General features: G+C 71.3%; 111 protein-coding genes and 3 tRNA genes (1 of these 114 cut by a window edge). 84 read left to right on the top strand and 30 right to left on the bottom strand.

Going from position 1 to position 112161, the window contains the following annotated elements:
* Window positions 1-516: the 5' end (the start) of a 5-methyltetrahydropteroyltriglutamate--homocysteine S-methyltransferase gene (locus C4T78_RS25910; protein WP_093354185.1), read on the bottom strand. Its footprint begins 606 nt before the window's first position; 516 of the gene's 1122 nt are visible here — the first part of the coding sequence; the start codon lies at window positions 514-516; its stop codon lies beyond the left edge, outside the window.
* 199 nt (window positions 517-715) lie between these two features.
* Between C4T78_RS25910 and C4T78_RS25905 the strand changes: the two genes are divergently transcribed.
* Window positions 716-1867 carry an FAD-dependent monooxygenase gene (locus tag C4T78_RS25905; protein WP_235863619.1) on the top strand — a complete coding sequence of 384 codons (1152 nt, stop codon included), beginning with the start codon at window positions 716-718 and terminating at the stop codon, window positions 1865-1867.
* Window positions 1868-2084: 217 nt separating this feature from the next.
* On the opposite strand, the gene C4T78_RS25900 is transcribed toward C4T78_RS25905, so the two are convergent.
* Together C4T78_RS25900 and C4T78_RS25895 are read right to left on the bottom strand one after the other, a co-directional pair.
* Window positions 2085-2921 carry an aldo/keto reductase gene (locus C4T78_RS25900; protein ID WP_093354572.1) on the bottom strand — a complete coding sequence of 279 codons (837 nt, stop codon included), beginning with the start codon at window positions 2919-2921 and terminating at the stop codon, window positions 2085-2087.
* Between the two features lie 183 nt (window positions 2922-3104).
* Complete coding sequence (locus tag C4T78_RS25895; protein ID WP_093354180.1) at window positions 3105-4301, bottom strand: MFS transporter; 1197 nt, start codon at window positions 4299-4301, stop codon at window positions 3105-3107.
* A 366-nt stretch (window positions 4302-4667) separates the two neighbouring features.
* Between C4T78_RS25895 and C4T78_RS25890 the strand changes: the two genes are divergently transcribed.
* The gene (locus C4T78_RS25890) at window positions 4668-6074 is read left to right on the top strand and encodes an arylsulfotransferase family protein (protein WP_093354178.1); all 1407 of its coding nucleotides are present in this window, start codon (window positions 4668-4670) and stop codon (window positions 6072-6074) included.
* 11 nt (window positions 6075-6085) lie between these two features.
* Here the strand turns inward: C4T78_RS25890 and C4T78_RS25885 are convergent, their stop codons facing one another.
* The 3 genes from C4T78_RS25885 to C4T78_RS25875 all read right to left on the bottom strand — a co-directional run bounded on the left by C4T78_RS25885 (window position 6086) and on the right by C4T78_RS25875 (window position 9125).
* Window positions 6086-6547, bottom strand: coding sequence for a MarR family winged helix-turn-helix transcriptional regulator (locus C4T78_RS25885; protein WP_093354176.1), 462 nt, complete (start codon window positions 6545-6547; stop codon window positions 6086-6088).
* A 150-nt stretch (window positions 6548-6697) separates the two neighbouring features.
* Entirely contained in the window at window positions 6698-8395 is a 1698-nt protein-coding gene (gene ctaD / locus C4T78_RS25880) for an aa3-type cytochrome oxidase subunit I (RefSeq protein ID WP_093354173.1), read from the bottom strand.
* A 157-nt stretch (window positions 8396-8552) separates the two neighbouring features.
* Window positions 8553-9125, bottom strand: coding sequence for an SACE_7040 family transcriptional regulator (locus C4T78_RS25875; RefSeq protein WP_093354171.1), 573 nt, complete (start codon window positions 9123-9125; stop codon window positions 8553-8555).
* Window positions 9126-9213: 88 nt separating this feature from the next.
* Here C4T78_RS25875 and C4T78_RS25870 point away from each other — a divergent pair, with 88 nt between their 5' ends.
* The 3 genes from C4T78_RS25870 to C4T78_RS25860 all read left to right on the top strand — a co-directional run bounded on the left by C4T78_RS25870 (window position 9214) and on the right by C4T78_RS25860 (window position 14178).
* Window positions 9214-10827 carry a carboxyl transferase domain-containing protein gene (locus tag C4T78_RS25870; RefSeq protein WP_093354168.1) on the top strand — a complete coding sequence of 538 codons (1614 nt, stop codon included), beginning with the start codon at window positions 9214-9216 and terminating at the stop codon, window positions 10825-10827.
* A gap of 94 nt (window positions 10828-10921) precedes the next feature.
* Window positions 10922-13021, top strand: coding sequence for an acetyl/propionyl/methylcrotonyl-CoA carboxylase subunit alpha (locus C4T78_RS25865; RefSeq protein ID WP_093354166.1), 2100 nt, complete (start codon window positions 10922-10924; stop codon window positions 13019-13021).
* Window positions 13021-14178 carry an acyl-CoA dehydrogenase family protein gene (locus tag C4T78_RS25860; protein ID WP_093354569.1) on the top strand — a complete coding sequence of 386 codons (1158 nt, stop codon included), beginning with the start codon at window positions 13021-13023 and terminating at the stop codon, window positions 14176-14178. Before C4T78_RS25865 ends, C4T78_RS25860 begins: the two co-directional genes overlap by 1 nt.
* A 209-nt stretch (window positions 14179-14387) precedes the next feature.
* On the opposite strand, the gene C4T78_RS37130 is transcribed toward C4T78_RS25860, so the two are convergent.
* Both C4T78_RS37130 and C4T78_RS25850 read right to left on the bottom strand, forming a co-directional pair.
* Window positions 14388-14819, bottom strand: coding sequence for a hypothetical protein (locus C4T78_RS37130; protein ID WP_235863618.1), 432 nt, complete (start codon window positions 14817-14819; stop codon window positions 14388-14390).
* A gap of 286 nt (window positions 14820-15105) precedes the next feature.
* Complete coding sequence (locus tag C4T78_RS25850; protein WP_093354163.1) at window positions 15106-15327, bottom strand: heavy-metal-associated domain-containing protein; 222 nt, start codon at window positions 15325-15327, stop codon at window positions 15106-15108.
* A 218-nt stretch (window positions 15328-15545) separates the two neighbouring features.
* Between C4T78_RS25850 and C4T78_RS37125 the strand changes: the two genes are divergently transcribed.
* From C4T78_RS37125 to C4T78_RS25825, 5 genes are all read left to right on the top strand, one after another.
* The gene (locus C4T78_RS37125) at window positions 15546-15785 is read left to right on the top strand and encodes a hypothetical protein (protein ID WP_093354161.1); all 240 of its coding nucleotides are present in this window, start codon (window positions 15546-15548) and stop codon (window positions 15783-15785) included.
* 142 nt (window positions 15786-15927) lie between these two features.
* Complete coding sequence (locus C4T78_RS25840; RefSeq protein ID WP_093354158.1) at window positions 15928-16521, top strand: TetR family transcriptional regulator; 594 nt, start codon at window positions 15928-15930, stop codon at window positions 16519-16521.
* A 318-nt stretch (window positions 16522-16839) separates the two neighbouring features.
* Window positions 16840-16912: transfer RNA gene (locus tag C4T78_RS25835), tRNA-Glu, on the top strand.
* A gap of 24 nt (window positions 16913-16936) precedes the next feature.
* Window positions 16937-17013, top strand: a tRNA-Asp gene (locus C4T78_RS25830).
* A gap of 29 nt (window positions 17014-17042) precedes the next feature.
* Window positions 17043-17119 (top strand) — tRNA-Phe (locus tag C4T78_RS25825).
* 186 nt (window positions 17120-17305) lie between these two features.
* On the opposite strand, the gene C4T78_RS25820 is transcribed toward C4T78_RS25825, so the two are convergent.
* Window positions 17306-17884 carry a TetR/AcrR family transcriptional regulator gene (locus C4T78_RS25820; RefSeq protein WP_093354156.1) on the bottom strand — a complete coding sequence of 193 codons (579 nt, stop codon included), beginning with the start codon at window positions 17882-17884 and terminating at the stop codon, window positions 17306-17308.
* A gap of 52 nt (window positions 17885-17936) precedes the next feature.
* Between C4T78_RS25820 and C4T78_RS25815 the strand changes: the two genes are divergently transcribed.
* The 3 genes from C4T78_RS25815 (at window position 17937) to C4T78_RS25805 (ending at window position 21184) form a co-directional block, all read left to right on the top strand.
* Complete coding sequence (locus C4T78_RS25815) at window positions 17937-18908, top strand: alpha/beta fold hydrolase (protein ID WP_093354153.1); 972 nt, start codon at window positions 17937-17939, stop codon at window positions 18906-18908.
* 40 nt (window positions 18909-18948) lie between these two features.
* Entirely contained in the window at window positions 18949-19368 is a 420-nt protein-coding gene (locus tag C4T78_RS25810; RefSeq protein ID WP_218161620.1) for a nuclear transport factor 2 family protein, read from the top strand.
* A 172-nt stretch (window positions 19369-19540) separates the two neighbouring features.
* Window positions 19541-21184, top strand: a complete 1644-nt coding sequence (locus C4T78_RS25805) for an ABC-F family ATP-binding cassette domain-containing protein (protein ID WP_093354151.1) — start codon at window positions 19541-19543, stop codon at window positions 21182-21184.
* A 153-nt stretch (window positions 21185-21337) separates the two neighbouring features.
* Here the strand turns inward: C4T78_RS25805 and yczE are convergent, their stop codons facing one another.
* On the bottom strand, window positions 21338-21985 hold the full coding sequence (gene yczE, locus C4T78_RS36525; RefSeq protein WP_177247641.1) for a membrane protein YczE: 648 nt from the start codon (window positions 21983-21985) through the stop codon (window positions 21338-21340).
* 61 nt (window positions 21986-22046) lie between these two features.
* On the opposite strand from yczE, the gene yczR reads away from it, so the two are divergent.
* Window positions 22047-23489 carry a MocR-like transcription factor YczR gene (yczR, locus tag C4T78_RS25795; RefSeq protein WP_093354148.1) on the top strand — a complete coding sequence of 481 codons (1443 nt, stop codon included), beginning with the start codon at window positions 22047-22049 and terminating at the stop codon, window positions 23487-23489.
* A gap of 389 nt (window positions 23490-23878) precedes the next feature.
* Here the strand turns inward: yczR and C4T78_RS25790 are convergent, their stop codons facing one another.
* Complete coding sequence (locus C4T78_RS25790; protein WP_143185889.1) at window positions 23879-24580, bottom strand: hypothetical protein; 702 nt, start codon at window positions 24578-24580, stop codon at window positions 23879-23881.
* Between the two features lie 265 nt (window positions 24581-24845).
* Here C4T78_RS25790 and C4T78_RS25785 point away from each other — a divergent pair, with 265 nt between their 5' ends.
* The 4 genes from C4T78_RS25785 to C4T78_RS25770 all read left to right on the top strand — a co-directional run bounded on the left by C4T78_RS25785 (window position 24846) and on the right by C4T78_RS25770 (window position 29779).
* Window positions 24846-25964, top strand: coding sequence for a S8 family peptidase (locus C4T78_RS25785; protein ID WP_235863617.1), 1119 nt, complete (start codon window positions 24846-24848; stop codon window positions 25962-25964).
* Window positions 25965-26115: 151 nt separating this feature from the next.
* Complete coding sequence (locus tag C4T78_RS25780; RefSeq protein WP_093354143.1) at window positions 26116-26700, top strand: RNA polymerase sigma factor; 585 nt, start codon at window positions 26116-26118, stop codon at window positions 26698-26700.
* Entirely contained in the window at window positions 26697-27173 is a 477-nt protein-coding gene (locus C4T78_RS25775) for a hypothetical protein (RefSeq protein WP_093354141.1), read from the top strand. Before C4T78_RS25780 ends, C4T78_RS25775 begins: the two co-directional genes overlap by 4 nt.
* On the top strand, window positions 27170-29779 hold the full coding sequence (locus C4T78_RS25770) for a CHAT domain-containing protein (RefSeq protein ID WP_235863616.1): 2610 nt from the start codon (window positions 27170-27172) through the stop codon (window positions 29777-29779). The genes C4T78_RS25775 and C4T78_RS25770 overlap by 4 nt, the downstream gene beginning before the upstream one ends.
* 25 nt (window positions 29780-29804) lie before the next feature.
* On the opposite strand, the gene C4T78_RS25765 is transcribed toward C4T78_RS25770, so the two are convergent.
* Window positions 29805-30974, bottom strand: a complete 1170-nt coding sequence (locus tag C4T78_RS25765) for a pyridoxal phosphate-dependent aminotransferase (protein ID WP_093354138.1) — start codon at window positions 30972-30974, stop codon at window positions 29805-29807.
* A 272-nt stretch (window positions 30975-31246) separates the two neighbouring features.
* On the opposite strand from C4T78_RS25765, the gene C4T78_RS25760 reads away from it, so the two are divergent.
* The gene (locus tag C4T78_RS25760; RefSeq protein WP_093354561.1) at window positions 31247-32452 is read left to right on the top strand and encodes a DUF445 domain-containing protein; all 1206 of its coding nucleotides are present in this window, start codon (window positions 31247-31249) and stop codon (window positions 32450-32452) included.
* A gap of 7 nt (window positions 32453-32459) precedes the next feature.
* On the opposite strand, the gene C4T78_RS25755 is transcribed toward C4T78_RS25760, so the two are convergent.
* Window positions 32460-33002: a CGNR zinc finger domain-containing protein gene (locus tag C4T78_RS25755; RefSeq protein ID WP_093354136.1), complete on the bottom strand. Its 543-nt coding sequence runs from the start codon at window positions 33000-33002 to the stop codon at window positions 32460-32462.
* 98 nt (window positions 33003-33100) lie between these two features.
* Between C4T78_RS25755 and C4T78_RS25750 the strand changes: the two genes are divergently transcribed.
* The 7 genes from C4T78_RS25750 (at window position 33101) to C4T78_RS25720 (ending at window position 37297) form a co-directional block, all read left to right on the top strand.
* Window positions 33101-33310 carry a hypothetical protein gene (locus C4T78_RS25750; RefSeq protein ID WP_235863615.1) on the top strand — a complete coding sequence of 70 codons (210 nt, stop codon included), beginning with the start codon at window positions 33101-33103 and terminating at the stop codon, window positions 33308-33310.
* Between the two features lie 16 nt (window positions 33311-33326).
* Window positions 33327-33710, top strand: a complete 384-nt coding sequence (locus C4T78_RS25745) for a VOC family protein (protein ID WP_093354133.1) — start codon at window positions 33327-33329, stop codon at window positions 33708-33710.
* Between the two features lie 527 nt (window positions 33711-34237).
* Entirely contained in the window at window positions 34238-34642 is a 405-nt protein-coding gene (locus C4T78_RS25740) for a helix-turn-helix domain-containing protein (protein ID WP_093145663.1), read from the top strand.
* A 6-nt stretch (window positions 34643-34648) separates the two neighbouring features.
* Window positions 34649-35290 (top strand): hypothetical protein, encoded by a 642-nt coding sequence (locus tag C4T78_RS25735; protein WP_093354131.1) that lies wholly within the window; start codon window positions 34649-34651, stop codon window positions 35288-35290.
* A gap of 385 nt (window positions 35291-35675) precedes the next feature.
* Window positions 35676-35975 carry a DUF2516 family protein gene (locus C4T78_RS25730; protein WP_374703901.1) on the top strand — a complete coding sequence of 100 codons (300 nt, stop codon included), beginning with the start codon at window positions 35676-35678 and terminating at the stop codon, window positions 35973-35975.
* A gap of 38 nt (window positions 35976-36013) precedes the next feature.
* The gene (locus C4T78_RS25725) at window positions 36014-36706 is read left to right on the top strand and encodes an alpha/beta fold hydrolase (RefSeq protein WP_235863614.1); all 693 of its coding nucleotides are present in this window, start codon (window positions 36014-36016) and stop codon (window positions 36704-36706) included.
* A 42-nt stretch (window positions 36707-36748) separates the two neighbouring features.
* Window positions 36749-37297: a YbaK/EbsC family protein gene (locus C4T78_RS25720; protein ID WP_093354128.1), complete on the top strand. Its 549-nt coding sequence runs from the start codon at window positions 36749-36751 to the stop codon at window positions 37295-37297.
* Between the two features lie 225 nt (window positions 37298-37522).
* On the opposite strand, the gene C4T78_RS25715 is transcribed toward C4T78_RS25720, so the two are convergent.
* On the bottom strand, window positions 37523-37879 hold the full coding sequence (locus C4T78_RS25715; protein WP_093354556.1) for a MerR family transcriptional regulator: 357 nt from the start codon (window positions 37877-37879) through the stop codon (window positions 37523-37525).
* Between the two features lie 60 nt (window positions 37880-37939).
* Between C4T78_RS25715 and C4T78_RS25710 the strand changes: the two genes are divergently transcribed.
* Window positions 37940-38995: an alkene reductase gene (locus C4T78_RS25710; RefSeq protein WP_093354126.1), complete on the top strand. Its 1056-nt coding sequence runs from the start codon at window positions 37940-37942 to the stop codon at window positions 38993-38995.
* Here the strand turns inward: C4T78_RS25710 and purU are convergent, their stop codons facing one another.
* Both purU and C4T78_RS25700 read right to left on the bottom strand, forming a co-directional pair.
* The gene (gene purU / locus C4T78_RS25705; RefSeq protein WP_093354124.1) at window positions 38996-39868 is read right to left on the bottom strand and encodes a formyltetrahydrofolate deformylase; all 873 of its coding nucleotides are present in this window, start codon (window positions 39866-39868) and stop codon (window positions 38996-38998) included.
* Between the two features lie 235 nt (window positions 39869-40103).
* Window positions 40104-40997, bottom strand: a complete 894-nt coding sequence (locus tag C4T78_RS25700) for an AraC family transcriptional regulator (protein ID WP_093354122.1) — start codon at window positions 40995-40997, stop codon at window positions 40104-40106.
* Window positions 40998-41161: 164 nt separating this feature from the next.
* Between C4T78_RS25700 and C4T78_RS25695 the strand changes: the two genes are divergently transcribed.
* Entirely contained in the window at window positions 41162-42676 is a 1515-nt protein-coding gene (locus tag C4T78_RS25695; RefSeq protein WP_258958365.1) for an MFS transporter, read from the top strand.
* Window position 42677: 1 nt separating this feature from the next.
* Here C4T78_RS25695 and C4T78_RS25690 read toward each other — a convergent pair whose 3' ends face one another.
* The 3 genes from C4T78_RS25690 to C4T78_RS25680 form a co-directional block, all read right to left on the bottom strand.
* Window positions 42678-43418, bottom strand: a complete 741-nt coding sequence (locus tag C4T78_RS25690) for a maleylpyruvate isomerase N-terminal domain-containing protein (protein ID WP_093354117.1) — start codon at window positions 43416-43418, stop codon at window positions 42678-42680.
* Window positions 43419-43617: 199 nt separating this feature from the next.
* Window positions 43618-44493: a class I SAM-dependent methyltransferase gene (locus C4T78_RS25685; RefSeq protein ID WP_093354114.1), complete on the bottom strand. Its 876-nt coding sequence runs from the start codon at window positions 44491-44493 to the stop codon at window positions 43618-43620.
* Window positions 44472-44981, bottom strand: a complete 510-nt coding sequence (locus tag C4T78_RS25680; RefSeq protein ID WP_093354112.1) for a DUF2505 domain-containing protein — start codon at window positions 44979-44981, stop codon at window positions 44472-44474. The genes C4T78_RS25685 and C4T78_RS25680 overlap by 22 nt, the downstream gene beginning before the upstream one ends.
* A 37-nt stretch (window positions 44982-45018) precedes the next feature.
* On the opposite strand from C4T78_RS25680, the gene C4T78_RS25675 reads away from it, so the two are divergent.
* Both C4T78_RS25675 and C4T78_RS25670 read left to right on the top strand, forming a co-directional pair.
* Window positions 45019-46125 carry a UDP-N-acetylmuramate dehydrogenase gene (locus tag C4T78_RS25675; RefSeq protein WP_093354109.1) on the top strand — a complete coding sequence of 369 codons (1107 nt, stop codon included), beginning with the start codon at window positions 45019-45021 and terminating at the stop codon, window positions 46123-46125.
* 122 nt (window positions 46126-46247) lie between these two features.
* Window positions 46248-47222, top strand: coding sequence for a chymotrypsin family serine protease (locus tag C4T78_RS25670; RefSeq protein WP_235863612.1), 975 nt, complete (start codon window positions 46248-46250; stop codon window positions 47220-47222).
* A 269-nt stretch (window positions 47223-47491) separates the two neighbouring features.
* Here the strand turns inward: C4T78_RS25670 and C4T78_RS25665 are convergent, their stop codons facing one another.
* A complete protein-coding gene (locus C4T78_RS25665) occupies window positions 47492-48277 on the bottom strand; it encodes an SDR family NAD(P)-dependent oxidoreductase (RefSeq protein WP_093354104.1) in 786 nt (261 codons plus the stop codon).
* Window positions 48278-48458: 181 nt separating this feature from the next.
* Between C4T78_RS25665 and C4T78_RS25660 the strand changes: the two genes are divergently transcribed.
* The 11 genes from C4T78_RS25660 (at window position 48459) to C4T78_RS25610 (ending at window position 60356) form a co-directional block, all read left to right on the top strand.
* Window positions 48459-49598, top strand: a complete 1140-nt coding sequence (locus tag C4T78_RS25660) for a L,D-transpeptidase (RefSeq protein ID WP_093354102.1) — start codon at window positions 48459-48461, stop codon at window positions 49596-49598.
* A 410-nt stretch (window positions 49599-50008) separates the two neighbouring features.
* Window positions 50009-51304: a D-inositol-3-phosphate glycosyltransferase gene (gene mshA, locus C4T78_RS25655; RefSeq protein WP_093354099.1), complete on the top strand. Its 1296-nt coding sequence runs from the start codon at window positions 50009-50011 to the stop codon at window positions 51302-51304.
* Window positions 51301-51813: a type III secretion system chaperone family protein gene (locus tag C4T78_RS25650; protein WP_093354097.1), complete on the top strand. Its 513-nt coding sequence runs from the start codon at window positions 51301-51303 to the stop codon at window positions 51811-51813. Before mshA ends, C4T78_RS25650 begins: the two co-directional genes overlap by 4 nt.
* Window positions 51814-51876: 63 nt before the next feature.
* Complete coding sequence (locus C4T78_RS25645) at window positions 51877-52701, top strand: DUF4349 domain-containing protein (protein ID WP_235863611.1); 825 nt, start codon at window positions 51877-51879, stop codon at window positions 52699-52701.
* 517 nt (window positions 52702-53218) lie between these two features.
* Complete coding sequence (locus tag C4T78_RS25640; RefSeq protein ID WP_093354094.1) at window positions 53219-53962, top strand: phosphoglyceromutase; 744 nt, start codon at window positions 53219-53221, stop codon at window positions 53960-53962.
* A gap of 296 nt (window positions 53963-54258) precedes the next feature.
* Complete coding sequence (locus tag C4T78_RS25635) at window positions 54259-55503, top strand: sensor histidine kinase (protein ID WP_177247640.1); 1245 nt, start codon at window positions 54259-54261, stop codon at window positions 55501-55503.
* Window positions 55500-56180 (top strand): response regulator, encoded by a 681-nt coding sequence (locus tag C4T78_RS25630; protein WP_093145679.1) that lies wholly within the window; start codon window positions 55500-55502, stop codon window positions 56178-56180. Before C4T78_RS25635 ends, C4T78_RS25630 begins: the two co-directional genes overlap by 4 nt.
* A 131-nt stretch (window positions 56181-56311) precedes the next feature.
* Window positions 56312-57343, top strand: coding sequence for a Ppx/GppA family phosphatase (locus C4T78_RS25625; protein ID WP_093354089.1), 1032 nt, complete (start codon window positions 56312-56314; stop codon window positions 57341-57343).
* The gene (locus tag C4T78_RS25620; RefSeq protein WP_093354087.1) at window positions 57340-58398 is read left to right on the top strand and encodes an Rv0497 family membrane protein; all 1059 of its coding nucleotides are present in this window, start codon (window positions 57340-57342) and stop codon (window positions 58396-58398) included. The genes C4T78_RS25625 and C4T78_RS25620 overlap by 4 nt, the downstream gene beginning before the upstream one ends.
* 117 nt (window positions 58399-58515) lie before the next feature.
* Entirely contained in the window at window positions 58516-59373 is an 858-nt protein-coding gene (locus C4T78_RS25615) for a sugar phosphate isomerase/epimerase family protein (RefSeq protein ID WP_093354084.1), read from the top strand.
* Window positions 59374-59567: 194 nt separating this feature from the next.
* The gene (locus C4T78_RS25610) at window positions 59568-60356 is read left to right on the top strand and encodes a thioesterase family protein (protein ID WP_093354082.1); all 789 of its coding nucleotides are present in this window, start codon (window positions 59568-59570) and stop codon (window positions 60354-60356) included.
* 163 nt (window positions 60357-60519) lie between these two features.
* Here the strand turns inward: C4T78_RS25610 and C4T78_RS25605 are convergent, their stop codons facing one another.
* Window positions 60520-62148, bottom strand: coding sequence for a long-chain fatty acid--CoA ligase (locus tag C4T78_RS25605; protein WP_093354079.1), 1629 nt, complete (start codon window positions 62146-62148; stop codon window positions 60520-60522).
* A gap of 155 nt (window positions 62149-62303) precedes the next feature.
* Between C4T78_RS25605 and proC the strand changes: the two genes are divergently transcribed.
* The 8 genes from proC (at window position 62304) to C4T78_RS25565 (ending at window position 70407) form a co-directional block, all read left to right on the top strand.
* On the top strand, window positions 62304-63119 hold the full coding sequence (proC, locus tag C4T78_RS25600) for a pyrroline-5-carboxylate reductase (RefSeq protein WP_093354077.1): 816 nt from the start codon (window positions 62304-62306) through the stop codon (window positions 63117-63119).
* Between the two features lie 311 nt (window positions 63120-63430).
* Window positions 63431-63655 carry a helix-turn-helix domain-containing protein gene (locus C4T78_RS25595; protein WP_093145685.1) on the top strand — a complete coding sequence of 75 codons (225 nt, stop codon included), beginning with the start codon at window positions 63431-63433 and terminating at the stop codon, window positions 63653-63655.
* Window positions 63656-64026: 371 nt separating this feature from the next.
* A complete protein-coding gene (locus C4T78_RS25590; protein WP_010241351.1) occupies window positions 64027-64128 on the top strand; it encodes a 30S ribosomal protein bS22 in 102 nt (33 codons plus the stop codon).
* Window positions 64129-64395: 267 nt separating this feature from the next.
* The gene (locus tag C4T78_RS25585; protein WP_093354074.1) at window positions 64396-65460 is read left to right on the top strand and encodes an NAD-dependent epimerase/dehydratase family protein; all 1065 of its coding nucleotides are present in this window, start codon (window positions 64396-64398) and stop codon (window positions 65458-65460) included.
* Window positions 65460-66371: a lysophospholipid acyltransferase family protein gene (locus C4T78_RS25580; RefSeq protein ID WP_093354071.1), complete on the top strand. Its 912-nt coding sequence runs from the start codon at window positions 65460-65462 to the stop codon at window positions 66369-66371. The genes C4T78_RS25585 and C4T78_RS25580 overlap by 1 nt, the downstream gene beginning before the upstream one ends.
* Window positions 66372-66664: 293 nt before the next feature.
* Window positions 66665-69181, top strand: coding sequence for an ATP-dependent Clp protease ATP-binding subunit (locus tag C4T78_RS25575; RefSeq protein WP_093354069.1), 2517 nt, complete (start codon window positions 66665-66667; stop codon window positions 69179-69181).
* Between the two features lie 70 nt (window positions 69182-69251).
* Window positions 69252-69833 (top strand): HdeD family acid-resistance protein, encoded by a 582-nt coding sequence (locus C4T78_RS25570; protein WP_093354066.1) that lies wholly within the window; start codon window positions 69252-69254, stop codon window positions 69831-69833.
* Window positions 69834-69999: 166 nt separating this feature from the next.
* A complete protein-coding gene (locus C4T78_RS25565) occupies window positions 70000-70407 on the top strand; it encodes a VOC family protein (protein WP_093354064.1) in 408 nt (135 codons plus the stop codon).
* Between the two features lie 286 nt (window positions 70408-70693).
* On the opposite strand, the gene C4T78_RS25560 is transcribed toward C4T78_RS25565, so the two are convergent.
* Entirely contained in the window at window positions 70694-71569 is an 876-nt protein-coding gene (locus C4T78_RS25560) for an HAD family hydrolase (protein WP_374703906.1), read from the bottom strand.
* Between the two features lie 188 nt (window positions 71570-71757).
* On the bottom strand, window positions 71758-72384 hold the full coding sequence (locus C4T78_RS25555; protein ID WP_093354059.1) for a sigma-70 family RNA polymerase sigma factor: 627 nt from the start codon (window positions 72382-72384) through the stop codon (window positions 71758-71760).
* A 385-nt stretch (window positions 72385-72769) separates the two neighbouring features.
* Between C4T78_RS25555 and C4T78_RS25550 the strand changes: the two genes are divergently transcribed.
* The 21 genes from C4T78_RS25550 (at window position 72770) to C4T78_RS25450 (ending at window position 92736) form a co-directional block, all read left to right on the top strand.
* Window positions 72770-73006 carry a glutaredoxin family protein gene (locus C4T78_RS25550; protein WP_093354056.1) on the top strand — a complete coding sequence of 79 codons (237 nt, stop codon included), beginning with the start codon at window positions 72770-72772 and terminating at the stop codon, window positions 73004-73006.
* A gap of 355 nt (window positions 73007-73361) precedes the next feature.
* Window positions 73362-74189 carry a redox-sensing transcriptional repressor Rex gene (locus C4T78_RS25545; protein WP_093354054.1) on the top strand — a complete coding sequence of 276 codons (828 nt, stop codon included), beginning with the start codon at window positions 73362-73364 and terminating at the stop codon, window positions 74187-74189.
* Window positions 74186-75571: a glutamyl-tRNA reductase gene (locus tag C4T78_RS25540; protein ID WP_093354051.1), complete on the top strand. Its 1386-nt coding sequence runs from the start codon at window positions 74186-74188 to the stop codon at window positions 75569-75571. Before C4T78_RS25545 ends, C4T78_RS25540 begins: the two co-directional genes overlap by 4 nt.
* A complete protein-coding gene (gene hemC, locus C4T78_RS25535; protein ID WP_093145695.1) occupies window positions 75568-76506 on the top strand; it encodes a hydroxymethylbilane synthase in 939 nt (312 codons plus the stop codon). Before C4T78_RS25540 ends, hemC begins: the two co-directional genes overlap by 4 nt.
* Before the next feature lie 14 nt (window positions 76507-76520).
* Window positions 76521-78053: a bifunctional uroporphyrinogen-III C-methyltransferase/uroporphyrinogen-III synthase gene (locus C4T78_RS25530; RefSeq protein ID WP_093354047.1), complete on the top strand. Its 1533-nt coding sequence runs from the start codon at window positions 76521-76523 to the stop codon at window positions 78051-78053.
* A gap of 794 nt (window positions 78054-78847) precedes the next feature.
* Entirely contained in the window at window positions 78848-79156 is a 309-nt protein-coding gene (locus C4T78_RS36810; protein WP_218161619.1) for a DedA family protein, read from the top strand.
* A gap of 205 nt (window positions 79157-79361) precedes the next feature.
* Complete coding sequence (hemB, locus tag C4T78_RS25520) at window positions 79362-80345, top strand: porphobilinogen synthase (RefSeq protein WP_093354043.1); 984 nt, start codon at window positions 79362-79364, stop codon at window positions 80343-80345.
* The gene (locus C4T78_RS25515; protein ID WP_143185887.1) at window positions 80342-80914 is read left to right on the top strand and encodes a hypothetical protein; all 573 of its coding nucleotides are present in this window, start codon (window positions 80342-80344) and stop codon (window positions 80912-80914) included. The genes hemB and C4T78_RS25515 overlap by 4 nt, the downstream gene beginning before the upstream one ends.
* 39 nt (window positions 80915-80953) lie before the next feature.
* Entirely contained in the window at window positions 80954-81433 is a 480-nt protein-coding gene (locus tag C4T78_RS25510; protein ID WP_093354038.1) for a hypothetical protein, read from the top strand.
* A 68-nt stretch (window positions 81434-81501) separates the two neighbouring features.
* Window positions 81502-82116: a hypothetical protein gene (locus tag C4T78_RS25505; RefSeq protein ID WP_093354035.1), complete on the top strand. Its 615-nt coding sequence runs from the start codon at window positions 81502-81504 to the stop codon at window positions 82114-82116.
* A gap of 51 nt (window positions 82117-82167) precedes the next feature.
* Window positions 82168-82845, top strand: coding sequence for a proline-rich domain-containing protein (locus tag C4T78_RS25500; protein WP_235863610.1), 678 nt, complete (start codon window positions 82168-82170; stop codon window positions 82843-82845).
* Window positions 82845-83261 carry a hypothetical protein gene (locus C4T78_RS25495; RefSeq protein ID WP_093354033.1) on the top strand — a complete coding sequence of 139 codons (417 nt, stop codon included), beginning with the start codon at window positions 82845-82847 and terminating at the stop codon, window positions 83259-83261. Before C4T78_RS25500 ends, C4T78_RS25495 begins: the two co-directional genes overlap by 1 nt.
* A complete protein-coding gene (mce1N, locus tag C4T78_RS25490) occupies window positions 83258-83692 on the top strand; it encodes a transport-regulating membrane protein Mce1N (protein ID WP_093145703.1) in 435 nt (144 codons plus the stop codon). The genes C4T78_RS25495 and mce1N overlap by 4 nt, the downstream gene beginning before the upstream one ends.
* 223 nt (window positions 83693-83915) lie before the next feature.
* Complete coding sequence (locus C4T78_RS25485) at window positions 83916-84254, top strand: hypothetical protein (RefSeq protein WP_093354031.1); 339 nt, start codon at window positions 83916-83918, stop codon at window positions 84252-84254.
* A 109-nt stretch (window positions 84255-84363) separates the two neighbouring features.
* Window positions 84364-85635, top strand: coding sequence for a glutamate-1-semialdehyde 2,1-aminomutase (hemL, locus tag C4T78_RS25480; protein ID WP_374703905.1), 1272 nt, complete (start codon window positions 84364-84366; stop codon window positions 85633-85635).
* Window positions 85636-85784: 149 nt separating this feature from the next.
* The gene (locus C4T78_RS25475) at window positions 85785-86390 is read left to right on the top strand and encodes a histidine phosphatase family protein (RefSeq protein WP_093354548.1); all 606 of its coding nucleotides are present in this window, start codon (window positions 85785-85787) and stop codon (window positions 86388-86390) included.
* Window positions 86387-86977, top strand: coding sequence for a TlpA family protein disulfide reductase (locus tag C4T78_RS25470; protein WP_177247639.1), 591 nt, complete (start codon window positions 86387-86389; stop codon window positions 86975-86977). Before C4T78_RS25475 ends, C4T78_RS25470 begins: the two co-directional genes overlap by 4 nt.
* Before the next feature lie 572 nt (window positions 86978-87549).
* Entirely contained in the window at window positions 87550-88332 is a 783-nt protein-coding gene (locus C4T78_RS25465; protein ID WP_093145706.1) for a cytochrome c biogenesis CcdA family protein, read from the top strand.
* Window positions 88332-89954, top strand: coding sequence for a cytochrome c biogenesis protein ResB (resB, locus tag C4T78_RS25460; protein ID WP_093354027.1), 1623 nt, complete (start codon window positions 88332-88334; stop codon window positions 89952-89954). Before C4T78_RS25465 ends, resB begins: the two co-directional genes overlap by 1 nt.
* Window positions 89954-90955: a c-type cytochrome biogenesis protein CcsB gene (gene ccsB, locus C4T78_RS25455; protein ID WP_093354024.1), complete on the top strand. Its 1002-nt coding sequence runs from the start codon at window positions 89954-89956 to the stop codon at window positions 90953-90955. Before resB ends, ccsB begins: the two co-directional genes overlap by 1 nt.
* Before the next feature lie 236 nt (window positions 90956-91191).
* On the top strand, window positions 91192-92736 hold the full coding sequence (locus C4T78_RS25450; protein WP_093354022.1) for a MinD/ParA family ATP-binding protein: 1545 nt from the start codon (window positions 91192-91194) through the stop codon (window positions 92734-92736).
* A 108-nt stretch (window positions 92737-92844) separates the two neighbouring features.
* On the opposite strand, the gene C4T78_RS25445 is transcribed toward C4T78_RS25450, so the two are convergent.
* On the bottom strand, window positions 92845-93036 hold the full coding sequence (locus tag C4T78_RS25445) for a hypothetical protein (protein ID WP_093354019.1): 192 nt from the start codon (window positions 93034-93036) through the stop codon (window positions 92845-92847).
* 551 nt (window positions 93037-93587) lie between these two features.
* Window positions 93588-93812, bottom strand: coding sequence for a BldC family transcriptional regulator (locus C4T78_RS25440; RefSeq protein ID WP_093155370.1), 225 nt, complete (start codon window positions 93810-93812; stop codon window positions 93588-93590).
* 193 nt (window positions 93813-94005) lie between these two features.
* Here C4T78_RS25440 and C4T78_RS25435 point away from each other — a divergent pair, with 193 nt between their 5' ends.
* From C4T78_RS25435 to C4T78_RS25405, 7 genes are all read left to right on the top strand, one after another.
* Window positions 94006-94320, top strand: a complete 315-nt coding sequence (locus C4T78_RS25435; RefSeq protein WP_258958358.1) for a DUF4229 domain-containing protein — start codon at window positions 94006-94008, stop codon at window positions 94318-94320.
* Between the two features lie 8 nt (window positions 94321-94328).
* Window positions 94329-95426, top strand: coding sequence for an L-cysteine desulfhydrase Cds1 (gene cds1, locus C4T78_RS25430; protein WP_218161618.1), 1098 nt, complete (start codon window positions 94329-94331; stop codon window positions 95424-95426).
* Window positions 95427-95452: 26 nt separating this feature from the next.
* On the top strand, window positions 95453-96019 hold the full coding sequence (locus C4T78_RS25425) for a DUF3558 family protein (protein ID WP_235863609.1): 567 nt from the start codon (window positions 95453-95455) through the stop codon (window positions 96017-96019).
* Window positions 96020-96255: 236 nt separating this feature from the next.
* The gene (locus C4T78_RS25420) at window positions 96256-96585 is read left to right on the top strand and encodes a hypothetical protein (protein WP_093354014.1); all 330 of its coding nucleotides are present in this window, start codon (window positions 96256-96258) and stop codon (window positions 96583-96585) included.
* 12 nt (window positions 96586-96597) lie between these two features.
* Window positions 96598-97440 carry a WXG100 family type VII secretion target gene (locus C4T78_RS25415; RefSeq protein WP_093354012.1) on the top strand — a complete coding sequence of 281 codons (843 nt, stop codon included), beginning with the start codon at window positions 96598-96600 and terminating at the stop codon, window positions 97438-97440.
* 18 nt (window positions 97441-97458) lie between these two features.
* On the top strand, window positions 97459-97887 hold the full coding sequence (locus tag C4T78_RS25410) for a hypothetical protein (protein ID WP_235863608.1): 429 nt from the start codon (window positions 97459-97461) through the stop codon (window positions 97885-97887).
* Between the two features lie 4 nt (window positions 97888-97891).
* The gene (locus C4T78_RS25405; protein ID WP_235863607.1) at window positions 97892-98383 is read left to right on the top strand and encodes a hypothetical protein; all 492 of its coding nucleotides are present in this window, start codon (window positions 97892-97894) and stop codon (window positions 98381-98383) included.
* A 239-nt stretch (window positions 98384-98622) separates the two neighbouring features.
* On the opposite strand, the gene C4T78_RS25400 is transcribed toward C4T78_RS25405, so the two are convergent.
* The 3 genes from C4T78_RS25400 to C4T78_RS25390 all read right to left on the bottom strand — a co-directional run bounded on the left by C4T78_RS25400 (window position 98623) and on the right by C4T78_RS25390 (window position 101639).
* Window positions 98623-99495: a 1,4-dihydroxy-2-naphthoate polyprenyltransferase gene (locus tag C4T78_RS25400; RefSeq protein ID WP_093354007.1), complete on the bottom strand. Its 873-nt coding sequence runs from the start codon at window positions 99493-99495 to the stop codon at window positions 98623-98625.
* A 107-nt stretch (window positions 99496-99602) separates the two neighbouring features.
* The gene (gene menE, locus C4T78_RS25395; RefSeq protein WP_093354535.1) at window positions 99603-100787 is read right to left on the bottom strand and encodes an o-succinylbenzoate--CoA ligase; all 1185 of its coding nucleotides are present in this window, start codon (window positions 100785-100787) and stop codon (window positions 99603-99605) included.
* 159 nt (window positions 100788-100946) lie between these two features.
* On the bottom strand, window positions 100947-101639 hold the full coding sequence (locus C4T78_RS25390) for an NUDIX hydrolase (protein WP_093354004.1): 693 nt from the start codon (window positions 101637-101639) through the stop codon (window positions 100947-100949).
* Window positions 101640-101725: 86 nt separating this feature from the next.
* On the opposite strand from C4T78_RS25390, the gene C4T78_RS25385 reads away from it, so the two are divergent.
* Window positions 101726-102727, top strand: coding sequence for an SPFH domain-containing protein (locus C4T78_RS25385; RefSeq protein ID WP_093354002.1), 1002 nt, complete (start codon window positions 101726-101728; stop codon window positions 102725-102727).
* The gene (locus tag C4T78_RS25380) at window positions 102724-103602 is read left to right on the top strand and encodes an NAD(+)/NADH kinase (protein ID WP_093354000.1); all 879 of its coding nucleotides are present in this window, start codon (window positions 102724-102726) and stop codon (window positions 103600-103602) included. Before C4T78_RS25385 ends, C4T78_RS25380 begins: the two co-directional genes overlap by 4 nt.
* Here the strand turns inward: C4T78_RS25380 and C4T78_RS25375 are convergent, their stop codons facing one another.
* Window positions 103603-104526, bottom strand: a complete 924-nt coding sequence (locus C4T78_RS25375; protein WP_093353998.1) for a 1,4-dihydroxy-2-naphthoyl-CoA synthase — start codon at window positions 104524-104526, stop codon at window positions 103603-103605.
* A gap of 133 nt (window positions 104527-104659) precedes the next feature.
* Between C4T78_RS25375 and menD the strand changes: the two genes are divergently transcribed.
* Window positions 104660-106330: a 2-succinyl-5-enolpyruvyl-6-hydroxy-3-cyclohexene-1-carboxylic-acid synthase gene (menD, locus tag C4T78_RS25370; protein WP_093353996.1), complete on the top strand. Its 1671-nt coding sequence runs from the start codon at window positions 104660-104662 to the stop codon at window positions 106328-106330.
* 200 nt (window positions 106331-106530) lie between these two features.
* Window positions 106531-108030: a M1 family metallopeptidase gene (locus tag C4T78_RS25365; RefSeq protein ID WP_093353994.1), complete on the top strand. Its 1500-nt coding sequence runs from the start codon at window positions 106531-106533 to the stop codon at window positions 108028-108030.
* A 195-nt stretch (window positions 108031-108225) separates the two neighbouring features.
* On the opposite strand, the gene C4T78_RS25360 is transcribed toward C4T78_RS25365, so the two are convergent.
* Window positions 108226-109518, bottom strand: coding sequence for an isochorismate synthase (locus C4T78_RS25360; RefSeq protein WP_235863606.1), 1293 nt, complete (start codon window positions 109516-109518; stop codon window positions 108226-108228).
* 88 nt (window positions 109519-109606) lie between these two features.
* On the opposite strand from C4T78_RS25360, the gene C4T78_RS25355 reads away from it, so the two are divergent.
* From C4T78_RS25355 to C4T78_RS25345, 3 genes are all read left to right on the top strand, one after another.
* A complete protein-coding gene (locus C4T78_RS25355; protein WP_235863605.1) occupies window positions 109607-110104 on the top strand; it encodes a DUF3592 domain-containing protein in 498 nt (165 codons plus the stop codon).
* A 120-nt stretch (window positions 110105-110224) separates the two neighbouring features.
* Window positions 110225-111091, top strand: coding sequence for a 1,2-phenylacetyl-CoA epoxidase subunit PaaC (paaC, locus tag C4T78_RS25350; RefSeq protein ID WP_093354528.1), 867 nt, complete (start codon window positions 110225-110227; stop codon window positions 111089-111091).
* Between the two features lie 319 nt (window positions 111092-111410).
* Window positions 111411-111983, top strand: coding sequence for a hypothetical protein (locus C4T78_RS25345; RefSeq protein ID WP_093353992.1), 573 nt, complete (start codon window positions 111411-111413; stop codon window positions 111981-111983).
* The last annotated feature ends 178 nt before the right edge of the window (window positions 111984-112161 follow it).

Raw genomic sequence — 112161 nt, 5'->3', positions numbered from 1 at the left:
GTCGCTGCGGAACTCGGCCAGGTCCGGGTAGGTGGCCTCGTCGATGGCCGCCCGGCCGCCGCGGTAGTAGAGCATGCCCGGCGACGGGATGGTCAGCTTCGGCGTCGCGGTGGTGACCCGCTCGGCCAGCGCGGTGAACGCCTCCGCGAAGATCGTCCGGCTCAGCCCGATCCGGCCGGTGACCCGCAGATCGGGCGTGGCGAACTCGACGTCGCCCCGCTCGTTGCGGAACTGCACCTTGAGGCTGGCGTCGTCGACCCGCTCCACGCCGTCGAGCTGGTAGAGGAAGTCCATGTGCCAGGAGCTGCGGCGGAACTCGCCGTCGGTGGCGCTGTGCAGGCCGACCTCCTCCTGCATGGCCACCACCTGCGTGATCGCCTCGTCCTCGACCCGCCGCAGCTCGGCGTCGTCGATGCGGCCTGCGGCGTGGTCGTCGCGGGCGTCGAGCAGGGATTGCGGGCGCAGCAGGCTGCCGACGTGGTCGGCTCGGAACGGTGGGGAGACGCGAGGGCTCATGGCCGCACGATAGTTTGCTAATGCGATCGTGCCCAGACCGCTCCCGCGGTGACCGTTTCGCCAGGCCCGGCGGCCGCCGGGGTGACCCGTGACCGGGTTGCTCGTTGGTGATGGCTGTGAGCAAGGACAAATCGGTACTACCGGTCCGCTGGATAAAATCGACCGGGACAACTGACGTCGGGGCTGACGGATGGAGACGATGCGAGTTCTCGTGATCGGAGCCGGAGTCGGAGGACTCGCCATCGCCAACGGGCTGCTCGGCCAGGGCCACGAGGTCCAGGTCTTCGAGCACGCCGACACCCTGCGCACCAGCGGCGCGGGCATCACGGTGTGGAGCAACGGCACCGCCGCGCTGCGCGAACTGGGCATCGACATCGAACCGTCCGGCCGCAAGCTGCACAGCCTGCGCTCGCTCACCGACTCCGGCCGGCTGCTGTGGGAAGCCGACCTCGGCGAGGTCACCGAGCGCCTCGGCTCGCCGACGGTGCAGATCGCGCGCCGCGAGCTGATCGCCGAGATGGCCGCCGCGCTGCCGCCGGAGGTGCTGCACTTCGGCCGCCGCTGCGTCGGCGTCGTGGAGCGGCCGGACAGCGTCGCGGTGGAGTTCGACGACGGCAGCGAAGCCGTCGGCGACCTGCTGATCGGCGCCGACGGGCAGCGCTCGGTGGTGCGCCGCGAGCTGCTCGGCGGTGACCCGGCCAAGCCCACCGGCTGGGCGAGCTGGCAGGGCCTGACCCGCAGCGACCTGCCCGTCGCGCACGGCCACCAGACGCTGAACATCGCGGGCCGCAACGCGCACTGCGGGCTGATCCCGACCGGCGACGGACTGCTGCACTGGTGGTTCGACATGCCGTGGAAGGAAGGCGACCCGGTGCTCTCGGTCGCCGACCTGCGCGCGGTCTTCGCGGGCTGGCCGGATCCGGTCGAGCAGCTGCTGGCGTCGGTCACCGACGACGACCTGGGCTTCTTCCCGCACATCCGGCACAAGGTCCCGCACGTCTGGGGCGGCCCGCGCAGCACGCTGCTCGGCGACGCCGTCCACGCGATGCCGCCGGCGGTGGCGCAGGCGGCGAACCAGACGCTGGAAGACGCCTGGCTGCTCACGCAGTACCTGTCGGGTGCGGGCGACGATCTGGCGCCCCGGCTGCGCGCCTACGAGCAGGAACGCCGCCCCCGCGCCCTCAAGGTGTCCCGCACGGCGGCGCTGACCTCGGCCCAGCGCAGCACGCCGCTGCAACGCCTGGCGAAGTTCCCGGGCTGGCTGGCCACCCGCAGCCAGGTGGCCTCCCTGCGCTCCGGCAGCAACGTCCTGCGCGGCTTCGCCCCGCGCCCCGCGATCCAAGCCGCCTGACGGCTCCGTCGCAATTTCAATGGAAATCAGACGTCTGATTTCCATTGAAATTGCGGAGATTCCGACACCTGTCGGCGTGTCGGGCCGCGACACGCCGGAGGACGTGCAACTTCAATTGAAATTGGATGTGTGATTTCAATTGAAATTGCGGATCGTCGCTGGAAGCGCGACGGCCCGCCGCGCCGGTGGTGGCGGGCGGGCCGTCGGGTCCGGCCGGTCAGGCGCCGGCCGCGAAGGTGTCCGGGTCGGGGCCGACGCGGACGTCGGTGCGCAGCGCGGTGATCGCCGCGACGTCGTCGTCGGCCAGCTCGAAGTCGAAGACCTCGATGTTCTCCTTGATCCGCGACGGGGTGACCGACTTCGGGATCACCACGTTGCCCAGCTGCAGGTGCCAGCGCAGCACGATCTGCGCCGGGCTCTTGCCGTACTTCTCGCCCAGCGAGGCCAGCGTCGTGTCGTCCAGCAGGCCCTTGCCCTGGCCCAGCGGGCTCCACGCCTCGGTGGCGATGCCGTGCTCGGCGTGGAAGGCGCGCAGCTCCGCCTGCGGCAGGTTCGGGTGCAGCTCGATCTGGTTCACCGCGGGCACCACGTCGGTCTCGTCGAGCAGCCGCCGCAGGTGCGGGATCTGGAAGTTCGACACGCCGATCGCCTTGGCGCGGCCCTCGTCGTACAGCTTCTGGAACGCCTTCCAGGTGTCGACGTACTTGTCCTTGGCGGCGACCGGCCAGTGGATCAGGTACAGGTCGACGTACTCTAGGCCGAGCCGCTCCAGGCTCTCGTCGAAGGCCTTCAGCGCGCTGTCGTGGCCCTGCTTGTCGTTCCAGAGCTTGGTGGTGACGAACAGGTCCTCGCGCGCGATGCCCGATTCGGCGATCGCCCGGCCCACGCCCTCCTCGTTGCCGTACACCGCGGCGGTGTCGATGCTGCGGTAACCGGCCTCCAGCGCCGACTTCACCGGTGCGACGACCTCGTCGGCCGGCACCTGGAAGACGCCGTAGCCGAGCTGCGGCATCGCTGCGCCGGTGTTCAGCGTGATGTTCGGAACCTGAGTCATGTGGGTGATGTCCTCCGCCGTATCGCGTTCGTCGCCGACTCCGAGGAGCCGGCACCAGGTGGAACCGATCCAGTCGATCGTGGATTCCCGCCACGCGGTGTGGCCCGTACCGCAGGCCACCGTATTTCACCCACCGCGCGATCGCCCAGGAAGTGTTCCGCGAGTGACCCGTGTGGCACCCGGTCAGCCGATCTCGACGGTCTCGGCGGGCTGCGCGGCGACCGTCCCGGCGGGCCGCGGTCGGCGGTCCAGCCAGCCCGACAGCAGCGCGAAGCCGAGGCCGACGATGGCCAGCAGGGCGCCGACCCAGCTCGGCGCGGTCAGGCCCAGCCCGGCCGCGATGACCAGGCCGCCGAGGTAGGCGCCCAGCGAGTTGGCGATGTTGAAGGTGGACTGGATGCTCGCCGAGCCCAGCGCGGGCGCTTCCTTCGCCTGGTCCAGGATCCGCGCCTGGATGCTCGGGATGGCCGCGAAGCCGGTCGCGCCGATCAGGAACACGGTGATCGGCGCCAGCACGGCGCTGTGCGCGGTGAACACGAACAGGCCGAGAGAGGCGGCGAGCGCGGTGAGGAAGACGTACAGCGTCCGCATCGGGTTGCGGTCCGCGAGCCGCCCGCCGAGCGCGGTGCCGACGGTCATGCCGACGCCGAACAGCGCCAGCAGCGGGGTGACCGCGGTCGCCGAGTAGCCGGTCACGTCGGTGAGCACCGGCTTGATGTAGCTGTAGAAGGAGAAGGTCGCGGCGAAGCCGAAGACCACCACGGCGAACGCCAGCCACACCTGCGGGCGGCGGAACGCGCGCAGCTCGCCGCGCAGGCTGACGTCGGTGGGCTTGGGCTGGGCGGGCACCAGCGCGGCGACGGCGGCCAGCGCGACCACGCCGATCACCGCGACCAGGCCGAACGCCCACCGCCAGCCGAGCGCCTGGCCGAGCAGCGTGCCGATCGGCACGCCGACGATGTTGGCCACCGTCAGGCCGATGAACATCATCGAGATGGCCTGCCCGCGCTTGTCGGCGGCGACCAGCCCGGCCGCGACGACGGCGCCGATGCCGAAGAACGTGCCGTGCGGCAGCCCGGCGACGAATCGGGCGGTCAGCAGCAGCTCGTGCGTGGGGGCGAACGCGGAGAACAGGTTCCCGGCGGTGAACAGCACCAGCATGCTCAGCAGCATCGCCTTGCGCCGAGCGCGCATGCCGAGAATGGTCAGCAGCGGCGCACCGATCACCACGCCGAGCGCGTACAGCGAGATGTAACCGCCCGCGTCCGGGATGGACACCTGCAGGTCGGTGGCGACCTCGGGCAGCAGGCCCATCATCACGAACTCGGTCGTCCCGATCCCGAATGCGGCGATGGCCAGGGCCAGCAGGGCAATGGGCAAGGAAATCCCCCTGAGACGGAACGTGCCGGACGGTGTGCGATCACCCCACCGCGCGCACGCCGGAGCGGCTCGTCGGGGCGGGGAGGTGGAACGGCTCACGCAGGCGTTCCCAGTTGTGCTCAACAGTATCCCGGCGCCCCGGTGTTCCTGAACCGGTTATGAACCGCGCCACGTTCAGCTCTGGCACCGAATTCATTAGTCCACTGTGGATTCCAAACGGTGCGTTCCGCACATTTCCCGGCCGCTCGCGCTGTGCGGTCTGGCAAACGGGGAAAACGTGGAAACTTTTCGCAACTGACTACCTACCGCGAGTCGACCGGTGATAGCCCTCGACGCGACCCATCCCCGCTCTCCACGGAGGGGCCGATGCGCTCGAAGGTCGTCGCGGTCGTGTTCGCGGCGCTGGCACTGCTGGTGGCGAGCACCGCCTCCGGCGCGGCCGCGCCACCGGAGCCGCACCGCTTCATCACCCGGCCGGATCTGAGCCCGCCGGTGGTGCGGATCGACACCCCGGCCAACGGCACCGAACCCGGCAGCATCTTCCTCGCGCCGCACGGCACCGCCGCCCAGAGCGGGCCGATGATCATCGACGACGCGGGCCAGCCCGTCTGGTTCCAGCCGGTCGGCGACGGCGCCAAGCTGTTCACGATGGACTTCAAGGCCCAGACCTACCGCGGCGAACCGGTGCTGACCTGGTGGCAGGGCGCGCCGCGGCCGGGCTACGGCGAGGGCGAGTACGTCCTGCTGGACCGCTCCTACCAGCAGGTGGGCACTGTCCGGGCGGGTGGCGGCCTGCGCGCCGACCTGCACGAGATGATCATCACGCCGCGGGACACGGCGCTGCTGATCGCCTACCGCACCGTGCAGCTCGACCGGCCCGTAGTGGAAGGCGTCGTCCAGGAGATCGACATCGCCACCGGTGAGGTGCTGTTCGACTGGCGCAGCCTGGACCACGTGGCGCTCGACGAGTCGACGGTGCCGGTCCCGGAGGATCCCGCGGCGCCCTACGACTACATCCACCTCAACTCGGTCACCGAGGACGCCAACGGCAACCTGCTGATCTCCGCGCGCCACACCGATGCGATCTACCAGCTGGACCGCGCCACCGGCGGGGTGCAGTGGCGGCTCGGCGGCAAGCGCAGCGACTTCGCGCTCGATCCGGACGCGGTGTTCGGGCGGCAGCACGACGCGCGCTGGCACCCGGACGGCACCATGAGCCTGTTCGACAACGCGGCCAGCGAGCCCGGACCGGCCTCCCGGGCCCTGGTCCTCGAAGTCGACCAGGCCGCGCGCACGGCCCGCGTGGTGCGCGACTTCACCCACCCCGGTGGCGCCACGAGCGTCAGCCAGGGCGGCCACCAGGTGCTGGCCGGCGGCAACAGCTTCGTCGGCTGGGGATCGCAGCCGGAGTTCACCGAGTTCGACGAGACCGGCGCGGTGGCGCTGCACGGCTCGTTCGGCGACAACATGCCGTCCTACCGGGCCTTCCGCCTGCCCTGGACCGGCACGCCCACCGAGCCCCCGGTGGCCGCGATGAACGCCGACGACGGGACTCCGACGGTGTACGCGAGCTGGAACGGCGCCACCGAGGCCCGCGCCTGGCGCGTCCTCGCCGGCCCGGCGCCGGACCAGCTCCGGCCGGTAGCGGACGTCCCGAAGACGGGCTTCGAAACCGCTGCCGACCTGCCGGCCGCGGAGGACTACGCGGCGGTCGAAGCCCTCGACGCCAACGGCCAGGTGCTGGCCCGCTCGGAGGTCGTCAAGGACTCGTGAGCACCGCCGGGTCAGCGGATCCAGCGGTAGCCGGGGTGCACGCCCGGAGCCAGCTCGTGGCTCCGGGCCAAGTGCTCCAGAAGCGCTTTGAGCTGCGCTCGCTCGTCCGGGGCCAGGGCCTGGCAGAAGGCGTCCTCGTGCCGGGCACCCACCTCGATCACCTCGTCCAGCAGCTCGGTTCCCCCGGCGGTCAGGGTCAGGTGCTGGACGCGCCGGTCGCGGGTGCCGCGGGTGCGGGTGACCAGACCGCGGTGCTCCAGGTCGTCGACGAAGGCCACCACCTTGCTCGGCAGCAGGCCCAGCTCGCCGGCCAGCTGCTGCTGGCTGAGGCCGGGCTGGGCCGAGATCATCCGCAGCACGCCGACCAGCGGAGGTGTCAGCCCGAGCTCCTCGACGCGCGCGCCGAACTGCGTCGCGGCCTGCGCGCCGAGCTGGCTGAGCAGGAACGCGATCCCCGGGGATTCAGCGGCCACGCGAGCATCTAACCACCGGCCCGCCCGGCCGCCGCCGATCGCCCGATCCGGCTCCGTTTCCGCTGTTCAGGAGCCGTGAGTCCTTTTAGGCGCTATAGCACCCCAAAGCACTCACGGCCCATTACCAGCGGAAACGGGGCCTTCATCGCCTCACCGGCGCCCGTGCCTCAGCGTGACGTGCGCTTCCGCCTCCAGGCGCTCGGCCATGTGCGGGTAGTGCAGTTCGAAGGCCGGGCGGATCGAGCGCACTCGCGGCAGCGAGGTGAAGTTGTGCCGCGGCGGCGGGCAGGAGGTCGCCCACTCCAGCGAGTTCCCGTGCCCCCACGGGTCGTCCACCCCGGCCACCGTCCCGAACCGGTAGCTCTTGAACACGTTGTAGAGGAACGGCAGCATCGAGCCGCCCAGCACGAAAGCGCCGATGGTGGAGACCACGTTCAGCGCGGTGAAGCCGTCGGTCGTCAGGTAGTCGGCGTAGCGGCGCGGCATGCCCTCGGCGCCCAGCCAGTGCTGCACCAGGAACGTCAGGTGGAAGCCGACGAAGGTCAGCCAGAAGTGCAGCTTGCCCAGCCGCTCGTCCATCATCCGGCCGGTCATCTTCGGGAACCAGAAGTACACGCCCGCGAACACCGCGAACACGATGGTGCCGAACAGCACGTAGTGGAAGTGCGCCACCACGAAGTAGGTGTCGGTGACGTGGAAGTCCAGCGGCGGCGCGGCCAGGATGACCCCGGTCAGCCCGCCGAGCAGGAACGTCACCAGGAACCCGACGGAGAACAGCATCGGCGACTCGAAGGTCACCCTGCCGTGCCACATGGTGCCGATCCAGTTGAAGAACTTGATGCCGGTCGGCACCGCGATCAGGAACGTGGCGAAGGAGAAGAACGGCAGCAGCACCGCGCCGGTGGCGAACATGTGGTGCGCCCACACGATCGCGGACAGGCCCATGATCGTCATCGTGGCCAGCACCAGCCCGGTGTAGCCGAACAGCGGTTTGCGGCTGAACACCGGCAGGATCTCGGTGACGATGCCGAAGAACGGCAACGCCACGATGTAGACCTCCGGGTGACCGAAGAACCAGAACAGGTGCTGGTACAGGATCGCGCCGCCGTGGGCCGGGTCGAACGCGTGCCCGCCGAGGTGCCGGTCGATCAGCAGCCCGAACAGCGCCGCGGTCAGCACCGGGAACGCCATCAGCACCAGCAGGCTGGTGGCCAGCACGTTCCAGCAGAAGATCGGCAGCCGCCACATCGTCATGCCGGGGCAGCGCAGGCACACCAGCGTGGTGATCATGTTGACCGAGCCGAGGATCGTGCCGAGCCCGCTGACGATCAGCCCGGCCGCCCACACGTCCCCGCCGGGCCCCGGGCTGAACGAGCGCGACAGCGGCGCGTACGCCGTCCAGCCGAAGTCGGCCGCGCCGTTGGGCAGCACGAACCCGCTGATCACGATCAGCCCGCCGAACAGGAACAGCCAGTACGACAGCGCGTTCAGCCGCGGGAACGCCACGTCCGGCGCCCCGATCTGCAGCGGCAGCACCACGTTGGCGAAGCCGAAGATGACCGGGGTGGCGAACAGCAGCAACATCACCGTGCCGTGCATGGTGAACAGCTGGTTGTACTGCTCCTGGGACAGGAACTGCAGCCCCGGCGAGGCCAGCTCGCCGCGGATCAGCAGCGCCATCACCCCGCCCGCGATGAAGAAGGCGAACGACGTGAGCAGGTAGAGGACCCCGATCTGCTTGGGATCGGTGGTGCGCAGCCACGGCACGAGGTGCTCGCCCTTGCGCTGCCGCCGCGTGGTGCGCGCCCGTGTGGGAATCGGTTTGGGTTCGACCCAGGTGCTGGCCATCCACGCCTCCAGCGGCTCGGGTCCGGGCTGGCCGTGTCCCTGTTCCTACCCACTCCCGCGCCCCGGCAATCACCGGTCGTGGAAGTCCTTGCGGAGGCAGCGCGGAGAGGTGCCTCGCACGGTGCTGCTCCGGGAGGCGACTGCGTCGGGTGGGGTCTCAGATGGCGCGTTCGACGGCGCCGAGAGCCATCGCGTGCAGCAGGCGGGACATCGCCTCGGTGTCCAGGTGCGCGCTGTAGGGCGTCGAGTTGATCAGGCCGAACACCGCGTGCGCCGCCGCGCGGGCCGTCGGGCGCGGTAGTTCCGGGCGGATCCGGCACAGCACGTCCACCCACACCTCCACGTAGCTGCGCTGCAGCTCGCGGACCTTGTGCCGGTCGTCGTCGGCGAGGCTGTCCAGATCGCGCATGTGCACGGTGATCAGCGCCGGGTTGCCCAGGGCGAACTCGACGTGCCAGCGCACCAGGCGGTCCAGCGCGTCGTGCGGGTCGGCCGCCTCGCCGACGCGGTCCTGGCCGCCGCGCAGCAGCCGGTCGCTGATGCCGGTCAGCAGCTCCGCCAGCATCGCGTCCTTGCTGCGGAAGTGCCGGTACAGCGCGGGTCCGGAGATGCCCACGGCGCTGCCGATGTCGTCGATGCCGACCCCGTGGAACCCGGCGCGGGCGAACTTCTCCGCCGCCGCGGCGAGGATCTGCTCGCGGCGGGACGGCTTGGCTGAATCGGTGGGCATCGGGGTCGATGCTAGACGAACCGGGTTAGTCATCGTTAACATCGGTCGCGTTAACGATGACTAACCTCCGGTGGAAGGTGTGCCCCGCATGGATGCGCCCGCCCTGCGCACGACCGCGGATCCGGACTCGGCGGAGTTCGCCCGCTACACCGAGCAGCACGCGAAGCTCGTCGAGGACCTCAACGCCCAGCTCGCCCGCACTCGCCTCGGCGGGCCGGAGAAGGCCCGGATCCGGCACGTCGAGCGCGGCAAGCTGCTGCCCCGCGACCGGGTCGACGCGCTGCTCGACCGCGGCTCGCCGTTCCTGGAGCTCTCGCCGCTGGCCGCGCACGGCCTCTACGACGACGAGGCGCCCTCGGCGGGCATCATCACCGGCGTCGGCCGGGTCTCCGGCCGCGAATGCGTGGTGGTGGCCAACGACGCCACGGTCAAGGGCGGCACCTACTACCCGCTCACGGTGAAGAAGCACCTGCGGGCGCAGGAAGTCGCGCTGCACAACAACCTGCCCTGCCTGTACCTGGTGGACTCGGGCGGCGCGTTCCTGCCCAGGCAGGACGAGGTCTTCCCGGACCGCGAGCACTTCGGCCGGATCTTCTACAACCAGGCGACGATGTCGGCCCGCGGCATCCCGCAGATCGCCGCCGTGCTCGGCTCGTGCACAGCGGGCGGCGCCTACGTCCCGGCGATGAGCGACGAGGCGGTGATCGTCCGCGACCAGGGCACCATCTTCCTCGGCGGCCCGCCGCTGGTGAAGGCCGCGACCGGCGCCGAGGTGACCGCTGAGGAGCTGGGCGGCGGTGAGCTGCACAGCCGCACCTCCGGCGTCACCGACCACCTGGCCGCCGATGACGCCGACGCGCTGCGCATCGTCCGCTCCATCGTCAGCACCCTCGGCCCGCGGGCGTCCCGGCCCTGGGACGTCGCGCCGGTCGAAGCGCCGGTGGTCGATCCGGACGAGCTCTACGGCGTGGTACCGACCGACAGCCGCACGCCCTACGACGTGCGCGAGGTGATCGCCCGCATCGTCGACGGCAGCCGGTTCGCCGAGTTCAAGCAGGAGTACGGCCAGACGCTGGTCACCGGCTTCGCCCGCATCCACGGGCACCCGGTGGGCATCATCGCCAACAACGGGATCCTGTTCAGCGAGTCGGCGCTCAAGGGCGCGCACTTCATCGAGCTGTGCGACAAGCGCTCGATCCCGCTGGTGTTCCTGCAGAACATCTCCGGCTTCATGGTCGGCAAGGAGTACGAGGCCGGCGGCATCGCCAAGCACGGCGCGAAGATGGTCACCGCGGTGGCCTGCGCCCGCGTCCCCAAGTTCACCGTGGTGATCGGCGGTTCCTTCGGCGCGGGCAACTACTCGATGTGCGGCCGGGCGTACTCGCCGCGCTTCATGTGGATGTGGCCGAACGCGCGGATCTCGGTGATGGGCGGTGAGCAGGCCGCATCGGTGCTGGCCACGGTCCGCCGCGACCAGCTCGACGCGCGCGGCGAGGACTGGCCGGCCGAGGCGGAGGAGGCGTTCAAGCAGCCGATCCGCGACCAGTACGAGCACCAGGGCCACCCGTACTACGCGACGGCCCGCCTGTGGGACGACGGGGTCATCGACCCGAAGCAGACCCGCACGGTCCTCGGCCTGGCGATCTCGGCGGCGGCCAACGCCCCGCTGGAAGACATCTCCTACGGCGTCTTCCGGATGTGACCGGTATGCGCTGCTCAGGTCCCGTGCGCGTTTTGGGGCGCTATAGCACCCCGAAACGCTCACGGGCAACGACTCTGCCGTGCGAGGCGAAGGGATGACGATGCAGCACTTCGACGCGGTGCTGGTGGCGAACCGGGGCGAGATCGCGGTCCGGGTGATCCGGACGCTGCGCGAGCTGGGCATCCGCTCGGTGGCCGTGTACAGCGATGCCGACCGCGATGCCCGGCACGTCCGGGAAGCCGACACAGCCGTCCACATCGGACCGAGCGCGGCCGCCGAGAGCTACCTCGACGGCAAGCGGATCCTGGACGCCGCCCGCAGCACCGGTGCCCAGGCGATCCACCCCGGCTACGGGTTCCTGGCCGAGAACGCGGCCTTCGCGAAGGAATGCGCCAACGCCGGGATCGAGTTCATCGGCCCACCGCCGACCGCGATCGAGTCGATGGGCGACAAGATCCGCGCCAAGCAGACGGTGTCGGCCGCCGACGTCCCGGTGGTGCCCGGCCGCAGCGAACCGGACATGACCGACGCCGACCTGCACCGGGCGGCCCTCGAGATCGGCTTCCCGGTGCTGCTCAAGCCCTCCGCGGGCGGCGGCGGCAAGGGCATGCGACTGATCCACGACGAGTCCGCCCTGGACGATCAGATCGCCTCGGCCCGGCGCGAGGCGCGCTCCGCCTTCGGTGACGACACGCTGTTCGTGGAGCGCTTCGTGGCCCGCCCCCGGCACATCGAGGTCCAGGTGCTGGCCGACGCGCACGGCAACGTCGTGCACCTCGGCGAACGCGAGTGCAGCCTCCAGCGGCGCCACCAGAAGATCATCGAAGAGGCCCCGTCGCCGCTGCTCGACGAGGCGACCCGCGCCCGCATCGGCGCCGCCGCGGTGAACGCGGCCCGCTCGGTCGGCTACGTCGGCGCGGGCACGGTGGAGTTCATCGTCTCCGCGGACCGGCCGGACGAGTTCTTCTTCATGGAGATGAACACCCGCCTGCAGGTCGAGCACCCGGTCACCGAGCTGGTCACCACCGTCGGCGGGCAGCGCGGCATCGACCTCGTCGAGCAGCAGGTCCGGGTCGCGGCGGGCGAGCCGCTGCCCTGGTCCCAGCAGGACATCGCGCTCGAAGGGCACGCGGTGGAGGCCCGCGTCTACGCCGAGGACCCGACGCGCAACTTCCTCCCGACCGGCGGCGACGTGCTCGCCGTCCACGAGCCGGCGGGCCCGGGCGTGCGGGTGGATTCCGGCGTCCGCCCGGGTGCCCGGGTCGGCTCGGACTACGACCCGATGCTGGCCAAGGTCATCGCCTGGGGCCCGAACCGCACCGACGCGCTGCGCCGCCTGGACAAGGCGCTCGGCGACACCGCTGTCCTCGGCCTGCAGACCAACGTCGCGTTCCTGCGCGCGCTCCTGCGGCACGAGCAGGTGCAGGAGGGCGCCCTCGACACCGGCCTGGTCGAGCGCGAACTCGATGCGCTGATCGCCGAGAGCAAGACCACGCCCGACGAGATCTACGTGGCCGCGGCCCTGGAACGGCTGCTCGCGGCGGAACCCACCGGCACCGCGGTCGACCCGTGGGACGTCCCCGACGGCTGGCGCCTCGGCGAACCGGCGTGGAGCACCTGGCGCTTCGCCGCCGACGGCGACGAGGTCGAGGTCCGCATCCGCGGCCGCGCCCGCGACGCCGAGGTCTCGATCGAGTCCGGTGCCGGCGGCGAATCCGCAATTTCAATTGAAGTTGGACGTGCAACTTCAATTGAAATTGCGGGATACCGGGCATCGGCGGAAGCGCACGGCGACGCGCTGACCGTCACCTACCGGGGCCGCACCCGCCGCTACCGCTTCGCGCACGTGGACGGCACCACGTGGCTCGCCGCCGACGGCCGCACCTGGGCGCTCGCCGAGCACCGGCTGCTCGCCGACCGCGGCCCGGCGGGCGGCCGGTCCGGCGGAGCGGTGACCAGCCCGATGCCGGGCACGGTGCTGGTCGCCGACGTCTCCGCGGGCCAGCAGGTCACCAGCGGACAGCGGCTGTTCGTCGTCGAGGCGATGAAGATGGAGCACACCATCACCGCCCCGATCGACGGCGTCGTCACCGAAGTGCACGTCAGGAAGGGGCAGTCGGTCGGGCTCGACCAGCCGCTGGCTGTCCTCACCGCCCCGTCGGACGCGACCGGGACAACGAAGGAGGCCCAGTGATGGTGGACCACCGGCTCAGCGAGGAGCACGAAGCCCTGCGCGACAGCGTGCAGACCTTCGCCCGCAAGGAAGTCGCCCCGGTCATCGGCGACTACTACGAGCGCGAGGAATTCCCGTACCCGCTGGTGCGCACGATGGGCGAGATGGGCCTGTTCGGCCTGCCGGTCCCGGAGGAGCACGGTGGCATGGGCGGCGACTACTTCGCGCTCTGCCTGGCGCTGGAGGAGCTGGCCCGCGTCGACTCCTCGGTGGCGATCACCCTGGAAGCGGGCGTGTCACTGGGCGTCATGCCGATCTACCGCTTCGGCAACGACGAGCAGCGCGCCACCTGGCTGCCGAAGCTGGCCCGCGGCGAGATCCTCGGCGCCTTCGGCCTGACCGAGCCGGGCGGCGGTTCCGACGCGGGCTCCACCCGCACCACCGCGGTGCTGGACGGCGATCAGTGGGTGATCAACGGGTCCAAGGCGTTCATCACCAACTCCGGCACCGACCTCACCGGGCTGGTCACGGTCACCGCGGTCACCGGCCAGAAGCCGAACGGCGGCAAGGAGATCTCCACGATCATCGTGCCGTCGGGCACTCCCGGGTTCGAGGTCGCCAAGAAGTACTCCAAGGTCGGTTGGAACGCCTCGGACACCCACGCGCTGTCCTTCGACGACTGCCGGGTGCCCGCCGGGAACCTGCTCGGCGAGCGGGGCCGCGGCTACGCGCAGTTCCTCGCCACGCTCACCGAGGGCCGGGTGGCGATCGCGGCGGTCGGCGTCGGCCTGGCCCAGGGCTGCGTGGACGAGTGCCTGCGCTACCTCGACGAGCGCGAGGCGTTCGGCCGCAAGATCGGCGAGTACCAGGCGATGCAGTTCAAGGTCGCCGACATGGAGCTGCGCGCGCACACGGCGCGCCTGGCCTACTACGACGCGGCATCGCGGATGCTGCGCGGCGAGCCGTACAAGAAGCAGGCCGCGATCGCGAAGCTGGCCTCGTCGAACGCGGCGATGGACAACGCCCGCGACGCCACCCAGATCTTCGGCGGCTACGGGTTCATGAACGAAACGCCGGTGGGCCGCTTCTACCGCGACGCGAAGATCCTGGAGATCGGCGAGGGAACCAGCGAGGTGCAGCGCATGCTGATCGCCCGGGAGCTCGGCCTACCGGCCTGACGCGGGTGAGCCTCGGAGGCCGCCTGGCTGCGGGGTCCCGACCGATGCACGGCGAACGGGGCTGACCTCGCCAGGTGACCTCTGAGAACCCGCGGTGGTGCGAGCTGCGCCGCTGCGAAGAACAACGAGCGTGAGGCTCCCGAAAAGCGGACGTCCCACCGACCCAGGTGCCCCGGGGTCGGTGGGACGTCGTTCGTCCAGGTGCCGGTTCAGTGCCGGAAGCGGTTCTGCGGCACGGTGATCTCCTCGGTCTGCTCGACGTCACCGCGCTGCACCGGCTCGGCCACCGGCCGGAAGTCCTGCTGGGTGTCCTGGTCGGGCCACATCGGTGCCGACTGCGCCTGCGGCGCTGCGGGCGGCTGCTGCTCGTCCTCCATGGCCAGGTGCTGCAGCACCCAGTCCCGGGCGAGGGTCGCCGGTGAGGTGCCCTGCTTGGCCGCGAGCTCCTTGAGCCGCTCGTTGGCCATCAGGGGCAGCCGGAGCTGGTGGACCTGCGCCGCGCCGAAGCGGCGGCCGGACCCGGTGGACTCGACGTCTTCCTCCGGAGCCAGCGCAGCGAGGTACGACTCGAACTCGTGATCGGGTTCGGCCGGTTCGGCCGTCTTCTGCCGACGGCTGGTCTTGGTTCGTCCTAGAGCCACGTGCCCACGATAACGGTTGGGTTGCGACGCGCGAATCCCTGTGAGGCCCGTCACCGCGGAAGCCGGCCTGCGAGGAGCGGAGGGCCCCCGCGTCAGGGGGACGAACGCGGGGGCCGGAGGGGATCTCCACAGGTGCTGACCGGGGGTGTGTCAGCGACCCGATTGTGGCACGCGACGAGCGGCCTTGGGGAGCTTTCGACGCACGATTCGTGCGTCCGGCGCTTCCCGGGCGGGCCCGGTCGGCGGTCTTGCGCAACGGTTCGACGTGCTAATCGCCCGAAATACGTCAGTTCGCGCTGGGCCAGTCGGTGATGGTGTAGCCGGCCTCGGTGATCGCCGCGGTGACCGCGTCGCGGCTGAGCTCCTGCTCGCTGAGCACCGACACCTGCCCGCTGGCCACCGACACCTGCACGTCGGTGACGCCGGGCAGCTCGGAGAGCTCCTCGGTGACCGATCGGGCGCAGTGGCCGCAGGTCATGCCTCCGACGGTGAACGTTCGAGTGCTCATGCGAGTTCCTTCCCGAGTCGACCGGGCCGCGCCGGTGCGGGCTTTCCGTCCGGTGTGGACGATCAAATCAGGGGCCCGGCGCCTGGCGAGCATCCGAAGTGGATCGTGACCCCGGAGAGTGATTACTGAGCGTCGAAGTCAAATCACTCTGTGGGGGGCTGCGGGTGTGGACAACCTGTGGATAGCCTGCGCCGGGAACCCGAGGCCGGGGAGGCGTCATGTACGGGTCGCTGGACGTACGGAAGTTCTTGTGGCAGCAGGAGGACGGAGCCTCGCGGCAGTCGCCCGCGGTGCCCGCTCCGCGTGCTGGCGAGCCCTCGCGGATCTCGCCGGAGCAAGTGCACAAGGCGCGGATGGCGGTCGCTCGCGGGGCAGAGGACGCGGAAGATTGCAGACTCCTGCTGGACATGTTGGGATTGGCTCCCGACGAGGACGGACTGCCTCCGGTCACCCGCTGACCGGAGCCGCGCGGAGGCGTCGCCCGGCGGGCGCGACGCCTCGGGTCGGAGTAACTTCCGGTGGCAGTGTTGATCAACCGTTCGTGGGTCTCATCGCTCGGAAGAGCGGAATCGGCGAACGACTGCCCGCCGGAGCCGAGCCATGCCGAAGCAGCACCGGGCGCAGCTCACCCGCCGCGCCATCCTCACTGCGGCGGCGACGGAGTTCGACCGGGTCGGGTACGAGGCCGCGGCGCTGAACGCGATCCTGCGGCGCAGCGGGACCACCAAGGGAGCCTTCTACTTCCACTTCTCATCCAAGGAGGCGGTGGCCGAAGCGCTGGTCGCGGTCTACGCGGCCGGGCTCGCCGAGCTGCGGCGGGAATGGCTGGAGCGCGACCGGGACCCGCTGTCGACGGCGGTCGGCCTGACCGTCGAGGTGGCCCGCAGGCTGGAGCAGGACGTCGTCCTCCGCGCGGGACTGCTGCTCGCCTGCCGACGCGTCGGTGCGGTCGCCGACGGCTGGGACGGCTTGATCGACCGCTTGCTGCACGAGTCGGCGGAAGCGGACCAGCTGCGCCCCGGTGCGGATCCGGCTGCGGTGGCCCGGGTGGCCTACGCGGCTCTGGTCGGCACGCACACGGTCGGCTCGGACTTCGCCGCCCTGCCGGAGCGCGTCGCCGAGACCTGGCAGGTGCTGCTGGCCGGGGTCGCCCGCGAAGGCGCGCTGCGGCCGGAGCGCACCGGCCGATCATGAGGCCCGGATCACATTTTTCAGCGTTGGTCGTTTTGTCGGATTTTCCGCCCCGATCGGCCTCCCGGCGGGCGTCGGCCGACTCCTGGAGCGTCTTGCCGCCGGATCTGGTGAAGTGTCGAAATGGCCAGGTCAAGTCGGTAGCCTGGCGGTCGAGCGCGGGTGCTGGGAGGGGCCCGCGGCGGGGCGCTTCGGCTTAAGTGACCCCCCTGCGTTGGGGCCGCTGGAGGCATGTCGTAAGCTTTCTTCAACGCCAACGGAGCGGACCTGAAAAGGGAAAGCCGGTTGGAGGCAAGGCCGGGTCGGTTCCGAATCGGCCAAGCCCCCATCGTCTAGCGGCCTAGGACGCCGCCCTTTCAAGGCGGTAGCGCGGGTTCGAATCCCGTTGGGGGTACGGACAACTGAATACAGCAAGCATGGCCCAGTGGCGCAGTTGGTTAGCGCGCCGCCCTGTCACGGCGGAGGTCGCGGGTTCGAGTCCCGTCTGGGTCGCCAAGGCGAACGGCATGAAGCCGGACGCTATCGGCCAGGTAGCTCAGTTGGTACGAGCGTCCGCCTGAAAAGCGGAAGGTCGGCGGTTCGACCCCGCCCCTGGCCACCAACACGAGCTGCGATCAAGCCCTCACCGATCAGGTGGGGGCTTTTTTCGTGCCCAGGGGTCCAGCGCTGCCGCTGCGTCACCACCGGCGGGGCTGCCGAATGACGGCAGCCGTCCGGGATTCTTCCGTGGGCGCGTTCCTCTCTCCGGCGCGCTCGACGAGCTGGTGAGGAGCGGCACTCCGAGCGTTCACGAGGACAGCTCGGTCTCGACCAGGGCGACGAGCTGTTCGGCGGCCGCGGCGGTGTCGTAGGCCGGATCACCGAGCTGCTCGGCGACGATCGCGTCGATCCCGCCGCTGATGATGATGGCGAGGGTGCGCAGGTCGGCTCGCGGATTCGGGCCCGCCGCTTCGAGGATCTGCGCGAGCGGGCGCCACCGCTCGGCGGACTCGTGCTTGGCAGCGTCGTTGGTCATCGCTTCGGTGATCATCCTGGTGTGCCGAGGGTGTTCGCGCAGGTGGCCGATCATCGACCGGATGTAGGCCGCGGGTCCTCGGGCGGGTTCCGCCGCCTCCACCGCCGTGGCGACCTCCGCGACCAGCGCGGTCAGGACGTGCTCGTGCGCGGCGCGGACCACCGCGTCCTTCGACGGGAAGTGGTAGAGCACGGCCGCCTTCGTGATGCCGGCGCGCTCGGCGATCCGGGCCAGCGAGGTGCCCGCGTAGCCGTGCTCGGCGACCAGCTCGACCGTGGCCTCGATCAGCTGCCTGCGTCGGGCGCGCTCGGTCAGCGTCAGCTCGGATTCCGCTCGCTCTCTTCTTGACATGGTCCGTATTCTACCAACCGGTTAGAGATTTTACCGATCGGTCAGGAGTGTTGTGAGCAGCTCGAAACGTCGTCGTCGGTGGCTCATCGCGCTGGGAGTCGTCGCCGGACTGGTGGTGATCAGCGCCTTCGCCACGCGCACGCCATCGCCCGTCGGGCACTGGGACGGGGCGGAGGGGCGCGATCGCTTCATGGCGGCCTATGACAGGGCGTTCCAGGATCTGCCCGCGGTCGCGGACGCGGTCGACGTGCGCACCGACTACGGCGTCGTCCGCTTCTACCGCTTCGCGGGCAGCGGCGAGGCCTCGGCGCCGCTGGTGCTGCTCCCCGGGAGGTCTTCGGGCAGCCCGGTGTGGGCGGACAACATGCCGTCGCTGCTGGAGGTCGGCGACGTCTACACCGTGGATCTGCTCGGCGAGCCGGGCCGGAGCGTCCAGGACCGCCCGATCGTCGACGACGCGGACCAGGCGGCCTGGCTGCACCAGGCGCTCGCCGGACTCCCCGAGGAGCGGTTCCACCTGGTCGGGCTGTCCATCGGCGGGTGGAGCGCGGCCAACCTGGCGATCCGGCAGCCCGATCTCGTCGCCTCCCTGACCCTGGTCGACGCGGTCTTCGTCTTCGACGACCTGCCGCTGGGCACCATCGTGCGGTCCATCCCGGCCGCCATGCCGTGGTTGCCGAAGTCCTGGCGTGACGGCTTCAACTCCTACACGGCGGGCGGTGCTCCGGTCGAGGACGTGCCGGTCGCGCGGATGATCGAGGCCGGCATGCAGCACTACCAGCTGCGCCTGCCGCAGCCGACGCGCATCACCGAGGAGCAGCTGGCCGCGTTGGACGTGCCGGTTCTGGCGCTCATCGCCGGTCGGTCCGTCATGCACGACCCGGAGGTCGCCGTCGCGACGGCCGAACGCACGTTGCCCGCGGCGGCGGTGCGCGTCTATCCCGAGGCCTCCCACGCCATCAACGGCGAGTACCCGGACCAGATCGCCGCCGACATCGCGGAATTCCTGGGCGGTCGCGCCTAAACTGAACTTACTTCGCAACCACTTGTAAATCGCAATCGGATTGGGATGGTGTTCAGGCGTTCACACAGAGCTCTTCAACCGGAAGGCCGGGCATGTCGCGCAACATCGAGACCGTCAACACCTACCTCGACGGCTTCCGCAAGAACGACCACGAGCAGATCCTGTCCTGCTGACCGACGACATCCGCTGGACGGTCTTCGGCGGCTTCCAGGCGACCGGCAAGGAGGCCTACGACCAGAACATCGACGGCGCCCCGGTGTTCATCGACCCGCCCGAGCTGGAGGTCGTGCGCATGGTCGAGCAGGGCGACGTCGTGATGGCCGAGCTCGTCGGCGTGGCGAAGCGCGCTGCGGGCGGCGAGATGCGCATGTCGATGGCGGAGGTGTTCGTCATGCGCGAGGGCAAGATCGCCGAGCGGCGAGCCTGGGTGGTCGAGCTCAAGGAGAACGACTTCCGCTGATCGCCGCGGTGTGATGGTGGCCACGTCTCGCTCGAAAGGCCTCCGGAGCGCGCACCGACCTCGCCATCGCATCGCTGATCGTGCCGGTGGTCGGGCTCATCAGCGCGGCATCCTCGGATAGCCGAGAGGTTCGCCCGGCGTGTCCGGGCGACCGCATATCCTTGGCGACCTGATGTCTGCGACTCTCGTTGCCGCCAATCTCGCCGCCGGGCACGGCGACCGCTCCCTGTTCTCCGGGCTCGACCTCGTCGTGGCCCCCGGTGACGTCATCGGGCTCGTCGGGGCCAACGGCGCCGGGAAGTCGACGTTGCTGCGGCTGCTCGCCGGGCTCGACGCGCCGGAGCACGGGGACCTGCGGCTCTCCCCGGCCACCGCCACCGTCGGCTACCTGCCGCAGGAGCCCGACCGCCGCCCCGGCGAGACGGTGAGCCAGTTCCTCGCCCGTCGCACCGGGGTCACCGCGGCGCAGCGCGCGATGGACGACGCGACCGCCGCTCTCGCTGAAGGAGCGGCCGGTGCGGATGACGCCTACGCCGAGTGCCTGGAGCGCTGGCTGAGCCTGGGCGGTGCCGACCTGGAGGAGCGCGCCGAGGGCGTGGCCGATCAGCTCGGTCTCACCGTCGAGCTCGACCAGCCCATGACCTCGCTGTCCGGTGGGCAGGCCGCGCGCGCCGGGCTCGCCTCGCTGCTGCTGTCCCGCTACGACGTGTTCCTGCTGGACGAGCCCACGAACGACCTCGACCTGGAAGGTCTCGAACTCCTCGAGGACTTCGTGCGCGGGCTGCGCGCCGGGACGGTCGTCGTCAGCCACGACCGCGAGTTCCTGGCGCGCACCGTCAACAAGGTCCTGGAGCTCGACCTCGCCCAGCAGCAGATCAACCTCTACGGCGGCGGCTACGACGCCTACCTGGAGGAGCGCGACGTGGCGCGCCGCCACGCGCGCGAAGCGTACGAGGAGTACGCCGACAAGAAGTCCGCGCTGGAGGCGCGTGCCAGGATGCAGCGCTCCTGGATGGACAAGGGCGTCCGCAACGCCCGCCGCAAGGCCACCGACAGCGACAAGATCAGCCGCAAGACGCGCTCCGAAGCGTCCGAGAAGCAGGCCGCCAAGGCGCGGCAGACCGAACGGCTCATCGAGCGGCTGGACGTCGTGGCGGAACCGCGCAAGGAGTGGGAGCTGCGGATGGAGATCGCGGCGGCGCCCCGCTCCGGCGCGGTCGTCGCCTCGCTGCGCGGCGCGGAGCTGCGGCGCGGCGACTTCACCTTCGGCCCGGTGACGTTGCAGATCGACTGGGCGGATCGCGTCGCGATCACCGGTGCCAACGGTTCCGGCAAGTCGACGCTGCTCGGCGCGCTCCTGGGCCGCGTGGAACTGGACGCGGGGGCCGCCGCGCTCGGTTCCGGGGTGGTCATCGGCGAGATCGACCAGGCCCGGGCCCTGTTCCACGGTTCCGAGTCGCTGCTCGACGCGTTCTGCACCGCCGTGCCGGACACCGCGCCGGCCGACGTCCGCACGCTGCTCGCCAAGTACGGGCTCAAGGCCGACCACGTGCTGCGCCCGGCCACCACGCTCTCCCCGGGCGAGCGCACGCGTGCCGCGCTCGCGCTGCTGCAGGGGCGGGGCGTCAACCTGCTGGTCCTCGACGAGCCGACCAACCACCTCGACCTGCCCGCCATCGAGCAGCTGGAATCGGCGCTCGACTCCTACCCGGGCACGCTGCTGCTGGTGACCCACGACCGCCGGATGCTCGACGCGGTCCGCACCAACCGCCGCCTGGAGATGGCCGCCGGAAAGCTGACCGAGCTGACGGTCTGAGCTGCGCTTCCAGCACTGCTGGGTGGCTGCCGAAGTAGGGACGCCCCCGCGCTCAACCGGCCTGGGGGTTACCGGGAGTGCGGGGGCGTCAAGGTCCACCCCTGGGGGTCAGGTGGACGGCGTCCATGCTACTGCGTGGTATCCGAGATGTCTCTAGGGGCAGAGATCTTTTTTCTCGCGGACCGTGGTGAACCTGATGAAGAACTGGGTCAGCGGGCCTATCGCCGCTGCGTACAGCAGGGTTCCGACGCCGACTGTGCCGCCGAGCACCCATCCGGCGGCGAGCACGCAGAGCTCGATAGTGGTGCGAACCACTCGGATCGACCAGCCGGTGCGGGCGTGCAGGCCGGTCATCAGGCCGTCGCGCGGGCCCGGACCCAACCGCGCGCCGACGTACACGGCGGTGGCGATCCCGTTCAGCACGATCGCGGAGACCATCAGGGCGATCCGGCCGGGGAGAGCGCTCAGCTGCGGTGTGAGCGCGAGGGTGAGGTCCACCGCGACCGCGATGACGACGACGTTGGCCACCGTGCCGATGCCCGGCCGCTGCCGCAGCGGTAGCCAGGCCAGCAGGACGAGCACGCCGGTCAGCGCGGTGACCGCGCCGAAGCTCCAGCCCAGCCGCTCGGCCAGGCCCTGGTGCAGGACGTCCCACGGGTCCAGGCCCAGCTGCGCGCGGACCATGAAGCCCATGCTGATCCCGTAGGCGGCCAAGCCGGCGAACAGCTGCGCGAGCCGAAAGACCGGCCGAGTCCGGAGCGGGAGCGTCGAGAGGTCCACTTGGAGCGTTTCGGAGGCCATGGTCTCTTTATAGAGCAGTATTGGTCTTAATTTCGATGGCCAATCCAGTTACATTGGATGCATGGTGTTCACGACGTCGGCCCAGATCCACGGGCGCAAGCTGGTCGAACTGCTCGGTTCCTGGCACGGTGCCGACCGCCCGTCGTCGCAGCTGCTCGCCGCATCGGTGCGGCACCTGGTGCTGGACGGGCGGCTGCCGCCGGGGACGAGGCTGCCCGCCGAGCGCGAGCTCGCGGAGAGCCTCGGCGTCAGCCGGACGCTGATCGCCCGGACGCTGGACCGGCTCCGCGAGGAGGGCTTCGCGGCCAGCCGCCGCGGCGCGGGGTCGTGGATCAGGCTGCCGGATTCGGAGCGGGGCAACGAGGCCCACGGCGGCTGGTTCCCGCCCGAGGACGCCGAGGTGCTCAACCTCGCGCAGGCCACGCCCAGCGCGCCACCGGAGCTGTGCGCGGCGGTCGACCGGGCGCGGCTCCGCCTGGCCGAGCAGCTGCCCGGGCACGGTTACCAGCCGCACGGCCTGCCCGTCCTGCGGGAGCGGCTGGCGGAGCGGTTCACCGGGCGCGGGCTGCCGACGACGCCGGAGCAGATCCTGGTCACCAACGGCGCCCAGCACGCCTTCGCGCTGGTGCTGCGGATGCTGGTCTCCCCGGGCGAGCGCGTGCTCGTCGAGCACCCGACCTACCCGAACGCGCTGGAGGCGCTGCGCGGGATCAACGCCATGCCGGTGGCGGTGCCGATGGTCGAGCACGGCTGGGACCTGGAGCTGCTGACCGCGAACCTGCGCCAGACCTCGCCGCGGCTGGCCTACCTGATCCCGGACTTCCACAACCCGACCGGCGTCCGGCTGCCCGCCGAAGGCCGCGAGCGGCTGGCCCGCGCACTGGCCCGGACCTGCACGAACGCGGTCGTCGACGAAACGCTGGTGGACATCGACCTGACCGGTGAGCGGCCACCGCCGCCGATGGCCGCGCTGACCGATCGGGTGATCACCATCGGCTCGGCCAGCAAGTCGTTCTGGGGCGGCCTGCGGCTCGGCTGGATCCGGGCCTCCGAGGAGTTCGTGCAGCGCATGGTCGTCGGCCGCGCCGCACTGGACCTGGGCAGCGCGGTGTTCGAGCAGCTGGTCCTGGCCGAGCTGCTGACCGACGCCGACGAGGTGCTGGCACGTCGGCGCGCCGAAGCGGTCGAGCGGCGGCAGTGCCTGGTGGACGCCCTGCAGGAGCACCTGCCGAACTGGCGCTTCCGGATCCCCGACGGCGGTCTGGCGCTGTGGTGCGACATCGGCGCGCCGGTGAGCAGTCGGCTCGCCGTGGTGGCCGAGCAGCACGGCGTGCGGGTCGCCCCGGGTGCGCGGTTCTCGGTGAACGGCTCGCTGGAGAACTGGATCCGCCTGCCGTACACGCTGCCCGGTGATCAGCTCGTGGAAGCCATCCGCCGTCTGGCCGCGGCGACCACCGCGGTACCCGGTGGTGGCCCGACGGTGCTCACCGCACCCATCGCCTGAGAGCACCGACGGCGAAGCCGTCGGCGCTTGTGTAGAGCGGCAACAGCCGCTTGGACCACCTCGGCGAAGTGACCGCGGGTTCTGCGGGCGCAGTCCGCGGACGACCGCCCCGGATTCGCCGGGACGGCCGTCCGCACGCCGCCGACCGCTCTTCGGCACGGCCCCTCGTCGTGCCGATGAGCGGATCGCGCGGCAGGTGTCGCCCCGGTGCCGCAGGGGCAATTTGCGGCACCGGGGCCGGGGCCCACGCCTTCACGGTTCGGCAGGTCAGAGACGTCGCCGGGAGGCTGGTGGGGCCCCGATCCGACCCGGCCGGGCGCAGACGGCCGACTCGGAGCTGGGTGCGCGTGCGATAACCAGAGTCACCGCCGAAGCGGTTCGGTGCAGCGTCAGTCGGGCGATGCCGACGGTTCGGCGGATGCCAGGCCCGCGACCGGGCGGTTCTCCGGGCGTGTCGAGCCGACCGCCGACGGGCGGGTCAGGCTCGGCCCGGTCGGGAGGACGACCAGCGCGCTCCGCAGGTCGTTGACCCCGCCGCCGGTGCCGGGAGCGGGCTGCGGAGAGGTGTCGTGGTCGCCGTCGTCCAGCGGGGCTTCGTCGGCCGATTCGGGTTCGGTGGGCGCACGCGGTTCCGCCGGGGTGCGGAGGTGCGTGCGCGGTACGGCGACCGGTTCCGCTGGCAGCAGCACGGCCTGCGCGGGACGGGGTGGTGCCGCGGAGCGCTGCTGCACCGGCGGTGGCGCGGTCGGCGCTGCCGCCGGGGTCGGCACCGGTTCTTCGATCGCGGCAGGGGATTCCTGCGCGCCGAGCGGTGCCGGCGGTTCGATCTCCACGACGTCGGGCTGCGCGGGTTCTGGCCGCTGCACCTCGTCCAGCACGGGGCGCAGGTCGTCCAGGCGCGGTGGCGCGACGTCCGGTCGGGCAGGGGTGATCTCGATTCGCGGCTGCTCGACGTCGGGCAGCTCGACGGCCTCGGCGGCCGAGCTGCCGCCCAGCCATCCGCCGACGCACAGGCCGCTGAACAGCGAAACCCGCGCGATGAGCAGGGCGAGCCGCGATCCGGGACCACGCCGTGCGCAGTTTCCGGTCACGTTCACCACCGCCTGTCGGTCGGGTCCGCGCGGTCGGGCGCGGCATCAGCGTTGGTTGCGCCATGATCGGCGCCGTTGGTGGCATTCAACCATTTCGAGCGGCGGTTTCGCGCCACCGACCGCGAGGAGAACAGCGGTTGGTCCAGCATTCTCCACGCAATCGGGCGACTAGGGAAGATCCCCCGCACCGTCGGTCGGGTGAGTCCGGCGCCGGGGGTCGGCGTGTCCGCTGTGGACGGATGCGGCCGTGGGCACAGTGTCCGCTGTGGATCAGGGAAGTGGAACCCGGCTCGGCATCGCTGAACTCCGGAAGCTGTGGTCGGCCTACGGGCACGACCTGCTGGTGCACGACCCGGGTGGGCGCGGTGAATGCCTGGTGCGGCGCGGTGAGCTGATCGCGACGGCGCAGGCGCTGGACCCGGTGCTGGATCGGTACCGGAGGTGGGTCGACGACGTGCAGCACGACGAGGACCTGCTGCTGGCCAGGGTCCGGTTGCGCGGTGCGGAGCGGGACCGCTGCGTCGACATGGCGCGCGAGACGGCCGGTGTCGCGGCCAACCACGTGCACTTCGGCTGCCCGGTGATGTACGGAACGCCTGTTATGTACGGAACCGGCGCACAAGCGCAGGAGGCGCCGCCGATCCCGGAACCGCCTGCGGCGCAGTGGGAACCGCCGGTGGTGGTCGGAGTGCTCGACACCGGCTGCGATCCGCACCCGTGGTTCCGGGACCGGCCGTGGTTCGAACCGGTGCCGGAGGTGCTCGACGCCGACGACGACGCGGGGCAGGACCGGCAGGCGGGCCACGGCACGTTCGTCAGCGGCGTTCTGCTGCAGCACGCGCCCGGAGCGGTGCTCCGGGCCCAGCGGGTGCTCTCCTCGCTCGGCTTCACCGACGACTACACCGTGGTCTCCGGGCTGCGCTCGCTGCGGCTGGCCGCCGCCTCGCGCGGCGAGCACCTCGGGGTCGTCGTGCTGACCGCCGGTTGCCACACCGCCGATGACGAGTGCCCGCCGATCCTGCGCGACGAACTGGCGCTCTGGTCGGGCTCGGTGGTCGTCGCGGCGGCCGGGAACCACGGATTGCGCAGGCCGTTCTGGCCGGCGGCGCTGCCATCGGTGGTGGCCGTCGCCGCCACCGGGTCGGACGGGGCGGTGGCGGAGTTCTCGAACTTCGGGCCCTGGGTGGACGCCGTCGCGCCGGGAGTCGAGGTGACCAGCAGCTTCGTGCGCATGACCGGCAACGGCGGGCGCGACTTCGGCTTCGCGAGCTGGAGCGGCACGTCCTTCGCGGCACCGCGGGTGGCAGCTGCCATCGCCACGGCGCTGCACGAGCGCCGCGCGCCGGAAGAGGCGACGCGGCTCTTTCGACCCCGCTCCGCGTAGAGCTCGGCTGCGGGCTCCGAGTTGATCACCCGAAATCGCTCGGGATCGCTACCCGTTCGAGCGGTAATCGGCTTGAAGTGAATCTGTGCGGCCTGCTCGCTCCTCTATTTACCCGGGGGCACGAAGATCCGGGAGCGGGGAGGAACAGGTCGTGCACGAGGTCGGGGAGACCGGCGCCGCGGCGGTGTTGTTGCACCGGGCGGCGTCGGGTGATCAGCAGGCGTGGCGGGAACTGGTAGACCGCAACGCGCCGGTGGTCTGGGGCGTGTCGCGGGCGTTCTCCGCGAACGCCGCGGATGCCGAGGACATCTGCCAGGCGACGTGGCTGCTGCTGGCGGAGAACCTTGAGCGGCTGCGCGACCCGGAGTCGCTGTCCGCATGGTTGGTGACCACCGCGCGCCGGGAATCGCTGCGGCTGCACCGCGCTCGGCAGCGGGAGTCGCCGGTCGGGCTGGACGCGGAGGCGCTCCTCGGAGCGGAGCACGCCGAGGCACCGGAGCACAAGGTGCTGCGGGCGTGGACGAGTTCCCGGTTGGCGCAGTCCTTCGCCGAGCTGCCGCAGCGCTGCCAGCAGCTGCTGCGCGTGCTGGCGGTCGCGCCGGAGGCGAGCTATGCGCAGGTCAGCGAGGCCCTGGGCTGGCCGCGCGGCACCATCGGACCGAAGAAGAGCCGCTGCCTGGCGGAGCTGCGGCGGCGCATGCTCGCCGGCGACGTGCCCGAGGAGGTGGCGGGATGAACGGGGGACTGCCGAGCGAGCTGCGCGAGCTGCGGGAGCTGTTCCGGTCCAGCGATCCCGTTCCCGAGCGCGCGCTCGCGGGCGCCTATGCGGCGATGTCGCGCCGGATGGGCTACCAGGACGCGGATTCGCTGCGGTTGATCGGGGATTCGGCCGAGTCGTCGGCCAAGGTGCGCTCCATCGGCCCGGCCGAGCCGCGGGTGCTCACCTTCGCGATGCCGGGCCGGGTGCTGGAGCTGGACCTGGCCCCGGTCGCGGAAGATCGGTACCAGGTCTCCGGGCTGGTGCTGAACCGAGCGGGCGGAACGCCGCCGACCGGCGACGTGGTGCTGCGGCACCGGTCCGGTGAGTGCACGGGCGCGTTGGACGAGCACGGTGCGTTCCGGGTGCCGGACGTCCCGCGCGGTCCGCTGAGCGTGGTGTTCCGGCCGCTGCGGTCGGCGCCCGCCGTCGCGGATTGGCTGGTCTGTTGAGCGCCGGTGCGGCGGTGGCGCCGCTGGACCGGATCGGCGCCGCGCTGTGGTGGCGGGACAACGCCAGCTCGGCGCCGGAAGCCGCGATGCGCAAGGCGGCGGAGCTGCTGTCGTGCCCGGACGGCGAACTGCGCGTGCTGGCCAGGCACATCGCGGCGCTGGCAGCCGTCGAGCAGGGGCGGGTGCGGCAGGCGCACCGGCACGCCCGGCTCGGGCTCGTCGCGGCGCGCCGTGCGCAACGGTGGCAGCTGGCCGCCCAGTTGCAGCTCACGCTGGCGTGGATCGAGATGGAGCGAGGTGATGTCGACGCCAGCTGGGCGAACCTGGTCGCGGCCGAACCTCGGTTGCACGCCGCCGAACAGGGCAGAGCCGCCTGCCTGCGCGGGTTGCTGCACTGCCAGGGCGATCAGCACCAGCAGGCGCGCGTCGAGCTGACCCGGGCGTTGCGCAGCCTGCGGGCCGACGACGATCGGCGCTGGACGGCCAACGCGCTGATGGGGCGCGGGCTGGCCAACCTGTACTCGAACCGGTTGGTGGCGGCCGAGAACGATCTGTCCGCCGCGGAGCGGGTCTTCGCGGCCGGAGGGCAGCCCGCGCGGGCCGCGGGGTGCAGGCACAACCGGGGCTGCGTCGCCTTCCGCGCCGGTGACCTGCCGCGTGCGCTCCGGTTGTTCGAGGAAGCGGTTGCGGCGGGCCTTGACGTGCGATCGAGCCCGGAGGCCCTGGTCGACCGGGCGGAAGCGCTGGCCGCAGCCGGGCTGGCCGCCGACGCCAGAGCGGTGATGGAGCAGGCAGCGGAGCGGTTGGCCGCCTGCGGACGGGCCGGGCGGCTCGCGGACACCCGGCTGGCGCTCGCCGGTTGCGCGCTGCGTGCCGACGATCTGCCCGCTGCGGTGCAGGCGGCGAACAGCGCGCGGCGGTTGTTCCGCGCGCAGCGCCGTCCCGCTTGGGCTGCGGTGGCGACTGCCGTTGCGTGGCAGGCGAAGCTGCGCGCAGGCCAGTGCTCGCGGTACGCCCTGTCGGCGGCGCGGCGAGCGGCTGCGGCGTGCGCGGAAGCGGGCTCGATCGGCACGGCCGCGGAACTCCGGCTCACTGCGGGCAGATGTGCGGCTGGGGCGGGAATGCGCACGGCGTCCCGGAAGCTCTTCGCCATGTGCGCGCCGCTGCGCGAGGCCGCGTCGGCGCCTCCGCAGCACCGGGCGTTGGGCTGGTTGGCCGAAGCGCTGCTGGCCGAGCAGGACGACGACCTGGAGCGGTTGTTCGAGGCTTGCCAGGGCGGATTGCGCGCCGTGGACAGCCAGCTCTCCGACATGGTGGCGTTCGAGCTGCGGGCGCACACCGCGGGCTTGGCGGCCGAGCTCGGCGACCTCGCGGTCGGTGCCGCGCTGCGCAACGGGGATCCCGAGCTGGTGCTGAACTGGACGGAGCGGTGCCGGGCCAGTGCGCTGCACCGCAGAGCCCTGCGACCGCCGGTGGATTCGCAGCTGAACTCGGCCCTGGTGCGGTTGCGCTCGGCGGTGCGGGAGACCCGGAGCACGCGCGGCCCGCTGCGGCTCGTCGCCGGGTTGGAGGAGCAGGTCCGCCATCGCGCGATGCTGGTGGAGGGCCGGACCAGCGGGCTACCGGGGCCGTGCGGGCTGGGCGAGGTGAGCGGTGTGCTCGGCGAGTCCGCTCTGCTGAGCCTGTGCTCGCACCGCGGCCGGTTGTTCGCGGTATCCATTGTGGACGGCGAGGTTCGGCTGCACGTGCTCGGTCCGGAGGGCAGCGCGCACACGCAGGCGGCCAGGCTCCGGCACCTGCTGTCCAGGCAGGCTGCCGGCACCGCGCCGCGTGCTGCGCCGATGTTCGAGCACGGTGCCCGGCAGGCAGCGGAGGAGTTGCAGGCGCAGCTCCTGGACCCGGTGCTGCCGGTGCTCGGGCGGAAACGCCCGCTGGTGGTGATCCCGACCGGGCGGCTGCACGTGCTGCCCTGGGCGGCGCTGCCCGCGTGCCGCGGCCGGAGCGTCACCGTGGCGCCGTCCGTGCGCTGCTGGCTGCGTTCGGCGCTGGACGCGCGCGCCGCCGATCCGGCTGGCACGGCGGTGTGGATCGCCGGGCCCGGGCTGGACCACGCGGAGCGCGAAGTGCGGGCGCTGCACGGTGCGGCGGGCGGCCGGCTGCTGACCGGGGCGGATGCCACCACCGAGCGCGTCTTGTCCACTGTGGATGGTGCGGCGGTGGTGCACATCGCCGCGCACGGCCGCTTCCGCGACGACCAACCGCTGCTGTCCTGCCTGGATCTCGCGGACGGCCCGCTCTACGCCTACGACCTCGACAGGCTGCACCGGGGCCCGGCCACGGTGGTGCTGTCGGCGTGCGACGTGGGCAGGTCGGCGGTCGGCCGAGGAGATCAGCTGAGCGGCCTGGCGACCACGCTCCTCGGTCGCGGCACGGCAACGGTGATCGCCAGCGTCGTCCCGGTGCCCGACGAGCGCACGGTGGACGTGATGACCTCGCTGCACAGTGCCCTCAGCAGCGGGGTCCCACCGGCCGAAGCCCTCGCCGCGGCACAGGCCGAGCACGGCGAGTCCGGCTTCGTCTGCCTCGGCTACGGAGGTGATCGATGACAGCTGGCCGAGTCGCGCTCGGCTTTCAGCGGAGCTTGTGGAGGCGCTTGATCGCTTCGTCGAGGACCTCGTCGCGCTTGCAGAAGGCGAAGCGGACCAGGTGCTTGGCCGGGTCCGGGTTGTCGCAGAAGACCTGCACCGGGATCGCGGCCAGGCCGATGCGTTCCGGCAGCGAGCGGCACAGCTCTGCGCCGTCCTCGAAGCCGAGCGGCCGGACGTCGGCGCAGATGAAGTAGGTGCCTTCGCTGCTGAGCACGTCGAAGCCGGCTTCGGTGAGGCCCTCGGCGAGCCGGTCCCGCTTGCGCTGCAGGTCCTTGCGCAGCTGCTCGACCCAGTCGAGCTCGTTGCGCAGGGCGTGCGCGACCGCGGGCTGGAACGGTGCGCCGCCGACGAAGGTCATGAACTGCTTGGCGGCGCGCACCGCGGCGACCAGCTCGGCCGGACCGCAGATCCAGCCGATCTTCCAGCCGGTGGCGCTGAAGCTCTTGCCCACGCTGGAGATCGACAGCGTGCGCTCGGCCATGTCGGGCAGGGAAGCCAGCGGGTGGTGCTCGCGACCGTCGAAGAGGAGGTGCTCGTAGACCTCGTCGGTGATGGCGATGACGTCGTTCTCGCGGCAGACCTCGGCGATGGCGGCCAGCTCGGCGTCGGTGAACACGGTGCCGGTCGGGTTGTGCGGCGAGTTCAGCAGCAGCACGCGCGTCTGCGGGCCGACCGCGGCGCGCAGTGCGTCCAGGTCGAGCTCGAAGCGGTGGTCGGGGCCCTGCCGGAGCGCGACGGTGCGGCGGACGCCGCCCGCCATCGCGACCGCGACCGGGTAGGAGTCGTAGTACGGCTCGATGAGCACGACCTCGTCACCGGGCTCGACCAGGGCGAGCATCGCGGCGGTCAGCGCCTCGGTGGCGCCGACGGTGACCAGCACCTCGTCCTCGGGCCGGTGCTCGATGCCGTAGCGCGCGGCGCGGTGCTCGGAGATCGCGGCGCGCAGCTCCGGCTCCCCGGCACCCGGCGGGTACTGGTTCACGCCGTTGGCGATCGCCTCCTGCGCGACTCGCAGCATGCCCTCGGGCCCGTCGGTGTCCGGGAAGCCCTGGCCGAGGTTGACCGCGCCGGTCCGGCGGGCCAGCTCGGTGATCTCGGCGAAGATCGTCGAGGTGAACGGGCGCAACCGGGTGGTGAGGGCTGGAGTACGCACGTCTGCCGAGAGTAGTCGAAACGCGCGGCGGTGTGCGGTTCCAGCCGGTCGCTGTCCAGGACGTGGAACGCGCAGTGCCGCGGCACAGCTCTGACCAGGCCGTTCCCGTCCTGCCGGGCGCGCCCGGAAAGCGCTCGGAACCGGCACGTCGAGGTGTGATTCCGCTGGTGTTCTGCCCGCCGACGGAGTGAGCACCCGGCGAGCACTGCCACAATCGGTGTGTGCAGCCCACATCGGTTTCCGACACTGACAAGCGCCGGCGCCTGCGGCGGATGAAGGCCGTCGCAGGCGGGCTCCTGGTGCTAGCGGCCTTGATCTACGTCTTCGCCCGCTGGCAGGAGAGCAACGATGCGGCGTGGGCGGGCTACGTGCGGGCCGCCGCGGAGGCGGGCATGGTCGGTGCGCTGGCGGACTGGTTCGCGGTCACCGCGCTGTTCCGGCGACCGCTCGGGCTGCCGATCCCGCACACCGCGATCATCCCGACCCGCAAGGACGTGATCGGCCGCAGCCTCGGCGACTTCGTGGGCACGAACTTCCTGTCCGAACAGGTGGTGCGGGACAAGCTGCGCCGGGCCGAGATCAGCCGCCGGCTGGGCGGCTGGCTCGACGACGAGGAGCACGCCGAGCGCGTGACCTCCGAGCTGGCCACGGCCGTGCGCGGTGCCGTGCAGGTGTTGCGGGACGACGACGTGCAGGCCGTGCTGGAGCAGGCGGTCGTGCGCAAGGTGCTCGCGCAGCCGTTCGGGCCGCCGCTCGGGCGGATCCTGGGCCAGGTCTTCGCCGACGGTTCGCACCACAAGCTGGTGGACCTGGTCTGCGATCGCGCCTACGACTGGGTGCGCGACAACCACGAGACGGTGCTGCGCGTGGTGAGCCAGCGCGCGCCGTCCTGGTCGCCGAAGTTCTTCGACACCATGGTGGCCGACAAGATCTACGCCGAGGTGCTGTCCTTCGCCTGGGCGGTCAAGACCGACCCCGAGCACCCGATGCGCAAGGCCGTCGACCGCTTCCTGGTCGAGTTCGCCGACGACCTGCAGCACGACCCGAAGACGATGGCCAAGGCCGAGCAGATCCAGCAGCAGGTGCTGGAGCACCCCGAGGTGCAGAACCTGGTGGCCTCGGCCTGGGGTACGGCGAAGAAGATGCTGCTCGACGCGGCCGAGGACCCCTCCAGCGAACTGCGCGTCCGGGTCCGCGACGGCCTGCGCTCGCTGGGCCGCAGGCTCGTCGAGGAACCGGAGCTGCAGGCCAAGGTGAACGGCTGGGTGGAGAGCGCCACGGTCTACGTGGTGTCCAACTACCGCGACGAGCTGACCACGCTGATCACCGACACGGTGGAGCGCTGGGACGCCGGCGAGACCTCCCGCAAGATCGAACTGCAGGTCGGCCGGGATCTCCAGTTCATCCGGATCAACGGCACCGTGGTCGGCGCCCTCGCCGGCCTGGCGATCCACAGCGTCTCGCAGCTGTTCTTCTGAGGCCGGTTCAGGCGGTGGTGTGGCGCTCCCGCCAGGAGCGGGCCTTCTCCCGGTTGCCGCACACCCGCATCGAGCACCAGGTCCGGGACCGGTTGCGGGACCGGTCGTAGAACGCCCACAGGCAGTCGTCGGCCGGGCAGATCTTGATCCGTTCCCAGTGCTCGGTGTGCACCAGCCGGGCGGCCGCAACCAGCACGGTGCCCAGCGCGTCGGTGCCGGCCAGAACGGGTATGCCCCGCTGCAACCGGACTTGCACCGGCCACGCCGTGGCGAGCCCGGGTGGTCGGACCCCGTAGGAGACGGCGCTGCGCATGGAGTCGCGGATCTCGCGCGCCGCTTCGACGTCGGGCGCCGCACCCAGGCCGCGGTCCGCGCACCACTGCTTCCACTGATCGTGGTCGTCCAGGGTTTCGGTGCCGTCTTCCGCGTCGCAGGTGTTGAGGAAGGCCAGGACTAGCTCGATGTCGTGGTCGAAGTCGAGTTCGACCACCTCCAGCGTCGGTGGTCGTACCACTTCCGGAGCGACAGCTCTGCTGCTCACGAACACCATCGTAAGCCAGTAGGGGGTTGTGCCGGGTCCCCGTAACCCGCATAGTGGTCACGCCGGTTAGTAACCTGTCAATCAGTTTTGAGGGTTAGGGGTGCGTGATGAATCCGATTCAGATCGAGCCGCAGGACACCGGGCACGCGCTGACCGCCGCGGCGGCCCGCGAAGCGGAGATCGACCGCGCGCTGAGCGAAGGCGGCCGACTTCGGCCACGCTGGCTTGACCAGTTCGCCAACTGGTGGGCGGCGACCACGGCCCCGCTGAGCCCCGGCGCAGCGGTCGACCCGGGCACGCGTCGCGCGACTGCCTGAACCGATCGGAGGAACGATGACCCAGCTCGACCTCGCGGCGTTCGCCATCGACTGCCCGGATCCGCGTGAACTGGCCGACTTCTACGGCCGGCTGCTCGGCTGGCAGGTGGACGAGGAGGCCTCCAGCGCGGACTGGGTCGAGCTGGCGAATCCGAACGGCAGCGCGGTGCTGGCCTTCCAGCGCGATCCGGACTACCGCCCGCCGACTTGGCCCAGCGGCGACGTGCCGCAGATGATGCACCTGGACATCCGGGTGAGAACCATCGCCGAGGGCTACAAGCTGGCGGTCGGGGCGGGCGCGACTCCGCTCCCGCAGCCGCCCGACAAGCAGGACGCGAAGTTCCGCGTCTACGCCGACCCGGCCGGCCACCCGTTCTGCATGTGCGCCACCGACGACTGAACCAGCCCTGCCCCGCGCGTCGCGATCGGGCGGCGGGCACTTCCGGCGCGGCTTCGGATTCGGGCGGCACGATGATCGCCGCGCAGGTCCACAGCAGGGCCTGCCGCGAATCCGTGAACTGTCGGCGACGAACGCCAAGCGTCGCTGCCCGCCAGCTCCTCGGGTGTTCCGCGACAGGCGGACACCTGCCGCAAGTCGTGACCGAGTGACTGTTGACGAGCCCGCCGCCGCGATGACGAGCGCTTCGCTGTCGAACCTCACCGTATTGAGCAGCCTCACGGCTGTGCCGGTCGTCTCGGCATCCACGGCGGCTGGCGCCGCACCGTCGACCAGTCCGACGCCGAGCGCGATCAGCGGCCCAGGCCAGCGGAGCGACGCCGATCGAGCGGCACTCATCGCGTCTGGCGAGCTCGCCGTCGGGGAGGTTCTGCACCGGCCGCATGGTCCCGCTAACGGGTGCAAGCAGAGTGCTTGCAAGAGTTAGCACTCGTGCGTATCGTGGTCGGTGACCGGAGAGGTGCCAGCCCGTGGAACGTGTGGACAAAGCAGTCAACAAGGCCGTGAACCAGGCGGTCAGCGACCTCGGCGGCTACATCCGGACGCAACGCAACAACGCCCAGATCTCGTTGCGGCAGCTGGCGAAGCTCGCCGGCGTGTCGAACCCGTACCTGAGCCAGGTCGAACGCGGGTTGCGCAAGCCGAGCGCGGAGATCCTGCAGCAGATCGCCAAGGGGCTGCGGATCTCAGCCGAAGCGCTCTACGTGCAGGCCGGGATCCTGGAGCGCCGCGAGAGCGGGCCGGTGGTCGATGCGATCCTCGCCGACCCCCAGCTCGACGAGCGGCAGAAGCAAGTGCTTCTGGACATCTACGCCTCGTTCCGGCGCGAGCACGACGACCGGCCGGTCGAGGACAGCCAGCAATCCGAGGAGTGACCACCCATGCCGGGTTTCCCGAAGACCGAGGACGTGAACAAGGTCCGCGAGCAGGCCGAGAAGGCGTTCGGCGACGCCGTCGAGCAGGCCCGCACGCCGCTGCTCGCCGCGCTCGGCGCCGGTGACCTCGCCGCGCAGGCCCTGCTGGAGGCGGTCAACAAGGTCCGCACCCAGCTCAACGAGCGCGCCGAGGCGGCCCGCCAGGAGCTGCCCAGCGACCTGGAAGAGCTGCGCGGCAAGCTCGACCCGGCCGAGCTGCGCAAGCGCGTCGACGCCTACAGCCAGACGGCCAAGCAGCTCTACGACTTCCTGGCCGAGCGCGGCGAGGAGACCCTGCACCGGCTGCAGGACCAGCCGCAGGTCAAGAAGGTCTGGAGCCAGGTCGGCACCGCGCAGGACAAGGTCGAGGACACGGTGGATGAGGTCCGCGACCTGGCCGACGACGTCCTGGGCAAGGTCAGCCGCCCGTTCACCAAGACCGAGGAAACCCCAGCCGAAGAAACCCCGGCCGAGGAAGCCTCGGCGGAGAAGGCGGAGAGCGCGGAGGAGCCCAAGCCCGCCGCGACCCGCAAGCCGGCGGCCAAGTCGACGGCGAAGAGCACGACGAAGCCGGCGGCGAAGAAGACCACCAAGCCCAGCGAAAGCTGAGCCCCTCCCGTCCCCCCGTCCCGCAATTTCAATTGAAATTGGACGTTCGATTTCAATTGAAATTGCACACCCTCCGGTGTGTCGTCGTCCGACACGCCGGGGGGTTGCAGGTTTCGCTGAGATCGCCCAGTTGAGGTTGGTGGCGAATGGTCGCCCCGATCGGTGCGGGTGGGGCCGGGGGCACGTGGACGTGCTCGCCGCGCACGGCCATCGGTGACCGCGCGCACGGCCATCGGTGAGCGTCAGTGGGCGTCCGCCATCGGTGAGCGTCGGTGGGTGTCCGCCGTCTGTGGTCGTCGGTGGGCGCGTCCGCCGTCGGTGGGGGCGCTCCGTTGGTGAGCGTCGGTGGGTGCCCGCGTGGACGCCCGGCACGTAAGGTGGAGGCGTGGATTTCACCGGCTTGGCCTTGTACCAGTGGATCTTGCTGGCGATCTGGATCGTGTGCATCCCGGTCGGGATCTTCGCGTTCGTGCACGCCGCGCTGCAGCGTCCTGACGCGTTCACCGCCGTGGACAAGCTGAGCAAGGCGAAGTGGCTGCTCATCACGGGTGCCGCCGCGGTGCTGCTGATCCTGGACCAGCGCGGCCCCTACGGGATCATCTGGATCGCCGGGCTGATCGCCTCGCTGGTCTACATCGTCGACGTGCGCCCGAAGGTGCGGGAGATCCAGGGGCGGTCCTGGTAGTGCTGTCCCGCTGGACGACGCACGGCCGCGGTGGGCCGGTGACGCTGGTCGTGCACGGCTTGGGCGCGACCGAGGGCGAGGCCCGGATCCCGTCGTCCGGGCTGCCGGGCACCCGCGTCGTCGTCACGCTGCCGGGGCACGGCAAGGCCCCGGACGCTCCGCCCGGTTACTGGAACTACGCGACGATCGCCGCGGACGTCCTCGCGATCGCCGACGAGGTGGGAGCGACGCGTGCGGTCGGTGTTTCGCTGGGTGCGGGTGCCCTGACCCGCATCGCCGCCGAGCACCCCGACCGGTTCGAGCGGCTGGCGCTGCTGCTCCCGGCCGCCTTGGACCGGCCCCGCGACGTCGCGGCGACCTGGTCCTTCGAACGTCTCGCCGATGCGGTCGGTGACCCGGAGGAGCTGCGGAAACTCGTCGCGGCGGATCTCCCGGCAGGCGCCGAGGTCGGGGACTACGCCGAGCAGCGCGCGGCCGCGTTGATGCGCCTCGAAGACGCCCTCCGCGAGCTCCCCGAGCAAGCACCGCTGGCCGACGCGGCCCCGCTGGGCTCCGTGGGCTCGGACGTGCTCGTCGTAGGCGCCACCGACGACCCGCTGCACCCGGCGGAGGTGGCCAAGGCGGTGGCCGCCGCCTTCGCCCGCGCGCGGCTGGAGATCTTCCCCTCGCCCGCGCCCATGCTCACGCACCGCCGCGAGCTGCGCGGACTCCTGGTGGACTTCCTGGGGTGAGCCACTTCACCGGTGGCCGGCGGCGGTTCGTATTGTCGTGCCATGGGTGCTGATTGGGCTTTGGCCGCAGGAACGCTGGACGTGACATCGGCGCTTGAGCGCCTCGACCTGCTCGCCGACCCGGTGGCGACATCGGTCCGGCAGCTCGACGACGCGCGCATCGGGGCGACCGAGATCGATCCGGAGCTGGCGGACACCGCGGCGTTCTGCGAGAAGTACGGCTCACCGCTGGAGCTGTCGGCGAACTGCGTGGTCGTCGCGGGCAAGCGTGCGGGCGAGGTCCGCTACGCCGCGTGCGTGATCCTGGCGACGACCCGCGCTGACGTCAACGGCGTGGTCAAGCGACGCCTGGACGTCCGCAAGGCGTCCTTCGCGCCGATGGACGACGCGGTCGAGCTGACCAGCATGGAGTACGGCGGCATCACGCCGTTCGGCCTCCCGGCGGACTGGCCGGTGCTGATCGATCAGGAGGTGGCGAACGCACCGGCGCTGGTGGTCGGCAGCGGCGTCCGCCGCAGCAAGCTGATCACGCCGGGCGAGGTCCTGACCAACCTCCCCAACGCAGAAGTCCTGGAAGGCCTGGGCCGCTGAAGTCGCGAGTGCGCAGCCGGGCCGGAACCCGGCTGCGCACTCAGCTTCGAGTCCTCCTCGCCGCCGTCGCCGGAGCCGGAGCAGAATCCGTCCGAAGTGGACTGTGCTCGGTGGACGTGCTGCCGACGTCTCGTCCCCGTCGGTTCCTGAACGTTGATTTCGCCACGCTCACCACAGATCCCTTGGCGCGGCTTCGTTTTCGCGACCGTTTCGGCACCGGGACGGCTACGCGTTGGCGGCGGCGCGGGCGTCGGTGATCATGTCGTCGAGGATCGCTCGGGAGGCCAGCAGGTCGTCGATCATGCCGTTGATCCGCTCCCGCTCCTCGCAGAGATCCGCGACGACTTCGGTCGTCGGCTTGGAGTGCCCGCCGAAGACGCACGGGAAGATCTCGGCCATCTTCGCGCTCGGCACGCCGGCGCTGATCAGCCGCTGCACCAGGGCGACCTTGTCCACATCGGACGCGGCGTACTCCCGGTGGCCGCCCGGGGTGCGGGTGGCGGAGAGCAGGCCCTGCTGCTCGTAGTAGCGGAGCGCCCGCACGCTGGCCCCGGTGCGCCGGGACAGTTCACCGATCCGCATCGTGTGCTCCATCACCTTCGGTTGAACCTGACACGCGCGTCAGATTCTACCGTCATCGGCATGACGAACTCGCTGCTCAAGCCGTACGAACCGATGTCGCTGCCGAACCGGATCGCGATGGCCCCGATGACCAGGTTCCGGGGCGACGAACAGGGCGTTCCCCAGCCGTTCGTGGCGGAGTACTACGCGCAGCGCGCGGGCGCCGGGCTGATCGTGACCGAGGGGATCTGGCCGAGCGTGCAGGGGCAGGGCGCCCTGCGCGGGCCTGGCCTGGTCTCGCCGGAACAGGTCGTGGGCTGGCGCGCGGTCACCGATGCCGTGCACGCCGCAGGCGGGCGGATCTTCGCGCAGCTCATGCACGCCGGGCGGCTGACCGTTCCGGACAACAACCTCGGCGGGCTGCACCCGATCGCGCCTTCGCCGGTGCCTGCGGACATCGAGCTGCACACCGCCGGCGGCAAGGTGCGCGCGCTGGTCCCACGCGAGATGACCACTGCGGACATCGCGCAGGCGATCGACGAGCACGTGGCTTCAGCGCGGCGGGCGATCGACGCGGGCTTCGACGGGGTTGAGCTGCACGGCGCCAACGGCTACCTGCTGCACCAGTTCCTCGCCGACAACACCAACGTCCGCAGCGACCGGTACGGCGGCGCCGGGCGCATCCGGTTCGCCGTCGGGGTGGTCGAGGCCGTGGCAGGTGCGATCGGCGCGGGCCGGGTCGGAATCCGCCTGTCGCCGGGGAATCCGCTCACCGGGCTCGTCGAAGCCGATCCCGCGCCGGTGTACCGAGCGCTGGTCGACGCCCTGGAACCGCTGGGCCTCGCGTACCTGCACCTGACCGACAACAGCCGCTACCGGGCGCTGCGCGATCTCCGTCCACGTTGGACCGGAACGCTGATCGGCAACACCGGTTTCGGGCATCCGACCACGGCGGAGTCCGGTGCGGCGCTGATCGAGGACCAAGGCGCCGACCTGGTCTCCTTCGGCCGGTTGTTCATCTCCAACCCGGACCTGCCGCAGCGATTCGCCACCGGAGCTCCGCTGGCCGAGGTCGAGGAGAGCACCCTCTACACCCACGGCCCGCAGGGCTACTCCGATTACCCGGCCGCGACCTGATCAGAACACCACGGTGCGGCGGTTGTGGACCAGGACGCGGTCCTCGAGGTGGGCGCGGAGGCCGCGGGCGAGCACCAGCTTCTCGATGTCGCGGCCCTTGCGGACCATGTCCGCCACGTCGTCGGTGTGGTCCACGCGGATCACGTCCTGCTCGACGATCGGGCCGGCGTCCAGCTCCGCCGTCACGTAGTGGCAGGTGGCGCCGATCAGCTTCACGCCGCGGTCGTAGGCCTGGTGGTAGGGCCGGGCGCCCGCGAACGACGGCAGGAAGCTGTGGTGGATGTTCAGCGCGCGGCCCGCCCACTCCTCGCACAGCTCGGGCGGCAGGATCTGCATGAAGCGGGCCAGCACGATCGCGTCCGGGTCGTGCTCGTCCACCAGCTTCTGGACCTGGCCGAAGGCATCCGCCTTCTCCTCCGGGGCCTTGCCGAAGGGCACGTGGTGGAACGGGACGCCGTGCGCTTCGGTGATCGGGCCGAGATCCGGGTGGTTGCCGATCACCGCGCGCAGGTCCACCTCCAGCTCGCCGGAGCTGATCCGGCCGAGCAGGTCGTGCAGGCAGTGGCCGTCCTTGGACACCAGGGCCACCACCCGGCGGCGCTCGCCGGTGTCCGAGACGCGCCAGCTGCTCTCACCGCCGAACTCCTCGGCCACGGCGGCGAACCGCTCGCGCAGCTCGTCGATGCCGAACGGCAGCGAGTCGGCGCGGACCTCCTGCCGGGTGAAGAACCAGCCGGTCTCGAGATCGGTGTGGTAACCGGCCTCGACGATCCAACCGCCGAAATCGGCGAGGAAGGTCGAAATCCGGGCCACGATGCCGGTCCGGTCAGGGCAGCCGAAGCTGATCACGAAACGCCGCTCGGGAGTGCTCACGATCAGTCATTATCCCAGGTGGCGGAGGCCCTGCAGCTCAGGGGCGACCCTGTCGTGACGTCCGCGACAAGGTCCCGGGAGCAACCCGCCACGCCGTCCGGTCGCCCCAACGGCCGCCTCGCTTCACCCGGGCCATGGTCGATTCGCGCGAAATCGACCAGCCGCCCCCGCATCCGAACGTCGGACTGGTGTTTGCGCAGGTGGGGGTGCTCGGTGCGGAATCACCGGAAAGTGATCACCGGGTTCGGGCGGCGGGTGCGTCGCGGGTGGCTGCTCGGTGCTCGGTGGGGCGGAGGCCGAGCGTGCGCTTGAAGGCGACGCTGAGGGCGTAGGCGTTGGAGTAGCCGACCTGGTGGGCGATGGCGTCGACCGTCGCGTCGGTTCGGGCCAGCAGGTCGGCGGCTCGGGCGATGCGCCACTCCGCGAGGTAGGTCATCGGCGGCTGGCCGACGAGCTCGCGGAACCGCTCCGCGAACGTCGCCCGCGACAGGCCCGCTTCGGCGGCCAGCTTCGCCACCGTCCACGGCTGCGCCGGGTTCTCGTGGACGAGGCGCAGGGCCCGGCCGATGTGCGGGTCCTGGTGCGCCCGGTACCAGGCCGGGGCTCCGGAGTCCGCGCGGTCGAACCACTCCCGCAGGGTGGCGACCAGGTGCAGGTCGAGCAGCCGGTCCAGCATCGCCTGGCGGCCCGGTTTGTCCTGCTGGATCTCGTCGACGATCAGGTCCAGGGTCGGGCAGTCGGCCGCGGCGGCCGGCAGCACGGCGATCGGCGGCAGCGCGGCCAGCACTCGCTGCGAAACGCTGCCCTGCACCTGGTACGTGCCGGTGAGCAGCACCGTCGGCCCGCTGAACTCGCCGCGCATGCCCTGGTGCGCGCACCTGTCGCGGCCCGCGGTGGTCGGGCCGTCGGAGACCGAGAACGGCCCCCGCACGATGGCCTCGTCGTGCAGCCCGAGCCGCACGGGTTCGCCGTCGTCGGGCAGCACCCAGGCCTCGCCGCTGACCATGGTCAGCAGGGTCAGCGCTTCTTCCCCGAACCGGATCGACCACGGCGGGCAGAGCACCGACCGGTCGAACAGCGCCCCGCTGGAGCGGACGTCGAGCAGCAGGCCGGACAGCGCGTCATCCACGGCACGAGCCTAGACGCGCGAACATCCTTCCCGGCTTTCCAGCCATCCACAGTCCGGCGCCACCGCTGTTGGGTGAAGGCATGGGCAGCCCAAACCGAGACCCGCTCAACCGCGTCTCAGGGGACCGTGACGCAACCCGACCACGAGAAACCGCGAAACGTGAGATTCAGTCGGACGCGACCACCACTGGGGATCGCGGAGAGGCGGGGCGGCGTGCCGGCCTCGCCTTCCTGCTGCTGCCCACGCTGCTGCTGGCCGTCGACCTCGGCGTGCTGTGGATGGCGGTTCCGCAGCTGTCCGCGGACCTGGGCCCGACCAGCACCGAACTGCTGTGGATCAACGACAGCTACGGCTTCGCGATGGCCTGCCTGCTGGTCCTCGGCGGCAACATCGGCGACCGGTTCGGCCGTCGCCGCCTGCTGATGATCGGCCTGGCCGTGTTCACCGCCGCTTCGGTGCTCGCCGCCTGCGCGTGGAGCCCGGCGGTGCTGATCGCGGCCCGGGTGCTGCTGGGGACCTCCAGCGCGGCCATCATCCCGTCCACGCCGGCCCTGATCTCCGGGATGTTCCGCGACACCCGGCGCCGGGCCAGGGCCATCGCGCTGTGGGTGACCACGCTGTCCACCGGGATCGCGCTGGGGCCGGTGCTCAGCGGTGTGCTGCTGGCGCACTTCTGGTGGGGCTCGGTGTTCCTGGTCGGAGTGCCGGTCCTGGTGGTCGCGCTGATCGGCGTGCCGGCCACGGTCCCCGAGCTCGCCGATCCCGACGTGACGCCGCTGGACCGGCTCAGCGTGCCGCTGCTGCTGATGACCCTGCTGCCGCTCGTCTACGCCATCAAGCACTTCGGCGAGCACGGTCTCGACGCCCCGCTGCTGGTCGCGGTGGCCGCGGCGGTGGTCTTCGGCGCGCTGTTCGTGCGGCGCCAGCGGAGCATCGACAACCCGCTGCTGGACCTCGACCTGTTCCGCGACCGCGCCTTCGTCGCCGCGCCGCTGCTGCTGTTCACCGGGTTGGCCGCGATGAACGGCGTGGAGTACCTGATGCCCCAGTACCTCCAGCTCGTCGGCGGTGTGGCGTCGCTGGAGGCGGGATTGCTGATGGTGCTGCCCGCCGTCGGGCTGGCGCTCGGATCGCAGCTGACGCCGCTGCTGGCCCGGCGCGCGGGACCGGCTCGCGTGATCGCCGCGGGCGCGGCGGTCGCGATCGCCGGGTTCGCGCTGATCGCCACCGCGCCGGGAGTCGCGACGGTCACCGCGGGCACGACCGTGATGATGCTGGGGCTCGCGCCGATCACCGTGCTGGGGACGAACATCGCGGTGAGCGCCGCCGCTCCGGAGAAGGCCGGGCAGGCCTCCGCGATCGGGCAGACCAGCTACGAGCTCGGCCTGGCCTTCGGCATCGCCGCCACCGGCAGCCTGGTCTCGGCCGTGTACCGGGACCACGTGCGGACCTACGCGCCGGAGGGAGTTCCGTCGGACGTGGTCGCCGAGGTCGCGGGAAACCTGGGCGGCGGCGCGGCGGTTCCGGCGCTGGCGGACGTGGCGCGCGCGGGATTCACCTCCGGCTTGCAGGCGGCGGCGATCGTCAGCGGTTGTCTCGCCGTGCTGCTGGCCGTGTTCGCGCTGGTGCTGCTCGAGCGGTCGCGGACCGAGCAGCGGGAGGCCGAGCCGGTCGGCTGACTCAGCGGCCGGCGATCAGGTCGGCCAGCGCGGTGTCGCCGGTGACCACGGCCGTGCTCGGGCGGCCCCAGACCCGCCGGTACACCGCGTCGGCCGTGCCGGCGATCGTCGCGTCGGCCTCCAGCGCGGTGCCGCTCGCCGGTCCGGCCTGCGGCGGTTCGCCGGGCCGGAACTCCACCAGCCACGCCCTGCCCGCGTCCGGTGCGTGCACGAGCACTTCGCCCTCGATCTCGGATTCGGACCAGTCGCCGAGCGGGAGGAGCGAGACGAGGAACTCGTCGATGCCGTCGGCGGCCAGCTCCGGGTCGAAGATCAGCTCGTGCACGTGGTCCGGGCCCAGTCCGGCGAGGGCGTGTTCGGCGTCCAGGCGGTGGATCGCCGTCTCGTGCGCTGCCCGGCGGAGCCAGGTGCGCGGTGTGCCGCCGGGGTGGAACCACCGCACCGGCCGATCCGGATCCACTGTGGACAAGGAGTGCCGCAGTTCGGCCAGCCGTTCGTCCCACCAGGTCAGCACGTCGTCGAAATCGGCCGGTGGGCGCGGAACCTCGGGTCGGGGGCTGCCCGGTTCCAGGTGCAGCGAGCGCTCGATCCTGGCGTACGCCTGCGCCAGGTGCTGCACCAGCTGGCGGACGTCCCAACCCGGGCAGGTCGAGACCTCGGTGTTCGGCCCGGCCTGGAGCGCGGCGCTGCGGAAGGCCACGGCCTGGTCGTGAAAAGCGTGCTGCAGGAACTCGCTCGCCATGCCCCCACCCTAGGCCCGCAAGCCCTCCGCCGGCCCTCCCGAAGACGCGATTTCAATGGAAATCGGAGGCCTGATTTCCATTGAAATCGCGCGAGTCATCCCCAGGTGCCGGTGTGTCGGGGGCCGACACACCGACGGCGCGCAACTTCCATTGAAATCGGACGTCTGATTTCCATTGAAATTGCGGGGGAGCGCGGAGTCATGGGTCTGGCGCGACGGTGGACCAGGGGACGGTCAGCTCGCCGAGGCGCCAGCGGCGGTGCCGGTCCAGGACCGGCCAGCCGCGGTCGGCGAACAACCGCACCGCGTGCGCCCAGCGGGCCCTGGGCCCGAACGGGGCCATCGGCGCCGCCGTCGCCCAGCAGGCGTCGAGCTCCGCGAGCATCGCGTGCACCTTCTCGCCGGGCACGTTGCGGTGGATCAGCGTCTTGGGCAGTCGTTCGGCCAGGTCGGAGGGCTTCTCCAGGTCCGAGGGCAGGCAGGCCATGGTGAAGGTCAGCGGCCCGCCGCGGTCCAGCACCACCCAGCAGCAGCGGCGCCCGATCTCATCGCAGGTGCCCTCAACCAGCAGCCCGTCCGGGCCCAGCCGGGCGCACAGCTCGTCCCAGTACTTCCACGCCTCCGCCTCGGAGTACTGCCGGAGCACGTTGAACGCGCGCACCAGCGCCGGGCCGGGGAAGTCGCGGATCCCGGCGGCCAGCCCGGCCAGCTCGAAGCCGCCGCGGCGGAAATCCAGCGCGGGCGGATCGGCCACCGCCTTGCCCGCCGCGACCCGGTCCGGGTCGATCTCCAGGCCGACCACCCGCAGCGCCGGGTGCAGCGGGCGCAGCCGATCGGCCAGTTCCACGGTGGTCACCGGCGTCGCGCCGTAGCCGAGGTCGATCACCACCGGTTCCGCCGCGTCCCGCACCGCGGCCGCGACCCACGGCGTGCCGAGGATCCAGCGGTCGACGCGGCGCAGCCGATTCGGGTTCGTCGTGCCCCTGGTGGGCATGCCGAGAGCGCGGGCCCGGCCGGCGGCCAGCCGCGGTGCCCGCTTCTTCGGGACCGAAGTCATGCCCGGCGGGCCAGCCATTCGGCGGTGAAGCGCTCCTCGGCGCTGAGCAGCTTCTGCACCTGGTCGGCGACGAGGTCCTCCATCTTGCCGCCCACGAACGGCACGTTGACCCGCACGTTGCCCGCCACCACGAACTCGCTGTCGGCCGATTCGGTCATGTCGCGCAGCCACATCGAGCCGGTGATGGTGCACGGCGCCCCGGCGATCTCGGCGGCGATCTCACCGGTGTAGTGCCCGTCCTCCTCGCGCCGCCACGACTCGCTGCGGTCGATCGTCAGATCGCTGCCGACCATGGTGCGCGCCACCGAGGGCAGCGAGTCGGCGGGCACCGAGTGGCGGATCTGGAACCGCGCGCCGTCGTCGGTCGCCACGTGCTGCACCAGCTCGGCGTTGGTGCCGCCGAGCTCCGCCAGCCGGTCGTTGAGGTAGTCGATGTCGATCAGCGCCTCGTACAACCGGACCGCGGGCCACTCTGAGGTGCTTCGGTGCTCGATGCGGCGTGCCATGCAGCGGAGGTTACCTTTGGCAACCGTGAACCCCTCCATGTCCGGTGCCGAAGAAGTGCGCGGCGACACAGCGCTGCCCGGCGAGCGCACCGGTGTCCCGCTGGCCGACCACACCACCCTGCGGCTGGGCGGACCGGCTGCCGGTCTGGTGGTCGCGACCAGGCCCGACGAGATCACCGACGCGGTGCGCGCGGCCGACGCGGGCGGGCACCGCCTGCTGGTGCTGGGCGGCGGGTCGAACGTCGTGGTGGCCGACGAGGGGTTCGACGGCCACGTGGTGCGCATCGCCACCAAGGGCCGCCAGTACGACAGCGTCGGCGACGGGCTGGTGCAGCTGACCGCGGAGGCGGGCGAGGACTGGGACGAGGTCGTCGCCGACACCGCGCGCCAGGGCCTGGGCGGGCTGGAGTGCCTGTCCGGCATCCCCGGCCTGACCGGCGCGACGCCGGTGCAGAACGTCGGCGCGTACGGCGTGGAGGTCTCGGAGCTGCTGGTCTCGGTCGACCTGCTCGACCGGCGCACCGGCCAGGTCCGCACCGTCCCGGCCGGTGAGCTGGGCCTGACCTACCGCAACAGCGTCCTCAAGCACAGCGACGCCGCCGTGGTGCTGCGCGTCCGGTTCATGCTGCGCGACGACGACCGCTCGGCGCCGATCCGGTACGGCGAGCTGGCCCGCGCGCTCGACGTCGAGCCGGGCACGCAGGTGGACGTGGCGAGCGCGCGCGAGGCCGTGCTGGCGCTGCGGCGCGGCAAGGGCATGGTGCTCGACCCGGCCGACCACGACACCTGGAGCGCCGGCTCGTTCTTCACCAACCCGATCGTCGGCGAGGCCGAGCTGCCCGAGGTGCTGGCGCGCATCACCGCGCGCGTCGGCGCCGACCAGCGGATCCCGCAGTACCCGGCCGACGGCGGGGTCAAGCTGTCCGCGGCGTGGCTCATCGAGCGCGCCGGGTTCGCCAAGGGCCACCGGGGACCGGGCGGCCGGGCGGGGCTGTCCACCAAGCACACCCTCGCGCTGACCAACCGCGGCGGCGCCACCACCTCGGACCTGCTCATTCTTGCGCGTGAAGTTCGGGACGGAGTACGCCTGGCCTTCGGCGTTTCGCTGGCACCCGAGCCCGTCTTGGTGGACTGTTCGCTGTAGCAGCCGAAGAGCCGAACGGCCGTAAGAGTGACTCTTCGTGACTGATGCGTAACCCTGAGTGTTAAATGGTGTAGGTGGAGGGGGCCACCATGCTGAGCATCAGGGAGCTTAGGGATCGGGCCGTGATACGCCCGATCAAACGGGCCGTCGAGGATCAGCTGCTCGACCTGCCCGGAGTGACGGCTGTCGACATCGGCGCGCAGCACCGCGCCGGACGCAGCACCGGCCAACAGGTCATCGTGGTGTCGGTGGTGCGCAAGAAGCCGCGCGAGCAGCTGAAACCCGGTGCCTGCGTGCCCGCGGACGTCTTCGGCATCCCGACCGACGTCATCGAGGAGCAGCCGGTCCTGCAGCACATCCACTGCGCCGAGAACGAGCCGCTGACGCCGCGACCGCGGCGCGCCGAGCGGCCCGGGGTGATCTCCGGCGGCAGCGGGATCGCGCCGTGCCGCGCCGTCCACCTCGTGCCGCCGGACGTGGCGGCGGCCGGTCCGCACCGCCGGATCGGCACGCTGGGCGCGCTGGTGACCGGTGCCGCGCCGATGGTGGTCCCGATGGGCCTGACCACGTTCGACGTGGGCTGCCTGGACGACGGCTGGTCGGTGGGCGACCGGATGCTCGACCCGGAGGGCGGGCGGGTGCACGCCGAGCTCGCGCGGGCCGCGCTGTCCGGCCGGGTGGACGCGGCGGCGGTCGCTTTAGCGCCGGGATCGACGACGACCTGCGTGGTCGAGGGCATCGGGCCGATCACCGGGCCGGCGACGGCCTACCCGGGCGAGCGGGTGCGCAAGCACGGCTTCGGCACCGCGGTGACCGTCGGCGTCGTGACCTCGGTCGATGCGACGCTCCGGATCGACCACGGCGAAGCCCTCGGCGTCCGCATCCTGCGCGAGCAGATCCGCGTGGTGGGTCCGGAGGCGCGCTTCTGCGGGCCCGGCGACGCCGGTGCGGCTGTGCTCGGCCCGGGCGGCCGGGTGGTCGGCCTGCACGTCGCGGGCAGCTGCGACGGAGCGGTCGGCTTCGCCAGCCCCATCGCGGACGTCCTGGCGGAGCTGGACGTGGAGCTGTGCACCGAGCCCCAGCGCATCCACGCCTGAACTCCGGCGTCCGGTGGGGAGATCACAGTTCCAGTCGAGACCGTGGTTCTGCGGGCTTCGTGCGCCCGGTTGATGGGCAGCAGCTGCGAAGGGCGGCAGGCGCAACACCCTCCCTCGCGGCTCGTACTGCCGCGGGTTCTCAGCGCCCGCCTGGCGAGGACGGCCCTGACGCCGTGCATCAGTCAGGGCATCCGCGGCCCAAGCGGGCGCTGCGATTCCGCTACCGGCACCGCCACTTAGAACGAGGTCGGGGAAACCTCGTTCGAACGTCACTCGTGGCGGTGCATCCGGGTCGCGGAGTGCTGGTCGCGGGGCTTGACCTCGATGAAGTCGAGGTTCACGTGCGGCGGGCGGGTCACCGCGAAGGTGATGACGTCGGCGATGTCGTCGGCGGTCAGCGGGGTGATGCCGCGGTACACGGCCGCCGCGCGCTCCTTGTCGCCGGCGAAGCGCACCTCGGAGAACTCCGTCTCCACCGCGCCCGGCGCGATCTCGGTGAACCGCACCGGCTCGCCCAGGTGCTCGCCGCGCAGCGTGCGGTGCAGCGCGCCCTGCGCGTGCTTGGCCGAGGTGTAGCCGCCGCCGTTGTCGTAGACGCCGGTGGCCGCCACCGAGGTCACCGTCACCACGTGGCCGTCGCCGGAGGCCACCAGCTTCGGCAGCAGCGCGCGGGTGACGCGCAGCGTGCCGAGCACGTTGGTCTCCCACATCCAGCGCCAGTCGTCCTCGACCGCGTCGGCGATCTTGGCCAGACCCTTCGCGCCGCCGGCGTTGTTGATCAGCACGTGGCACTCGGGCACCTGCGCGACGAACGCGTCCACCGATTCCTGATCGGTGACGTCCAGCGGCAGCGCCTTGCCGCCGATCTCCTCGGCCAGCGCGGTCAACCTCTCGATCCGCCGCGCGCCCAGGACGACGGTGAATCCCGCCGCGGCGAGCTGTCGCGCGGTGGCGGCGCCGATGCCGGAACTCGCCCCGGTGACCACGGCCCAGCGACCTGCAGAACTTGTGCTCACGTCTACGTCCTCCCGCCGGTTTCGGGTTGCCCCCACCATCCGATCACGTCACCGGTAGGGCCTCGCCATCACCCGATCGATGTGACAGGACACACTGGGAGGGCAATGCGCCTCGCCTGGCTCCAGGCGTATTTGTGAATGAGGGTCATTTTTCGCCCGCTGTCCGCCGAATTCGGCAAAGCGGACAGCGAGGTCGCAATTTCTCGGAAGGGAATCGAAGGTGAGTTCCAAGCTGCGGCTGCTCTGGACTGCGCTCGCGGCGGTGCTGCTGATCTCCGGCTGCGGGACGTCCGCACCGGAAGACCGGGCACCCGCCGAACCGGTCGCGAAGGTCTCCTTCGAACCGGGCGCAGGCGCGGCCGAGGTCAACCCGGCGGTGCCGGTCAAGGCGGGCGTCGAGCGCGGCAGGTTCGACTCCGTCCAGCTGACCAACGGCGAGGGCAAGCAGGTGGAGGGGCAGCTCGCGCCGGACGGCAAGAGCTGGCAGGCGACCACGGCCCTCGGCTACGGCAAGACCTACACCTGGTCCGGGCAGGCCACCGGCGAGGACGGCAAGCAGGTCCCGGTGCAGGGCAGCTTCACCACCCTGCGGCCGCAGCGGACCATCCGCGCCACCATCAACCCGACCGACGAGGCCGAGGTCGGGATCGCGATGCCGATCAGCGTCAAGTTCGACGAGCCGGTGCAGGACAAGGCGGCCGTGCAGCGGGCGCTGAACGTGCAGACCTCGGTCCCGGTCGAGGGCGCCTGGGCGTGGCTGTCCGACCGGCAGGTCGACTGGCGGCCGAAGGAGTACTGGCCGGCCAACACCCGGGTCAGCGTCAGCGCCAAGCTCTACGGCCTGGCCTACGGCGGCGGTGCCTACGGCCTCGCCGACCTGACCACCGACTTCAACATCGGCCGCGCGCAGATCGTGAAGGCCGACGTGAACACGCACCGCCTGGTGGTGGTGCGCGACGGCGAGCAGGTGGCCAGCTACGCGGCCAGCTACGGCGAGGAGTACGACCCGGGCCGCAACACGCCCAACGGGACCTTCATCATCATGGAGAAGAACCCGGTGGAGATCATGGACAACCCCCGCTACGGCTACCGCGACGTGCGCAAGACGTGGGCGGCCCGGTTCTCCAACCACGGCGAGTTCATCCACGAGAACCAGGAGAACGCGGCGGCCCTGGGCAAGGTCAACAACTCGCACGGCTGCATCAACCTCAGCGCGGCGGACGCGAAGAAGTACTACGACAGCGCGCTGATCGGCGACCCGGTCGAGGTCTCCGGCTCGGCGAGCAGCATGCCCCCGCAGTACGACGTCTACGACTGGCTTCTCAGCTGGGACCAGTGGCAGGCGAAATCAGCGGTCTGAGGACCGCAACTTCCAACTCGTTTTGCGAGGCGGTGCGGGTGGCGGAACCTCAGACGCCGCCTGGACTCCGGGATGTCCGATACACGGCGAGCGGGCTGTCCTCGCCAGGCGACGTCTGAGAACCCGCGGCGGTGCAAGCGCCGAAGGTGGGCTAAGCGGCTTCGCCGCTCAAAAGCAAAAGTGTGAAGACAGGGTTGCGCGAACGGCGGTGGTCATCCCGGCCACCGCCGTCGAGCTTTCACACGTGTGAGTAGCGCCACCCGGGGCCGGTCGGGCGGCGGGTCCGGCGGGGTCTTGGCGGTAGCGTCGAGCGTTGGCCTGGTGTTGCGGGAGTGTTTCCCGCCGCGCCGGACGTCGGGTTCCACGTGCGCCCCGTGACCTCGGGGCGTCCCGCTCGCGATGGACAGCAGATGACCTCCAGAACGTTACGCATGCGGCCGCGCCGCGCGGCCGTCTTCTCGTTGCACACCTCGCCGCTGGAACAGCCCGGCACCGGCGACGCCGGGGGCATGAACGTCTACATCGCGCAGACCGCGCGGCAGCTCGCCGAGTTCGGCACCGAGGTCGAGATCTTCACCCGGGCCACCTCCTCGGACGTCCCGCCGATCGCCGAGCTCGCCCCCGGCGTGCTGGTCCGCAACGTCGTCGCCGGGCCCTTCGAAGGCCTGGACAAGAACGAGCTGCCGTCGCAGCTGTGCGCCTTCGCCGCCGGGGCGCTGCGCGTCGAGGCGCGCCACGAGCCCGGTCACTACGACATCGTGCACTCGCACTACTGGCTGTCCGGGCAGGTCGGGTGGCTTGCGCGGGAGCGCTGGGGCGTGCCGCTGGTGCACACCGCGCACACCCTCGCCAAGGTCAAGAACGCCAACCTCGCCGACGGCGACACCCCGGAGCCGCGGGTTCGCGTGCTGGGCGAGGAGCAGATCGTCGAGCAGGCCGACGTGCTGGTGGCCAACACCGAGTTCGAGGCCGCCGACCTGGTCGACCGCTACGACGCCGACCCGGCCTCGATCGCGACCATCCCGCCCGGCGTCGACCTGGACGTGTTCACCCCGGGCGACCGCGCGGCCGCGCGCGCCGAGCTGGACCTGCCCGCCGACGCCGTCACGCTCGCCTTCGTCGGCCGGATCCAGCCGCTGAAGGCCCCGGACGTGCTGCTGCGGGCCACCGCGGAACTGCTGGCGCGGCACCCGGAGCTGCGCGAACGCCTGGTCGTGCTGGTCGTCGGCGGGCCGTCCGGCAGCGGGCTGGAGCGGCCGCGGGCGCTGCAGGAGCTCGCCGCGGAGCTGGCGATCACCGATGTGGTGCGGTTCCTGCCGCCGCGCTCGGGCGCGGCGCTGGCCGCGGTCTACCGGGCTGCCGACGTCATCGCGGTGCCCAGCTACAACGAGTCGTTCGGGATGGTCGCGCTGGAGGCGCAGGCCTGCGGGACGCCGGTGGTGGCCGCGGCGGTCGGCGGGTTGCCGGTCGCCGTCGACGACGGCGTGTCCGGGCTGCTGGTGGACGGGCACCGCACCGGGCAGTGGGCCGACGCGCTGGGTTCCCTCGTGCGCGATCCGCAGCTGCGGGCCCGGCTGGCGGCGGGCACGACGGCGCACGCGACGCGGTTCTCGTGGCGGAACACCACCGAGGCGCTACTGGACGCCTACGCGCGGGCGAAGATGGCCTTCCACGAGCAACTGCACGTCCGGGAGGTGACCGCGTGAGCATCGACGACGTGATCAAGTCCACTTTGGACGAGAACGGGCTGGAGCACCGGCAGGAGGGGCGGGGCCGGTTCTTCGTCACGCTGCCCGGCACCAAGAAGCTGCAGACCAACTGCTGGCTGGTGGTGGCCGAGCACGCGCTGGTCGTCGAGGCCTTCGTGTGCAGGAAGCCCGACGAGGCGCACGCCGAGGTGTACCGGTTCCTGCTGCGCCGCAACGCCAAGCTCTACGGCGTGCACTACACGCTCGACGCGGCGGGCGACATCTACCTGGTGGGCCGGATCGGCCTGCACGCGGTGACCGCCGAGGAGCTGGACCGGGTGCTCGGCCAGGTGCTGGAAGCCGCCGACGGCGACTTCAACGCGCTGCTGGAGCTCGGGTTCGCCACCTCCATCCGCCGGGAGTGGGGCTGGCGCGAGTCGCGCGGCGAGTCGCTGGCGAACCTGCGGCCGTTCCGCGCGCTCGTGGAGCGCGACGGCCCCCTCGAACCCGGGCGCGACCAGCAGTAGTGCAACCGGAAGATCGCACCGCTCCGTCCTCGCTGTGTCCGAACCGAGGTGGAGGAGTCGAAGGTGCGATTACGTTGGTCCCTGCTGGCCGTGGTCCTGGCCGGGTTGGTCGCGGGGTGTTCCTCGTCGGCGGAGTCCGGCAGCAGTGCGCGCGAACTGGCGCCGCAGCGCAGCTCCGACTACTCGACTGCGAAGCAGGACCTCTCGCCCGACCAGCAGGACTTCTCCACCGATCAGCGGCGCGAGGTGATCCGCACCGCTGAGCTGGACGTCGAGGTGGACGACGTCGCGGGCGCGAGCGCGGAGGTGCGCCGCCGGGCCGAGGCGGTCGGCGGCTACCTGGAGCAGGAGACCGGCTACCGGTCGAGCAACACGATGACCGTCCGGATCCCGGCCGCGGAGCTGGACCGGGCGCTGGGCGAGCTGTCCGGGCTGGGCCGCGTGACCTCGCGGAGCCAGCAGGCCGAGGACGTCACCGAGCAGCTCGTGGACACCCGCAGCCGGATCGAGTCCCAGCAGGCCAGCGTGCAGCGCCTCCGCGAGCTGATGGCCAGGGCGGAGACGGTCTCGGACATCGTCTCGATCGAGTCGGAGCTGACCTCGCGGGAAACGGAGCTGGAATCGCTCCAGCGCCGGGAAGCGGCGATGTCCTCGCAGGTGCAGCTGGCGACGGTCACGGTCCGCCTGGAGAGCCCGGCGGTGGTGGCCGATGAGGACACCGGCTTCCTGGCGGGACTCAGCGCGGGCTGGCGGGGGCTCACCGCGACCGGCGCGGTCATCCTCACGACGCTGGGCGCGGTTCTCCCCTTCGCGGCGGCCCTGGTGGTCCCGGCGTTCGGCCTCCACCTCTGGCTGCGCCGTCGGAAGGCGCTGAAGAAGTCGCTTTGATCCCGGTTCTGCGGACCGCGGGGGCGGCTCGGGAGAGAGGGGGAGTCACGAGCTCGAGCCGCCCCACGCGGGGGTCCCGCCTGACGGGCCGTTGGGCGGGGGGCACCCGGGGCCCGGCGGGCGCGGTCCGATGGGGGATGCGGACCGCGTTGATGCTCTCGCGTGATCGGGGAGTGCGTGGGAGCCGATCAAGGAGAGCTTTGTCAACTTCGCAGAGTCATGCAGCTGCCACAAGGCCGCCACATTACTCCATTAGTGTGATGTTCAAAGTGAAAAGTAACGCAAAGGAATCAAACTGCCTTCGTTTTTCGAACGAAGGTGATGGCCGCCACTTTCGTGTCACGTTGCTGCTGTGATCGGATAACCGTCGAGTGAAGTTGGCAACCAAATTCGCCGGTCACGGCGCGTTTCCGAGCGCCGTTCGCGGCGGCCTCCGCTGGGATTCACCGGCACCGCGCGGCGCGCGCTGAAGGCGGTCGGCGGCCTCCGCGGCGGAACGCCTCGATAGCCTGGGCATATGACTTCGACCCTGGTGCTGCTGCGGCACGGCGAGAGCACGTGGAACGCCGAGAACCTGTTCACCGGCTGGGTGGACGTCCCGCTGTCCGAGAAGGGGGAGGCGGAGGCCAAGCGCGGCGGTGAGCTCCTGCGCGAGGCCGGTGCGCTGCCGGACGTGCTGCACACCTCGCTGCTGCGGCGGGCGATCTCCACGGCGAACATGGCCCTGGACGTGGCCGACCGGCACTGGATCCCGGTGCGCCGCGACTGGCGGCTCAACGAGCGCCACTACGGCGCCCTGCAGGGCAAGAACAAGAAGCAGACCCTGGAGACCTACGGCGAGGAGCAGTTCATGCTCTGGCGCCGCTCCTACGACACCCCGCCGCCGGAGATCGAGCTCGGCAGCGAGTTCAGCCAGGACGCCGACCCGCGCTACGCCGACCTCGGCGCGGACCTGCCGCGCACCGAGTGCCTGAAGGACGTGGTGGCCCGGCTGCTGCCGTACTGGGAATCGGCCATCGTGCCCGACCTGCGGGCCGGCCGCACCGTGCTGGTCGCCGCGCACGGCAACTCGCTGCGCGCGCTGGTCAAGCACCTCGACGGCATCTCCGATGACGCCATCGCGGGCCTGAACATCCCGACCGGCATCCCGCTGCGCTACGACCTGGACGAGAACTTCAAGCCGGTCAACCCCGGCGGCACCTACCTCGACCCGGAGGCGGCGGAGAAGGCCGCCGCCGCGGTCGCCAACCAGGGCCGCTGACCCCAGATCGCGCCGATGTGGAGGGCGCCGTCCGCCGACCGGCTCGGCGGACGGCGCCCTCCGCGCTTTCCGGTCCGGATCGGAAGGTGCCCTGCGGTCGTCACTCGGGTGGGGGATGGATGGCGGGAAATCGCCGTGGTGGCGAACGGATTGCTACCGATGGCCCTGCGACACGTGAACTGGCCACCAGCGCCGGGTGAAATCGAGGTGAAGAAGCCACCGATTCGTGTCACGGGTATCACGGAACGCCCTCGTAGACTGGCCTTTCCCCACCCCGGCGCGCTTACGATGCTCGCGTGACCGCATTGGGCTACACCGCCCTGATCATCGCCGTGCTCCTGGTGGGTGCGGCCGGTGGCTTCGTCATCGCGAAACTCCGGTTCTACGGCCGCGGCAAACCCGAGGGCCCGACCGTCGCGGAGCTGCTCCAGCGGCTGGTGCACACGAGTGCCAGCGGCGTCGTCCTGCTCAACAAGTTCGGCGACGTGGTGCTGCACAACCCCCGGGCCGACGAGCTCGGCGTCATCCGGGACCACCGGGCCGACGCCCGCGCCCGCAAGGCCGCCGAACAGGCCCTGGCCACCGGCGAAGCCGTTCCCGTCGACCTCAGCCCGCTGACCGAGCGCCCCGCGATGCGCGGTCGCGGCCCGGCCGCGGTGCTCGGCGAGGTCCGCCCGCTGGGCGACGGCTTCGCCGTCGTCGACGCCGCCGACGAGTCCGACTCGGTGCGCCTGGAGGCCACCCGTCGCGACTTCGTCGCCAACGTCAGCCACGAGTTGAAGACCCCGGTCGGGGCACTCGCGCTGCTCGCGGAGGCGGTCCTGGACGCCGCCGACGATGCTGAAGAGGTGCGGCGGTTCTCCACCAAGATCCTGCACGAGTCGACCAGGCTGGGAACCCTGGTCTCCGAGCTGATCGCGCTGTCCCGCCTGCAGGGCGCCGAGGCGCTGCCCGAGATGACCACGATCAACGTCGACGACGTGGTCGAGGAGGCGCTGGGCCGCTGCCGGCTCGGCGCGGAGTCCGCGGGCATCGAGATCGCCGTCGACGAGCCCACCGGCCACCTGCTGGACGGGGACCGGACGCTGCTGGTCACCGCGCTGAGCAACCTGATCGACAACGCGGTGTCGTACTCGCCGCCGGGCAGCCCGGTGTCGATCAGCCGCCGCCTGTCCGGCGACTTCGTGGAGGTCGCGGTGACCGACCGCGGCATCGGCATCGAGCCGGAGTACCACGAGCGGGTCTTCGAGCGGTTCTTCCGGGTCGACCCGGCCCGCTCGCGCGCCACCGGTGGCACCGGCCTCGGCCTGGCCATCGTCAAGCACGTGGCCGCCAACCACGGCGGCGAGGTCAAGCTGTGGAGCCGCACCGGCACCGGCTCGACCTTCACGCTTCGGGTGCCCAGGCACGGCGCTCGCACGACCGACGGCCAACCGGCCGTTGACGCGGTGGCAACAAAGGACCGCCCCGGCGGAGTCATCCGTTCCGGGAACGAGGGTGCCGACGGCGTCGCAGCCGTCGAAACGGGAGGAGTCCGGTGACCAGGGTGCTGATCGTGGAGGACGAGGAGTCCTTCGCCGACCCGCTCGCTTTCCTGCTGCGCAAGGAGGGCTTCACGGCGGCAGTCGCCGCGAACGGTCCGGAGGCGTTGGACGAGTTCGACCGCAACGGCGCGGACATCGTGCTGCTCGACCTGATGCTGCCCGGCATGAGCGGCACCGACGTGTGCAAGCAGCTGCGCCAGCGCTCCTCGGTGCCGGTGATCATGGTGACGGCGCGGGACAGCGAGATCGACAAGGTCGTGGGCCTGGAGCTGGGCGCCGACGACTACGTGACCAAGCCGTACTCGGCGCGCGAGCTGATCGCGCGGGTGCGCGCGGTGCTGCGCCGCCGCGGCGAGGCCGAGGAGCTGCAGCCGCAGGTGCTGGCCGCCGGGCCGGTCCGGATGGACGTGGAGCGGCACGTGGTGACCGTCGACGGCGAGGACGTCAACCTGCCGTTGAAGGAGTTCGACCTGCTGGAGTACCTGCTGCGCAACGTCGGCCGGGTGCTCACCCGCGGTCAGCTGATCGACCGGGTGTGGGGCGCCGACTACGTCGGCGACACCAAGACGCTGGACGTGCACGTCAAGCGGCTGCGCTCGAAGGTCGAGCCGAACCCGGCCGATCCGCGCTACCTGATCACGGTGCGTGGCCTCGGCTACAAGTTCGAAGCGTGATCCCGCTCGCGTGACCGGGAGCACGACTTGCACCGGCGGAGCAGGTCCGAGGGCTGTTCGGGGCGCTCGGGCGGGCCGTTTGCGGGCCCACCCGACGCCCGGTCGCGTGCGCAGCCGGTAATTTGTCGGTCATGCGCCTAGGGGTGCTCGACGTCGGATCCAACACGGTCCACCTGCTGGTGGTGGACGCGCATCGTGGTGCCCATCCGACCCCGATGACATCGGAGAAGACCGTGCTTCGGCTCGCCGAGCGGATCGGTGCGCACGGCGGTCGTCTCAGCGAGGACGACGCCGGTGAGCTGATCCGCACGGTCGCCGCTGCCCAGGAATCGGCGGTCGCGGCCGGTTGCGAGGAGCTGATGGCCTTCGCGACCTCGGCGATCCGCGACGCGGTCAACGCCGCCGAAGTGCTCGACCGGGTCGAAGCCGAGACCGGCATCGCGCTGGAGGTGCTGCCCGGCGAGGACGAGGCCCGGTTCACCTTCCTCGCCGCGCGCCGCTGGTACGGCTGGTCGGCGGGCAACCTGCTGATGCTCGACATCGGCGGCGGCTCGCTGGAGATGGCGATGGGCATCGACGAGCAGCCCGACCTGGCGGTGTCGCTGCCGCTGGGTGCCGGGCGGATGGCCCGCACGATGCTGCACGACCCGCCCGGCCAGGACGAGGTCAAGAAGCTCCGCGAGTGGCTCCAGGGGCAGCTCGCGCCCACCGCCAAGCAGTTCCGCAAGCTCGGCAGGCCGGATCGCGCGGTGGCCAGCTCCAAGACGTTCCGGTCGCTGGCCAGGCTGACCGGCGCCGCACCGGCCTCGGCCGGGCCCCGGGCGCCGCGCACCCTCACCGAGACCGGCCTGCGCCAGCTGATCGCCTTCATCTCCCGCATGTCCTCGCCGGACCTGGCCGCTCTCGACGGGGTCAGCGCAGCGCGGGCGCACCAGCTCGTCGGCGGTGCGCTGGTGGCGGAGGCCACCATGAAGGCGCTCGGGGTGAAGGAACTCGACATCTGCCCGTGGGCGTTGCGTGAAGGGGTGATCCTGCGGCGGCTGGACCACACCAACGGAGACAGTCACACTGCCATCCAGGACCGAGCGGCGTTGCGGCTCGCCGGGCCTGATGAGGACGGAACTGGACGCCGGACGGAGCACGGGGCACGGTGGGAGCGATGAATCGGGACAGCGGGGCCGATCAGCCCACCCAGCGCACCGTCGCGGAGCTGCTGGCTGAGTACGGCAACAGCGGGCAGAAGAGCAGCCGCCGGCGGCGCAGGCGCGCCGAGGACCCGAGCGAGACCGCACCGCAGGCGATCATCGAGCGGGTGCTGTCGGACAGCGGTCAGATGCGCGCCATCCAGCCCGACGCCGAGCCGCCGCAGTACCGCAGCCACCGGGTCGCAGGCCGTCGACCGGCCGCCCCGCCGCCGCCACCTCCGCCGGCGGCGCAGCAGCCTCCGGTCGCGCCGCCCGCGCCGCAGGCACCGCCGCCCGAGCCACCGGCCGCCCCGGAGCCGCCCGCTGCCGAGGCCCCGGCGGAGGGCAGCCCGAGCTACTGGGCGCAGCGGTTCTCCTCCGCGGGCGGCAAGAAGCCCGCAGGCCCGGTCGCGGGCGATGCCGAGGCGACCATCCAGCAGCCCGCGTTGCGCGCCGACGCGCCGCCGGTGCCGCCGACGGCGCCCAAGCAGACGCCGCCGGAAGGCCTCACCGAGCAGCTGCCGCGCGTGCCCGCCGCCGCTCCGCCGGACGTCGAGAGCGGCACCGAGGTGCTGGCCGTCCCGGCCGCGCCGCCGGAGCCGGTCGAGGACGAGCCGAAGCGCGCGGACGACGACCCGTACGACTTCGACTCCTACGAGGAGCCGGAGCCGGAGTACGCCGAGGAAGACGACTACGACCCCGAGCTGCCCGCGGGCATGGACGCGGACGACTACCGGGAGGACGAGCCCGAGGAGGAGCCGGAGCCGCCGTCGCCCGCCAAGGAGTGGGGCACGCTGGCCCTGCAGGGCGTCGCCGGGCTGGTCGGTGGCGGTGCGGTCTGGTTCGGGTTCCGCTGGTTGTGGGGCTTCCACGCGCTGGCGGCTCTCGCCGCGGCGCTGCTGTTCACCGGTCTGCTGGTGCTCATCGCGTGGAAGTTCTTGCGCAACAACGACCTGCAGACGATCCTGCTCGCGGTGCTGGTCGGCCTGTTCTGCACGGTTTCGCCCGCAGCGCTGCTGCTGATCAGCCACTAGCCCCCGAGTTCGCACGACACCGGAACCGCGTTCGGCGCACCCGCGGTGTGAGCTACGCACCGTTGGCGGGGCCCGCAGCGTGACCACCCGGCGATCGTCGGTCATCCTTGGCAGGACATGACAGTGCAACCGCCACCGCGCGAGGACGCCCCGGGGCACATCCCGGTCGGGCTGTCCAGCGCTTCGGTGTGGCCGCAGCCGGCCCGGGCGGCGTTCGAGATGGCCGCCGACCTCGGTTTCGACGGGGTCGAGGTGATGGTCTGGGCGGACGCGGTCAGCCAGGACGCCTCCGCGCTGCACCGGCTCTCCGAGCAGCACGGGGTGCCGATCCTGGCCGTCCACGCGCCCTGCCTGCTGATCACCCAGCGGGTCTGGTCACCGGAGCCGGAGGAGCGGCTGCGCAAGGCCGTGGTGGTGGCCAGCGAGCTGGGCGCCTCCACAGTGGTCGTGCACCCGCCGTTCCGCTGGCAGCGCCGCTACGCGGACGGGTTCGGCGAGCTGGTCGCGGAGCTGGAGGAGACCAGCGGGATCGCGGTCGCGGTGGAGAACATGTTCCCGCTGCGCCCGCCGAGCACGCTGAACCGGCTGCGCGGCGGCAAGTCCAGCGGGCTCTCGGCGTTCAAGCCCTCGCCGGACCCGACCGAGGTGGGCTTCCGCAACTACACGTTCGACCTCTCGCACGCCGCCGCCGCGCACGTGGACGCCATCGACCTGCTCAAGCGCATGGCGGGCGGGCTCGCGCACGTGCACCTGGCGGACGGGACGGGCGCGCCGCGCGACGAGCACCTGCTGCCGGGACAGGGGAACCAGCCCTGCGCCGAGGTCTGCGAAGCGCTCGCGGCCGACGGTTACCACGGCTCGGTGGTCCTGGAGGTCAACACCCGCAAGGCCCGCAATCCCCAGCAGCGCTCGGCCTTGCTGGCCGAAGCCCTCCAGTTCGCCCGAACCCACCTCGAACCCCCGGCTCCGGCGTGAGAGCGGGGCTGGTCGGTTTCGTGCGAAATCGACCAGCGGGCGGCACCGGTTCCGCGCGAAATCTCCAGGCACGACGCCCACTTCTGGGCTTAGCCGGTGCCTGATGATCAACTTCGGTCAAGGTCACTAGAATCGGTGAACATGAACCCGTTGCGCGCATCGGTCGTCGAGCGCAGTCGACCACTGGACCGCATGTGACCGAGGCCCTGGACCCCTTCGCGACGGCCACCTCGGTGCGCCCTCTCGGCGACGGCAGCTACGTCGCCAACCTGCATCCGGAATGGGCCGTGGGCGACCACCCGCACGGCGGCTACCTGCTCGCGCTGCTGACCAGGGCGCTCGGCGACACCACCGGGCTCGCGCCGCTGGCGGTCAGCGCGCAGTACCTGCGCCCGCCCAGGGTGGGGCCGGTGCTGATCCGCACCGAGATCCTCAAGGCGGGCAAGACGATCACCGCGGCCAGGGCCGTGCTCGAACAGAGCGGGCAGTCCTGCGTCGACGCCACGATCACCCTGGGCAAGAGCCCGGAGGGCGAACCGGTCTGGGCGGACCTGCCCGACATGCCGGTGAACCCGCCGTCCAGCGCGATCGACCTCGGGGCCGGCGAAGCGCGGAAGTACTTCTCGCTGGCGCAGGTCTGCGACATGCGGCTGGACGCCGACACCGCGGAGTTCCTCGACGGCCGCACCGGGCCGCCCCGGCTGCGGATGTGGGTCAAACCGCGGGAAGCGCAGCCGGACCTGCTGTTCGGCCTGGTCGCGGGCGACCTGACGGTGCCGGTCACGCTGAACCTGGCCCGCTTCGGCTGGGCCCCGACGGTGCAGCTGACGGCTCTGCTCCGCACGCCCCCGGCCAACGGCTGGCTGCGCCTGGCGGTGGACTGCCGAGCGGTCCAGGGCCAGTGGTTCGACGAGGACGTGATGGTGGTGGACTCGGTGGGCCGCCTGGTCTGCCAAGCCCGCCAGCTCGCCATCGCCCCCTGACCTGCCGCAATTTCAATTGAAATCTAAGGTGCGATTTCAATTGAAGTCGCACCACCCTTCGGCGTGTCGGGCACCGACGCGCCGAAGGGATGCCAATTTCAATTGAAATCAGACGTCCAATTTCCATTGAAATTGCGTTCCGAGACCGCCGGGGCGGAGCGGGTCAGTCCAGGCGGGTCACGTCGAGGCCGCCGTCCGCGTGCTGCTTGCGGAGGCGCTTCTTGTCGAACTTGCCCACGCTCGTCTTCGGCGCCTCGTCGATGAACGTCCAGTACTCCGGCAACTGCCACTTCGCCACCGAGTCCGCCAGGAAGTCGCGCAGCTCCGCAGCGTCCACCTGCTGGCCGTCGCGCAGGACCACCGCGACCAGCGGGCGCTCCGACCACTTCTCGTCCGGCACCCCGATCACCATCGCCTCGGCGACCGCGGGATGGCCCATGACCTTGTTCTCCAGGTCCACCGACGAGATCCACTCGCCGCCGGACTTGATCACGTCCTTGGCGCGGTCGGTCAGCTGCAGGAAGCCGTCCGGGCTGATGTGCCCGACGTCGCCGGTGCGCAGCCAGCCGTCGTGGAACTTCTCCGGATCGTCGTCCCCGTAGTAGGAGGCGGCGATCCACGGGCCGCGGACCTCCAGCTCGCCGACGCTCTCGCCGTCCCACGGCAGCACCTGGTCGTCGTCGCCGATCAGCCGCGCCTGCACGCCGGCGGGCAGCCGCCCCTGGCTGGCCCGGTACTTCCAGACCTCCTCGCCGGTGGTCCCGGCGGGCGCCCGCGACACGCTGCCCAGCGGCGAGGTCTCGGTCATGCCCCAGGCGTGCAGCACCGTGATGCCGTACTCCTCCTCGAAGGTCTTCATCAGCGACAGCGGACAGGCCGCCCCGCCGACCACGACCTCGCTCAGCGAGGACACGTCGTGCGGATTCGCCGACAGGTACTGCAGCACGCCCTGCCAGATCGTCGGCACCGCCGCGGCCATCGTCGGGCGCTCCGCCGCGGTCATCTTCGCCAGCGGCTCGGGCTGCAGGAACCGGTCCGGCATGACGATCGAGGCGCCCACCATGAACGCCGCGTACGGCAGGCCCCAGGACATCGCGTGGAACATCGGCACGATCGCCAGCGCGCGATCCGCCTGCGACAGCGCCATCCCGTCGGTCATGCACACCTGCATCGAGTGCAGGTAGATCGAGCGGTGCGAGTAGACGACGCCCTTCGGGTTGGCCGTGGTGCCGGAGGTGTAGCACATCGCAGCGGCCGATCGCTCGTCCACCTCGGGCCAGTCGAACTCCACCGGCCGCCCGGACAACAGCTCCTCGTAGTCGTGCACCTGGACGCCCTGCGGCGCCTCCAGCCCGGCCGCGCCGCCGCCCGCGACGACCACGTGCCGAACCGTCTTGAGCTCCGGGAGCAGCTTGCCGAACAGCGGCAGCAGCGTCGTGTCGACCACCACCACCTCGTCCTCGGCGTGGTTGGCCACGTACACGAGCTGCTCCGGGAACAGCCGGATGTTCAGCGTGTGCAGCACGGCGCCCATCGCCGGCACCGCGAGGTAGACCTCCAGGTGCTCGGCGTTGTTCCACATGAACGTGCCGACGCGCTGGTCGCCGGTGACGCCGAGGCCGCGCAGCGCGTGCGCCAGCTGCGCCGCCCGGCGGCCCACGTCGGCGTAGGTGCGGCGCCGCGAACCCTCGCCGGTCCAGGTGATGACCTGGGCCGACGCGCCGTGCGGGCCGCTGCCCTGCTCGAGGATGCGGGCGATCGTCAGGGACCCGTCCTGCATCGTGCTGAACATGATCAGAGCTCCTTCGGTCTGGATCGCTCGGCCGTGGCGGGCGCTGTGGTGGCAGCCACAGTAGCCGCTGTGATCGTGCCGCGGGAGATCTCGGGACGAATCGGACAGCGGCGGCTGACGTCGTTCGCGCAGCGTGTTCTGGCACCCTGAGCGGCATGACGACGATCGCCGTACTCGGAGCCGGAAAGATCGGGGAGTCCCTGCTGACGGGGCTGCTGAAGGCCGGGCGGGCGCCAGCGGACCTGCTGTTCACCGAGCGGTTCGCGACGCGCGCGGCCGAGCTGACCAAGGCCTACGGCATCACGCACGTGGACGTGGCCACCGCGGTGCAGCGCGCGGACGTCATCGTCGTCGCCGTCAAGCCCCAGGACATCGAGCCGCTGCTCGACGAGATGGCCCCGAACCTGCCGTCCGGCAAGCTCGTGGTGTCGCTGTGCGCGGGCCTGCCCACCGCGCTGTTCGAGCGGCGGCTGCCCGAGGGCACCGCGGTGGTCCGGGTGATGCCGAACACGCCGATGCTGGTCGGCGAGGCCATGAGCGCCATCTCCGGCGGCTCCCGCGCGTCGGACGCCGACCTGGAGCTGGTCGAGGAGCTGCTCGGCAGCGTCGGCAAGGTGGTGCGCGTGCCCGAGGGCCAGCAGGACGCGGTCACCGCTCTGTCCGGCTCCGGCCCGGCGTACTTCTTCTACCTGGTCGAGGCGATGATCGACGCCGGGATCCTGCTGGGCATCCCGCGCGCCACGGCCGCCGATCTCATCGTGCAGTCGGCCGTCGGCGCCGCCGCGATGCTCCGCGAGGGCGGCGGCCACCCGGTGATGCTGCGCGAGGCGGTCACCTCACCGGCCGGGACCACCATCGCGGGCATCCGCGAGCTGGAGAAGCACGGCGTCCGAGCGGCCCTGATCGACGCCATCGAGGCTGCTCGCGACAGGTCCGTGGAGCTCGGCGCCGCCCACCAGGACCGCGACTGAGTGCCTGTTCGTGGTCGCGTTGCTCGGGTCGTCGCTCAGCGGAACCTGAGATGACCGAATACACGCGGAGGGGCCGTCCTCGCCAGAGCCCGCCGGTGGTCGCCGTGCGTAGGTGGATGCAAGCGGCTGACGCCGCTTCCACAAGCGAGGACGGCTTCGCCGACAGCTTTTGAAGGACGGGCGAATACTCAGGTAATTCGGCCATCGCAGGTTCCCCAGCCGTCCCGCTACTCTCGATAGAGCACGTGCGTGAGGTTTCCGTCGGAAGGGGAAGCCGACGGCGCGACACGTGCCGAAGGGCACGGTGAAGCATGTCTGCGAACTCCGAACCCAGCCAACAGGCGCCGCCGGACATGGGCCAGGTGCGGTTCCTCACCGTCGCCGAGGTCGCCAAGCTGATGCGGGTGTCGAAGATGACGGTCTACCGGCTCGTCCACGCCGGTGACCTGCCCGCAGCACGCGTGGGCCGGTCGTTCCGGGTGGCGGAGAAGGACGTCCACGCCTACCTGGAGAGCGCCTACTACAACGCGGGCTGAGAGCACTGTTGGCGGAGCCGTCCGCGCTCGTGCGAGCGGCGGCAGCCGCTTTGTGCGCAGGGTGACCACCGGTGGGTCCTGAGTGGTTTCCCGGCGAGGACGGCTCATCCTGGGCGCGCACCAGGAGAGGCACCCGCGGTCCGGGGAAGCACTCGGGTCCCGCTGGCCGACCACCGAACAGGCCGTTCTGACGCTGGTGGCCGGGCATCGGAACCGGTCGGTGACGGTGCCCGGAGGCGTTTGGAGGACCACGGCGGCAGGGGGTCGCACCAGGGCAGGTAAAGTTCTGGGGTGGTCGTGCCTGGTGCGCTCATCTCGGCTGCGCCGGCGCGGAAGACGTTCGAACTGCCGTCAAGAGTGAAGGAGTCCGCATGGGCTCGGTCATCAAGAAGCGCCGCAAGCGCATGTCCAAGAAGAAGCACCGCAAGCTGCTCCGCAAGACGCGCGTTCAGCGTCGCAAGTTGGGCAAGTGACCTGCGCGCCGCCGCCGACCACCTGCAGGGGTCGGCGGCGGTGTTGTTTTCCGGGCTTTCCCGCGCGCCGGGTGCTTCGGCGGCGCGGAGGTTTCGGCAGGTGATGGTCCGTGAGTGCTTTGGGGTGTCATAGCCCCCCAAAGCGCTCACGAACCGTGGACAGGCAGAACCGGCCCAGCACTCGTTGGTAACCGCGTCGTAGCCGTCGGTGGTTCCGATGGCGGTAGCATCGCCCGTGGTGGCCGTGGTCGAGACGCAGGGAGACGCATGGGCCCGAACGTCGTGCTGGTGACCGGGGTCAGCCGCTTCCTGGGCGGACACCTCGCCGCGCGACTGGCCGCCAATCCCGCGATCGGCCGGGTGCTCGGCGTCGACACCGTGCAGCCCGGTCGCGACCTGCTGCGCAGGATGGGGCGCACCGAGTTCGTCCGCGCCGACATCCGCAACCCGCTGATCGGCAAGGTCATCGCCAACGCCGGCGTCGACACCGTGGTGCACGCGGCGGTCAACACCCACCCCGGGCCCGGCGGGCGCGCCGCGGTCAAGGAGATGAACGTCATCGGCACCATGCAGCTGCTGGCCGCCTGCCAGCAGTCGCCGCAGGTGCGCAAGCTCGTGGTCCGCTCCACCTGCGCCGTGTACGGGTCGAGCTCGCGGGATCCCGCGGTGTTCACCGAGGACATGGAGCCGAAGGACCTGCCGTCGTCCGGGTACGCCAAGGACGCGGTGGAGATCGAGGGCTACGTGCGCGGCTTCGGCAGGCGCCGCCCCGACGTGGACATCACCACGCTGCGCTTCAGCAACCTGATCGGCCCGCGCATCGACGCGATGCTCACCCGCTACTTCGCGCTGCCGGTGGTGCCGACCGTGCTGGGCTTCGACGCGCGGTTGCAGCTGCTGCACTCCGAGGACGCGCTGGCGGTGCTGGAACGCGCGACGCTGGCCGAGCGCCCCGGAATCTTCAACGTGGCCGGTGACGGCGTGCTCATGCTGTCCCAGGCGATCCGTCGGGCCGGGCGGATCGCGCTGCCGCTGCCCGGCCCGGCGGTGCTGCCGGTGACGCAGTTCTTCCGCGGCGCGCGGCTCGTCGACTTCTCCTCCGAGCAGCTGCGCTACCTCAACTTCGGCCGGGTGCTGGACACCACCAGGCTCCGCGAGCAGTTCGGGTTCACCCCGCGCTGGACCACGCAGCAGGCGTTCGACGACTTCGTCAGCGGTCGCGGCCTGCGGCCGGTGGTGGATCCCGAGACGGTCCGGGCGGCCGAGCACGGCGCCGGGGAGCTGCTGGTGAAGCTGCGCGGGTCGTCCGCCGCGCGGGATGTGGAGTCGTGATGCCGGATGCGCAGGTGATCCCGCTGCGGCCGGAGGACCGGGACCGGAAGGCCCCGGAACCCGCCGAGCCGGGCTGGGAGGACGCCGTCGCCGAGGTGCTGGCCTTCGCCCGGCGCCGGCTGCTCGGCGACTACCAGGTCGACGAGTTCGGCTTCGACGAGGAGCTGACCGACGAGGTGTTCCTCCGGCTCCTGCGCCCGTTCTACGACAAGTGGTTCCGGGTGGAGGCGATCGGCCTCGAACACGTGCCCGGGGACCGCGGCGCGCTGGTGGTGGCCAACCACTCCGGCACGCTGCCGTGGGACGCGCTCATGACGACCGTCGCGCTGCACGACCACCACCCGGCGTCCCGGCACCTGCGGATGCTCGGCGCCGACCTGGTGTTCCAGCTGCCGGTGCTCGGCGCGCTCGCCCGCAAGGCCGGGCACACGCTGGCCTGCAACCCGGACGCCGAGCGGTTGCTGACCGGTGGCGAGCTGGTGGGCGTCTGGCCGGAGGGCTTCAAGGGCATCGGCAAGCCGTTCAAGGACCGCTACAAGCTGCAGCGGTTCGGGCGCGGCGGCTTCATCTCCGCGGCGCTGCGCACCGGGGCGCCGATCGTGCCCTGCGCCATCGTGGGCGCGGAGGAGATCTACCCGAAGCTGGCCGACATCAAGCCGCTGGCCCGGTTGCTCGGCGTGCCGTACTTCCCGGTCACGCCGCTTTTCCCGCACTTCGGCCTGCTGGGCGCGGTGCCGCTGCCGTCGAAGTGGTACATCGAGTTCGGCGAGCCGATCGAGACGGCGTCCTACCCGGAGGGCGCGGCGGACGACCCGATGCTGGTGTTCAGCCTCAGCGACCAGGTCCGCGAGAACATCCAGCACACCCTCTACCGCCTGCTCTCCCAGCGCACCAACGTCTTCCTCGGCTGACGCCCGGCGCGGTCACGGACCGCAATTTCAATTGAAATTGCACGTCGTGTCGGCGTGTCCGGCGCCCGACACGCGGACACCTGCTGCAATTTCAATTGAAATCGGACGTCTGATTTCAATTGAAATTGCAGCCCCGGGTCTGGTCGGGCGGTGCATTGTACGGCCGGGGGAGCTTGGGTGCCGCGTTGCGGCCAGGCCGTGAGGTTGGTCTATTTGGGCTGGTAGACGCGCTTTGCGCGGTGGTTCGGCGCGGCGTCGTCCCGGTCCCGACCTACAGGCCCTGGCGGTGGATGATGAGTTTTCCTTCCGGATTCGGCGGTCAAGATCCCTTCGCCGATCTGCTCAACCGGTTCTTCGGCATGTCGCCGCGCACCTCGCCGCCCGCCGTGCAGCGGGTGCCGATCGGGCGGCTGCTCACCGAGTCCGCAACCGACCTGATCAGCCGCGCCTCCGCCCGCGCCGAGCAGGACGGCAGCGCCGACCTGGACACCGAGCACCTGCTCTGGGCCGCCACCCAGGTGGACGCGACGCGCAAGCTGCTGGAGCAGGCCGGCGCCGAGCCGGACCACCTGGCGAGCCGGATCGCCGAGATCCTGCCCGGTGAGAGCGAGCAGCCGTCGGCGAACCCGGGCCTGACCCCGGCGGCCAAGCGGGTGCTGATCGGCGCGCACGCCCGCTCGCAGGCCGCCGGCGCCTCCTACATCGGCCCGGAGCACATCCTCGCCGCGCTGCTCGACGACCCGGACGCGGCCGCGGTGCGGATGCTGGACTCGCAGGAGATCAACACCGACCGGCTCCGCGACCGCGTCGAGCGCTCGGCAGCGGCGGAAGGCACTCCGGCCGCGCCCAGCAGCGAGACCCCGACCCTCGACGAGTACGGCCGCGATCTGACCGCCGAGGCGCGAGCGGGCAAGGTCGACGTCGTGGTCGGCCGCGGCGACGAGATCGAGCAGACCGTGGAGATCCTGTCCCGGCGCAGCAAGAACAACCCGGTGCTGATCGGTGAGCCCGGTGTCGGCAAGACCGCGATCGTGGAAGGCCTCGCGCAGCGCATCGTCTCCGGCGACGTCCCGGAGACCCTGCAGGACAAGCGGGTGGTCGCGCTGGACCTGACCGGGCTGGTGGCGGGCGCCCAGTACCGCGGCGAGTTCGAGCAGCGGCTGAAGAAGGTCATCGACGAGGTCCGCGCCGCGGAGGGCTCGGTGATCATGTTCATCGACGAGATGCACACCGTGGTCGGCGCGGGCGCGGCCGAGGGCAGCATGGACGCGGGCAACATCCTCAAACCCGCCCTGGCCCGCGGTGAGCTGCACGTCGTCGGCGCCACCACCATCGACGAGTACCGCAGGCACGTCGAGAAGGACGCCGCGCTGGAGCGGCGCTTCCAGCCGGTGATGATCCCGGAACCGACCGTCGAGGAGACCATCCAGATCCTGGAAGGCCTGCGCGACTCCTACGAAGCGCACCACGGCGTGCGGTTCACCGACGACGCGCTGGCCGCCGCCGCGACGCTGTCCGACCGCTACATCAGCGACCGATTCCTGCCGGACAAGGCGATCGACCTCATCGACCAGACCGGCGCCCGCGTCCGGCTGCGCACCCTGCACCGCAGCTCCGGAACCCGCGAGCGCGAGGACGAGATCGCCAAGCTGCGGCGGGAGAAGGACCAGGCGGTCGCCGCCGAGGAGTTCGACCGGGCCGCCGAGCTCAAGCACCGGATCGAGGTCGCCGAGGGCGAGCTGGCCGGAATCGCCGAGCGGCGCGAGGGCATCACCGACGTCACCGTCCAGGACATCGCCGAGGTGCTCTCCAAGCGCACCGGCATCCCCGTCTCGCAGCTGACCGAGAGCGAGAAGGAGCGGCTGCTGAAGCTGGAGGAGGCGATGCACGACCGCGTCGTCGGCCAGGACGAGGCGGTCACCGCGGTCGCCGAGGCGGTGCGGCGCAGCCGGGCCGGGATGGGCGACCCGAACCGGCCGATCGGCTCGTTCCTGTTCCTGGGCCCCACCGGCGTCGGCAAGACCGAGCTGGCCAAGACGCTGGCCGAGATGCTCTTCGGCGACGAGCACCGGCTGATCCGGTTCGACATGAGCGAGTTCCAGGAGCGGCACACGGTGTCCCGGCTGCTCGGCGCCCCGCCCGGCTACGTCGGCTACGAGGAGGCCGGGCAGCTGACCGAGAAGGTCCGCCGCCAGCCCTACAGCGTGCTGCTGTTCGACGAGATCGAGAAGGCGCACCGGGACGTGTTCAACGCGCTGCTGCAGGTGCTCGACGACGGCAGGCTCACCGACGCGCAGGGCCGCACCGTGGACTTCCGCAACACCGTGGTGATCATGACCAGCAACATCGGCGCCCAGCGGATCCTGGCGCACGAGGGATCGGTGGAGGACATCCGCGACCAGCTGATGGACGACCTGCACGTCGGTTTCGCGCCGGAATTCCTCAACCGCATCGACGACATCATCATCTTCCACCGGCTGGCGGAGGACGACCTGTCGCACATCGTCGACCTGCTGCTGGACCGCAGCAAGCGGCTGCTGCGCGCGCAGGAGGTGGACCTGGAGGTCACCGACGAGGCGAAGCGGTGGCTCACCAAGCGCGGCTACCAGCCGGAGTTCGGCGCCCGCCCGCTGCGCCGGACCATCCAGTCCGAACTGGACAACCGGATCTCGAAGCTGCTGCTCGGCGGCGACGTGCAGCCCGGCGACACCATCCTGGCCTCGGTGGAGGACGACGAGCTGATCTGCACCCTGGCCCGCCCCTCGGTGCCCGAGCAGCAGTCCGGTGCCCGCGAGGCGACCTCGGTCTGAGCTTCACCCGGACTGATGATCTGCGCGTTCGAGGACTGCGCTGGGCCCGGTGACGTGCGGAGGATGGACCATGAGCATCTTTCCCGGAGAAACCGCAGAGCTCGGGCAGCGGCTGGCGAAAGTGGCGTGGCAGTCGATCCTGGTGGTCGGGATCTGCTCGCTGGTGGTCGGCGTGCTGGCGCTGGTGTGGCCGGCCGCGACGCTGATCGTGGTGGGTGTGCTCTTCGGCATCTACCTGCTGGTCAGCGGGGTGCTGCAGATCGTCGCCGCGTTCGGCACGCACGGATCGGGGGCCATCCGAGTGCTCGCGTTCGTCAGCGGTGCGCTGTCGATCCTGCTCGGGTTGCTGTGCTTCCGCGGCGAGATGCAGTCGATCCTGCTGCTGGGCCTGTGGATCGGGATCGGCTGGCTGTTCCGCGGCGTCACGGAGATCACCGCGTCGGTGGCCGACCGGGACATGCCCGCGCGCGGCTGGCAGATTTTCCTCGGCGTGCTCACCGCGCTGGGCGGGGTGGTGCTGATCGTGTCGCCGCTCGCCTCGGTCGCGCTGCTGGTGCTCTTCGGCGGCATCTGGCTGCTCGTGGTCGGCGTCGTGGAGATCATCACCGCGTTCCGCATCCGCGGCGCGGCCAAGCGCTTCGCCGCCGACTGACTTCCGCCGTCCGGGCGTGTGGGCGGGTGGGGTGCGCCCGGCAGGCGGACGGGCCGGTGCGGTGGGCGGGGATGCCACCGCACCGGCCCGGTTCTTCCCAGCGCGCCGCCGCCGCGCGGTGCGCCTAGCCTGCAGTTGCCGTGAATGCGAGCAGAGGGGGATTCCGGTGTCTTCTCGTCTCAACCCGTACATCAGCTTCGACGGCACCGCCCGGCAGGCGATGGAGTTCTACCAGCAGGTATTCGGCGGGAACCTGCAGATCAGCACCTACGGCGACGCCGGTGCCAGCGACGCGCCGGAAGCCGACAAGATCATGCACTCGATGCTGGAGACCGACAGCGGCTTCACGCTGATGGCCTCCGACATCCCGCCGGGCATGGAGCACCGGCCGGGCAACAACATCTCGGTGAGCCTCACCGGTGACAGCGACGAGGAGCTGCGCGGCTACTGGGCGAAGCTCTCGGCGGACGGCGTGGTGGCGGTCCCGCTGGAGAAGCAGATGTGGGGCGACGTCTTCGGCATGTGCACGGACCGCTTCGGCATCACGTGGATGGTCGACATCTCCGCAGGCTGACCGCTCCCTGCGGCGAGGCGCTCGCCGTCTCCGCGCAATTTCAATGGAAATTGGACGTCTGATTTCAATTGAAATTGCGGCAGGGTCGGCGTGTCGGGCGCCGGACACGCCGACGTGGTGTGCAACTTCCATTGAAATTGGAGCTTCGATTTCAATTGAAATTGCGGACCACCCGCCGCGGACGGCCTGGCGCGGACGGCCTGGCGCGGATCACCCGCCGCGGACGGCCTGGCGCGGAGCGTTCGGCGCGGGCTGCTCGGCGTGGATGGCCTGGTGGGGGTGGGGGTTAGGAGCGGTCGCGGCGGCGGTAGGCGAGGCCTGCCGCTATCGCTCCCGCGATGGCGCTGGCGCCGAGCATCGAGTTCAGGCCGATTCGGGCCGCTTTGCGGCCGGTGCGGAAGTCGCGGACCTCCCAGGCCCGGGCGCGGGCGATGTCGCGCAGCCGCTGGTCCGGGTTCACCGCCACCGCGGTGCCCACCACCGACAGCATCGGGATGTCGTTGGCCGAGTCCGAGTAGGCCGTGCAGCGGCGCAGGTCCAGGCCCTCGCTGGCGGCCAGCGCGCGCACCGCGTGCGCCTTGGCCCTGCCGTGCAGCATCTCGCCGACCAGGCGGCCGGTGTAGACGCCGTTGGCGCTCTCCGCGACCGTGCCCAGCGCGCCGGTCAGGCCCAGGCGGCGCGCGATGATCTGCGCCAGCTCGACCGGCGTCGCGGTCACCAGCCACACCCGCTGCCCGGCGTCCAGGTGCATCTGCGCCAGCGCCCGGGTGCCCGCCCAGATCCGGTCGGCCATCAGCTCGTCGTAGATCTCCTCGCTGAGCTCCACCAGCTCGGAGACCTTGCGGCCGGCCACGAACGACAGCGCCTGCTCGCGGCTGGCCTGCATGTCCTGGTGGTTCTCCCGGCCGCCGACCCGGAACTTCAGCTGCTGCCAGGCGAACCCGGCCAGATCGGTGGCGGTGAGGAACTTGCGGGCGGCCAGCCCGCGGGCGAAGTGGAACAGCGAGGCGCCCATCATCATCGTGTTGTCCACGTCGAAGAACGCCGCCGCGGTCAGGTCGGGCGGAGTGGCCAGCGAACCGTCCGGGCCGGGGGCGGCGGCCACGGCCGCCTCGGCCGAGGCGCGGCCGGCCACCTTCGCGCTGTCGACCTGCGCTTGCAGGCCGCGCTGGCCCGCGCCATCGGCCGAGCCCTGACGTGTCGGCACCGCCGCGCCTCCCTGGGGGTCCTCCGGAGCGTTCGTGCGAAAGTTCCTGGTTCTCGCCGGTGGGCCATCCGGCTCAGCAGGCCCCTAGCTTAGAGCCTCCCGGCAACCACCTTTGCGCACCTCCGGCGGGCGCGGCAACGTCCTCAGCGGAGGTCGTCGGGCAGCAGCTGCGCCAGGCGGCGGATCGCGCGGTGCTGCAGCGCCTTCACCGCCCCTTCGTTGCGCTGCATCGCGACCGCGGTCTCGGTGACGGACAGGCCTTGCAGGAATCGCAGCCGGATGCATTCCCGCTGGTCGGGGTTGAGCTGGCGGACGCAGCGCAGCAGCTCGTGGTGGGTGGCCTCGGTGAGCACGTGCTGCTCGGGGCCGAAGTGCGCGCGCTGCGCCGGGAGGTTGTCGGTCCAGTCGGCGGTGGGGACCTCCAGCCGGTACCGGCTGGACTTGATGTGGTCGAGGATCAGGTTCTTGGCGATGGTGATGAACCAGGCGGCCACGTCGCGGCCCTGGTAGCTGATCGAGGCGATCCGGCGCAGCGCGCGCAGGAAGGTCTCGCTGGTGATGTCCTCGGCCAGGCAGTGGTCGCTGACCCGGAAGAGCACGTAGCGGTAGACGGTCTGGGCGTACTCGTCGTAGAGGTGCCCGAAGGCGTCGTTGTCGCCCTGCTGCGCGGCGCTGACGTAGGCCCAGCTCCCCGGTCTCGGGGCGGGCGGCTCGACGCGGCGGCGGGCGACGTCCGGGGCGGGGGGTGCGAGCGCGTTCGGGCTGCTCATCTCGTTGCGACCTCCTGCCGTCGTTGGCGGACCGGTCCTGGTGGGACGTACCGGGTTCGGCGTCATGTCGCGGTGTCCTGCGGACACCCGCCTCCGTCGCGGAGCGAGCAGTCGTTCGTGGCGGTGTCGGGTCGCTCGTTCGGGAACCTGGGTCGCGCCGGGGGCGTGGGCGTTGGAGCAGCAGCATACGTGTTGTTACTCGGAAGTAGGTAGTGCAAGGCGGTGATCATCCGACTACGCAGCGTGTTCCCGGCTGCCGCGAAGGTTCGCTCTGCAGGGTGATTTTGGACACTTGACCAGCAGGATTGGAGGTGCGCTCCGCCACCGCCGGCTGGGTACCGTGGAGCCTCGGAATCCGGCCCGAATCTCTCCCTGGAGCGGCGGTATGCACCAAGTGACCGTGATGACCCGAGACGGCTGCCACGCGTGCGACGACGCGATCTCCGACGTGCGGCGGATCTGCGCTGAGCTCGGTGTCGCGTGGTCCGCGGCGGACGTCGACGCGGACGTGGAGCTGCGGGCGGAGTACGGCGACCGGGTCCCGGTGATCTTGATCGATGGAGTCGAGCACGGCTTCTGGCGGGTCGAGGAGGAGCGCTTCCGCCGCGCGCTGGCGCGCTGACCGCGCTGTGGCCCGGCGCGATGCCCGTCACGTGCCCCAGACCACGCGTTTTGGCACGTCGGGGGGCTATCGGCAATGATGGCGGGGAAGGTTCGCGTCTCCGGGTCACGACGGTCGCAGCGACTTTGTGCATGCGTTCACAAGTGGTTACGGTGTCAGTGGTCCGACCGCCGGGATCCCGGTGCGGATCAGCGGACCAGGTGCCACCCGCGGCGCCGGGACGATGCCGCCGAGGTGCGAACCGGTCGGGCGTCGGTGCTCCCCGCCTGCGGAGGAAGTCGGGAAGTCGACGGCCGCCCGCGGCGGAGCGCGCGGGTGGACAGGTGAGCGAGCAGCAGGGCGAGGGAGATCCAGCGTGACGGCCCACGGAGCGGACGTGCAGGACGGAGACGGGCAGGCCCGGACCGAGTCCAAGCAGTCGGTCGAGGTGCCCGCGGCCCGGGAGCGGGCCCGCGCGATCCCGGAAGCCGCCGTCGCCCGCCTCGCGGTCTACCTGCGAGCCCTGTCCGTCCTGGCCGACCAGGACGTCACCACGGTCTCCAGCGACGAGCTGGCGGTGGCGGCGGGCGTGAACTCCGCCAAGCTCCGCAAGGACCTCTCCTACATCGGCTCCTACGGCACCCGCGGCGTCGGCTACGAGGTGTCGGTGCTGGTCGGGCAGATAGAGCGGACGCTCGGCCTGACCCGCAAGCACAGCGTCGCGGTGGTCGGGATCGGAAACCTCGGTCACGCGCTGGCCAACTACGGCGGCTTCCCGAGCCGCGGCTTCCCGGTGTCGGCGCTGTTCGACCTGGACCCCGACCTGGTCGGCGTGCCGGTCGGCGGCATCCCGGTCAGCCACATCGACGACATCGTCGAGGTGTGCGCCGACCGCGAGGTCACCATCGGCGTGATCGCCACGCCCGTGCAGGGCGCCCAGGAGGTCTGCGACCGTTTGGTCGCCGGTGGCGTTACGTGCATCCTGAACTTCGCGCCCGTCGTCCTGCAGGTTCCTGAGCACGTCGAGGTGCGCAAGGTCGACCTGGCGGTGGAGATGCAGATCCTGTCGTTCCACGTGGCCCGGCGTCAGCAGGAGGCCGCGGCGCAGTCCGAAGTGGACGGCGCGGACACCGGGCCGCCGGGCTCCGGTGAACAGGAACCAGGCGAGGTCGAATCGGCGAACAGGATGGTGGAACGGCTGTGAACCTGCTCACCGTCGGGATTTCCCACCGCAGCGCCCCGGTCCGGGTGCTGGAGCGGGTCTCGATCAGTGGCGACGAAGTCCGCAAGGTGCTCGACGAACTGCTGCAGCAGGACCACGTGTGCGAGGCCTTCGTGATCTCGACCTGCAACCGGGTCGAGGTGTACGCGATGGCGGAGACCTTCCACGGCGGCCTGGACGACGTCAGCTCGGTGCTGGCCCGGCACGCCGGTGCGGAGTTCCGCGACCTGTCCGACCACCTCTACGTCTACTACGCGGGCGCCGCGGTCGAGCACCTGTTCTCGGTCGCCGCCGGCCTGGACTCGATGGTCGTCGGCGAGGCGCAGATCCTCGGCCAGCTGCGGCAGGCCTACGGCACCGCGGACGAGAGCGGCACCGTCGGCAAGACGCTGCACGAGCTCGCCCAGCAGGCGCTGCGCGTCGGCAAGCGGGTGCACAGCGAGACCGGCATCGACGCCGAAGGCGCGTCGGTGGTCTCCGAGGCGCTCGCCGACGCCGAGGTCGCGCTGGACGGCCTGGCCGGGCGCAGCGCGCTGATCGTCGGCGCGGGCTCGATGGGCGGCTTGGCCGCCGCGCAGCTCAAGCGCGTCGGCATCGGCGAGGTCGTGATCGCCAACCGCACGCCCGCCAACGGCGAGCGGCTGGCCGAATCGCTGCGCGCCGACGGCGTCGCCTCGCGCACCGCCGACCTCAGCGACCTCTCCGGCGCGATCGCCGCCGCGGACCTGGTGGTGGCCTGCACCGGCGCGATCGGTGCCGTGGTCACCGAGGACCTGGTCGCCGCGGCCCTGACCGAGCGCGACGGCCGTCCGCTGCTGTGCTGCGACCTCGGGCTGCCCCGCGACATCGACGCCGCGGTGGCCGAGCTGCCCGGTGTCACCGTCGTCGACCTGGAGAGCCTGCAGCAGCGGCTCTCCGAGCGGCAGGGCGGCAACGAGTCCGAGCGCGCCGCCCAGATCGTCGCCGAGGAACTGCGCGGCTACCTCGCCGCGCAGCGCTCGGCGGAAGTGACCCCGACCGTGACCGCGCTGCGCAAGCGCGCCGCCGAGGTGGTGGACAGCGAGCTGCTGCGGCTCGACTCGCGCCTGCCCGACCTCGACGGCGGCGTCCGCGACGAGCTGGCGCGCACCGTCCGCCGCGTGGTGGACAAGCTGCTGCACGCCCCCACGGTCCGGGTCAAGCAACTGGCGTCGGTGCCCGGTGGAGCCGGTTACGCCGACGCGCTCCGAGAACTCTTCGAACTCGATCCGCAGACCACCGCGGTGCTCGGTTCCCCGCAGGCCGACGAGGTCCTGCCCGGGGGCACGACCGTCGCGCAGGCCCGCAAGCACGATCGAGCGGCACAAGACGGGGAGGACCGTTGAACAAGACCCTCCGCATCGGCACCCGCGGCAGCGCGCTGGCGGTGGCCCAGTGCTCCTGGGTCGCCGAACAGCTGGAGCAGGCGGGTTACCCGACCCAGCTGATCACCGTGAAGACGCCCGGCGACCTCTCCATGGCGCCGATCGCCGAGATCGGCGTGGGCGTGTTCACCTCCGCGCTGCGCGAGGCGCTGGCCACCGGCGAGGTGGACGTCGCGGTGCACTCCTTCAAAGACCTGCCGACCGAACCGGACCCCCGGTTGTCGCTGGCCGCCGTCCCGGTCCGGGAGGACCCGCGGGACGCGCTGGTGGCGCGGGACGGTCTGACGCTCGGCGAATTGCCCCCGGGCTCCGTCGTGGGCACCGGTTCGCCGCGCCGCGCCAGCCAGCTCCGGGCCCTGGGCCTGGGGCTGGAGGTGCGCAGCATCCGCGGCAATGTGGACACCCGCCTGCGCAAGGTGACCGACGGCGAGCTGGACGCCGTCGTGCTCGCCCGCGCCGGGCTGGCCCGCGTGGGCCGGCTCGAGGTGATCACGGAAACGCTCGATCCACTGCAGATGCTGCCCGCGCCCGCTCAGGGCGCGCTCGCAGTGGAATGCCGCGTCGACGACGTGGACACCGAGCACCTGCTGCAGTCCGTTCTGGACGATCAGGCCAGCCGCGCCGCGGCGGCCGCCGAGCGCGGCATGTTGAACGCGCTCGAAGCGGGCTGTAGCGCGCCGGTCGGCGCGCTGGCCGAAGTGGTGGAGGACCTCGACGAGGACGGGCGCGTGGCGCTGCGGCTGTCCCTGCGCGGGGTGGTGGCGGCCGACGATTCCCGTCTGGTCCGCGCCTCCGCCACTGGTGAGACGACCGCCGCTGACCAGCTGGGCCGCGATCTGGCCGCCCAGCTGATCGAAGCCAGGACCGCACTGCTCAGCGGCCCTGGCAGTAGTTGATGGGGAGTGCCCTGATGACCCGAGCACGCAAGACCCCCGGACGGATTGCGTTCGTGGGCTCCGGTCCCGGTGACGCCGGTCTGCTCACCGTTCGGGCCCGGGATGCGATCACCCGTGCCGCCCTGCTGGTGACCGATCCGGACGTACCCGCCGACATCGTCGGGCTGGCCGCGGACGGCGCCGAGGTGCGCCCGGCCGTGGGCGACCCGGCGGACGTGGCCAAGGACCTGGCGAACGAGGCCTCGATCGGGCGCGGTGTGGTGCGCCTGGTGGCCGGTGACCCGCTGACCGCCGACGCGGTGGTCCGCGAGGTCCAGGAGGTCGCCAAGACCGGTGTCGCGTTCGACGTGGTTCCCGGCGTAGCCGGTGGCAGCGCGGTTCCGGCTTACGCCGGTGTCGCGCTCGGCTCCGCGCACACCGAGGTGGACGTCCGAGGCGACGTGGACTGGCCCGCCCTGGCCGCCTCGCCCGGAGCGCTGGTGCTGCACACCACTGGCAGCCACCTGGCCGAGGCCGCTTCGCGCCTGGTCGAGCACGGCAGGGCCGCGACCACGCCGGTCGCGGTGACCGCTTCCGGCACCACGGTCCAGCAGCGCACCATCGACACGACGCTGGCCTCGCTGGCCGCGGACGCCGGTGAGCTGCAGGGCCACCTGGTGGTGACCATCGGCGACGTCGTGTCCGAGCGCAGCAAGCTCTCCTGGTGGGAGTCGCGCGCGCTGTACGGCTGGAAGGTCCTGGTGCCGCGCACCAAGGAGCAGGCAGGCGTGATGAGCGACCGCCTGTGGTCGCACGGCGCCGTCTCGCACGAGGTGCCGACCATCTCGGTCGAGCCGCCGCGCAGCCCCGCGCAGATGGAGCGCGCGGTCAAGGGCCTGGTCGACGGCCGCTACCAGTGGGTGGTGTTCACCTCGGCCAACGCGGTGAAGGCCGTGTGGGAGAAGTTCGGCGAGTTCGGCCTGGACGCGCGGGCGTTCTCCGGTGTGAAGATCGCCTGCGTCGGCGAGGCCACCGCGGAGCGGGTGCGCGACTTCGGGATCATCCCGGAGCTGCTGCCCTCCGGTGACCAGTCCAGCGAAGGCCTGCTGCAGGACTTCCCGCCGCACGACGACATCCTGGACCCGGTCGACCGGGTGCTGCTGCCGCGCGCGGACATCGCCACCGAGACGCTGTCGGCCGGTCTGCGCGAGCGCGGCTGGGAGGTCGACGACGTGACGGCCTACCGCACCGTCCGCGCCGCGCCGCCGCCCGCCGACACCCGCGAGATGATCAAGACGGGTGGCTTCGACGCGGTGTGCTTCACCTCGTCGTCGACGGTCCGGAACCTGGTCGGCATCGCGGGCAAGCCGCACGCCCGGACGCTGGTGGCCTGCATCGGCCCGAACACGGCGGAGACCGCCAAGGAGTTCGGCCTGCGGGTCGACGTCCAGCCCGAGGTCCCCCGCGTGGAGGACTTGGTGGACGCCCTGGCCGAGCACGCGGCCCGCCTCCGCGCGGAAGGCGCCCTGCCGCCCCCGCGCAAGGCCAAGCGCGCTCGCCGCAGCTGACACAACGCCCGAAGGGCGCCTCCGACCAGGTCGGAGGCGCCCTTCGGCGTTTCAGCCGCCAGTTGGGTGGCCGGGGGCCGTGAGTGTTTTGGGGGGCTATAGCACCCCAAAACACTCACGGGTTCTGAACTCGCGCCGAGGTGCGCGGAACCGCTTCGGGCACCAGCCGGTCACGGGGGCGATGGCCTCGGCCTGCTCGGGAAAGGGCGATTCCGCGCGAAACCGGCACGCAGCGGCGCGGATGCGGACGATTTCGCGCGAAATCGCCCGCACTGCGTGCCTGCTGGGGGAGGCTTGACCCCGACCCGGATTCAGGGCGCGCCTCGGTGCGGTCCCTGATGTCCGCGCCGGCTGTCTTCGGAGAGGGTGCGGAGGACAACAACCCGAAGCTGCTGCCGCCCACGCGGGCGGCGGGCACGAGACCGGCGAGGACGGATACGTGGCAGACGCTGCCCTGGGCCTGCTCCAGCAGGCCATGGCTTCGCCGTGGGTTTACCTGGCGCTGTTCGTCCTGGCGGCGCTGGACGGCTTCATCCCGGTGATCCCCGGGGAAGCGGCCCTGGTCACCGCAGCCGTCTTCGTGGGATCAGGCGACCTGAACCTGTTCGCGATCGTGCTGGCCGGAGCCGCTGGAGCGTTCGCCGGTGATCACGTGGCCTATTTGATCGGGCGCAGCTCGATCGGTCGGCTCCAGGCGCGCATTCGGCGACGCCCCCGCAGCCGGGCTGCCTTCGACTGGGCGTCGGCCACGCTCGCCGAGCGGGGGCGGGCAGGCGCTGCTCGCCTCGCGGTGGGTGCCGGGAGTCCGGACCGCGACCACGATCACCATGGGCGGGGTCGGCTACCCGATCAAGTCCTTCGCCCTGTTCGACACGGCGGCGGCCGCGCTGTGGGCGACCAGCTGGTCGCTGATGGGCTACCTGGGCGGCGCCGCTTTCGGAACCGACCCGGTCAAGGGCCTGCTGTTCGGACTCGGCCTGGCCACCGCGCTGATGCTGCTCAGCGGCGCAGCCCGCCACATCCGCCGCCGCGTGATCGCTGCCCGCAACCCCGTCAGCACTGCCCAACACCGCGAACTCGCCGAGGTTCCCGAACGGCTCTAGCCGAGCCCGGCGGCCCGGGTGTTGGGATGGGGGGCTGCTGGAGCCGTCGTTGACGCTGCCGATCGGTCGTCACCGCTGGCTGTGACGAGCACCTCCGCCCGGATCGGGGCCGGGCGGTTCTCGGGTCGACCCTTCGGCGTCCGGTTCGTCGGGGTGGTTACGCTCGGGGTTGTTACCCCTGTCGAGCTGCTTGGGGAGCTGCTGGATGTATCCCTCGCACCGTCCGCGTCGGCTTCGCCGCAATCCGGCCCTGCGCCGACTCGTCTCCGAGACCTCCGTCGAACCTCGGCACCTGGTGCTGCCGATGTTCGTGCGGGAAGGCATCGACGAGCCGTTGCCGATCGCCTCGATGCCGGGCGTGGTGCAGCACACCCGCGATTCGCTGCGCAAGGCCGCCGTCGACGCCGTCAGCGCCGGTGTCGGCGGTTTGATGCTCTTCGGCGTGCCCGCGCAGCACGACGCCGAGGGCTCTGGAGCGGTCGATCCCGACGGGATCCTCAACGTCGCGCTGCGCGACCTGCACTCCGAGCTCGGCGACGACACCGTGCTGATGGCCGACCTGTGCCTGGACGAGTTCACCGACCACGGGCATTGCGGCGTGCTGGACGAGGACGGCAACGTCGACAACGACCGGACGCTGCAGATCTACGGCGAGATGGCCGTCGTGCAGGCCCAGTCCGGGGCGCACGTGGTCGGGCCCAGCGGGATGATGGACGGGCAGGTCGGCGTGATCCGCGACTCGCTCGACGCCACCGGCTTCGCCGACACCTCGATCCTGGCCTACTCGGCGAAGTACGCCTCCGCCTTCTTCGGCCCGTTCCGCGAAGCGGTGGACTCGCAGCTCAAGGGCGACCGCAACACCTACCAGCAGGACCCGGCCAACGGCCGCGAAGCGCTGCGCGAAGCCGACCTGGACCTGGCCGAGGGCGCCGACATGGTGATGGTCAAGCCCGCCATGTCCTACCTCGACGTGCTGCGCGACATCGCGGGCGTGGCCGACGTGCCGGTGGCCGCCTACCAGGTCTCCGGCGAGTACTCGATGATCGAGGCCGCCGCGGCCAACGGGTGGCTGGACCGGCAGCGGACCGTGCTGGAGTCGCTGACCTCGATCCGGCGCGCGGGCGCGGACATCGTCCTCACCTACTGGGCCGCCGAGGCCGCGCAGTGGCTGCGGGGCACCCGCGCATGACCGAACCGGGGCAGCAAGTCGACGCGTTCGGCCGCCCGGTTCCCGCACCGGAGCCGTCGGCGGCACCGCAGTCGCTGCTGGTGGCGCGGTGGCTGTGGATCGGGTCGGTGCTGATCGGCGTCGTGCAGGCCTTCATCCAGCTCGCCGACCGGTCGCGGCTGATCAGCGAGCTGCGCGCGGTCAACCCGGAGCTGAGCCAGCAGGACCTGGACTCCGCCGCCAACGGCGGGATCATGTTCGCGTTGCTGCTCAAGGCGCTGATCCTGATGGTGTACGTGATGCTCACCCGGCGGATGCTGGAGGGGCGGAACTGGTCGCGGATCGTGCTGACCGTGTTCGGCGGCTTCGGGGTGTTCAACGCGTTCATCACGGTGCTGACCGTGGCCGCCTTCGGCACGGCGCTGGTCCACGAGCTCACCGGCGTCGCCATCACCTGGGTCGAGGTGCTGTTCGCGCTGGTCGTGGCGGCCGTGGAGGTGGCGGCGATCGTGTTCATGTTCCGGCCGGACGCCAACCGGTTCATCCGCGAGGCGGGCGAGCGCTTCCGGCTCGCCAAGTTACGCCGCTGACGAATTGTCGCCTGCCCGGACGATTCCTAACCTGGGCAGGTGACCTCGCAGGAGCAGGACTCCGCGGCGCCGCGGCCGGGCACGGTCGACGGCGCGTTCTGGGCAGGCATCGCCGCCGTGGTGGTGGGGTTCGCCGTCCTCGCCACCTCGTTCCTGATGGTCTCGGACGCCGAGCTCCAGCTGGTGATCGAGGAGTCCGCGGCGCAGGGCCAGCTGCTCAGCCCGGAGCAGGCGCGCGCCGTCTACACCGGGGTGCTGGTGCTGGTCGCCGCGATCGTGGCGGTCATCGCGGCGCTGTGGATCTTGTTCCTGTTCTTCCTGCGCAAGGGCCGGAACTGGGCGCGGATCGTGATCACCGCGGTGGGCGCGGTGTGGATCCTGCTGACGCTGCCGTCGGTGACCGGCGGCTCGGTCGGCGGTGCCGCCGCGGCCCTGCTGGCGGTGCTGCAGGTGCTGACCGTCGCGGCGACCATCGTGCTCGCCTACCTCGCGCCGTCGAACGAGTACTTCCGGCGCTGAGCGGTGCGACTGCTCCCGGCTTTCCGGAACCGGTGGACCGGGGGCGATCACCGATCTACTGTCCACTCGTGACATCGCCGCAGAACCCCTGGCCGCAGGGTCCGAACCAGCAGTTCGCGCCGCAGCAGCAGCCGTTGCCCCAGCCGCCGCAGCAGTTCGGGCCCCCTCAGCATGCCGGTCAGCCGCAGCAGTTCGGCTACCCGCAGCAGCACGTCGCGGTGCCGGGGAAGCCGCCCGGCTCGGTCGCCCTCGCCAGCTGGCTCGGTGCGGTGTGGGCGCCGATCTCCGCGCTGATCGGCCTCGTCGGGTTCGTGATCACCACGATGACGATCCTCGACTACGGGTTGGCGGTGCTGCCGATCCTGATCAACGGCGTGCTGATGCTCGGCGCGGTGGTGTGCGCGGTGCTCTGGGTGGTGTTCGGCGGCGGCCTGCGGCGGGGGCGCAATTCGGCGCGGATCACGCTCGTGGTGCTCGCCGGGCTCTGGCTGGCCCACACCCTCTACGCGGCTGTGACGTTCGTGCTGAGCCTCGGCGGCGATTTCGGCATCATCGCCAGCAACCCGATCCTCTTCCTGCACATCGCCGACCTGCTGGTGTCCCTGGTCGTGCCGATCGTCTTCCTGGTGCTGGTGTTCGGCAAACAGGCGAACGCCTATTTCAAAGCGATGTCGGTTCGGTGAGTTCGCTCAACCAAGTGGACAGCACGTGAGTCCGCTTCATACTGTTTGCCGGTGACTTCACCGCAAAATCCTTGGCAGCAGGGCGGGTACCAGCCGGGCGGTACGCCGTCCGGCGGCTTCCCGCAGCAGTACCCGCAGGGCGGGTACCCGCAGCAGAACCCCTACGCGGCGCCGCCGGTGCCCGCGCAGGAGATGAACCAGGTCCCGCGGCCGATCACCGTGGAGATCGCGTTCTGGATCGCCATCGCGATGCCGCTGCTCGTGACGGTCCTGTCCGTGGTGAGCTACATGATGGTGCAGGGCGCGCTGAACGACGCCCTCACCAGCGCGACCGACCCCGACATGCCCCCGGAGTTCCAGTCCGGGATGTCCTCCATCATCAACGGGGTCATGCTGTTCACCTTCATCTTCGTGACGGTGATCTACCTGATCCTGACCGCGCTGTGGATCCTGTTCGGCTTCAAGATGCGGGCCGGGCGGAACTGGGCGCGCATCACGCTCACCGTCTTCGCCTCGATCTGGCTGCTCAGCAGCATCATCAGCCTGATCCAGGGCGGCAGCACCACGACGATGTCCGCCGACGTGCCGGACTTCGTGCTGCCCGCGTCGTACTACGTGATGGTCTACGTCCAGGCCGGGCTCGGACTGCTGTCCATGGGCGCGTTCATCACGCTGGTGTACCTGCAGCCGTCGAACTGGTACTTCAACGCGGCTCGCCGTTCGTACTGATGGCCGCACCTCGACAGCTGCGCTACGCCGTCGTCCTGTGGTGGACGGTGGCGATCCTCCTGCTGCTGCAAGCCGGGCTGATGTGGTCCGGCCGCGCCGAGCTCGTGCAGCAACTGGCCGTGCAGCAGCAGTTGGCGCCGGCCGATGCGGCCGGTCGCGCGCAGCAGATGATCCTGGCCAACACCGGGATCGCCGTCGTGCTAGCGGCGGCCTACCTGGGGTTCGGAATGGCGCTCTTCAAGCGGCGTTCGTGGGCGCGGATCGGGTTGTCCGCGTTCGCGCTGCTGCACCTGGTGCTGGTGCTGGGATCGGGCGCGGTGTTCAGCGTGCACACGATCCTGCTCGTCCTGGGGGGAACGGCTGCGGTGTTGTTGTGGCGGGCGCAGAGCACGGAATGGCTGACGGGTGAGCGATGAGCGAACCGGTGCTGTACTCCGAACCCGGTAGCAGCTGGTGGCCGGTGCTCTGGGGGCCGGCGTTCGCCCTGCTGGGCTTCGGCGTCGAGGCGCTGACGCCCGGCCCGGTGAGCCCGTGGATGTGGTCGCTGACCGGCGGGCTGCTCGCCGTCGCGGCCGCGGTCTGGGTGCAGGGCAGGCGCCGTTTGGTCTCGGTGCGGCTGACCCCGGTCGAACTCGCGCTCGGGCGCGAGGAGATCGAGGTCAGCCGCATCTCGGCGGTGACCGACGTGGGTGCGCCGGTGGGCGCGCGGGTGCTCGGCGGCGCCTGGACGGTCCCGAAGGGCACGGGCGAGGTGCCGATCCGGATCGACGGCGACAAGGTCGTCCTGGCCTGGGCGAAGGACCCGGCAGCCCTCTCCGCGGCCCTGACCGAGCTCGTGGAGCGCTAGCCGATCCGCTCGCCCTCCGGCGTCGTTGGCGATTTCAATGGAAATCAGACGTCTGATTTCCATTGAAATCGCGAAGCCCCACCCACGCGTCGGCGTGTCGGGCCCTGACACGCCGACGGCGTGCGATTTCCATTGAAATCGGTGATGTGATTTCCATTGAAATCGCGTCCCGCCCGTGGGGAGCGGTGTGGTGTGTGCGGTGGGTCATGAGACGCTTCTGCGCGTGACCACTCCGGAACCGTGGCCTGCGGACGGGCCGAAGTTCAGCGCCGAGGAGCTAGAACGCGCCGAGCCGCGGGGCGTCGTGCACAAGCCTTGGCGGGCCGCCGTGGCCGGGATCGAGCTCGTCCTGGTCGTGGCGCTGGTGGTGGCCGGGTGGTGGGCCTGGCAGCAGGGCACCGTGCCGATCCAGCTGCCCGGGCCGCACGGCGCGATCGACGTGGTGACCCGCTCGATCGGGAGCTGGCAGGCCTCGGCGTTGGGCGCGATGACCCTCGCCGGTCTCCTGCTGCTGGACGGGATCCGGCAGGTGGCGCTGGCCGTGCGCGCTCGCCGCCGGTAGTCGGGGTGCGCCCGGTCACCTGGCCGCGCCTGTCAGACTGGGAGGCGTGACAGCTTCTGCGAACCCCGCATCGAATCCGAATCACGATCCGGCTCCGCGGTCGCGGCAGCTGTTCGACCGCGCGCAGGCGGTGACGCCGGGCGGCGTCAACTCGCCGGTCCGCGCCTTCCACTCGGTCGGCGGCACTCCCCGGTTCATGGTTCGCGGCGAAGGCGCCCACCTCTGGGACGCCGACGGCAACCGCTACGTGGACCTGGTGTCCTCGTGGGGCCCGATGATCAACGGGCACGCGCACCCCGACGTGGTCCGCGCGGTGCAGGAGGCCGCCTCGCACGGCCTGTCCTTCGGCACCCCCGGCGAGGGCGAGATCGACCTCGCGCAGGAGATCATCGACCGCGTCGAGCCCGTCGAGCAGGTCCGGCTGGTCAACTCGGGCACCGAGGCGACGATGAGCGCCGTCCGGCTGGCCCGCGGGTTCACCGGCCGCCGGAAGATCGTCAAGTTCGCCGGCTGCTACCACGGGCACGTCGACGCGCTGCTGGCCAGCGCCGGCTCCGGGCTGGCGACGCTGGGGCTGCCGACCTCGCCGGGCGTCACCGGCGCGCAGGCCGCCGAGACCATCGTGCTGCCCTACAACGACCTCGAAGCCGTGCGGCAGGTCTTCGCCGAGCAGGGCGACGAGATCGCCTGTGTGATCACCGAGGCCGCGGCGGGCAACATGGGCGCCGTCGCGCCGCTGCCGGGCTTCAACCAGGGCCTGCGCGAGATCACCCGCTCGGCCGGCGCGCTGCTGATCATGGACGAGGTGATGACCGGCTTCCGCGTCTCCCGCGCCGGTTGGTTCGGCGTCGACGGCGTGGCCGGTGACCTCTACACCTTCGGCAAGGTGATGTCCGGCGGGCTGCCCGCGGCGGCCTTCGGCGGCCGGGCCGACGTGATGGCGCGGCTCGCCCCGTCCGGGCCGGTGTACCAGGCGGGCACGCTGTCCGGGAACCCGGTCGCGGTGGCCGCGGGGCTGGCGAACCTGCGGGCCGCCGATGCCGAGGTCTACGCGGCGCTGGACCGCAACAGCAAGCGGCTCGGCGACCTGCTCGGCTCGGCGCTGACCGAGGCCGGCGTGCCGCACCAGATCGCTTACGCGGCCAACATGGTCAGCGTCTTCTTCAGCGAGACGCCGGTGCACGACTACGAGCAGGCGCAGGCCCAGCAGACCTGGCGGTTCCCGCCGTTCTTCCACGCGCTGCTCGATCGCGGCGTCTACGCCCCGCCGAGCGCGTTCGAGTCGTGGTTCGTGAACGCGGCGATGGACGAAGCGGCGTTCGAGACGATCGCCGAAGCGGTCCCGCACGCCGCCCGCGCCGCCGCGGAGGCGACGGAATGAGCAACTCCGAGCCAACCCGTGCCCTGAGCGACCGCAGCCCAGGGGAGCGCGGCGCGAACCAGCCACGGGAAACCGCGAAGCGCGAGATCGAGCGGGAGGCGACCACCACTGTGAATCGCGGAGACGCGGAGCGGACAGTGGTGCACTTCATGCGCCACGGTGAGGTGCACAACCCGGAGGGCATCCTCTACGGCCGGTTGCCCGGCTACCGCCTGTCGGACCGCGGAGAGCAGCAGGCGAAGCTCGTCGCCGAGTTCCTGGCCGGGCGCGACGTCGTCCACGTGGTCGCCTCGCCGCTGCAGCGGGCGCAGCAGACCGCCGAGCCGATCGGCGCGACCTTCCAGGTCGACGTGGCCACCGACGAGCGGCTGATCGAGTCCGAGAACCGCTTCGAGGGGCTGAAGGTGTCGGTCGGCGACGGCGCGCTGAGCTCGCCGAAGCACTGGCCGAAGCTCTGGAACCCGCTGCGGCCGTCCTGGGGCGAGCCGTACCTGCAGATCGCGCACCGCATGCTCGGCGCCGCCCAGCGCGCCCGCGCGGCCGCGGCCGGGCACGAGGCGGTGTGCGTGTCGCACCAGCTGCCGATCTGGACGCTGCGCCGGTTCCTGGAGGGCAAGCCGATGTGGCACGACCCTCGTCGGCGCCAGTGCTCGCTGGCGTCGCTGACCAGCCTGGTGTTCCGCGGCGAGGAGCTGGTGCGCATCGCCTACGTGGAACCGGCGGGCGCAACCGATCCGAAGGTGACAGGGGCATGAAGAAGCTGTTGGTACGCTTGGGCCTGGTGGCCGCGGCGTTGGCGCTGGTCGGCGGGTGCGCGACGCAGGGCGACGACGCGGTGGCCACCGGCGGTGAGTTCACCTTCGTCTCGCCCGGCGGGCAGACCCGGCTCTTCTACGCGCCGGACGAGCGCGGGCGGGTCTCCGGGATGTCCGGCGAGAGCCTGCTGGAAGAGGGCAAGCAGGTCGGCCTGGACGACTTCAAGGGCCAGGTCGTGGTGCTCAACATCTGGGGCTCCTGGTGCGGGCCGTGCCGCGCGGAGGCCGACGACCTGCAGGCCGTGCAGGACAAGGCCGGGCCCAAGGGCGTGCAGGTGCTCGGGATCAACGTGCGGGACAGCCGGACGGCGGCGGTGGACTTCCACCGCGACCGCGGCCTGACCTACCCGTCGATCTACGACCCGTCCGGCCGTTCGCTGCTCGCGCTGCGCCAGTTCCCGCGCAGCACCGTCCCGGCGACGATCGTGCTGGACCGCCAGCACCGCGTGGCCGCGGTCTTCCTGACGGCGATGCTGGAGAGCGAGCTGCTCCCCGAGGTCGAGAAGGTCGCCGCCGAACCGGCGTGATCGCGGCTCCGCCTCCGTCCCGCACTCGCCCCGCGACGGGTCAGGTGCGCCGGGACCGGGGCCTCCCGGCAATGTTCCGCATCTCGCTCCGCAACGGGTGAGGTGCGGTGGGACCGGGGTCTCCCGGCAATTTCAATGGAAATTGGACGTGTGATTTCAATTGAAATTGCGCGTATCCCGACGCGCCGTCGGTGTGTCGGGTGCCCGACACGCCGACGGGCATACAACTTCCATTGAAATTGGATGTCTGATTTCCATTGAAGTTGCGCAGGTTTGCGCGGGCGGTGGTGCGCGTGGGCTCGGCGGGGGAGGGAGGACGTCGGTGGGTTGGGCTGGGGTGTGCTGGGCTGCGGTGCGGTGCGGTGCGGTGCGGTGCGGTGCGGTGCAGTGGGGTGCGGTGCAGTGTGGTGTGGTGGGGTGGGGTGGGGTTGATCTTGGGGTCCTGGATATGCGGGACCTATGGCCCTGGTGGGGCGGTTGTGGTCTTGATCGGGGTCGCTACCTGGGACGATGTGGGACGGCTCACCGAGCCCGGTGACGGGTCGTGGTCTTGACTTTCCTACCCTCGAAGCGTGAACCCCACTGAGCTCGCCGCGTCCGGACCGCTGCTGTTCGCGGCCGCCATCGCGGTGCTGGCCGGGGCGATCAGCTTCGCTTCGCCGTGCGTGGTGCCGCTGGTGCCGGGCTACCTCGCCTACCTGGCGGGCGTCGTCGGCGCGGAAACCCCGCCCGTGGACGAGACCGAAGCGGCGCTGTCGCGGCGCGGTCGCTGGCGGGTCGCCGGTGCCGCGCTGCTGTTCGTCGCCGGGTTCACCGTCGTTTTCGCCTCCGGGACGCTGCTGCTGCTGGGCCTGTCCGACGCGCTGCTGGCCAACGAGCTCCTGCTGCAGCGGATCGGTGGCGTGGTCACCGTCGCGATGGGACTGGTGTTCATCGGGCTGGTGCCCGCGCTGCAGCGCGACGTGCGGATCCACCGGGTGCCGCGCGCCGGGCTCTGGGGAGCTCCGCTGCTGGGCGCGGTGTTCGGCCTCGGCTGGACGCCGTGCCTCGGGCCCACCCTGACCGGGGTGACCTCCATCGCCATCGCCACCGACGGATCGAGCAGCACCGTGATCCGGGGTGTTCTGCTGATCGCCGCCTACTGCCTCGGGCTCGGGCTGCCGTTCGTGCTGCTGGCCCTCGGCGCCCGGTGGGCTCTGCGCAGCGCGGGGTGGCTGCGGCGGAACGGACGTGTCATCCAAATCGCAGGTGGGGTGCTGCTGGTCGTGGTCGGCCTGCTGCTCGTCACCGGTTTGTGGGGAGAGTTGGTCGCCTTGCTCCGTGGCCCGATCGCCGGTTACGAGACGATCCTCTGATGCGCGGCTACCTGAAGACGACACTGGCGTTCCTGCGCAACACCTGGCGCGGGCTGACGTCCATGCGCACCGCGCTGGTGCTGCTGTTCCTGCTCGCGCTGGCGTCGTTGCCGGGAGCGCTGATCCCGCAGCGCTCGCTGAACATCTCCGAGGTGAACCGGTACTTCGCCGAGTACCCGACGCTCGCGCCGATCCTGGACAAGCTCGGGGCCTTCGAGGTCTTCAGCTCGGTCTGGTTCGCCTCCATCTACGTCCTGCTGTTCATCTCGCTGATCGGCTGTCTGCTGCCGCGCTGTTTCGAGTACTACAAGCAGTGGCGCAGCAAGCCGGTGCGCACGCCGCGGAACCTCTCCCGGATGCCGCACCACGAGCAGGCCACCCTCGACACCTCCGTCGACGAGGTGATGGCCGGCACCCGCAGCCGGTTGCGCGGCTGGCGGATGGTCGAGCGCGAGGAGGACGGCGGCGCGAAGTCGATCAGCGCGGAGCGCGGGTTCCTGCGCGAGATCGGCAACCTCGTCTTCCACTTCGCCCTGGTCGGCCTGCTGCTCAGCGTCGCGGGCGGCAAGCTGTACGGCTACGAGGGCCAGGTCATCGTGGTGGCCGACGGCTCCGAGTTCTGCAACTCCGGGACCTACAACTACGACTCCTTCCGCGCCGGGCTCACCGTCGACGGCACCCAGCTCTCCCCGTTCTGCGTGCGCGTCAACGGCTTCGACATCGACTACGAGCGCAACGGCCAGGTCGGCGACTACCGGGTGGACCTGCAGTACCAGTCCGGTGAGGACCTGGAGAACAACACCTGGCAGCCGTACCTGCTGCAGGTCAACCACCCGCTGCGCACCGCGGGCGACCGGATCTACCTGACCGGCAACGGTTACGCGCCGCGCTTCACCGTCACCTTCCCGGACGGGCAGCAGCGCACCGACGTCATCCAGTGGCAGCCCGCCGACCCGATGACGATGCTCTCGCAGGGCGCCACCAAGTTCGACCCGCCCGGCGTGCTCGACGACGCGCAGCGCCGCCAGAACCAGCTCGCCATCACCGGCCTGTTCGCGCCCACCGCGGCGTTCGACGGCGCCATCCTCAGCTCCAGCTTCCCGGACCTGCTGGACCCGGCCGCGGCGGTCGACGTGATGCGCGGTGACCTCGGGCTCGACTCCGGCCGCGGCCAGTCGATCTTCGGCGTGGACCAGTCCATGGTGGACCAGGGCAGGCTCCAGCGGGTGGCCCGCGAGAACCTGCGCGTCGGCGAAGAGATCCGCCTCGACGACGGCACCACGGTCCGCTTCGACGGCGTCGAGCGGTGGGCCAACCTGCAGGTCTCGCACGACCCGTTCCAGCCGTGGGTGCTGCTGTTCTCGGTGCTGATCATCTTCGGCATCAGCACCTCGCTGATGATCAAGCGGCGACGGGTGTGGGTCCGCGCCGCACCGCACCCGGACCAGGACGGATCCGGTTCCGCACGTACCGTTGTCGAAGTCGGCGGACTCGCTCGCACCGATCAGGCCGGGTACGGCGAGGAGTTCACCAGGCTCGCCGCCGACCTCCTCGGCACGGGTGTCGACCACTCGCCGAAGTCCCGCGCGGCCGCTGGCCCCGCGCGCGAAAGGAAGAGCTGATGCCGGTCAACGAGACGCTGTCGACCTACAGCGACATGGCCTACGCCACGTCGGTGGTGGTCTACATCCTGGCGATGCTGCTGTACTTCGCGGAGTTCTCCCGCGGGCGCGTCGGCGCGGTCGAGCGCAACCGCGAGGCGGCGCTGGTCGGCGGAGGCGGCGGGGACGCCACTTCGGCCCCGGTGGTCGGGCACGTGCCCGCGCCGGAGAAGCGGCCGTTCTCCGAGCGCCTCGGCGGCATGGCCGTCGCGATGACGCTGCTCGGCGCGGTGGTGCACTTCGCCTCCTTGCTGCTGCGCGGTCTGGCCACCGGCCGGGTGCCGTGGGGCAACATGTACGAGTTCGGCTCGGCGATCTGCCTGGCCGCCGTGGTGGCCTGGCTGGTCGTGCTGTACCGGCAGACGCGCACCGCTCGCCGCGCCGCGACCTCTCCCCAGCTGCGCGGGCTCGGCGGTTTCCTGATGCTGCCGGTGATCCTGCTGCTCTTCCTGTCCGGCACGGTGCTCTACGCGCAGGCCGCACCGCTGATCCCGGCGCTGCAGTCCTACTGGATCGTGATCCACGTCGCCGCCGCGATCATCGCCAGCGGCGTGCTGCTGTTCGCCGGCGTGGCGAGCCTGCTGTACCTGGTGCGCTGCCGGTACGAGAACAACCCGCTGAAGATGACCAAGGTCGGTTCCCGGCTGCCCACCAGCCAGGCGCTGGACCGGGTCGCCTACCGCGCCACGGTGATCATCTTCCCGGTGTGGACGTTCGCGATCGTCGCGGGCGCGATCTGGGCGGAAGCGGCCTGGGGCCGGTTCTGGGGCTGGGACCCGAAGGAGACCTGCTCCTTCATCGCCTGGGTGGTCTACGCCGCGTACCTGCACGCCCGCGCCACTGCGGGCTGGCGCGGGGTGCGCGCGGCCTGGATCAACATCCTCGGCCTGGCCGTGATGATCTTCAACTTGTTCTTCATCAACATCGTTGTGGCCGGTCTTCACTCGTACGCTGGACTGTGAGCGGATGATCAGCGCCCTCCGGGGCGCAGCGGGGAACCCGCCGTGCGCGGCGGGTTCCGTCGCGTGGAGTCCGCCACCAGCGCAATTCGCGCCCGGTCGGCGAACGGCACCGGAGGGACGGACCGCCCACCCCCGGTGACTAGCGGGTCTCTCTGCGACTACCGTGCCTTGCGGAGACGGGGAGTTCACGATTCGTTCCGGCAGGGCCCGGCTCGATTGTGGGAGGGACGGCAACGGTGACCGGACAGTACGAGGAGCCCGAAGCTCGGCGGGACGCGGGGACCACCGCGGCGCAGCCCGACGCCGAGTCCGGCAGCACGCAGTACATCGAGCCGGAGACCAGGCCCGCGCACCCCACGCCGTCCTACGTCGACCCGTCGCAGGTCGACCAGGCAGGTGACGCGCCGCAGCCGTACTACCCGGGCGGCGCGCCGGCGGGCGGCGCGACGCCGGGCAACGGCGACCCGACCCAGTCCGGGCCGCAGCCGCAGTTCCCCGACCCGTCGGCGTCCGGCCCGCACCCGCAGGCGTCGGGCCCGCACCAGGTGCCCGGTGCGCAGTCGGGGCCGTACTCGGTCTCCGGTGGGCCGTCCGGTCCGTACCCGCCCGTGTCGGGTGGGCCTTCTGGTCCTTATTCGCCGGTTTCCGGTGGGCCGTCGGGTCCTTACGCACCCGTGTCCGGCGGGCCGTCCGGCCCGTACGCGCCGGTTTCCGGTGGCCAGTCCGGTCCTTACCCGACCGGTGCGCAGCAGTTCCCGCAGGGCGGCCCGCAACCCGGTCCGCAGCAGTCGTTCTCGTCATACCCCCAGGCTGCCCCGAACGGCGGCCCCGGGGATCAGCCGTTCGGCCAGGACCTCTCGTCCGCTCAGCTGCTCCGGCAGACCAAGCGGTCCCCCCAATCCGGGTGGCGCAAGGCCGTCTACCTGGCCAGCGGGAAGACGGTCAACTTCGGCGAGGGCCCGGCCGACCGGCGCCGCCGCGAGCTGATCGGCCGGATCAACCAGCCGCTGCAGGGCTGCTACAAGATCGCGATGCTGAGCCTGAAGGGCGGTGTGGGCAAGACCACCACGACCGCCACCCTGGGCTCCACGTTCTCCTCGCTGCGCGGTGACCGGGTGATCGCGGTCGACGCGAACCCGGACCGCGGCACGCTGGCGCAGAAGATCCCGCTGGAGACCACCGCGACGGTGCGGCACCTGCTGCGCGACGCGCACCGGATCCGCAAGTACAGCGATGTCCGCGCCTACACCTCGCAGGGCCCGTCGCGGCTGGAAGTGCTGGCCAGCGAACAGGATCCGGCGGTCTCGGAGGCGTTCAGCGAGGACGACTACCGGCGCACCGTCACGCTGCTGGAGCACTTCTACAACGTGGTGCTCACCGACTGCGGCACCGGCCTGATGCACTCCGCGATGAAGGGCGTGCTGGACCTCGCCGACTCGCTGGTGATCGTCTCGTCCGGCTCGATCGACGGCGCGCGCAGCGCATCGGCCACCTTGGACTGGCTGGACGCGCACGGCTACGGCGACCTGGTGGCCAGGTCGGTGGCGGTGATCAACTCGGTGCGCCCGGGCTCCGGCAAGGTCGACGTGGACAAGCTGACGGCGCACTTCAGCTCGCGGTGCCGCGCGGTGTCGAAGATCCCGTTCGACCCGCACCTGGAGGAGGGCGCCGAGGTGGAGCTGGACCAGCTCGCGGCACCGACCAGGATGGCGCTCCTCGAACTGGCCGCCACCGTGGCGGACGACTTCCCCCACGCCCCCGGCCGCAACCGCCAGGCCTGAAGGCCGGAAGGCACGCGCTCGCACATGACGCAGCAGCCCTGAACCACGCGGTGGTTCAGGGCTGCTGGCGTCGTGGACCGGTGGCGGGCGAGCCGACCCGCCGGTCGGTCAGTCTTCTTCCGACGGCCGGGACTTGCGCCGCTGCTCGTCCAAGCGGCGCAGGAACTCGGGATCGTCGTCGGGCGCGATCGGCGCCTGCCTGGGACGGGGCCGGTCCGGCCCGGCCGAGACGGGGCCGAACGCCTTCCACATCAGCACCGCGATCGTGAGCGCGCCGATCGCTGCCAGGACGTAGATCATCGGGCCACCTCCAACTCTGCCGCTTCCGAGATTAGCCAATCCCGGCCCCGGTTGTCCGCGTCGCAGGTGGCCGCGCTCCAGCGGCCCGGGTGCTGCCACGCCATCGGCGCAGCGCGCCCGGGCTCGGCGGTCGTCGCCCGACCGCGGGCGTCGTTCAACCGCTCGCCTGCGAGGGGCGCCTGCGAGCGGCTCGGTGAACCCGGAGCAATGCCTCGGAACGAGCCTTTCCAGAGCTGGTTCCGGCCGGAGCCGCGACGATCGACGTGCCGCGCCACGGAAGGTGTCGCATGCGACGCCAGGCGCATAACCCACCCTCGCAGCTCGCACCGCCGCGGGTTCTCAGCGTTCGCCTGGCGAGGACGGCCCGGCTGCCGTGCATTGGCATGCATAAAGCCGGGCACCCGCAGTCCAGGCGGACGCTGAGGTTCCGCTACCCGCACCGCTGCGCGAACCAGCCACTGGAAAAACTAGGAGAGAGGTCGTGCGCGAGCCGGGGGCCGCGGGTCACCGCCACCCCTGGCCGCGTGCAGGACCAGTTCTCGGGCGGTTGCTCAGATGGCGCGGTTCACGTCGTTGGTCAGTTCGGCGAGCAGGGCGCGGACCTCAGACTCGCGGAAGCGGCGGTGGCCGCCGGGCGTCCGGATGGAACCGATCCGGCCGGCGGTGGCCCACCGAGTCACGGTCTTGGGGTCGACCCGGAAGAGCGCCGCGACCTCACCGGGCGTGAGGAGCTGCTCCTGGCCGTTCTGGCGCGGCTGCTGGGTCGTCGCGGTCACAGGTGACCTCCACGTTCGAGATGGTCATTCGGGCAATCCGGTCGCATCCTGGCACCCCGAGGGCCAGGTACTCGAACATTTGGGTTTAGGTAAAGGGAAGGTAAGGGACGAAAACGGCGCTTCGGGCGGTGCGCGAGACCGGCGCCACCGGCCGCCCGGCCGGTTCGCCGATCGCTTGCTCTACCCTGGTGACGTGCAGGAACAGCAGCAGTCCGGAACCGCGGCCCAGGGTGCGAAATCGACTCTCGCACGTGACATCGCGCTGTACACCGTCGCCAGGTTCGCGATGGTGATCGCCGTTGCGGCGCTGTTGATGCTGGCCAAGGTGCCCGCGCTGGTCGCGCTGGCGGTGTCGGTCGTGGTCGTGATGCCGCTGTCGCTGCTGGTCTTCGGCAAGCTGCGGCGCCGGGTGGCGATCGGGATGGCCGAGCGCGCCGCGGAGCGCAAGGCCCGCCGCGAGGAACTCCTGGCCCAGCTGCGCGGCGATCGCGCCGCGGACGCCGGATGAGCCCGGGGATGGCCGCCAGCATCGACCGCTCCTGCACGCGGACGAGGGCCTGGACCAGCGAAGCGGTCCGGATCATCGAGGCCGATGCCAACCGCAGCGCCGACACCCACCTGCTGCGCTACCCGCTGCCGGCGGAGTGGGGAATCGATCTTTACCTCAAGGACGAGTCAACACATCCGACTGGTTCGCTCAAGCACCGGCTGGCCCGATCGCTGTTCCTCTACGCGATCTGCAACGGCTGGGTGACCGAGAACACACCGGTGATCGAGGCCTCCTCCGGCTCCACCGCGGTGTCCGAGGCCTACTTCGCCCGGCTGCTCGGGCTGCCGTTCATCGCGGTGATGCCGCGCTCCACGAGCCGCGAGAAGGTGTCGCTGATCGAGTGGCACGGCGGCCGCTGCCACTTCGTGGACGAGCCGGGCGCGATCTACACCGAGTCGCGCCGGCTGGCCGCCGAGCTCGGCGGCCACTTCATGGACCAGTTCACCCACGCCGAGCGGGCCACCGACTGGCGCGGCAACAACAACATCGCCGAGTCGGTCTTCGACCAGCTGGCGCTGGAGCCGCACGCCGAGCCGAGCTGGATCGTGGTCGGCGCGGGCACCGGCGGCACCAGCGCGACCTTCGGCCGCTACCTCCGGTACCGGCGCCACCGCACCGAGCTGGCCGTCGTCGACCCGGAGCACTCGGTGTTCTTCGAGGCCTGGCGGGACAGCGATCCGGAGCGCACCAGCGACCGGGGTTCGCTGATCGAGGGCATCGGCCGCCCGCGGGTGGAGCCGTCCTTCGTCGGCCAGGCGATCGACCGGATGATCAAGGTGCCGGACGCGGCCTCGATCGCCACCATCCGCTACACCGAGCAGGTGCTGGGCAGGCGGGTCGGCGGGTCCACCGGGACCAACCTGTGGGGCGTGTTCGCGCTGGCGTCGGAGATGATCGCGGCCGGGCGGCGCGGGAGCATCGTGACGTTGCTGTGCGACGGCGGTGAGCGCTACGCGAACACCTACTACGACGACGAGTGGGTCGCCGCCCGCGGCATGGACCTGGACGCGCCGCGCGCGGTGCTGGAGCACTTCCACGCGACCGGCGAGTTCCGGGCGGGTTGAGCGGCGTGCAGGGAGGTCTGGTTCCGGTGAGGCGTTGGGGTTTGGTGACCGGGGTGGCGATGCTCGCCGTCGTGACCGGATGCACCGCCGAGCAGTCGCCGCCCGCCGCGGAACCGTCGACGCCGTCGACCTCCGCGGAGGAATCGGCGACGGAGTCCGCGGAGCCCTCGATCACCCGGAACATCCCGCCGGAGCGGCGCGAGCACCTCGCGGCGCTGACCGGTGAGCAGATCTGCCTGCTCGTCGAACCGGCGGACCTCGAATCGCTGGCCTTCGCCGTGCTGTCCGGCCGGCCGCGGGAGCTCGACTTCGACCCGCCGGTGCGCGGCTGCCGCTTCGACGCCGAGTCGGGCGCCCGGTCGGTGCTGATCGGGGCGCAGCGCGAGGGCTTCGCCGACCTGGGCCGGGACGAGGTCGAGCTGGGCGCGCGCGCCGGCACCAGGACGCTGCGCGCGGGCGACTGCACGGTGTACGCGGGCGTCGCCGGGGCGACCCTGCAGGTCTCGGTGACCGCTGCGGAGGCGGATTCGGACGACTGCGGGACGGCGGAGCGCGTCGCCGAGTACGTGCTTCCCGCGCTGGTCGGCTCCTGACGCCGAATTCTCTTGCGGGGCAATCCTTTCCGCCCCGGAGCGCGTGACTCGCGGTGAAACGGCCCGGTAATTGCGGCCGCGATCAGTTTGCCGCGCTAAAGGGATGTACTCGTCCAAAACGGTCAATCTGGCCTTTGCTTGTCACGAATGGGAAACGAGGTGTCGCATTCGTGGAGCGCGGGCGCGCGAGTTGACGTCAAATCCTCCTGACGGATTAGTGCGAGTCGGGGGTTCGTGTGGCCGAAAACCTCAAGGCGATTCCAGCGGAGATGAAGGGCTTCGAAGGCCTGCTGGAGCGGAACGCCGGGTATTTCAAGAAGATCGATGAGTGGGCGGAGAGCACGGCGTCCGACACCAGCGGGTTCACCGGTCTGATGATGGTGCTGATCCCGGTCGTCGAAATGGTGACCGCGCTGTACGGCGAGACGCTGGAATGGGCGAACAGCGCGCTGCTGAAGGTCAAGGAAGATCTGGCGGACGCCTCCGCGGAGTACGAGGAGATCGAGCAGAAGATCGTCGGGATCTTCCGGCAGATCCAGTCCGATCTCGACGACATCAAGATCTGAGGGGGAGCGGGAATGGCTTCGTTCGCGGACGCCGAAGACCCGATGGGCGTGCTCACGGCCGATCCGAGCCAGAGCAACGCGGAATCGCAGCAGCAGGCGATCGAGGACGCCGGCTGGCAGGTGCAGGCGGTCAACTGGGTCTACGAGCAGGTGACCGGTCAGAACCTGATCGAAACGCTGATCGCGCCGATCGCCGGTGATTTCTCGAAGATCGAGACCAACGCCGAGGCGTGGGGCCAGGTCGGCGATGCGCTGCGCGCCATCCGGAAGAACCTGAACCAGGGCATCAGCGATCTGCGCGAGAGCTGGGACGGCGCCGGCGCGATCGCGTTCGAGACGCTGCTGGTCTCCACCTGGACGGTGGCGCTCGAGGGCGACGCCATGCTGGCGCAGCTGATCGGCAAGGGCTTCCAGAAGGCCGCGGACATGTCGCGGAAGATGACCGACAAGGCCCTGGAGCTGATCAAGAAGCTGGTCGACCGGCTGATCGAGACCGCGGCCACCGGGTGGATCCCGGTCGCGGGCTGGGCCAACGTGGTGCGCAACGTGCAGAAGTGCGTCGAGATCGTGATGGCGATCCTGGAGCTCTTCGAGGCGCTGCAGCAGATGTACGACTCGGTCGTGCAGCTGGTCGAGTCGGTCAAGAACGCGGGCACCAACCTGGCCAAGATCAAGGACGCCAACAGCCTCGGCGACGCGGTCAACATCGGCCTGCAGGCCAAGGACGACTTCACCGCGGTGAAGGACTCGGCGACGGGCGTGACGGACGCGGCGACCGGGGTGAAGGACTCCGCGACCGGCGTGAAGGACGCGGCGACCGGCGGCAACCAGCCGGCGGCGTCCGGGACCCGGTGACGGAGAGGAGGGCACGACGTGAGCGACGACTGGATGACCCCGGAGATCCGCGAGGCCGAGGCGATGCTCGAAGAGCGCATGCGCCAGGCCGAGGAGGTGCTGGACCGCGTTGCCCGGTACGAGGCTTCGCTTCCCGAGATCAAGCTGACCGACGACCAGATCGAGGACGTCGAGCAGCGCATCCGGTCCGGCCAGGCGCCGCCGGAGATCGCGGCGCTGCAGGCGCGCATCGACGCCGGTGAGTTCAGCTGGCAGGACATCGCCAGCGGCGAGGCGCTGCACGACGAGTCGGTGCAGGCCTCGTTCGCCAAGAGCGTGGCGAACATGCAGCAGGCCAAGGAACTGCTGGACGCCGGCTACGACGTGGCCACGGTGATCAGCAACGACCCGAACCGCCCGGCGGCCGACACCTACGACGACGAACCGCCGGACTCGTTCCTGCGGTGAGGGGTTGAGTGATTCCACGATGAACCGCAAGACGCTGATCGGCATCACCATCGGCTGGGGCGTGCTGGTCGCGCTGGTCTTCGCGGTGTTCCTGGGCATCGCGATGTTCAGCGGCACCTCGCTGGCCAAGTCCGACACCGCCGACGGCTCCACCGGCCCGTACTTCCGCTGGAACGGCGAGCCGATGCTGATCACCAGCGCGCAGCGCGGCAAGGCCGCGGTCTGCAAGGTCGTGCCGGAGGAGGGCGAGTCGCGCGAGGTGAGCACCTACCGCGCGGAGGGCCGCCGGTACGTGGACCCGGTCGAGCCGTGGTTCTCCGGCGAGGCCCAGATGTCGTGCACGACCCCGGTGACGATCCGGGTCGGCTCCGAGATCACGAACTACGAGTTGTTCACCAAGAACCGCGTGCTGCAGATCGGTGCCGCGGTCGTCGCCGCCGCGCCGTTCCTCGCGGTGAGCGTCTTCGGCCTCGGCACCCGCAAGACGCGGGCCTGACGACGAGAGCGGCCCGTCCACGCCGTGGACGGGCCGTTCTTCGTTCTCGTTTTGAAGCGGCGAAGCCGCTTAGCTCGTCTTCGCAACCCGCACCGCCGCGGGTTCTCAGGCGTCGTCTGGCGGGGACAGCCCGTTCGCCGTGTATTGGACATACATCAGAACGGGCTCCTGGAGTCCAGGCGGCGTCTGAGGTTCCGCTACCCGCACCGCCACGCAAAACGACCCCGGATACAGGCTTTTCAGCCGAAGGCGAGTGCGCCGCCGGTGATGATCGCCCAGATCAGCATGGCGAGGCCGGTGTCGCGCAGCGCCGGGATCAGCGCGCGTCCCTGCGCGCCGGTGATCACCGCCCGCAGCGGGACGACGAGCGGCAGCAGCGCGGCGAAACCGAGCAGCACCCACGAGTTCCGCAGTCCGATCAGCACCGTGATCAGGAACGGGACCAGCGCGAGCGTGACGTAGAGGGTCCGGGTGTCCCGGTCGCCGAGCATCACCGCCAGGGTGCGCTTGCCGGTGACGCGGTCGGACGGGATGTCGCGCAGGTTGTTGGCCACCAGCACCGCGCTGGACAGCGCGCCGACGCCCACCGCGGCGCCGATGCCGAAACCGCTGATCTTCCCGGCCTGCACGTACATGGTGCCCAGCACCGCGATCAGTCCGAAGAAGACGAACACGGCCAGCTCGCCGAAACCGGCGTAGCCGTAGGGTCGCTTGCCGCCGGTGTAGAACCAGGCCCCGGCGATGCACAGCGCGCCGATGGCCAGCAGCCACCACTGCCCGCTGAGGAAGACCACGCCCAGGCCGGCGATCGCGGCGAGCCCGAAGCAGATCCAGGCCGCGGTGCGCACCGCGGCCGGCCGGGCGGCGCCGGAGCCGACCAGCCGGAACGGGCCGACCCGGTCGTCGTCGGTGCCCCGGATGCCGTCGGAGTAGTCGTTGGCGAAGTTCACGCCGATGATCAGGAACATCGAAACCGCGAGGGCGAGGACCGCGATCGGCAGGTCGAACCCGTCGAGCCCCGCTGCGGCGCCGGTCCCGGCGAGCACCGGCGCGATCGCGTTCGGGAAGGTGCGGATCCGAGCTCCCTCGATCCACTGCGCAACAGTCGCCATGGCAGCCATCTTCGCGCACCGGCTTCACCCGGCCGTGGCAGCCTCCCGGTGCCAGGGCCCGCGCGCTCCGGTGTCCCGAAACGCGCACGGCTCCTGACCAGCGGCGATCAGGCCTGGAAGAACTCCGCCAGCGCCCGGCGGTCCGGCTTGCCCGGGCCGCGCAGCGGCAGTTCCGGGAGGAAGGCGAAGCGCTTCGGCGCGGCGGCGGCGTTCAGCCGCGCGCGGACGGCGGCGCGCAGTTCCGGTTCGGCCGGTGGTCCGGCCGGGTCGGCGGGCACGACCGCGGCGGCGACCGCCTGGCCCCACTCCGGGTCGGGCACACCGAGCACGCACACCTCGCGGACGCCGGGCTGCTCGGCGAGCACCCGCTCCACCGGCAGCGGGGCGACGTTGACGCCACCGGTGATGATCATGTCGTCGGCGCGGCCCAGCACCTCCAGCCGCCCGTCCTGCCAGCGGCCGAGATCACCGGTGCGGAACCAGCCACCGGCGAACGCGGCGGCCTCCGGCTGGTGCCGGTAGCCCCTGGCCAGCATCGGTCCGCGCAGCAGGATCGGCCCGGTCCCGCCGTCGACGCGGACCTCCGCGACGTCCAGCGGCCGCCCGTCGTAGACGCATCCGCCCGAGGTCTCGCTCATGCCGTAGGTCGTGGTCGCGCGGACGCCGTCGGCCAGCGCGCGGTCCAGCAGCGCGGGCGGGGTGGCGGCGCCGCCGAGCAGCACCGCGTCGAACTTCCGGAGCGAGGCGAGGCCGTCACCGCCCGCGCTGAGCAGCCGGGACAGCTGGGTCGGCACCAGCGCGGTGTAGTGCGGGCCGTGCGCGGCGAGGACGTGCTGGGCGGCTGCGGCGAAGCTGTCCGGGCGGAAGCCGCCGGCGGTGTCCACGGCGCTCGGGCGGGTTCCCGCGAGCAGCGCTCGGACGAGGACCTGGATCCCGGCGATGTGGTGCGCGGGCATCGCCAGCAGCCAGTGACCGGGCCCGCCGAGGCGGCGGTGGGTGGCTTCGGCCGAAGCGCGCAGGGCTGCGGCCGTCAGCAGCACGCCCTTGGGCGCACCGGTGGAGCCGGAGGTGGCGATGACCAGCGCGGTCGGGTCGTCGGCGGAGTCCTCCGCGCTGGTCAGCGGGCCGGACAGCGCTTCGGTGAGCCGGTGGGACTCCGCGGCGTCGTCGCCGCGGACCGGCAGCAGGGCCGGGCCCTCGCCGTTCAGCGCCCGCTCCAGCGCGGGCAGGACGTCCAGGGCGTCCGAGCCGGGCGGCACGGGGAGCGGCTGCAGGTGGCGGGCACTCGACATGCGCTCCATTGTCGGCCGGTTCCCGAGCGGCGCTCGCGTGATCCTCGGCATCGACCACCAGTTCAAGTTCCGTTTCCGCTGGCCAAGGACCGTGAGCGTTTTGTGGGGCTATGGCACCCCAAAGCGCTCACGGTAGGTGACCAGGGGAAAGGTGCCGGGTCAGGCTTCTCCGCCGCGCAGCAGGGGCGGGTGCAGGTGGCGGGCGCGACCGGCGCGGTACAGGCGGGCGGGGCGGCCGCCGTCGCGGGTCGTGGTGAGCTCCGTCGGCTCGACGAAGCCTTCCGTCTTGGTCGCCTTGCGGTGGAAGTTCCGCGGGTCCGGGGCGGTGCCCCACACCACCTCGTAGACGCGGCGGAGCTCGGCGATGGTGAACTCGCGCGGGCAGAAGGCGGTGGCCAGCGGCGTGTACTCCAGCTTCGCGCGGGCCCGCTCCACCCCATCGTGGAGGATCCGGGTGTGGTCGAAGGCGAGGCGCCGCCCGGCGAGCAGCTCGTCCACCGGCTGCCAGCGGGCGTCGGCCGCGTCGGTGCCCGCGTTCGGGCTCGGCAGGTCGGCGGCCAGCGCGATGTAGGCGACCGTCACCACGCGCATCCGCGGATCGCGGTCGGGCGCGCCGTAGGAGGCGAGCTGTTCCAGGTGGACGTGGTCGCGGGAGAGCCCCGTCTCCTCGGCCAGTTCGCGGGCCGCGGCGGTGTCCAGGTCCTCGTCCGGGCGGACGAATCCGCCGGGCAGCGCCCAGTCGCCCTCGTACGGCGGTTCCCCTCGGCGGATCACCAGGGCTTGCAGGGCGTCGTCTCGCACGGTGAGGACGACCAGGTCGGCCGTGACGGCGAACGGTGGGAACTCTGCCATGGGCCCAGCCTACCGACTTAGCGTCAGTTTGACGATTAGGCTCCGGCATGATTATCGTCAGATTGACGAAAACGAGGAGGGCTCCCATGGCCGACATCGCCCGCTACCCGCTGGTCCGGCACCTGCGCGGATCGACGACCGCCTACGTCGAGCACGTTCGCCGCGGCAGGACCGTCCGCGCCGGCGTCGGCGCGTCGTTCTGGTTCCGCCCGCTCAGCGCGGTGCTAAACGAGGTGCCCGCCGACGACCGCGAGCTGCCGCTGCTCTTCCACGCCCGCACCAGCGACTTCCAGGACGTCACGGTGCAGGCGACGGTGACCTACCGGTTCGCCGACCCGGCGACGGCGGCCGGCCGGATCGACTTCTCGATCGACCCGGACACCGGTCGCTGGCGCGCGACGCCGCTGGACCAGGTCGCCGGGCTGCTGACCGAGACCGCGCAGCAGTACGCGATCGACCTGCTCGCGGGCGACGACCTGACGGCTGCCACGGCGGGCGGAGTCGGCCCGGTGCGCGACGTGATCGCCGCCGGGCTGGGCGCCGACCAGCGGCTGGCGGAGACGGGGATCGCGGTGGTCGGCGTCCGGGTGGTGGCGGTGCGGCCGGAGCCCGAGGTGGAGAAGGCGCTGCGCACCCCGACCCGCGAACTGGTCCAGCAGGAGGCCGACAAGGCGACCTTCGAGCGCCGCGCCATCGCCGTCGAGCGGGAGCGGGCGATCGGCGAGAACGAGCTGCAGACGAAGATCGAGCTGGCCCGGCGCGAGGAGCAGCTGGTCGCCCAGCGCGGCGCCAACGCCCGGCGCGAGGCCGAAGAAGCGGCCGCGGCGGGAGCCATCTCGACCGAGGCGGAAGCCCGCCGCAAGGTCACGTTGGCCGAGGCGCGAGCCGAGGAGGTCCGGCTGGCCGGGGCGGCCCGCGGCGACGCCGAGACCGCCCACGTCGCCGCCTACCGCGACCTGCCCGAAGGCGTGCTGCTCGGGCTGGCGCTGAAGGAGCTGGCGGGCAACCTGCCCAAGATCGACACCTTGGTGCTCACCCCCGACATGCTGACCAAGGCGCTCGCCAAGTTCGGCGGCGAAGCCCGATGAGCACCGCACCGCGCGTCGTCATCGTGCACCGGCGCACCGAGTACCAGGAGCTCATCGCCCGGCACGGCACCCGCGGCCAGGCGGCGTTCTTCCTCCGCGGCCGCGGCCGGGACATCGCCGAGCTGGAGGACCGGCACGAGCGGACCACCGCCGCCATCGCCCGGGTCGCGGCCGCGGTGCCGGTCGACTGGCGGCGCGGTGTCGTCGAGCGCGCGGACGTGTCGCGGTTCCTGTTCGCGCCCGACGACGTGGTGGTCGTCGTCGGGCAGGACGGCCTGGTGGCCAACGCCGCGAAGTACCTCGACGGCCAGCCGGTCATCGGCATCGACCCGGAGCCGGGCCGCAACGCCGGAACCCTGGTGGCGCACGCGCCCGGCGATCTCCCGGAGCTGCTCCGGGCCACCGGCCAGGTGGAGGAGCGGACCATGGTGCAGGCGCAGCTCGACGACGGCCAGCGGCTGCTGGCGCTCAACGAGATCTTCATCGGGCACCCGGGCCACCAGACGGCCCGCTACGAGCTCCAGCCGTCGGGCTCCGGAGCCGAGGCCCAGGCCTCCTCGGGCGTCATCGTCGCGAGCGGGACCGGTGCCACCGGCTGGTGCCGCTCGATCGCCCTCGAACGCGGCAGCGGCCTCCGGCTGCCGCGCCCACCGGAACCCAGGCTGGTCTGGTTCGTCCGCGAGGCCTGGCCGTCACCGGCCACCGGAACGTCGATGACGGAGGGGGAGCTCGCCGGCGACGAGCTGGCGCTGACGGTCCAGTCGGACCAGCTCGTCGCCTTCGGGGACGGCATCGAATCGGACGCCCTGACCCTGACCTGGGGCCAGCGGCTGCGCATCGGTCGCGCCCCGGCGAGGCTGCGCCTGGTCCGCTGATCAGTAGTACCAGGGGAAGGCGGACCAGTCCGGGGTGCGCTTCTCCAGGAACGAGTCGCGGCCCTCGACCGCCTCGTCGGTCATGTAGGCCAGGCGGGTCGTCTCGCCCGCGAACAGCTGCTGGCCGACCAGGCCGTCGTCGATGGCGTTGAACGCGTACTTGAGCATCCGCTGCGCGGTCGGCGACTTGCCGTTGATCTCGCGGGCCCACTGCAGCGCGGTGGCCTCCAGCTCCTCGTGCGGGACGACCTCGTTGACCATGCCCATCCGGTGCGCCTGCTCGGCGGTGTAGGGGCGGCCGAGGAAGAAGATCTCGCGGGCGAACTTCTGGCCGACCTGGCGGGCCAGGTACGCGGAGCCGAAGCCGCCGTCGAAGCTGCCCACGTCGGCGTCGGTCTGCTTGAACTTGGCGTGCTCGGCGCTGGCGAGCGTGAGATCGCACACCACGTGGAGGCTGTGCCCGCCGCCCGCGGCCCAGCCTGGCACCACCGCGATGACGATCTTGGGCATGAACCGGATCAGCCGCTGCACCTCCAGGATGTGCAGCCGCCCGGCGCGGGCCGGATCGACCGTGTCGGCGGTCTCGCCGTCGGCGTACTGGTAGCCGGAACGACCGCGGATCCGCTGGTCCCCACCGGAGCAGAACGCCCAGCCGCCGTCCTTGCTCGACGGGCCGTTCCCGGTGATCAGCACGCAGCCGACGTCGCTGGTCATCCGCGCGTGGTCCAGCGCGCGGTACAGCTCGTCGACGGTGTGCGGGCGGAAGGCGTTGCGCACGTCGGGGCGGTTGAAGGCGACCCGCACGGTGCCCTTCCCGGGGCCGTCCTCGACGCAGCGGTGATAGGTGATGTCGGTGAAGTCGAAGCCCGCGACGGGCTCCCACGAAGCCGGATCGAACAGCTCAGAGACACGGGGATTCTGCACACCTGGGACAATAGGCGCAGCAAGTGCCCGGCGCGGGGGCCTCCCCGCAGCAGCCCGGCGCCTGCGCGGACGAGGGCGAGGAGGACCATGTTCCTCCAGCCGGGGTCCGCCAACGAGGTTCAGAGGTGATGGGTTGAATCCGTCCACGGCTCAGGCTGAGGTCATCGTCGACGAGCTCGTCCGCAACGGGGTGCGGCAGGTGGTGCTCTCCCCGGGATCCCGCAACGCACCTCTCTCTTACGCGCTGCACAAGGCCGATCACGCTGGGCGGTTGCGGCTGCACGTGCGCATCGACGAGCGCAGCGCCGGATTCCTGGCCCTCGGCCTGGCAGCGCGCTCGCAGTCGCCGGTCGCGGTCGCCTGCACGTCGGGCACGGCGGCGACGAACCTGCACCCGGCGGTCAGCGAGGCCTTCCACTCCGGTGTGCCGCTGATCGTGCTCACCGCCGACCGACCGCCGGAGCTGCGGGCCGCCGGGGCCAACCAGACCATCGACCAGCACGGCATGTTCGGCTCCGAGGTCCGCCTGTTCGACGAGCTGGCGGTCGCCGAGGACCGGCCGGGGCAGAACGCCTACTGGCGCAGCCAGGTGTGCCGCGCCTGGCACGCGGCGCAGGGCGAGGTCCGCGGCGGCCCGGTGCACCTGAACCTCCCGTTCCGGGAGCCGCTGGTGCCCTCCGGCGACGCCGACTGGTCCGAGCCGCTGGACGGCCGCCCGGACGGCGCGCGCTGGACGGAGCTCGCCGGCTCCGGGCGGGTGCCCAGCGCGCTGTCCCGCGTCCGCGCCCGGCACGGGCTGGTGCTGGCGGCGGACTCGGGCGTCGGCGGAGCGGGCGAGTGGGGCGAGCGGTCCGGCTGGCCGGTGCTGTCGGAGGTCGGCGCGGTCGGCGTGCCCGGCTCGGCGGTGATCAGCACCGGGATGTGGCTGCTCGGGCTGCCGGAGTTCGTCCAGCAGCACCGGCCGGAGCAGGTGCTGTGCGTCGGGCGCCCGACGGTGTTCCGGCAGGTGCAGCGGTTGCTGGCCGACACCGGTGTGGAGGTGCTGCTCGCGCACGGCGGTGCCGACTGGCCCGCACCGGCGCACAACCTGCGGGAGGTCGCCGACACCTTCGGGCCGACGCCCGCACCGGCCGATCCGGACTGGCTCACCGGCTGGCAGCAGGCCGACCAGAAGGCCTCCGCCGCGCTGCACGGCGCGCTTGACCTGGAGCGCTGGCCGAACGGCCCGGCGGTGGCGCGCTCGGTGGTGGACGCCATGCCGGAGCACGCGCTGCTGGTCCTCGGCTCGTCGAACCCGACGCGCGACGTCGCGCTCGCCGCGCGGCAGCGGCCCGACGTCGTCGTGCACCGCAACCGGGGCGTGGCCGGGATCGACGGCACGGTGTCGACCGCGATCGGCGCGGCCATCGCGCACGGGCAGCCGGCCTACGCGCTGCTGGGCGACCTGACGTTCCTGCACGACAGCAACGGCCTGATGCTCGGGCCGTACGAGCAGCGGCCGGACCTGACGATCGTCGTGCTCAACGACGACGGCGGCGGCATCTTCTCGCTGCTGGAGCAGGGCGGGCCGGAGCACAGCGAGTCGTTCGAGCGGATCTTCGGCACGCCGCACGGCACCGACCTCGGGCAGCTCTGCGCCGCGCACGGCGTCGAGCACGAACTGGTGCGCCAGCAGTCCGAGTTCGTCGAGGCGCTGCGGTGGCGGCCGGGCCTGCGCGTGATCGAGGTGCAGGCCGAGCGGTCCGTGCTGCGGTCGGTGCACGAGCGCCTGCAGACCGCCGTCCGCTCCGCGCTGCTGGGCTGATCACGTTCCCATGTGGTGGGACGTCCGGCGCGGCGCGCGCCGGGCCGCGTTTCCGCAGATCGCAGCGCATCGCCGTGGCCCATCGGGGTGATTCGCGGATTCCGCCGCAGAATGGGAAAAACGTGCCGAACCAAAAGACCACCTGCTGGTCATGACCTTCTCTAGGCTCCCTCCGGAGCACGAATTCGAGGAGGTGGCAGGTGTTCCGACGACACGGCCTGCGAGCGGCGGCCGCGGCCTGCTGTGCGACGGCGCTTTTCGCATCCCCGGCACTGGCCGGTGGTGACGGACCGGGTGCGCCCGGCGCGGGTGACGACTACTTCCCCGGCTACGGCAACGGCGGCTACGACGTCTCGCACTACGACATCCAGCTGCGCTACCAACCCGCGGACGACCACCTGCGCGGCACCACGACGATCGTGGCGAAGCCGACGCAGAACCTGACCGCGTTCAACCTGGACTTCGCGCTGACGCCGAAGTCGGTGCTGGTCAACGGACTTCCCGCGGAGTTCTCGCAGAACGGCACAGAACTCACGGTGACCCCGTCGGAGACGCTGCCGGAAGGCAGCCTGGCGACGTTCGTCGTGAACTACGAGGGCGTGCCCTCCACCGTCGAGGTCGACGGGCTCAACCCGTGGATCCGCACCTCGGACGGGGCGCTGGCGGTCGGCCAGCCGGAGATCTCCGCCTGGTGGTTCCCCGGCAACGACCACCCGCGGGACAAGGCGACCTTCGACATCGCGATCACCGTGCCGGAGGGCACCGAGGCCATCGCCAACGGCGTGCACACCGACACCAGCAGCCTGGCCGGGTGGACGACCTGGAAGTGGCGCACCACCAAGCCGACCGCGACCTACCTCGCGTTCTTCGGCGCCGGTCAGTACGAGGTCAACGCGCGGACCGGTGCGTTCGGGCAGCCCTACGTCAGCGCCTACTCGGAAGGCCTCGGCGAGCTCGAAGGCCCGGCGAAGGCCAGCGTCGAGCGCAGCCCGGAGGTCCTGGAGTTCCTCAGCGGCGTGCTCGGCGAGTACCCGTTCGAGGCGCAGGGCGGCCTGGTGTCCTCGGAGGGCATGAACTTCGCGCTGGAGAACCAGACCCGGCCCACTTACAGCCACCTGTTCTTCCGCAAGGGCGCGAACACCTCGGTGGTGGTGCACGAGCTCGCGCACCAGTGGTTCGGCGACTCGGTCTCGGTCGACACCTGGCGCAACATCTGGGTCAACGAGGGCTTCGCGTCCTACGCGGAGTGGCTCTGGTCGGAGGCGCAGGGCACCGGCACCGCGCAGGAGCTGTTCGACCACTACTACGCGCAGTACCCGGCCGACGACCCGTTCTGGCAGGTCGCTCCGGGTGACCCGGGCAAGGACGCGGTGTTCCACAGCGCGGTCTACGACCGCGGGGCGATGACGCTGCAGGCGCTGCGCAACGTGGTCGGCGACGAGGTGCTGCTCGACACCGTCCGCACCTGGGTGGCGCAGAAGCAGTACGGCACCGCGACCGTCGAGGAGTTCATCGAGCTGGCCGAGCAGAAGTCCGGCAAGCAGCTGGACGAGCTGTTCAACGCCTGGCTGTTCACCAAGGGCAAGCCGCCGGTCGGCGAGGCCACCGGTGTCCCGGCCAGCGCGCTGCGCGCGTCGGTCGCCCCGCCCGCGGCGGTGGCCGAGCTCGACCACACGCACTCGCTCCTGCACGACCACTGAGTTGACGTGAGCACTCGCCCTGCGTGGCGGTGCGGATAGCGGAACCTCAGAGGCTTTCTCGACTGCGGGATCCCGTTCCTCGATGCACGGGAACGGGCCGTCCCGGCGAGGAAGCCTCTGAGAACCCGCGGCGTGCCGGTTGGCGTGGTGCCGAGTTTCGAGATCGCGGTTCGCCGCTGCAAGCGGCCCCACCGCTCAGTGCAGGCCTTCGAGGGCTTCCCGGACGGGGAGGAGCTTCGCCTCCGCTTCCGCGACCTCGAGGTCCGGGTCGGAGTCGGGCACGATCCCGCATCCGGCGAACAACCGCAACTTCCCGCCGCTGCGCCCGGTTTCACCGCCGGGCGCAGCGGCGTCCTCGACCTGGGCGCAGCGGATCGCGACGCCGAGCTCGCCGTTGCCGCTGCCGTCCAGCCAGCCCACCGGCCCCGCGTAGCGGCCGCGGTCCATGCCTTCCAGCTCGCTGATCAACCGGACCGCGTCCTCGGTGGGCGTGCCGCCGACCGCCGCCGTCGGGTGCACCGCGGCGGCCAGCCGCAGCAGCGTGGCCGCCCGGCCGTCGGCGTCGCTGAGCTTGCCCTCGACGTTGGTGGCCAGGTGCAGCACGTTGCGCAGCTGGAGCACCTCCGGCTCGTCGGGCGCGACGAGGTCGCTGCAGAACGGGCGCAGCCGCACGGCCAGGGATTCCGCGGCGTAGGCGTGCTCGTGGCGGTTCTTCTCGGAGGACAGCAGTTCCGCGGCGAGCTGCTCGGTGCTGTGGCCCTCGCGCGGCCAGATCGTGCCGGCCAGCACGCGGGAGCGGACCTCGTAACCCGTCCGCTCCAGCAGCAGCTCCGGCGTGGCGCCGACGAGCCCGTCGACCGCGAAGGTCCAGCACGACGGGTAGCGGGCGGCCAGGTTGTGCAGCAGGAACCTCATGTCCAGCGGCTCCGAGGTGGTGGCCAGCAGGTCGTGCGCGAGAACGACCTTGGCCAGGCCACCGGGCTCCTGCATCCGGCCGACGGCTTCGGCCACCGCCTGCCGGTAGCCGGTGGCGGAGAGCTGCCCGTCGCCGTAGGAGACGAAGCCGGGCGGCCGGACCGGTTCGGGCTCGTCCGCCTCGGCCGCCCCGTCGCCGATCGTGGTGATCCAGCGCACCCCGTCGCGCTCGCCGACCACGACCTCCGGCACCACCAGCGCGGAGTGCCCGGGGTGGTCGGCGAAGGCCATGCTGGCGAAGGCCACCGGGCCGGAACCGGGCAGGCCCACCGGGTCGACCACCTCGGCCCGCTCGCACAGCTGCTGCCACCAGGCGTCGGCCCGCTCGAAGCGGTCGGGACCGGACACCTCCAGGCGGGCCGCGCAGCCCCAGCCGACCAGCCCGGCGCCGTCGCGGACCCAGCTCAGCGCCGAACCGCCGGGCAGCAGTTCCAGCAGCGGGCGGTCGTGTCGGGGGTCACCTGGTTCGAGCCGGCGGCTTCGCGCCACCAGCGGCCGGGATGTAGTCGCCACTCCTGGAGGGTATGCGCCGGGCCCGAAGTGGTGGCCGACACCGAAGCCGTGCGGGGTCGCGAGGGCGCGGCACTTACAATCGGTCACCGTGGCGAGCGACGCGGCGGTACCGAACGCGGCCGACTCGGTGACCGGATCCAGCACGGAAGGTGACCGGACGGTGGCGCGACCGGCGCGTCGCAAGGGCTGGACGCGCGCCGCCCGCGGGGTCCTGGTGCTGGGCGTGCTGATGACCGCGATGGGGCTGTCGATCATCATCGCCTGCTTCATCAACGACCGGACCATCGAGGAGTCCAGGGGCGAGGCGGTCGCCGAGGTGGTCGACACCTCGCTGACGCGGACCGCGGTGCGCTTCAACACCGACCAGGGCCGCGTCTACATCCCGCCGAACGGTGTCCTGTACCCGACCGACCTGCAGACCGGGCAGCTGGTGCGGGTGGAGTTCGACTCGCGCAACCCCGACCTGGTCCGCGTGGCGGGCCGCAACGCGACGCTGTCGTTCCTCCCGGTGGGCAGCGGCCTCGCGGTCCTGTGGGCGGTCCTGCTGCCCCTGTACTGGCTCTTCCGCCGCAACGCGACCCGCTGACTCGGATCGCCGGGGCCGCTGAGCGGGGTTCCCCGAGCGGGTCGCGCGGTGTGACACTGGACTGGCCCGTCGACATCCCGCCGGACTGGGGAGTCGGTCCCGGCTTGCGAGGTCGCCATGATGAACGTCAGGGAAGCGCGAGCGGGCGCAGCGGACGTGCAGCAGTGGGTGCTCGGCGCGCCGGTCACGTCCACTGTGGATCGGTCGGTGCCCGGGGGAGTGCTCGCCGGGGAACTCTCGCAGTACTGCGCGATGTTGGGCGACGACGCGCTGGTCCTCGCGCACCGCTTGACCGAGTGGGGAGTGCGCGCGCTGGAGCTGGAGGAGTGCGCGGCGCTCGGCCGGATCGCGCTCGACCTCGTGGAGCAGGCGCGAGTTCTGCTGCGCCGCGCGGGTGAGGTCGAGGGCGCGGGGCGGGACGAGGACCGCCTGGCCTACGCCCGGCAGGCCGCGGACTTCCACAACGTCCGGCTCGTCGAGATCGACTGCGGTCCAGGGCCGGGCGGTGATTTCCCCACCACCATGGCCAGGTTGCTGCTGTTCGCGGCGTGGCGGCACGCGGTCTTCGAGCGGCTGGCGGGCAGCCGCGACGCGGTGCTGGCCGACCTGGCGGCGGGCTCGCTGAACCGGCTCGCGCGGCACCGCGACCACGCGGCCCAGTGGGTGATCCGTTTCGGCGACGGCGACGCGGATTCGGCCCGGCGGATGGCGGCCGGTCTCCAGCGCATCTGGCCGCTGACCGCCGAGCTGTTCGTCCCGCACCCGGTGGAGGCGCGGATGGACGACCTCGGCTGCGGCGTCGACCCGGCGCGGGTGCGCGACGAGGTGCGCGGCGTGCTGGACGAGGTCGCCTCGGTGGCCCGCCTCCGGCTCCCCGAGCCGCCCGACTTCGGCGTGTTCGCCCGCCCCGGCGGCCGCGACGGCGCGCACACCGGCGACTTCGAGTTCCTCATCGCCGACCTGCAGTACCTCGCCCGCTCCGGCTGACCAGAAGCGCGCGAAATCCCCCTTGCCGACTCCATTTCCGCTGGTGGTGACCCGTGGTGCTGTGGCGCCGCACTCACGAGGACTGACCAGCGGAAACGGAACCAGTCCGGGGAACTGACCGGTGCGGTGCCGCGACTACGCAGACCGGGGCGGCGGCGAGATTGAGTACTTTTCCCCAAGAAGTCCGGGCGGGATCGGAGCAGAGTGATCGGGAGACGCCCGGGAACCACGGTCCGGCACACGACGTCGAACCCGGCGATCGCGGGCGCGGACACCGGTTTCGACGGCTGCTCGCGGCCGAGTGGAAGGACGACCCGACGTGGACGGATTCTGGTTGCAGGTGCTGATCGCACTGGTCGCGGGTGGTTGCGGGGCCGGAGTGGTGCTGGTGGCCCGCACCAGGAGAGCGCGGCCCGAACCGGCCGCGCTGCCGCAGCCCGCCGCGGTGCAGCCCCTCCGGGCGCAGCCGCAGGACCGCTGGTTGCACGACGTCCGCCGGTGCGAGCAGGCCGTGCACCGGGCGGCGCGGGCGGTGGACGCGGTCTCCTCCACCCGGGCCCGGCAGAACCTCCAGGCGGTGGTGCGCCGCATGGACGCCGAGCTGCCGAACGTCCGCGCGCTCGCCGAGCTGGGGCGCGGGCTGACGAGCGCCGATGCCGCGGTGCTGAGCCGGGTGCGGGGTCAGCTGGAGGACGCGGTGGTGCGCTTCGGCATGGTCACCGACCACATCCTGGAAGCGGTCGTCGAGCTGGTCGCCGACCCGGACCTGGCCCGGGTCCACCAGCAGGTGGTCGTCCTCCGAGAGCAATTCCCCCTGCTGCGCCCGATGTCGGCGGTCTTCGGCCCGAAACCGGGCTCAACCCCAACACGCACCCTCCTACCCGCAGCCTAAAACCAAACCCCGCTACCCACGCCGTGCTACCCGCGTCCTGCTACCCGCGCCGTGCTGCCCGCGTCCTGCTGCCGCACCCTGCCGCCCGCGCCTACTGCACGCGCCGTACTACCCGCGGCCTGCCGCCCGCGTCCTGGCGTCCGCGCCCTGCCGCCCGCGTCCTGGCGTCCGCGCCCTG

Origin of the sequence: Saccharopolyspora kobensis, assembly GCF_900108315.1 — a bacterium.
Classification (GTDB): Bacteria; Actinomycetota; Actinomycetes; order Mycobacteriales; family Pseudonocardiaceae; genus Saccharopolyspora; species Saccharopolyspora kobensis.
This window is presented reverse-complemented; position numbering and strand designations above follow the sequence as displayed.

What these genes read in the sequence shown, in the direction of transcription:
- C4T78_RS25905 (WP_235863619.1), top strand. Translation starts at nt 716, where the DNA reads ATGCGAGTTCTCGTGATCGGAGCCGGAGTCGGAGGACTCGCCATCGCC.
- C4T78_RS25900 (WP_093354572.1), bottom strand. Translation starts at nt 2,921, where the DNA reads ATGACTCAGGTTCCGAACATCACGCTGAACACCGGCGCAGCGATGCCG.
- C4T78_RS25890 (WP_093354178.1), top strand. Translation starts at nt 4,668, where the DNA reads ATGCGCTCGAAGGTCGTCGCGGTCGTGTTCGCGGCGCTGGCACTGCTG.
- ctaD (WP_093354173.1), bottom strand. Translation starts at nt 8,395, where the DNA reads ATGGCCAGCACCTGGGTCGAACCCAAACCGATTCCCACACGGGCGCGC.
- C4T78_RS25875 (WP_093354171.1), bottom strand. Translation starts at nt 9,125, where the DNA reads ATGCCCACCGATTCAGCCAAGCCGTCCCGCCGCGAGCAGATCCTCGCC.
- C4T78_RS25870 (WP_093354168.1), top strand. Translation starts at nt 9,214, where the DNA reads ATGGATGCGCCCGCCCTGCGCACGACCGCGGATCCGGACTCGGCGGAG.
- C4T78_RS25865 (WP_093354166.1), top strand. Translation starts at nt 10,922, where the DNA reads ATGACGATGCAGCACTTCGACGCGGTGCTGGTGGCGAACCGGGGCGAG.
- C4T78_RS25860 (WP_093354569.1), top strand. Translation starts at nt 13,021, where the DNA reads ATGGTGGACCACCGGCTCAGCGAGGAGCACGAAGCCCTGCGCGACAGC.
- C4T78_RS25850 (WP_093354163.1), bottom strand. Translation starts at nt 15,327, where the DNA reads ATGAGCACTCGAACGTTCACCGTCGGAGGCATGACCTGCGGCCACTGC.
- C4T78_RS37125 (WP_093354161.1), top strand. Translation starts at nt 15,546, where the DNA reads ATGTACGGGTCGCTGGACGTACGGAAGTTCTTGTGGCAGCAGGAGGAC.
- C4T78_RS25840 (WP_093354158.1), top strand. Translation starts at nt 15,928, where the DNA reads ATGCCGAAGCAGCACCGGGCGCAGCTCACCCGCCGCGCCATCCTCACT.
- C4T78_RS25820 (WP_093354156.1), bottom strand. Translation starts at nt 17,884, where the DNA reads ATGTCAAGAAGAGAGCGAGCGGAATCCGAGCTGACGCTGACCGAGCGC.
- C4T78_RS25805 (WP_093354151.1), top strand. Translation starts at nt 19,541, where the DNA reads ATGTCTGCGACTCTCGTTGCCGCCAATCTCGCCGCCGGGCACGGCGAC.
- yczE (WP_177247641.1), bottom strand. Translation starts at nt 21,985, where the DNA reads ATGGCCTCCGAAACGCTCCAAGTGGACCTCTCGACGCTCCCGCTCCGG.
- yczR (WP_093354148.1), top strand. Translation starts at nt 22,047, where the DNA reads ATGGTGTTCACGACGTCGGCCCAGATCCACGGGCGCAAGCTGGTCGAA.
- C4T78_RS25775 (WP_093354141.1), top strand. Translation starts at nt 26,697, where the DNA reads ATGAACGGGGGACTGCCGAGCGAGCTGCGCGAGCTGCGGGAGCTGTTC.
- C4T78_RS25760 (WP_093354561.1), top strand. Translation starts at nt 31,247, where the DNA reads ATGAAGGCCGTCGCAGGCGGGCTCCTGGTGCTAGCGGCCTTGATCTAC.
- C4T78_RS25755 (WP_093354136.1), bottom strand. Translation starts at nt 33,002, where the DNA reads ATGGTGTTCGTGAGCAGCAGAGCTGTCGCTCCGGAAGTGGTACGACCA.
- C4T78_RS25750 (WP_235863615.1), top strand. Translation starts at nt 33,101, where the DNA reads ATGAATCCGATTCAGATCGAGCCGCAGGACACCGGGCACGCGCTGACC.
- C4T78_RS25745 (WP_093354133.1), top strand. Translation starts at nt 33,327, where the DNA reads ATGACCCAGCTCGACCTCGCGGCGTTCGCCATCGACTGCCCGGATCCG.
- C4T78_RS25735 (WP_093354131.1), top strand. Translation starts at nt 34,649, where the DNA reads ATGCCGGGTTTCCCGAAGACCGAGGACGTGAACAAGGTCCGCGAGCAG.
- C4T78_RS25720 (WP_093354128.1), top strand. Translation starts at nt 36,749, where the DNA reads ATGGGTGCTGATTGGGCTTTGGCCGCAGGAACGCTGGACGTGACATCG.
- C4T78_RS25715 (WP_093354556.1), bottom strand. Translation starts at nt 37,879, where the DNA reads ATGCGGATCGGTGAACTGTCCCGGCGCACCGGGGCCAGCGTGCGGGCG.
- C4T78_RS25710 (WP_093354126.1), top strand. Translation starts at nt 37,940, where the DNA reads ATGACGAACTCGCTGCTCAAGCCGTACGAACCGATGTCGCTGCCGAAC.
- C4T78_RS25690 (WP_093354117.1), bottom strand. Translation starts at nt 43,418, where the DNA reads ATGGCGAGCGAGTTCCTGCAGCACGCTTTTCACGACCAGGCCGTGGCC.
- C4T78_RS25685 (WP_093354114.1), bottom strand. Translation starts at nt 44,493, where the DNA reads ATGGCTGGCCCGCCGGGCATGACTTCGGTCCCGAAGAAGCGGGCACCG.
- C4T78_RS25680 (WP_093354112.1), bottom strand. Translation starts at nt 44,981, where the DNA reads ATGGCACGCCGCATCGAGCACCGAAGCACCTCAGAGTGGCCCGCGGTC.
- C4T78_RS25675 (WP_093354109.1), top strand. Translation starts at nt 45,019, where the DNA reads ATGTCCGGTGCCGAAGAAGTGCGCGGCGACACAGCGCTGCCCGGCGAG.
- C4T78_RS25665 (WP_093354104.1), bottom strand. Translation starts at nt 48,277, where the DNA reads ATGGTGGGGGCAACCCGAAACCGGCGGGAGGACGTAGACGTGAGCACA.
- mshA (WP_093354099.1), top strand. Translation starts at nt 50,009, where the DNA reads ATGACCTCCAGAACGTTACGCATGCGGCCGCGCCGCGCGGCCGTCTTC.
- C4T78_RS25640 (WP_093354094.1), top strand. Translation starts at nt 53,219, where the DNA reads ATGACTTCGACCCTGGTGCTGCTGCGGCACGGCGAGAGCACGTGGAAC.
- C4T78_RS25625 (WP_093354089.1), top strand. Translation starts at nt 56,312, where the DNA reads ATGCGCCTAGGGGTGCTCGACGTCGGATCCAACACGGTCCACCTGCTG.
- C4T78_RS25620 (WP_093354087.1), top strand. Translation starts at nt 57,340, where the DNA reads ATGAATCGGGACAGCGGGGCCGATCAGCCCACCCAGCGCACCGTCGCG.
- C4T78_RS25615 (WP_093354084.1), top strand. Translation starts at nt 58,516, where the DNA reads ATGACAGTGCAACCGCCACCGCGCGAGGACGCCCCGGGGCACATCCCG.
- C4T78_RS25605 (WP_093354079.1), bottom strand. Translation starts at nt 62,148, where the DNA reads ATGTTCAGCACGATGCAGGACGGGTCCCTGACGATCGCCCGCATCCTC.
- proC (WP_093354077.1), top strand. Translation starts at nt 62,304, where the DNA reads ATGACGACGATCGCCGTACTCGGAGCCGGAAAGATCGGGGAGTCCCTG.
- C4T78_RS25595 (WP_093145685.1), top strand. Translation starts at nt 63,431, where the DNA reads ATGTCTGCGAACTCCGAACCCAGCCAACAGGCGCCGCCGGACATGGGC.
- C4T78_RS25590 (WP_010241351.1), top strand. Translation starts at nt 64,027, where the DNA reads ATGGGCTCGGTCATCAAGAAGCGCCGCAAGCGCATGTCCAAGAAGAAG.
- C4T78_RS25585 (WP_093354074.1), top strand. Translation starts at nt 64,396, where the DNA reads ATGGGCCCGAACGTCGTGCTGGTGACCGGGGTCAGCCGCTTCCTGGGC.
- C4T78_RS25580 (WP_093354071.1), top strand. Translation starts at nt 65,460, where the DNA reads ATGCCGGATGCGCAGGTGATCCCGCTGCGGCCGGAGGACCGGGACCGG.
- C4T78_RS25575 (WP_093354069.1), top strand. Translation starts at nt 66,665, where the DNA reads ATGAGTTTTCCTTCCGGATTCGGCGGTCAAGATCCCTTCGCCGATCTG.
- C4T78_RS25570 (WP_093354066.1), top strand. Translation starts at nt 69,252, where the DNA reads ATGAGCATCTTTCCCGGAGAAACCGCAGAGCTCGGGCAGCGGCTGGCG.
- C4T78_RS25555 (WP_093354059.1), bottom strand. Translation starts at nt 72,384, where the DNA reads ATGAGCAGCCCGAACGCGCTCGCACCCCCCGCCCCGGACGTCGCCCGC.
- C4T78_RS25550 (WP_093354056.1), top strand. Translation starts at nt 72,770, where the DNA reads ATGCACCAAGTGACCGTGATGACCCGAGACGGCTGCCACGCGTGCGAC.
- C4T78_RS25530 (WP_093354047.1), top strand. Translation starts at nt 76,521, where the DNA reads ATGACCCGAGCACGCAAGACCCCCGGACGGATTGCGTTCGTGGGCTCC.
- hemB (WP_093354043.1), top strand. Translation starts at nt 79,362, where the DNA reads ATGTATCCCTCGCACCGTCCGCGTCGGCTTCGCCGCAATCCGGCCCTG.
- C4T78_RS25515 (WP_143185887.1), top strand. Translation starts at nt 80,342, where the DNA reads ATGACCGAACCGGGGCAGCAAGTCGACGCGTTCGGCCGCCCGGTTCCC.
- C4T78_RS25495 (WP_093354033.1), top strand. Translation starts at nt 82,845, where the DNA reads ATGGCCGCACCTCGACAGCTGCGCTACGCCGTCGTCCTGTGGTGGACG.
- mce1N (WP_093145703.1), top strand. Translation starts at nt 83,258, where the DNA reads ATGAGCGAACCGGTGCTGTACTCCGAACCCGGTAGCAGCTGGTGGCCG.
- C4T78_RS25475 (WP_093354548.1), top strand. Translation starts at nt 85,785, where the DNA reads ATGCGCCACGGTGAGGTGCACAACCCGGAGGGCATCCTCTACGGCCGG.
- C4T78_RS25470 (WP_177247639.1), top strand. Translation starts at nt 86,387, where the DNA reads ATGAAGAAGCTGTTGGTACGCTTGGGCCTGGTGGCCGCGGCGTTGGCG.
- resB (WP_093354027.1), top strand. Translation starts at nt 88,332, where the DNA reads ATGCGCGGCTACCTGAAGACGACACTGGCGTTCCTGCGCAACACCTGG.
- ccsB (WP_093354024.1), top strand. Translation starts at nt 89,954, where the DNA reads ATGCCGGTCAACGAGACGCTGTCGACCTACAGCGACATGGCCTACGCC.
- C4T78_RS25445 (WP_093354019.1), bottom strand. Translation starts at nt 93,036, where the DNA reads ATGATCTACGTCCTGGCAGCGATCGGCGCGCTCACGATCGCGGTGCTG.
- cds1 (WP_218161618.1), top strand. Translation starts at nt 94,329, where the DNA reads ATGGCCGCCAGCATCGACCGCTCCTGCACGCGGACGAGGGCCTGGACC.
- C4T78_RS25415 (WP_093354012.1), top strand. Translation starts at nt 96,598, where the DNA reads ATGGCTTCGTTCGCGGACGCCGAAGACCCGATGGGCGTGCTCACGGCC.
- C4T78_RS25400 (WP_093354007.1), bottom strand. Translation starts at nt 99,495, where the DNA reads ATGGCGACTGTTGCGCAGTGGATCGAGGGAGCTCGGATCCGCACCTTC.
- menE (WP_093354535.1), bottom strand. Translation starts at nt 100,787, where the DNA reads ATGTCGAGTGCCCGCCACCTGCAGCCGCTCCCCGTGCCGCCCGGCTCG.
- C4T78_RS25390 (WP_093354004.1), bottom strand. Translation starts at nt 101,639, where the DNA reads ATGGCAGAGTTCCCACCGTTCGCCGTCACGGCCGACCTGGTCGTCCTC.
- C4T78_RS25385 (WP_093354002.1), top strand. Translation starts at nt 101,726, where the DNA reads ATGGCCGACATCGCCCGCTACCCGCTGGTCCGGCACCTGCGCGGATCG.
- C4T78_RS25380 (WP_093354000.1), top strand. Translation starts at nt 102,724, where the DNA reads ATGAGCACCGCACCGCGCGTCGTCATCGTGCACCGGCGCACCGAGTAC.
- paaC (WP_093354528.1), top strand. Translation starts at nt 110,225, where the DNA reads ATGAACGTCAGGGAAGCGCGAGCGGGCGCAGCGGACGTGCAGCAGTGG.